Genomic DNA, 115343 nt, shown 5'->3' on the forward strand with positions numbered 1-115343 from the left:
AGGAAGATCTTGGTCGATCCCCTGGATAGCAGAGGTCCTGCCACATCTTGCGACCGCCTTGACATCGTCATCGGGGCCTTAACTTCGTGGCATTGCTCGATCGACCTGGTCCGCTACCGGTACTTCAGCAACGACCACTTCGGCCTGGAGACCGTGGCATCCGTCACGGGGCACACGGCCCTGGCCAAGCGGGTACGCCGGTGCGCCGCCGGGCCTCGTCTACCTCAAGACCGACCCGAACGAGGTCGAACTCATCCCCGGCTTCACCCGGGACGTGACGGGACTCATCGACTCGCAGCGGGATGCCCCAGCAGGTACTCCGGGACCCGCATGATCTCCACAGCGCGGTGCGGGCCGCGTACCCAGGCGCCGTCGAACCGCGCACCGGTCGCGCGCTCGACAGCCGCCAGGCCGGTGCCCCACGGATGACCGTCGTCCAGACTCAGGCCTTCCAGCAGGGGCTGCCAGGTGTCGGGGCGCACGCCGAAGGAGCCCTCGGGAGCGACCATTTCAAGGCGGAGGAGACCAGCCCGTCCTCGGCCAGGCTCAGTCGGGAGACCGCGTTCTGGCCACATGACCGAACACTCCGCCGCGCCAACGGGGGCGTATAAGGCTAGTTGACGACGCCGCCGCCCGCCCGGGCAGTGTTCAGGGCTTCCCATACCGTGTCCGGGCGCAGGGGAAGGTCGGTGAAGCGGATGCCCGTGGCGTCGCGTACGGCGTTGGCGAGAGCCGGGGCGACGGGGTTGAAGGGGAGCTCGCTCATGGGCTTGGGCAGAGCACCTTCCGGGTTTTCGGGTGCGACGAAGTGGACTTCGGGCGGTGGTACTTCGCCGAGGTGGGCGATGGTGTAGGTGCGCAGGTCGGCCGTGATGACGCGACCTGCGCCGTCGGTGAGGAGCTGTTCTCGCAGTGCGGTGCCCACGCCCTGGGTGATGGCCCCCTCGATCTGCCCGCGCCCCGGCCGACCACCCCTGGCGCACGATGCCGCACCACGGCATGACCCCGCACATCTCCGGGTCGTCGCTGTCCGCGCAGGCGAGGTACGCGGCGGGCACCCGGGAGATCTTGGAGTCCTGGCTGGCGGGCGAGCCGATCCGCGACGAGTACCTGATCGTGGACGGTGGCGCACTGGCGGGAACCGGCGCGCACTCCTACTCGGTCACCCGCTGACCGGCCCGGCGCGCCGGGCCGGTCAGCGGGTGACCGATGTGCACGTTCGTCGACTTCACCCGGGCGGTGGCCTCCACACCGACTTCGCGCCCCAGCTCTTCGACGGCCTCCCGCGTCAGCAGCGACACGAGCCGGTGCGGCCCGGCCTGGATCTCCACCTGGGCGGCGACGTCGCCGAGCTTGACCGCGGTCACGATGCCGGGGAACGCGTTGCGGACGGACGTGTACGAGGTGTCCTCCTCGGCACCGCCGCTCTTCGCCAGCTCCACGGAGAAGGCGGCCAGGTCCCTCCCGTCGATGAGTCGCCGCCCGCCCTCGTCGCGGTGCGTGGTCATCCGTCCGGCGTCGGCCCAGCGCCGCGCGGTGTCGGGACTCACGCCGAGGAGCCGTGCGGCCTGGCCGATCGTGTAGGACTGCATACGGATCCAGATAGGGGGCGGCCCGGCGGGACGGGGGAGCACCCCGGACCTCCAAGGACGTGCCGACGCCCCGTGACCCCACCCGCGCGTCCTGAGGAGGCACACCACCCACTACTTCTTCCTCAACTGGTCTCCCACTGAATGGGGAGACATCCCGCGACAAGTCACGTGCGGCTACATCGAGCAGCTCTGAGCAAGAACCGGGGCTTGGTGCTGTGCCCCGGCCGCCACCGGCCCACACGCCGCGGGACTAGGCAGTCAGCTTGCCGCGCTTGAGGTGCAGCACCTCGTCCGACGCGGCGGCGACCTCCTTGGAGTGGGTCACGACGATCACGCACTTGCCGTCGTCGTGGGCGAGCGCGCGGAAGACCTCGATGATGCCGTCGGCCGTCTCGTGGTCCAGGCTCCCCGTGGGCTCGTCCGCGAAGAGGATGTCGACCTCGCAGGCGAGGGCGCGGGCGATGGCCACGCGCTGCTGCTGGCCGCCGGAGAGCTGCAGGGTGCGGCGGTGGTGTTCGGCGGGCTCGACGCCGAGGAGCGTGAGCAGTTCGACGGCGCGCTGCCTGCGACGGCGCCCTGCGACGCCGGTGATGTCCATGGCGGAGGTGATGTTCTGCACCGCGGTCATGTACGTGAGGAGGTTCAGGGACTGGAAGACGGTCGCCACATGCCGGTTGCGGTACCGGCCGAGGCCGAGCCGCGCGACGTCCTGACCCTTGAAGCTGACCGTGCCGGAACTCGGCGCGTCCAGGCCGCTGGCCAGGGACAGGAGCGTGGTCTTGCCGGAGCCGGAGGGGCCTACGACGGAGTACATCCGTCCGGCCTCGAAGCGGTAGTCGACGCCCTTGAGGATCGTGCGGCGGCGGTTGCCGCTCTGGTAGGTGCGGGTCACGCCGGTCAGTTCGAGCAGGGCGTGGTCGGCGCGGGGGATGTCGGCGGTCACGTCAGTCGCCCTTCGTCAGGATGTCGCGGGGGTTGAGGCGCAGGACGCGCGAACCGGGGATCAGGGTGGCCAGGGCCGCGATGCCGAGCCCGGTGGCGCCGACCTTGCCGATGTCGGCCGGGCCGAGACGGATGTCCAGGGAGCTGATCGGCTCGACCTCGGGTCGCTCCTTCGTGGCGCCGTCGCCCAGGGAGTTGGAGTGGTCCGGCTCCGGGGGCGCGTTCGCGGCGTCCTGCTTCGCCGAGGACACCTCCCCGGCCAGCAGCCTCTCGCCGATGCCCTGCGACAGGACCTGGCTGCAGGCCCCGGCCAGGCCGATGGCGATCACCGCGCAGGCCACGACCTCGACCAGGTGCTGGCCGAGCAGCCGCGGCTTCTTCTCGCCCAGGGACAGCAGGATGCCGAGCTCCTTGCGCCGTTCGCGCAGCGACGAGGCGACGATCAGCGCGAGGATCACGGTGCCCGCGAGGGCGACCAGCCAGACGGTGACGGCGGCGAAGTCCGCGGTCTTGTTGATGGGGCCGACGAGCGTCTTGTACTGCTTGTCGTTGACGGTGATGGGGAAGATCCGCGGGTCGGCGCCCGCGGCCTCGGCGTCCTTCTTCAGCCGGGCGAGGTCGCCGGGGTCCTTGAGCGTGAAGGTGGCGTTGGTGAGGACGGTGTCCTTGTCGCCCTTGCCGTCCAGCTTGGAGCCGCCGCCCGGGGTGACGTACAGGAGGTTGGCGGGGTCCATCAGCGCGGGGACGTACTGGCCGCTGTCGGGGGTGCTGTTCTTGTAGATGCCGACGACCTTGAAGACGTACTCGCGCTCGTCGCGCTTCTGACCGGCGCTCGGCAGGACGCCCACCATGAGCCTCATGCGGTCGCCGACCTTCAGGTGGTTGTCCTTGGCGACGCGTTCCTCGACCACGATCTCGTCGCTCTCGCTGTCCGGGGTGATGCCGCGCCCGGCGATCAGCTTGCTGTCGCCGTTGCGGAATTCCTTGACCTCGTTCAGGTCGAGGATTCCCGAGGCGCTGAACAGATCGCTCGCCAGAGTGTCCTGGCCCTTGGGCGGCGGCACGGGCTGGTGCAGTTTGGTGGAGTTCGTGGGGAAGGCCCCGCCGTCAGTGGTGTAATTGCACTTCGCCACCACGGACGACTCGCAGATCTTGTCGACGAGACTGGCGCGCAGATCGCCCTCGGCGCCGATCGTCCCGCCCTGCGTCCCCTCGGGCTTGTCCATCTTCCCGGAGTTGATCAGGCCGTTCACGTCCAGCTGCATGGTCGCCACCGCGCCCACCCGCTGCTTCGCGGCGTCCGCGGCCCGGGCGGCCGCGGCCTGGATGAGGAACCCGGAGAGCACCAGGGTGCAGATCACGAAGAAGAGACCGATGAGCATCAGCGTCTTCCCCAGGTGGCCCGTCAGCCGCCACCAGGCCCGTTTGAAGAGGTTCAAGCCGAAGAGGTTCATGCCAAGGGACGCTAGGCAGCCGCCGCTTTCCACCGTGTTTGGCTCTGGCGCTGAGGCCGTCTTCCTCATACACGGTTCACAGACGCGATCTGATAAGTGTGGACACGGCAAGAGTGAATGACCGGGATATCAGTGCCCTGAATTCATGGAATTCTCAGCCGCGCGGCACCGACTTCACGGCGCCCCGGGGCGGGACGGACCGATCAGGCGAGGACGGGCGGACGGCGTGCGGGTGCTGGTGGTCGAGGACGAGCAGTACATGGCACGCGTCATCGAGATAGGGCTGCGCCGCGAGGCCATGGCGGTGGACGTGGTGCACGACGGGGCGGCCGCCCTGGAGAAGGCGTCGGTGTACGACTACGACGCGGTGGTCCTCGACCGCGACCTGCCCGGCGTCCACGGCGACGAGGTGTGCCGCCGCATCGTCGCCCAGGGCCTGGACTGCCGCATCCTCATGCTCACCGCCGCGGGCCGCCTCGGCGACAAGGTGACGGGCCTCGGGCTCGGCGCCGACGACTACCTGGCCAAGCCCTTCGACTTCCCCGAGCTGGTGGCCCGCCTGCGCGCCCTGTACCGGCGCAGCCCTCAGGCCCACGCCCCCGTGCTCACCTGCGCCGACCTCACCTTCGACACCCACCGCCGCCGGGTGAGCCGCGCGGGCCAGGAGATCCGCCTCACCCCCAAGGAACTGGCGGTCCTGGAGCTCCTGATGCGCGCCGACGGCGGGGTGCTGAGCGCCGAGTTCCTCCTGGACAAGGCGTGGGACGCGCACACCGATCCGCTGACCAACGCGGTCCGCCTCGTCGTGCACACGCTGCGCAAGAAGCTGGGCGAGCCCCGGCTCGTGCACACCGCGATCAGCGCGGGCTACTACCTGGGTGCCGCATGAGGCTGCCCCGGCCGCGCACCCGGCCCCGCACGCTCAGCATCCACGTGCGCCTCTTCCTGGGCTTCGGCGGCGCCCTCATCGCCTGCTCGGCGCTGATGGTCGCGGTGATCTACGTGGGGATCCGCTTCGTCCCCACGTACGACCTGGCGACGACCATCGAGGTGCCGAACTCCCTGCCGAGCGGCTCCACCAGTGAGCCCAAGTGGGTCGAACCGCACACCGTGAGCCCGGACTCGACCCCCGAACCGGGGCAGAAGATCGGCTCCTCGGGGCTGATCCGCGACAAGGAGGACGTCTGGGCCTCGGTGCTGGCCATCTCCATCGGCGGCCTCCTCGTGGTGACCGCCGTGGGGCTCGCCGCGGGCTGGGTCGTCTCACGCAGGCTGCTCGCTCCACTGGGGACCATCAACCGGGCGGCCGCCCAGGCGGGCGAAGGCGACCTGGCGTACCGCATCAACGCGCAGGGCCCGCACGACGAACTCAAGCAGCTCGCCGACACCTTCGACACCACCCTGGAACGCCTGGAGGGGTCCTTCGCCGCGCACCAGCGCTTCGCCGCGAACGCCTCGCACGAGCTGCTCACCCCGCTGGCCACCACCCGTGCCGCGCTGCAGCTCGCGGCCGCCGACACCTCAGGGGAGTCCCTGCGCGAGCTGCTTCCGATGCTCACGGAGACCAACGAGCGCAACATCCGGATCGTGGAGGAACTCCTGGCGCTCGCCGCCGCGGACCAGGTCCCGTGCGACACCGAGCAGGTGGACCTCACGGCTCTCGTACGCGAGGCCACCACGGCGGCCGCCCCGCCCGCCGAAGGACCCGCTCTCCGCGTGCACGCCGATGCCGCTGGCTGCCAAGTCCGGGGCAGCGCGACGCTGTTGAGGCAGCTGGTGACGAACCTCGTCGAGAACGCCGTCGCTCACAACACCGAGGCGCCGGGAGCGTTCGTGAGGGTGAGCGTGGGCGGTGGCGCGGAGGGCGTGGTGCTGGAGGTCGCCAACTCCGGCCCGCCGATCGCCCCGGCGAGTACCGACAGCCTCTTCGAACCGTTCTACCGGGCGGTGCCCCGGGTGGGCAGCGAGCGCGGCCATGGCCTGGGCCTCGCTCTGGTCCGCTCGGTGGCCCACGCCCATGGCGGCACGGCCACGGCGACGGCCCGCCCCGAGGGCGGCCTCATCGTCCGGATCGCGCTGCCGGGGCGGGGCCGATCAGGGTGCGGCGCGGGGTGAGGGCTACGGCGCGGACGGAACCGCGGGCGGTTCCCAGCCGCGCGTGAGGATGTCGAAGACGGCCTCGACGGCGGCTCGGCGGTCCTGGCGGCCGCGCGTGAGGGCCGGGATGTCGAGGACGAAGCGCGCGAGGGCCGCGCACGCGAGGTCGTCGTGGCCCACGCCGAGCTCGTCGGCGATGGCCGCGCTGAGACTGTCGGTGTGCCTGGTCCACATGCGTTCGGCGTAGGCGCGCAGCACCGGCGTGGAGTCCACGAGGCGGGTGAACTCGGCGGCCTGGGGATGCGCGTCGATCGAGGGCCAGGTGTCGAGGACGTGGTGCCGGAGGGCGTCGAGGATGCTCTGGCCGGAGGCGCGCTCCCGTACCGCGGCGATGAGTTGGGACTCGCGGTCCTGGTCCTGGTCGAAGACCAGCGCTTCCTTGCCGCTGAAGTGCTTGAACACCGTGGCGGTCGATACGTCGGCGGCGTCGGCGATGTCACGGATGCCTACGTGGTCGTAGCCACGCTCCAGGAAGAGCCGCAGGGCGGCGTCGGCGATCGACTGCCGGGTGGCCGCCTTCTTGCGGTCGCGGCGGCTGGTCGGGGGCACGGTCATGGTCAGAGCGTATCGGATAGTCGAATGGGTCGCTAAGTAGAACCGTTGCACTTTTCTGCTTGTTCTGATTTCGTGAGGCTGTGGGCACCTGGGTACCTGGGCACCTGGGCACCTGGGTGCCGGGGCGTCTGGGCACTTGGGTGCCTGGGTACCGGGGCGCCTGGACGCCACGTCCTCGCCGTCATGGCCCTCGTCCGCACCACACCGCCCTGGAAGGAACAGCCATGAACTCCCCAGCACCCGCCAACGCCCGCATCAGTGTCATCGGCGCCGGACCCGGCGGGCTGACCTGCGCCCGCGTCCTTGAGCGGCACGGCATCGCCGTCACCGTCTACGACCGCGACCCGGGCCCCTACGCCCGCGACCAGGGCGGCACCCTCGACCTGCACGCCGACAACGGCCAAGTCGCCCTGCGCGAAGCGGGCTTGCTCGACGCGTTCCTCGCCCTCGCCCGTCCCGAAGGGCAGGAGATGCGCCTGCTGGACCCGACCGGAACGATCGCAGCCCGTCAAGTCCCCGCCCCCGGCGAGCTCTTCAAGCCGGAGATCGACCGCGGCCAGCTGCGCGACCTCCTGCTCGGCTCCCTGCGGCCGGGAACGGTGCGCTGGGGCCACGCCCTCGACACCGTCAGCGGACCTCCGGACGGGCCGCGGCGACTGCGCTTCACCGACGGCACAAGCACCGAGACCGACCTGGTCATCGGCGCCGACGGAGCCTTCTCCCGGGTGCGCCCGGCCGTGTCCCGGGCCGTACCCGAGTACAGCGGGGTCAGCTTCCTGGAAGCGTGGTTCTCCGACGTCGAGAACCGGCACCCCGAAATCGCCGAACTGGTCGGTCCGGGCAGCGCCCACGCGGCCGACGGCGAACGCGCCCTGTTCGCCCAGCGCAACAGCGGCAACCACATCCGCGTCTACGCCATCCAGCGCGTCCCCGTCGACTGGATCAGCGCCCACGGGCTGACCGCCGAGGACACCGGCGGCATCCGCGCCGTGCTGCGCGACGCGTACGCCCACTGGTCGCCCCGCACGCGCCAGATGATCACCGGCAACGACGGCCCCTACGTCGACCGCCCGATCCTGGCCCTGCCCGTCCCGCACACCTGGGACCACGACGCGACGGTCACCCTGCTCGGCGACGCCGCCCACCTCATGCCCCCGCTCGGCGTCGGCGTCAACCTCGCCATGCTCGACGCCAGCGAACTCGCCCTCGCCCTCGCGAGCGCCGCCACCGTCGACGACGCCCTGCGCACGTACGAGAAGACGATGCTCCCCCGCTCCGCCGAGACGGCCAAGGCCCTCGAACACGGCGCCGAACACCTGCTGTCCACCGACGCACCCGACTTCGGCGACGACCGCGCCCTGTCCTGAGCGCGGGGCCGCCGCCGCGCACGCGTACTCAGTGGCTGTTCAGCGGCTTGCCGTACTGCTGAGCCGTGGAGAGGTACGGGAGGCCGAGCGTGCGCGGGGAAAAGGCCGCCGCGTCGCGGGCCGCGCCCTTGGGCAGGAGCCACGCGGCGCCCAGGGAGGCGTTCTCGCCGGGGGAGCCGATGGTGACTCCCGGTGTGCCGCCGCCCTTGTAGCCGCCCGCGGCGACCGCCGCGCCGAAGGCGTCGCCCGCCTCGGCGACGCCCGGGACGCCGGGCGTGTCCTGGTTCCAGGACACGGACCTGGCGGCGCCGTCCGCGTCGAGCAAACCCTTCGCGCCGCCGCGGAGCAGCCAGGCGGCGCCCGCCCTCGCATCGCTTCCGATGGCCTCGCCGGGAGCGCCCGCGATCAGGTCGTCGCGGCCGTCGCGGTTGACGTCGGCGACGGCCAGGGCGGCGCCGAAGCGGTCGCCGTCCTCGGCCACGCCCGGGACGCCCGGCGTGTCCTGGTTGAGGGTCTGGGCGCGGCTGCCGAACGAGCCGCCCGCGCGGCTTCCGTAGTGGACGTGGACGCCGCCGCCCTTGGCGAGTCGCTCGGGCCCGCACGGGTCGTCGATGTTCTCGTCGGCGATCTCACGGCACTCGCCGAGCGCCAGGTCGTCGTGGCCGTCGCCGTCGAAGTCGCCCGCGGCCAGGGCGGTCACTCCGGCGTTGTCCGTGTTCCAGAAGTTGGCCATCTCGGACCGGTCGGCGTCCCACTTCCACAGGCGTACGTGGGACTGCGTGTGGGGCGTGCCAGCGGTCCAGTACGCCACGGCCAGGTCGTCGCGGCCGTCGCTGTCGAAGTCGCCGGTGGCCAGGGCGGGGGCGCGGCCGCCCATGGGGGCGGCGACGACGGTGGTGACCAGGCTGTCCTCGCCCTGGATGACACGGGCGACGACCTTGTCCGTGCCGCCGACCACGATCACCTTGTTGGCGCCGCCCGTCATCTCGGCCGCCGCGACCGACTTGCCGTACGCGGCCGACGGCGAAGGGCCGGTGAGGACCGTCGACCCCGGCCCCGGCCCGTTCCTCGAGCCGCCCACGACGGTCACCATGCCCGCGTCCGCACCTCGGTCGGTGACGTCCTCGCCGGGGGCGCCTGCGAGGAGTTCCGCGATGCCGTCGCCGTTGAGGTCGGTCAGGGCCACGGACGCGCCGAAGCGGTCGCCCGCCTCCGGCACGCCGGGGACCTCGGGGGTGGCCTGGGTGACACGGATGCTCCCGTGGGCGCCGAGGCCCTGCGGGCCGCCCCAGACGACGTTGACGTACCCGGCCTTGGCCTTGCCGCCGACGGTCCCCTCCGGGACGCCGACGGCGAGGTCCGCGTAGCCGTCGCCGTTGAAGTCGCTTGTGGTGGCACGGGGTGCGGCGGCGGTGGCACCGGCCGGGAGCACGAACCCGGCGGTGGCCGCGGCGGCGGCTGCGATGGCGAACGTCAAGGTGCGGCGGCGGTGTGGCACGGGGGCTCCCACTCGGTCGGTGGAGTGCGGGTTCGGGGCGACGGGGTGTGGGTTCGGGTGCACGGGGTGTGGGTTCGGGTTCGGGTTGACGGGGTGCGGGTTCGGGTTCGGGTTGACGGGGTGCGGGTTCGGGTTGACGGGTGCGGGTTCGTGTTGGCGGGGTGCGGGTTCGCCTGGTGTGACCGCCGAAGGGTGGCGCTGGTTGTACGCGGTTCACCGGAGATTGGCGCCGGGTTCATGGGGCGCGCGGACGGGCGCGCGGTTCCCGCACCGCGGGGGCGGCCGATTCCGCTGGTGGGCCCACGGAGGCGAGCCCTCACGAGATTTCCCCGACCGGGCTACCGGAATACCCCCCGGGGGTATATGGTTCTGATCATCGTCCTGAACGGACAACGCCGGACGGCGCAGCACACCCATGGAGACGTCATGAACAACCACACCGGACACGAGCACGCCAGCCACGCCAACCACGGGGGCCACGCCAGCCATGGCGACCACGCCAACCACGGCGGTCACGGCGGTCACGCCAACCACGGCGGAGCCCAGCCCGGTGGCCTCTCGGTCTCCCAGGACGGCTACACCCTGGAGCTCGACTCGACGATCCTGGCCGCGGGCGCGCAGCCGGTCAGCTTCCGCGTGATCGGCCCGGACGGGCGGCCGGTGACCGAGTTCACGGCCGAGCACGAGAAGGAACTGCACTTCATCGCCGTCCGGCGCGACACGGCCGGGTTCCAGCACGTGCACCCGGTGCGGGACGAGAAGGGCACCTGGAGCGTCGAACTCGCCCTGGAACCGGGGGACTGGAGATTCTTCGCCGACGTCCACCCGGTCGGCCACGACGGGACCATGACGCTGGGGATCGACGCCGCGGTCGCCGGACCGTACAACCCGCGGCCGCTGCCCGAGGCCACCGGAGTCGCGCGGATCGGCGAGTACACCGTCGCGCTCGACGGCGACCTCGTGCCCGGCGAGGCGCGCCAACTGACCCTCACCGTCAGCCGCGACGGCCACCCCGTCACCGACCTGCAGCCCTACCTGGCCGCGTACGGGCACCTGGTGGCCCTGCGCGTCGGAGACCTGGGCTACCTCCACGTCCACCCGGAGGGCGAGCCCGGTGACGGCATCACCGCGCCGGGACCCGAGATCGCCTTCATAGCCGCCGCGCCTTCGCCCGGCACCTACCGCCTGTTCCTGGACTTCCAGCACAACGACGTCGTCCGGACCGCCGAGTTCACGGTGCGGACGACGACGGCCGCGCCCCGCCCGGCCGCCGCACCCCAGGCCGCGCCCGAGCACAGCGGCCACCACCACGGCCACCACGCGCACCACTGACCGCAGGAACACCGCCGCCGGGGCGCCTCCCCCCCCGCCCCGGCGCGCCTCACCCACACCGGAAGGAGCGTCATGCCCCGTCTGACCCGACTCACGCCCGACACGGCGGTCGGCGCCTCGCGCGACCTCCTCGCCGACCTGGCCTCCCGCCACGGCCAACTCGGTGACATGGTCTCCACGATGGCGCACTCCCCGGCCGTACTGGGCGGATACCTCCAGCTCAGCCGGGCCATGGGACGAGCCAAACTCGACCGCGCGACCAGCGAACGGATCTCGATCGCCCTCCAAGTCCGGCAAGGGTGCGGGCTCTGCCTCGACGCACACGTCCGTGCCGCCCGTGCCAGGGGAGTCGACGAGGAGGAGATCGAGCGCGCCCGCACGGGCACCTCGGCCGATCCCGCGATCGCGGCGATCATCACCCTCGCCCTCCAGATCTACCGCGAACCGACGTCGATCACCGACGCACAGGTCAACGCGCTGCGGGAGCACGGCTACAGCGACCGCGAGATAGCCGACGTCGTCGGCGTCGTCGCACTCAACATCCTCACCGGCGCCTTCAACCTGCTCGCCGGTCTCACGCCGGGAAGCGACACCGGTGCGTAGCGACACCCCCGCCTGTACGCGCGGGGCACGGCCTCCACCCCGAGGCCGTGCCCCGCCGCGTGGAACCCGAAGGAACCCGTCATGCGACTGTTCGCCAACCGCGACTACCGCCACCTGTTCAGTGCCCAGGTCATCGCCCTCTTCGGCACCGGCCTGACCACCGTGGCCCTCGGCCTTCTCGCCTATGACCTCGCGGGACCGCACGCCGGAATGGTCCTCAGTACCGCCCTGACCATCAAGATGGTCATGTACGTGATCATCGCCCCGCTGGCCGCCGCCTACGTCGACCGGTTTCCCAGAAGAACGCTCCTGGTCCTCCTGGACGTGGTCCGGGGCGCGGTGGTCCTGGCACTGCCGCTGGTCACCGAGGTCTGGCACATCTACGTCCTGATCGGACTGCTCCAGGCCGCCGCCGCGGCGTTCACCCCGACGTTCCAGGCCGTCATCCCCGACATCGTCACCGACGAGTCCGACTACACGCGCGCCCTGTCCGCCTCCCAGGTCGCCTCCACCATGGAGAGCTTGCTCAGCCCCGTACTCGCCGCCGTCGCCCTGACGTTCATGAGCTTCGACTGGCTGTTCCTGGGCACCTCCGCCGGATTCCTCGTCTCCGCCCTGTTCGTCCTGTCGGCGCACGTCCCGAACGCCCGCCCCAGCACCCACACCAAGGCATGGGACAAGGCGGCGGCGGGGATCAGGACCTTCCTCAGGACACCGCGGCTGCGCGGCGTGATGGCGCTCAACCTCGTGGTCGCGTCGGCCGGGGCCATCGTCGTCGTCAACACCGTCAACCACGTCCGTGACCAGCTCGGCGGCTCGCAGTCCGACGTCGCCCAGATGCTCGCCGCCTCCGGCGCCGGAACCCTCCTGGCCGCCCTCGTCCTGCCCCGCGTCCTCGACCGGATCGCCGCCCGCACCGTCATGATGACCGGCGCCGCGGTCCTCGTCGGCGCCACCACCGCCGCCGTGACGCTCACCGCGACCGGCCTCACCACCTGGACCGGTACGGCGATCATCTGGTCCGTCATCGGCATCGGCATGGCCCTGGTCATCACGCCGACCGGTACGGTCCTGCGCGCCTCCGTCGCACGCCACGCGATCCCCGAGGCGTTCGCGGCCCAGTTCTCCCTGTCGCACCTGGCCTGGCTGATCACCTATCCCCTCGCGGGCTGGCTCGGCACGAGCGCCGGGTTCACCCTCGCCTGGTCCGTCCTCGCGGCCCTCGCCGGGGCGGGAGCGATCGGGGCCCTCCTCCTCTGGCCCCGCCACGACGTGCGCTCCGCCGTGACCAGCCCCGCGACCCCCGCCCTGCACACGCCGGGCAACGACCGGTCCACCCTGACCAAGGCCGCGTGAAGGACCGCGCAGGCCGAGAGCGCCCTGGCCGCCGTCCGCTCCCCGCGGGCGGCGGCCACTGTGGTCACCGTGCGGGTCAGGGCGGGGCGCACTGACCCGTACGCTCCCCGGCCCCGCCCTCACGCGCGGCCTTGCTCCTCTGTCGCGGTGAGGCGCGCCCACGCTTGGTGGTTGTAGGGGCAGTGGGAGCGCAGATTGATGCGTTCGCTCAGCAGGGTGCGGCCCAGGTCGTGGTCCGCGTGCAGGGCGGCCTCCACGAGGGTCTTCTGGAGGGCGTCCCGCTGGGCGTGGCTGCCGCCGAACTCCTGGAGGCGGTAGCGCAGGGGAAGCAGCAGGTCCACCACGTCGACGTAGCGCCTTTGCCCGTACGCCACGAGCGCCCGGCACACCGGAAGGCCGATCTCGGCGGTCATCGGGACGTTCGAAAGACCCGCACCGGCGTCGCGCAGCCACGTCTCCCGCTCGCGGATGAGCCGTTCGGCCTCGGAGACGCGAGCCGACCCGACGTAGGACATGACGGCGTGGACGTCGTTGAAGGCGTAGTGGGGCCCGTCGTGCCGTCGCGCCCACGCGTCGGCCAGGGCGGGCCAGCGGTCTCCGGTGTCGGCGCCCGCGAGGTAGAGGCGCCACAGCAGTGCGGAGGCGTCCAGGAGTTCCATCGCCGCTCCGGCCGATCCTTCGTGGTGCAGGGCGGCGTCGTAGACGGCCAGGACCTTGTCGGTGCGCCCCGTCTCCATGAGGTACAGGGCGTAGTGCCACCAGTTGTGCACGTTCAGGTAGTTGCCGGTCGACCAGGCCTCCGCGCGGGCGTCGAGGTAGCCGATGCCGTCCTCGTGCCGCCCCTGCATCTCGTAGGCGTGGACGACGGCGTGGATGCCCCAGACGTCGCGCGCGTTGCGTTCGACGGCCTCCAGGCCCACCTGCTCGGCCAGGGTGTAGTGACCGGCCTCCTCCAGGCCGAACGCGTACATGCCCTGGAGCAGGCCGTAATGCGGGTCGCCCCGGTCCCAGGAGGCCAGCGCGCCGCCGACGCGGTCGCGCAGGAGCACGGCGTTGCCGGTGAAGAAGTCGATCTGGTGGCCGACGGCGAGAGCGAGGATGTCCTTGGGGTACGCCACCACGAGTTCCCCGAGGAGGCCGCCGGCCCGGTGCATATCGCCGTCCAGCCAGGCGGAAGCGGCCTCGACGTGCATGCGCTCGCGCGCGGTCAGGCCGCCCAGGGGAACCTCCTGGCGGAACTTCCCGAACGCCGTGGCCGCCTCTGCGGCGTCCTTCTCCTCCGTACCGAGCAGCCCGAGGTACGCCTGGAAGACGTTGCCCATGGCGGACCGGGGCGAGGCCTCGAGCAGCGCACCGACCTCCCCGACCACCGCTTCCCGGAAGAAGAGCAGGTCCTCAAGCGCCTTCTCATAGTGCCGCACCGCAGTGACACCGGTGTCCTGCATCACCTGGCCATGCCGATCCATACTCACGCCGCCCGCCTCCCGAAGACCACCGTGCACCGCGAGAACCCTGCCCGATCCCGAGGGAGCGGACACCACGACTCGCGACGGGGCGCGGGGGAACTCTCCCGCCGTGGTCAGCGCTTCACGCGGTAGCGAAGGTAGACGACCCGCGAGTTGAACGTGCGGGTCTCGACGAGTTCGAGGTCCACCTGGCGTTCGTGCCGGGGGAAGTACGGGATGCCGCCGCCGACCAGCACCGGGTAGACCACGGTCCGGTACTCGTCGATCAGACCCGCCGCGGCCGCCTCGGCGGCGAGGGTCGCGCCGCCGATCGCGATCTCGCCCTCGCCCGGCTCGGCCCGCAGCCGCTCGATCTCCTCCGCCACGGTGCCCGAGGCCAGTCGGGCATGGCCCCGCACCTCCGACAGCGTGGTGGAGAACACCACCTTGGGCAGCGGATTCCAGAGCGCGGCCCACTCGAGCTGGTCGGCGTCGAGTGCCGGGTCCTGCTCGGCGGTCTCCCAGTACAGCATCGTCTCGTACAGCCGTCGTCCCAGCAGGTGGACGCCGACCCCGCGGATCTCGTCGATCCAGAAGCGGAAGACGTCGTCGTCGGGCGCCGTCCAGTCGAAGCCGCCGTCCGGCCCGACGATGTAGCCGTCGAGCGAGACGCCCATCGAATAGGTCACGCTGCGCATCAGAGGGCCTCCTCGGTAGAGGCTTCGACGATACGACCGCCGCACGCCGGAGGCTCAGCGGGGCGCGCGGCCTCGGCGATCGACGCGTTCGCCCCGTCAGGCGGGCTTCCCACGCGTCCCTGGAGGCGCGGAGGGGCGGCCGCGCGCGGCGGTCACACGGTTCCGTACCTCCGGAGTACCTCGTCACTTCTGGAGGACTTCGTCGGCGGCTCGTTCGCCGGAGCGGATCGCGCCCTCGATGTAACCGGCCCACTCGGTGGCGGTCTCGCTCCCGGCCCAGTGGACGCGCCCTACGGGGGTGCGCAGCGCCGAGCCGACGGTGGTGAGGACCCCTGGCGGGAAGTAGGCGTTGTAGCCGCCGCGGCAGTACGCGTCGTCGGCCCAGTTCTTCTCCCGCCAGTCGACGGTGTGGGCCGCGCGCGGTCCGTAGGCGCGTACGAGGGAGCGGAGCATCGCCGCCCGGCGTTCCCCGGGGTCCAGCCGGGCCAGTTCCTGGGCCGCGCGTCCCGTGGCGAGTGTGCACAGCAGGCCCGGTCCGCCCGGGCGCGAGACGTCGAAGGTCATGGGGCCGTCCAGGCCGAGCGCGAGGCCGGAGAGTCCTTCCGCACGCCAGAACGGGTCGTCGTACACGGCGAACGTCTTGAGCGCGGAGCCCATCGGCATGCGCTGGGTCAGCTGGTCGCGGACCGCGGGCAGGCGCGGGGTGTAGTGGATGCGGCCCGCCAGGGGCGGGGGGATCGCGACGATCGCGCGTTCGGCCCGGAGACCGGCGACGAGGACCGCGTCGCCGGTGTCGTGGAGGGATGTCACGGGCGTGTTCAGGCGTAGGGCGTCGCCGAGTTCGGCCGCGATCGACCGGGCGGGGCCGTCCGCGCCCTGGGTGAAGAGCGCGGCCGCCGTCTCGGCTTCCGCACCGGCTCTGACTCCGTCGGTGCCGCGGATGGCGGTGATGAGGGCGAGCATGGACACGCTCGCCACATCGACGCAGAGTTCCGTGCCGAGGACCGCCTCGGCGAGTCGGCGGGCCTGGGGCACGGGGAGCCGACGGCGCAGCCAGGTGGCGATGGTGGTGGAGTCGAGGAGCTGTGCCTCGGAGGTGGTGAGGGTGCGCTTGGCGAGTCGGTCCAGTTTCCACAGCGCCGCGGCGAGGAGCGCGGTCGCGTGCGGGGGCAGCGGAGGGACCGCTCCGGTGTAGCGGCGGGGCGAGGCCTTGGACAGGAACAGGTGGTCGCCCCGCGTGTGGCCGGTGAAGGTCTTCGCGTCGTACGCGCGGGCCAGCGCGGAGAACCGGGTGTGAGCGGGGGCGATCCACTGGCCGCCCAGGTCGACGGCCCAGTCTCCGCGAAGGCGTGCGGTGAGGGTCCGGCCGCCGACGCGGTCACTCGCTTCCAGGACGACGACGTCGGCCCCGGCCGCGCGGAGTCGGCGTGCGGCGCACAGGCCCGCGTACCCGGCGCCGACCACCACGACATCGTGCATCTCGACCCCATCCCCGTAGTGCAACAGGCGTTTTACAACGAGCGTTGCACGAAGTGTGCGGGGCGTGCAACAGTGCTCGTGTGCCTCGCCAGGTTGATCACACAGCTCGCCGTCGTGACGTCGCGGCCGCGGTCCTGAGGATCGCTGCCGAGCGCGGTTTCCGCGAGGTCACCATCCGGGCCGTCGCCGCGGCGGTCGGTGCCTCCACCTCGCAGGTCACGCACTATGTCAGCGGCCGCGACGAACTGCTCAGGATCGCCGTGCGGCGCGAGGTCCAGACCCGGCAGGCCCAGATCGTCGAGCTGCTCGCGGGCAGCGAGCGGCCCATGCGCGCGCTGGTGGAGTGGGCGGTGCTCGGCCCTGACCCCGACGCCCAGCGGACCTGGCTGGCGATCGTCCTCGGCGCGCGGACCGAGCCGGTCGTGCGCGCCGAACTCGACGAGTTCATCAGCTGGTGGGGCGCGGTGGTGCGACGCCTGGCTGGGAGTCCCGGCAGGGCGGACGTGGTCGACGTACTGGTCGACGGCCTGGTCCTGGTCGGATTCGAGTCGCCTGGGGACTGGCCACCCGAGCGGCGGCTGCGGGTGGTGGACGCGGTCCTCGCGCCCATGGGCGTGTGAGGGCGGGCGGTTCACCCACGGGCGGTGACGGCGGACAGGCCTGTGGCCGAGGGGCGAGCCGCCCCTGTACGTGCGTCTGGTGTTCCTACGTCTGGTCGGTGAGGTCGATCCCGTTGTCGACGCCCGCGCCGTCGATCCCGAACTTCCCCGTGTTGCCGTACCTGTCCCAAGCGGTGATCACCGGGCTGAAGTACACCCGCCACGTGTGTATCGGCCCGTTCGGTATGTGCCAGCCGTTGCCGCCGGTGGTGGAGTGCACCCAGGTGAAACACAGGTACTGATCCGGATAGGGCCGGTCGTAGATCTTCGCGTAGTCCGACCACTTGTTCCCGTCGGGGAAGTTGACGATCTTCCCGCCGAATCCGTCGTACGTGTTGTACGCGCTCTCGTGGGGTTCCTGGTACCAGACGTAGGAGCCGTAGAAGTTCTTGTGGTGGCTGTCGGGCGTGATGTCGCACGCGAAGAACCCCTCGTAGCCGGGGTCGCTCCAGTAGCCGGACACCGAGAAGGTGACGAAGTAGTTGTCTGTGGACTTCAGGGACAGGTAGTAGTTCCACGCCTGCGTAACCACGTACTTGGTGTCGCCTTCGGACTGGGTCGACGTCCTTGAGTAGTCCCAGTTGACGTCCGACCTCCGGTAGGTGATGCCTACCAGCGGGTTGAGCGTGACCTTTCCTTCGAAGGCGCCTGACCCCGCCGTGGTGGCATAGACCTTCCCGGTGTCGGTCTTGACCCAGGCGGCGATCGGCTTCTGGCTCACCCCGGGCCAGCAGCTCACATAGAACGTGAATTTCTGGGTTCCGTCATCCAGGAGCTCGGTCTCGAAGGACTGGCCCGCTCCGGGGACGTGATGGAAATGCTGGTTCTCGTTGTTCGTGAAGCACCAGTCCGAGTGGCCCTGCCAGTTGAGCTTGGTGCCGGTGACGTAGTCGACGAGGTTCACCTGGTTCGGCCAGGATATGGTCCCGTCGTAGGTGTTGCCGTTCTCGTCGGTGGGTTTGACGCTGATGGTCACGGCGACCTGGTTCCGGCCGTTCGCGTAGATGCTGGCGGCGTTGCCACCGGTCTCGAGCATCACCGAGAGCTTGGACACTCCTGCCCATTGGGTCATGTGCGGTCTCCTTCGCGGTCCGTGTGACGTGGCGCCCAGGGCGCCTAATCCTTGGTGAACGAAACGGTGGGGAGCAGACCCAGGATCTCCTGGAGGGCCTGGTCGTTGCGGCTGTAGCAGAACGCCGCGATGATCTCGGCGTTGGGGCGCGACAGGATCGCCTCCAGGTCGCCCCGTGTCATCGTGGGGAGGTTGTGGGCCTTCACGAACACGTGCGGGTTCTCTCGGTTCATCGTCCTCGCCAGGTCCACGTCCTCCTCCAGGAAACGTGCCTTGGCGTGTCCTAGACCTCGGTCCCCGGCGCGTGCGCCGTGGGTGCCGGACAGGATGTGGATTTCCCGCACGTCGGCGCGTGTCCGTGCGGTCCTGGCGGTCTCCTCGACCATGGACGGCGTAGCCCGGTAGACGGTGGTCCAGATCGCGTTGCGGTGCCCGGGGTTGGGGGTGCGCGTGAAGTACCTCTCGCTGTTGTACTCGCCGTGCATGTCCTGGGGAATCCGGACGATCAGCGGCCCGCCGTCGGGCCTTGCGATGATCGTCGGGTAAGTGTCCTCGAGGCCTCGGGTGGTTTCACCCGCGAGTTGAGGGGCGCGCTCGCTGAGACCGGTGGCGGTGCGGCCGAAGGCGGCACCGGCTTCGGCCAGACCGGCGACGCCGGTGCCCAGAGAGACCCAGCCGAGGACGGACGAGGCCTTGGGCGAGGCCGCTTCGAGGGCGCCGCTGGCGATGCTGGTGACGTCGGAGGCGACGCCCAGGGTGCCGACGACGAGCGTCGTGGTGGAGGCGGCGCTGAGGGCCGCGAGGACTCCGCCCGCCGCGACGATGGCCATGCCGCCGGTGACGACGGTGAGGGCGAGCCCCGCGACGCCGAGCCCGATGCCGAGCCAGGCCTGCCAGCTGAGGTGGCCGGAAGGGTCGACGCGGTTGACGGGGTCACCGGCGCAGTAGGCGTAAGGGTTGATGCCGCCCGCCCCGAACGGGCTCAGGGGGTCGGGTGTGGTGAAGCGCTGGAGCGCGGGGTGGTAGGTGCGGGTGCCGTTGCCGAGGTGGTAGCAGCCGGTCGCCGGGTCGGTGCGTTGGCCGGTGTAGCCGAGGATGCCGTCGGTGGGTTGGAGCGGGCGCTGCCCGTAGGGGGTGTAGGCGTACTGGTCCTGCCGGGTGGCGGACGCCGCCACCCGTACGGTCTGGGTCCTGTCCGCCCCCAGGAGTCGGGTGGGCTGCTGGTCGCCAGGGCAGCGCTGGGCTACAGGTGTGGTGCCGAAGTGCAGGAGGCGGGCGGGCTTGTCGTCCTCGGTGACGGTGGCGAGGGTTTCGCCGCGGTAGGACAGGACGCTGGTTGGGCCGCCCTGGGTGGTCTGGGTCAGGAGCCGGTTGAGCGGGTCGTATCCGTAGGTGGCGGTCTGGCCGGTGGACTGGTGGCGGCCGAGGGGGTCGTAGCGCAGGGTGCGTCCGGCGTCGTCGGTGGTCAGCCGTCCGGCCGCGTCGTAGGCCAGGCTGATCTCACGGGAGGGGCTGGTGCGGCTGACGCCCGTCAGCTGGCAGGGGTCGAGTGAGTTGTCGTAGTGGTACGTGGCCGTGTCGGAGCCGCCGTCGACGAACTCGGTCCGGCAGTCGGTGATGTTGCCGAAGCTGTCGTACTGGAACGTCTGCGCGGTGACCTGGCGGCCGTGCTCGTCCAGCGGGGGGACGGGCCCCTGACAGGCGTAGCCGGTGAGGCGGTTACGGCTGTCGTAGCTGAAGCTCTCCTCGCGTACCAGCGAGAGGTTCTGGTAGGACTTCCTGTGGCTCAGGAGATCGTTGTCCTGCCACTCCTGGGTTTGCTTCCAGACCTCGGTGCCGCCGGAGCCCTTCGTGGCGTAGGTGAAGCTGCGTTCCACCTCGCGGCCGAGGTCGTCCAGGGTCAGCGCGGTGGTGAGCGTGTCTCCCGACTGGCGGTCTTGGACGGTCCACCCGGTCAGGCGGCTCGCGGAGTCGTAGGTCGGCCGCAGCACCCGCACGTCCGGGTCCGCGATCTCCTCGAACCGGCCGAGTCGGTCCCGGGTGGTCCGCCGCGTTGCGCCGTCCACCCCTGTGTAGCCGCATTCGTTGCCGCCGAGCGTGAACTGCCACGTCGCGGTGGTGTCGGGACGGCCGGCCTGGGCGATGGTCTCGCTCCGCGGCAGCCCCGACGGGTAGTAGCCGCGCGTGAGGGTGACCTCGCCTTCCCGCGCTTCGGTCGGGAAACCGGTCACGGGGTGGGGAGTGAGGTCCTGAACGAGGGGGTCGGCCTTGACCTGCGACAGGGCGTTGTCGAGCTGAGGGACGACCGCGTATCCGCGCCGCTGCCCGTCGGGCATGGTCGCCGAGTCCGGGATGACGTCGCTGGCGTGGGCGTAGTCGTAAGTCCAGGTGCGGCCGCCGGAACTGGTGGCGGTCAGCCTGCCCAGTTCGTCGAAGGTCTGCTGGCCGTAGACGGCCTTGCCCACGGTGAGTTCCGTGGCGAGCGCGCCGGGTCCGCGCGGGATGTCGTACGCGCGTGAGACGTGGGTGCCGTCCGGCAGCGTGGTCAGGGTGAGCAGGCCGCGGGCGTTGTAGTCGAAGTGCGTGGTGGCGTGGACCTCGTCGGTCTCCCGGCGGACCCTGCCCCAGCCGTCACGGTCCAGCGTGCGGGCGCCCAGGGAGGCCCCTCGCAGGGTGAACCGTTCCACCTTCACCGGCTCGCCGCGCAGGTTGTGCGTCGTCACCGTCGTTCCCGTGACCGGGCTGCCGTCGCCCTGTAGTTGGGCGGTGGTCGTCAGGGCGATGGGATCGGTCCGGGTGACGACGGTGGAGCCGTTGGCGGACTCGGTGGCCGACACCTGGCCCCAGTCGTCGTGGACGAAGGTCTCGGTCAGGTCCACGGCCGTGCTGCCGTCGGGCAGATAGTCGAGGTGGGTGACCGACGAGGGGCGGCCCTGCTCGTCGTAGGTCATCCGCTGGATGACGTGCCAGCCGCCGTCGCCGTCAACGGCCTTGCGCTCGCGCTGGAGGGGCCGCCCCGCACCGTCGAAGCTCACCCGGACCTGTTCGCCCGGCTCGTTGATGTCGGTGGACATCATGGGGGAAGCGGACGTCACCACGAACGGGGCGCCGCCGCCCCTCTCGTACGCGTACGTCTCTTCCGCCTGGTACGGGGTCCCGGGACGCACGGTGCGACGCAGTATCCGGCCCAGTCCGTCATAGGTGACGGCCACACCGCCGCCCTGTGCATCGGTGGCCGACCACAGGCGCCCGGTGAACCGCGAGCGCCGTTCCGACCGCGTCACCGTGAGCCCGGCGCCGGTCGCCAACGTGTGGGTCTGGGACAGCGCTTCCCCGTCCACCGAGAAGCCAAAGGTGTGGGTCGAACTGACGGGGACGAGCGGGTTGCCCTCGTCGCCGCCCAGCGTCTCGACCACCTTGAGGCTCTGGACGCGGCCGAACTCATCACCCGAGGTGACGTACTGGAAGTCCACCGCCGACAGCGTCTGGTCACCGGCGGACCGCGTCTCCTGGGACTTCAGCACCACAGCGTTCACGCGCGGTTCCGGAGCGGTGTACGACGCGTACCGGTAGGACACGGTGGCGGCGGGCGCGTCGAACGCGGTGGCCGACGGCGTCCGGGTGACCTGCTTGAGCGCGCGCGTGAACCCGTGGGGATCGGGCGGACAGTCCGAGCCGCTCCCCTCCACTGGATAGAACGTCCAATCTAGTCGGCTTCCGTCCGGATCGGTGCGGCTCAGCGGATTTCCCTGCTCGTCGAAACTGGTCGACGTGACCTCGCTGCGCGTGTTTCTGGCCGGGTCGGTCCAGGTGACCGTGCGCTGCGCCGGGAGCTGGAACTGAGCGGGCTGCTCATCGAAAGACAGGCCGGTCCGCGCGTAGTACTCGGTGTGAACCTGCCGGGAGAAGCCGTTCTGCGCCGTCGTCTCGTCCACCAGGAGGTGATACGAGTTATAGGTACGGGTGGTCGTGCGGGTCTTTCCCTGGCAGGTCCGGGACTCCGTGGAACCGTAGGTGTAGTCGGCGAGGACTCCGTACAGGTTGTCGGAGTCGGCATCGCAACTCGCGCCGGAGAAGCCGCCGACGAAGTTGGTGGAGGTGTACTCGTAGGTCGCCTCGATGGCTGGCTGCCCGCCGCCGGGCAGCTGCTGGAACCGGACCACGCGCGGCAGCGGCGGCAGGTCGCAGCTCTGCGGGAACTGATGGCCGTCGCTGGCGTAGGAGACCACCTCGGACAGTCCGCTGGGCGTGCTCACTTCGGTGAGCCAGGAACCCCACCCTCCCTGATCACCCATCACACCGTACGAGAAGACCCACTCCAGCGGATCGCCCGTGCCGAGCCCGAGGTGGCGCACCTTCCACAGCTGGTCGTTCTGCAGCCAGAACTCCACGTCGTAGCCCTCGGAGTGACCGGGAAGAACGTGCAGGGTGTGCTGGGCGTCATCCTCCAGGTCCACGGTCAGCAGCGTGTCGCTCTCATCCTTGATCTCCTGGAGGCGGGGCTGCGCGCCGCTGAAGTCCCACCCGAGCGTCAAGCGGTGTCCCGAAGGCGTGAGGAGCGTGGTGGGCACCTTGAGGCTGAACGCGTTCTGAGGGCCGGTCAGGATCTCCACCTTACCGGACTTGTGCACGATCTCGTACAGATTGCTGTCCTCGTCCTTGGTGACGTGGACCGTGTCGAGCTTCTTCTGCCGCGGAATCACCTTCGTATCGGTCTCGACGACCTTGTACCGCTCACCTGTGGAAAGCACCAGCAGGGCGTTGTCGGTGTCATACGTCGTGAGCCTCGTTCCGAAACCGCGCCCGAACCCGATGTCGGAACCCGTGAGGGGCGAATAGCCAAGGACCAGCGGCAGCGATGGGCCGAGATTCCGATTGCCCACGAGATGGCCCAGCGTGATCCGGACGTGGTAAAGACCCGTGCGGGGATCCACGCCGCCCGCCACCGAACTCTCGAAATTGGTGGCCTGCGTGAAAAATGAAGACGCTGACGGCATGCTCCACCCTCCCCTGAACAGAAGCCGACCCGGTCGGATGCCCCGGGGTCCGGCTGGATGTCTTGGCGGGAGGCGCTGCTGCGCTGCCCGGTGGGCGCCAGGTCAGTCGGATGACGGTGGTTCGGGCCCGCGGAGAGAGAACCGCTCTTGACGAACTGTCTGTACGTGCCCGGCAGTCCGAGCACTGTACCGGCCTCCACGGAGGGTGTCCCTGGCTGTGCTTGAGCCGCGCAACCAAACGGCGCGTTGACGTCGGGTAGCGCGGGGGCGCGTTCAGGGAGCCCGATGGGGTGGAACTGGGCGCTGTGCTGCGGTGAACCAATGGCGGGGGCGGTGCGGTCCAACGATCATGACGCGCCGTGGAGTTGGCGCGGGACGCGGGGGCGACGGGGTTTCCGTGGGTGTGAGGCCGGATCGTCGGCGGCGGGTTTGGCGGCAGCGCGGCGCGCGACACCACCCCGCGCAGGGTCAGTCGAGGGTGTTGTAGAGGTGTGTGAGGTCGAGGGGCGGGAGCTGGGACAGCTCGGCGGCTGCCGTGTTCATGGCGGCGCGGTAGCGCGGGGCGCTCAGGAGCGCGGTGAGCGTGTCGGCGATCTCGCCGCGTCCCGCTGTGACGTCCAGCGCCCGGCCCAGGCCGCCGCGGGCGAACTCGGCGGTGTTGTCGGGCTGGTCGGCTAGGAGGCCCAGGCCCAGGACGGGGGTGGCCGCTTGGACCGCGTCGAGGAGGGAAGCCCGGCCTCCGTGGGTGACGAACAGGTCGGCCCGGTGCAGGAGCGCGGGTTGCGGGGCGTGTTCGACGACCTTGATGTGAGGGCTCGTGCTGGACAGGTGCGGTGCGAGGCCTCCCGCGGAGACGATGGCGCGGCAGCCGAGGGTGTGGAGCGCGGCCATGATCTCCCGGTAGGCGCTTTCGACCACAGCACGCAGCCCGGACATCGTGGTGGTGAGGGTGCCCAGGCTCACGTAGACGAGCGGGCGCGACGGGCGCGGCCAATGGGGGCGGTCCAGCCACTCGGGGAGGACCGTGCGAAAGTCCGCGAGGGTGCGTTGGACCACGCGTGTCGACGGCGGGGGCTTCTTGTAGAACCAGTGGGTCGGCGCGGGCACGAGCAGCGGGGGAAGCGTGGGCGTGTCCTGCTCGTGCTGTTTGTAGAGGGGCAGCAGCGCGGGCTGGATGTGGGTGTCCCAGAGATCCAGGAGCAGCGGGCCGAGGCCGTTGTCGGCCGCGAGCAGGGGCAGTCGCAGGGCCCTGGCGGCGAGGTGCGCGCCGAGGTCGCTGCATTCGGCGATCACCAGATCGGGCCGCCGCCGCGTCCACGCGGTGAGCAGGTCATGGGCTTTGGCCTCGGCGTGTTCGGGCCAGAGGTGGCCGAAGACGTACCGGTTGAAGAGGGCGTTCCCGTGTCTCTGCCAGACCTCGCTGACTGTTTGCTGGAGGGCGGGGGCGCAGGTCCAGTCCGTACCGGCGCCGGAGAAGGCCACGCCGCGTCGCCGGGCTTCGCGGCGGAACATCGGGGGAGCGTGGAGCGTGACCTGATGGCCCTGTTGGAGGGCCGGACAGGTGACGTAGTCCAGTGCGGAGACGTGTGAGGGTATCGGTTCAGCGGTGATCGCTATGCGCAAGGCCACCAGGGCACTCCAAGCTGGTTCGTCGGATCAACGCCCGGGCGGGACCGCGGCCTTGACCGGGCGGGACCGCGGCCTTCGGTCACCTCGGCCGCGCCGCGCCGCGTTGAACGTGCGCCTCGGCGTTCGGCTGACGCGTCGCCGGGGCGGCTCGATCTTGCGGCGTGATCCGTTCCAGCCGCCATCAACCACGGGCAGTCCGGGATGCGGGAACGTCAGGACCGCCCATGACCTGGAGGTATGTGGGCCGCCTGGAACGCGGGGCCGGAACGCCGACCCCGCTTCGGGGCGCCCTTCGCGCGACATGACGACAGGTGTGTGGCGTACGCGGTCAGGGTGCGGCGGCTCTGCCCGGCGGCCCCGTACCTGTCGTGGTGTTCACCAGCTGACTCCCGCCGCCACCGGTATGTGGTCGCTGCCGGTCTCCGGCAGCAGCCATGAGCTCCTCGGCTCCACGCCGCGGACCAGGATCTGGTCGATCCGCGCCACCGGGAACGTCGCTGGCCAGGTGAAGCCGAAGCCGTTGCCGGCCTCTTCCTGGGCCGAGCGCATCCGCGAGGTGATGCCGTCGAGCGCGCCGTCGTCCAGGGTGCCGTTGAGGTCACCGAGCAGTACCACCCGCTCGTTCCGCTCGGCGGCCAGGGCCTCGCCGAGGGCCCGGGCGTTTCTGTCCCGGGATTCGGTCCAGAAGCCTGACCTGGGATTGACCCGTACGGACCCCAGGTGGGCCACGTACACCGCGAGGGGCCCGTGGCGCGTGGCCACCGTGGCGCGCAGCGCCCGCATGTCGGCCGTCTTCGCCTCCGTGGGCTTGGCGTCCCCCAGCGGCCCGACGTCCTGCTGGGTGTCGACCGGCTGGGTGTGGGACAGGGGCAGCTTGCTCCACAGGCCGACCGTGCCCCGCACCGTGTGGTGCGGGTACGCCTTCGCCAGCTCCCTCTCGTACGTGCCCCTGGCCTGGTCGGTGATCTCCTGCAGCGCCAGCACGTCCGCGCCGGACGCGGCCAGGTCGCGGGCGGTGCCGGCCGGGTCGGCGTTGTCGGCGCCGACGTTGTGGCTGGCCACGGTGAGGTCGCCGCCCGACTGGGACTTGTCGATGAGCAGCCCGCCGAACAGGTTCAGCCACACCGTGCCCGGCAGGAGCAGCGCGACCACCGCGGTGGCGGAGCGGCGCCACAGCGCGGCGGCCAGCAGCATCGGGACGCACAGGCCGAACCACGGCAGGAAGGTCTCCACCAGGCTCCCGAGGCCGCCACGGTCGGTGATCCGCGCGTGCGTCAGCATGAGCAGGCCCAGTACGAGCGCCAGTGCCGCGGGCACCGGGCCGCGTTTCCAGGGGCCCGGCCCGGCGAGGGAGCGGCTCACCCGGAGAATGCGTGCACGCCAAACCCCGCCGGTCCCGGTTGTCGGAGCGCCGGCGCCGGAACCTCGCGCGCCGTTCTCGGCCGGGCTGCTGCCCTGCCCGGCCTCCGCCGGGTCCACCCGTGCCATCGTCCGTACTCGCTCGCCGCTGTTCACTGTCGCATCCTCGGGTCCTGGGTGGGGTCGGCATACGTCCGGGGGCAGCCGCGGTCGCTCGCGTCGGTGCGCCATTCGTAGTGCCAGGGTTCGTTGCGATAGATCTGGCACAGCCCGTACTCGGCACCGTGCTCGGACAGCCACGTCGTCGCCGGGGAGTCCCCGATGTCGACGGCCTCTCCCGACACGTGAGGTGATGTCCTCGCGGTGGCCACCCATCGGGCCGCCTCGCGCTCGGACCCGTAGGTGGAGACCGCCTTGCGCAGCAGCTGATTCTGGTACTCCGGGGAGCGCCAGCCGCTGTTGACGTGGAGGACGACCCTGTCGTCCGCGGCGGCCTTCGCGGCCTGGCGGAGGGCCTTGAGCAGTTTCGGATCGAGGCGGGCCACGGCCGGGATCGAGTCGTCGAAGACCGTCACGCCGTCGGGGACGGCGCCGTCGGCCACGCTCGGGGCAGCACGACGCTCGCCTCTGGGCGGATTCGAGGCTGCCGCACCCGGGGGCGAGGCGGAAGGCACGCGGGGCAAGGGAGGCGCGGCGGAGGACGCCCGGGGCGAGGGCCGCGACGCCTGGTAGGCGAGAGCCACCACGGTGATCACCGCCAGGGCGACCACCAGGCCGACGGCGATCAGCCCCCGAACCCGGCGGGGCGGTGTGCGCGCTGACGCTGGGATGCGAGTCATACCGGCAGTGAAGGCGACGCGATGTTCCCGGCACGTATGCGGTTTTCGGTACGCGGGCGATACGTGCTGGCTCGTAGCCTTCAGAGCGTGCGTGTGGTGATCCGCGGGAGCAGGGTCTCGGTGGCCTCTTCCACGAGCAGGGACAGGTCGACCGGCTCTCGGGTGAAGGACCCCTCCGACTGCTGTCGCCCCGGCCTCCGGCTACGTGTCGATGCGGTACCCAGTGCCGGTCACGGTCGCAATGAGCCAGGGTTCGCCGAGGCGTTTGCGCAGGGCCGAGACCGTGATGCGGACGGCGTTGGTGAACGGGTCGGCGTTCTCGTCCCACGCCCGTTCCAGGAGTTCCTCGGCGCTGACGACACCGCCCTCGGCGGCGACGAGGACTTCGAGCACGGCGAACTGTTTCCTGGTCAGGGCGACATAGCGGCCCTCCCGGTAGACCTCGCGGCGGAACGGATCAAGGCGCAGGCCCGCGATCTCCCGTACGGGCGGCCTGTTGTGGGCGCGCCTGCGGTCCAGTGCGCGGAGCCTGAGCACGAGTTCCTGGAGCTCGAAGGGTTTCGTGAGGTAGTCGTCAGCGCCGAGCCCGAACCCGGTGGTCTTGTCGTCGAGCCGGTCGGCGGCGGTGAGCATGAGGATCGGCATACCACTGCCGGAGGCGACGATGCTCTTGGCGATCTCATCGCCGCTCGGTCCGGGAATGTCCCGGTCGAGGACGGCGATGTCGTACGCGTTGACGCCAAGCAGCTCCAGAGCGGTGTCGCCGTTCCCCGCGATGTCCGCCGCGATCGCTGCCAGGCGCAGGCCATCACGGATGGCTTCCGCCAGATAGGGCTCGTCCTCGACGATCAGCACTCGCATGCGCCGAGGCTACGAGCCGCGATGTTGCCTGAGTGTATGGAAAACCGAAATCCGCGAGGGATCGGCGTCAGCCGGTGACGGCCCGTATCTCCCGGTCGATGATCTCCCACAGCGGCACGTCGTCGGTGTTGCCGAGGATGACGCCGACCCACCCGGTGTCCGGGTAGATGTTCCAGCTGGCGCCCGCGCCCGGGTCGCCACCGGCGCGCCCCCACACCCACTGGCCGTTGGTGATGTGGACCGGCAGCGAATAGGCCGCGAACCCCGCGTCGGCGGGGGCCACCCGGCTGTCGCGCAGGCCGCCACCCTGAGGGGGCAGCGGGGCCTTGGCCCCGGTCAGCACGTCGGCGTAGGGCCGGTCCAGGAGCGTGCCGTCGCCCAGTGCTTGGGCGAACCGGACCAGGTCAGGGGCGGTGGCGAAGCCGCCGTCCCCCGGGGCGTCGATGAAGTTGCGGCCCGGGTTCTTGCCCGGTTGGTGGGGGCTCGGGCTGCCCTGGTCCAGGTTGCGGATGGCGTCCACCACGCGGCCGTCGGCCAGCCGCATGTACGGGTGGGCGAGGTGCTGGTCGGTGAGCCACTGCGGTCTGGTGTAGAACGCCGACCCGGTCATCCCCCCGCGCTTGAAGATGTGTTCCTGGACGTAGTCCCAGTACGTCGTGCCGGTGACGGCCTCCACGATCTGCGCGGGGATGGCGACCTCGGCGCCGGAGTGGTCGGTGGGAGTGCCGGGGGCCGACACCAACGTGGCCCGCCGGGCCCACCGTTCGTTGTACTCGCGGACCTCCTCGCGGCTCTGGAAGACGCGCTGCACGTCGACCTCCGGGCTGCTGAGGCCCGAGGTGCCGGAGAGCAGGTGGTGGAGGGTCACCTTCTCGGCGATGTCCTTGGCGAAACCCGTCAGGTACGTGCCCACCGTGTCCCACAGCTTCAGCTTGCCCTGCTGCGCCAGCTGCAAGATGGCCACCGCGCCGAACGGCTTGCCCGCCGAGCTGAGGTAGAACGCGACGCCCTCGTGGTTGCGGACCCCCTTCTCCTTGTCGGCCATGCCGTAGCTGCGCGACAGCACCGTCCGGCCCCGGTGCGACAGCAGCACCACGCCGGAGAACGTGCCCGCCGCGGCCAGCTTCGCCACGTACCGGTCGTAGGCTCCGCCGGGCCGGGTGTCCGGCGGGATGGCGTCGCGACCGGTGCGGGCCGCTTCGGCGCGGCCGGGTCGGGCGGCCGCGGGCACGGCACCGGCCGCCACCGTGCCAGCGGCCGCGAGGCCGCTCCACCCGAGCAGCCGCCGCCGGTTGACGCCACGTAGAGAATCCGCGTTCATGACCACGTCCCCTGTCTGGTCGACTGCCTGATGGACCTTGATCAGCCCGGATCGGCCCTGATCGACCTTGATCGACTCATCGATGAACCGACCGTTGACGCGCGGTGGTCCACGCCTCCACTGAAGCCCGGGGGCCGTTGCGGTGGCGTATGCGGGTTTCGATACGTCCGCGATACACCCCGCCCGCACGTCCCCACGAGATGTCATGGGCGCGCCGCACGGCGGAGGCGGGGCGCGGGGAGGCCGCCGCCCGCCCGGCGGGCGGCGGCCTCCCGGGGTCACTCCCGCGCCAGCTTGCGGTTGATGACCTCCATGACCTGGCCCGCCGGCTTCGGCATGTGCACGTCGTGGTGGGTGGCGTCCACGTCGTACTCCTCCACGGAACCGAGGACGTAGGGCCGCCAGCGGGGCCCGTAGGACGTCTTGCCGTCGGTCTTGTCCAGCGCCGCGTTGAAGTACAGCAGGTCACCGCGGTAGACCGGCGACTCGAACGTGGCCATGGCGTTGAGGTTGTTGGCGCCCACCTTCGCCATGTTGTCCAGGAAGGTGTCCAGGTTGTCGGTGCTCATGACCTGGCTGAGGATGGCCTCGACCTCCGCCCGGTAGTCCGCGGCCGTGCTGCCCGCCACCTGCTTGAACCCGCTGTTCGGATCGGACGTCGCGGGCTCGGTGTCCAGGACGGCCAGGAGGCGGACCTCGTGTCCGCGTTCGTCGAGCGCCGCCGCCACGGCGTGCGCGACCGGGCCGCCGAAGGACCAGCCGATCAGGTAGTAGGGCCCTTCGGGCTGCCGGTTGAGGATCTGCTCCAGGTAGTCGTCGACCATCTCCCACACCGAACCCGCCACCGGGTCCGCGCCGTTGGAGCCGCGGGACTGGAGGGCGTACGCGCGCCGGTCCAGGTGCGCCGCGAAGGTGAAGTACGCCCAGCCCAGGCCGCCGCCACCGTGGAAGAACCACACCGGCGGCTCGCCCGTCCCCGGGGCCCGGTTGAGCGGCAGGATCACCGCGTAGGAGTCGGTCTGGTTGTTGGGGGTGCCGCCGACGAGGCCCAGCGCGGCCAGTTCGGCCACCGTGGGGTACTCGATGATCGTCCTGAGGGGGATGTCGACGCCGAACTCCTGGTGGATGCGGGCGCTGAGCCGGTTGGCGAGCAGCGAGTGCCCGCCGATCGCGAAGAAGTCGTCGTCGATGCCGACCCGTTCCAGGCCGAGCAGTTCGCTGAAGAGCGCGCACAGCTTCTCCTCGTGGGAGTTGCGCGGCCCGCGGGCGGTGCCGGCGGCCGCCATCGGCTCCACGGGCAGCGCTCGCCGGTCGACCTTGCCCGCCGGGTTCAGCGGCAGCTCCGACAGCGCCACCAGCCTGGCCGGGACCATGTAGTCCGGAAGGCGCTCACGGAGGTAGCGGCGCAGCCCGGTGAGCAGCGGGCCCACCGTGCGGGCCAGGGCGGGGCTGTTCGCCGCCGGGCGCCCGGCCGTCCCGCTGGGGACGAACCCTCCGCACAGAGCCCGCTGCCCGGAGCCCCGCTCGGGCAGGAGCACCGCGTCGAAGGCGTGAACGCTCTCGTCCGACCAGGTCAGGACCGCGTCAAGGCCACGCTGTCGCGCCCACGCGCCGAGGTCGGCCGGGTCGAGTGGCCGCCCGGAGGGGGCGGCCACGCGGGGCGAGGTCGCGGCGGCGGCCTCCGCCGCGAGCCGGGCGTTGGGGATCCCGGTGACGCGCACCGGTCCTGCGCCCGCCTGGTCCACACGGGCGCCCAGACCGTCGAGGTCGGACACCTCCCCGCCCCATGCCACGGCGGGCGCGTCGGTGAGGTCGACGAGGCCGGTGGGCTGTTTGTGGAGGACGACTTCGTAGCGGTGGCGAGTGAGCTCGTTGTGCGCCCTGCCGGGCTTGAGGCGGATGTCCGCGGCGGCCGCGTGCTCATGGGCCCACTCGGCGAACCAGTGCGGGGCCACCACCAGTTCCCGCTCGGCGAGCAGGGCCTGTTCCGCCAGGGCGCGCACCTCGTCGAGAGGGGCACGAGGGTGCGCCGTGCGCTGCACGGCGAAGGCCAGCAGGCGCAGGGTCGCCGCGTTGCGGACGTCACCGACGATGACGCGCCCGCCCGGCGCCAGCAGGTCCATGGCCTGGCGCAGGACGTGATCGAGGTACTCGACGCTGGGGAAGTACTGGATCACCGAGTTGAGGACGACGGTGTCGAAGCCGCCCCGGGGCAGGCCGGAGAGGTCGTCGGCCGCTTGGACGCCCAGCCGTACGCGAGCGCCGTGCCCGGCCTGTTCGGCCTGTGCGCGGACGCGGTCCACGACGGTGGCGGAGATGTCGGTGCCCCAGTACGCATCGACATCGCCGACGATCCGCGAGAGCAGCAGGCCGGAGCCCACCCCGATCTCCAGGACCCGCCGCGGCGCGTGGCGCAGCACCTGGGCCACGGCGGCGTCGCGCCACTCCAGCATCTGCTCCAGCGGCATCGGCTGCCCGTCGTACACCGACTGCCACGGCTTGGGGTCCTCGTCCCACGCCTCGTCGGCGGAGTCGGCGTAGAGCGCCTCGTGGACCTGGCGCCACTCGTCCACCTGGGCTTCGGCGTCGACGTCGGTGGCCTTCGGGTCGGGGACCGCGTACGCCACGAGGTGCTGTTCGCCCTTCTGGTCCTCGCGGACCACGACCGCCGCCTGTGCCACGCCGGGGTGCCCGGTCAGCGCTTCCTCGATCTCCCCGAGTTCGATGCGGTAGCCGCGGAGCTTGACCTGGTGGTCGGTGCGGCCGAGGTACTCGACCTGCCCGTCCCTGTTCCAGCGGACGAGGTCGCCGGTCCAGTACATGCGCGTGCCCGGCTCGCCGAAGGGGCAGGCCACGAAGCGTTCCGAGGTCAGCCCGGCCTGCCCCAGGTAGCCGCGCGCGAGGCCGGCACCGGCCAGGTACAGCTCGCCGGTGACCCCGGGCGCGACGGGGCGCAGAGCCGGGTCGAGGACGTAGACCCGGGTGTTCCAGATGGGTGCGCCGATGGGCAGGCGGTCCGCTCCCGGCACGTGCTGCCAGCTGGTGACCTCCACCGCTGCTTCGGTGGGGCCGTAGAGGTTGTGTGCCGCGCAGTGCGGAAGGACCTCCGCGCACCGGTTGGCCAGGGCGGCGGGGAAGGCCTCGCCCGCGACCTCGATCCAGCGCAGGCTCGTGCACTGCCGGGCGGAGGGCTCGTCGAGGAACGCCTCAAGGAGCGAGGGCACGAAGTCGGCGCCGGTGACGTGCTGGCGCTGGATGAGCCGCGCCAGGTAGGCGGGGTCCCGGCGGCCGTCGGGGCGGGCGATGACGAGGGCCGCGCCGACGTGCAGCGGCGCGAAGATCTCCGGTACGGACACGTCGAAGCTGGCCGAGGTGCTGAGCAGCACCCGGTCCTGCAAGCCGACGGCGAAGTGGTCGAGGCCCCACTGGACGCGGTTCATGATGGCCCGGTGCGCCACGGGTACGCCCTTGGGGCCGCCGGTGGAGCCCGAGGTGAAGATGACGTAGGCGGCGTGGTCCGGCGACAGGGCGCGCTCCGGGTCCGTCTCCGGGTACGCGGAGACGTCGGGCAGCTCGGCATCGAGCACCAGCAGCGGCTTTGCGCGCTCCAGGACGTGCCGCACCCGGTCCTCGGGCAGGTCGCTGTCCAGCGGCACATAGGCCGCACCGGCCTTGACCACCGCGTACACCGCCACCAACAGCTCCACCGAACGAGGAACGCGCACCGCGACCAGGTGCTCGGGGCCCGCCCCCCGCTCGATCAGCCAGTGCGCTAGGCGATTGGCGCGCCGGTTGAAGTCCGCGTACGTCAGCGTCTCGTGCTCGCCGATCAGGGCGGTCGCGTCCGGAGTGCGCTCCACCTGCGCTTCGAAGGCGCCGGGCAGGGTGTCCGGGGCCACCGGGCGCGCGGTGTCGTTGACGCGCCGTACCAGCCAGTCCCGCTCGTCCTCGGCGAGGACCTCGATGGCGCTGAGCGGCGTGGCCGGGTCGGCGAGGACCTGCTCGAGGACCCGCACGTACCGGGCGGCGATGGCCTCGGCCGTCTCCCGGTCGAACAGCGCGGTCACGTACTGCAGGCCGCCCCACAGCGCCCCCGACGCGTCCATGGTCATGCTGAGGGTCAGGTCGGCCAGGGACGTCGACGTGACGTGCTGCTCGAACTCCACCTCGAGGTCCCGGAGTTCGAGGTCGCGCCGCTCGAAGTTCTGCCAGGAGAACATCACCTGGAACAGCGGCTGGTACGCGGAGGAGCGGTCGGGGTTGATCTGCTCGACCAGCGTCTCGAACGGCAGGTCCTGGTGTTCATAGGCGGCCAGCGACTTCTCCCTGACCCGCGTCAGCAGGTCGGCGAACGACGGGTCGCCGGCGAGGTCGACGCGCAGGACCTGGGTGTTGACGAAGAACCCGACCAGATCGGCGAGGGCCTCGTCCGCCCGCCCGGCGATCGGGTTGCCGATCGGCACGTCATCGCCGCCGCCCAGCTTGCTCAGGAGCACCCCCAGCGCGGCCTGCATGACCATGGACATGGTCGTGCCGCGCTCGTCGGCGAGCCGCTGCAGCCCGGCACCCACCCGCGCGTCCACCGCGACGTCGACGACATCGCCCCGCGAACTGCGCACCGGGGGCCGCGGCCGGTCCAGCGGCAGGGCCAACGGCTGCGGCACGCCCGCGAGTTCGGCCCGCCAGTACGCGGCCTGCGCCGCGATCACGCTGTCCGGATCCCGCACGTCACCGAGCACCTCGCGCTGCCACAGCGCGTAGTCCTGGTACTGCACGGGCAGCGGCTCCCAGTCCGGCGCCCGGCCGTCCAGGCGCGCGGCGTAGGCCTCGGCCATGTCCCGTGCCAGCGGCGCGCCCGAGGTGCCGTCGGCGGCGATGTGGTGGATGACCAGGACCAGGACGTGTTCCCGCGCGGAGCGGCGCAGCAGCGTCGCCCGCAAGGGGATCTCGGCCGCCAGGTCGAACCGGTGCGCCACGGCCCCGTCGATCGCGTCGGCCTCGTCCTCGGCCGTCACCTCGATGACGGGGATCTCGACGGGTGTCTGGTCCGGGGCCAGGATCCGCGGCTGCGGCTCACCGTCGCCGCCCCTGACGTACGTGGTGCGCAGGATGTCGTGCCGGCCGACGAGGTCGCCGATCGCCGCGATCAGAGCGTCCTGGTCCAGCGGTCCGGTCAGCCGGAACACCGGGGAGATGTTGTACGTCGCCGCCCCGCCCTCCAGCCAGTGCGCGAGCCACATGCGGCGTTGCGCGAAGGACAGCGGAATCGCGGTGCCCGCACCGGCGCGCTCGCGCAGGGCGAACCGGGGGCGGCGCGGGGTGGACGTCTCCTCCAGCCACGCGGCGAGCTCGGCCACCGTGGGCAGGTCGAAGAGCTTGCGGATGGGGATCTCCAGGTCCATCTCGGCGCGGGCCCGGTTGATGAGCCGGGTGGCGAGCAGGGAGTGCCCGCCGAGCAGGAAGAAGTCGTCGTCGATGCCGACCCGCTCCAGACCGAGCAGCGCGCTGAAGAGCGCGCACAGCTTCTCCTCGACCGGGTTGCGCGGGCCCCGGTCGCTCGTGGTGGTGGTGTGCTTCGCGGGCAGCGCCCGGCGGTCGAGCTTGCCCGACGGGGTCAGCGGGAGCTCCGAAAGCCCCACGACGGCGGCAGGGACCATGTAGTCGGGCAGGCGGCCGCGCAGGTAGTCGGGCAGGGTGGCCAGCAGCGGGCCGATCGCCGTGGCGAGGGCGGGGGCGTTCACCCGGGCCCGCCCGGCCGCCCCGTCGGCGACGAACCCTCCGCAGACGGCCCGCCGCTCCGGCAGCAGCACCGCCTCGAAGCCGTGGACGGCCTCGCCCGACCAGGTGAGGACCGCGTCGATGCCCCGCTGGCGCGCCCATGCGGCCAGGTCGGCCGGGTCGACCGTCTTCTTGGAGAGGGGCGCGGCGCGCAGTACGCCGACGGAGGCCGCGGCGGCGGTCTCGTCCACAAGCCGGGCGTTGGGGATGCTGGTGACGCGCAGCGGGCCGCCCTCCGCCTGGTCCAGGCGCGCGCCCAGCTCGTCGAGGCCGGACACGTCCTGGCCCCAGGCCACGCTGGGCGCGTCGGTGAGGTCGAGGAGGTCGGTGGGCTGTTTGTGGAGGATGACTTCGTAGCGGTGGCGGGTGAGTTCGTTGTGGGCCCGGCCGGGCTTGAGGCGGATGTCCGCGGCGGCGGCGTGTTCACGGGCCCACTCGGCGAACCAGTGCGGGGCCACCACCAGCTCCTGTTCGGCGAGCAGCTCCTGCTCCACCAGGGCGCGCACCTCGTCCTGAGAGGCGTGCGGATGTGCCGTACGCTGCACGGCGGTCGTCAGCAGGCGCAGGGTCGCCGCGTTGCGGACGTCGCCGACGATGACGCGGCCGCCCGGCGCGAGGAGGTCCATGGCCTGGCCGAGCACCTGGTCCAGGTACTCGGCGCTGGGGAAGTACTGGATGACCGAGTTGAGGACGACCGTGTCGAACTGTCCCAGGGGCAGCCCGGAGAGGTCGTCGGCGGGCTGGGCGCTGAGCCGGACCCGGTCACCGCAACCTGCCTGTACGGCTTGGTGCCGGAGCCGGTCGACCACCGTGGGGGAGATGTCGGTGCCCCAGTACTCCTCGACATCCCCGACGATGTGGGCGAGGAGCAGGCCGGAGCCGACACCGATCTCCAGGATCCGCCGCGGCGCGTGGCGCAGGACCTGCGCGACCGCCGCCTCCCGCCAGTCCCGCATCTGCTCCAGCGGGATCGGCTCACCGGTGTAGGAGGAGTTCCAGCCCTTGAAGTCCTGGCCCCACGTCTCGTCGTCGGCTTCGGCATAGGTGTCGTCGTAGAGGTCGCGCCACTCGTCGACCTGGGCCTCGGCGTCGCTGACCGCCGCTTGCGGGTCGGGCACCACATACGCGATGAGGCGCGGGTCGCCCTTCTGGTCCTCTCGGACCACGACGGCGGCCTGGGCCACGCCGGGGTGACCGGTCAGGGCGTGCTCGATGTCGCCGAGTTCGATGCGGTAGCCGCGGAGCTTGACCTGGTCGTCGGTGCGGCCGACGTACTCGACCTGCCCGTCCTTGGCCCAGCGCGCCAGGTCACCCGAGCGGTACATCCGCGTGCCCGGCTCCCCGAAGGGGCAGGCGACGAAGCGTTCCGAGGTGAGACCCGGCTGTCCCAGGTAGCCGCGCGCCAGGGCGACACCGGCCAGGTACAGCTCACCGGTGACACCCAAAGGCACCGGGCGCAGCGCCGAGTCCAGGACGTACACCTGGGCGTTCCAGATCGGCGTGCCGATCGGCACCCGGTCCGAGCCCGGCACGTGCTCCCAGCCGGTGATCTCCACCGTGGCCTCGGTCGGGCCGTACAGATTGTGCGCGACGCACTGGGGCAGCAGCTCGGTGAAGCGATTGGCGAGCGAGGCCGGGAACGCCTCGGCGCCGACCTCGATCCAGCGCAGGCTCGTGCACTCCCGCGCCGAGGGCTCGGTGACGAACGCGGACAGGAGCGAGGGCACGAAGAAGGCGCCCGTCACCCGCTCGCGCTGGATCAACTCGGCGAGGCGGGCCGGATCCCGGGGACCGTCCGAGCGGGCCACGACCGCGCGAGCGCCGCGCTGCAGCGGGGCGAACATCTCCGACACCGAGGCGTCGAAGCTCGCCGACGAGCTCACCAGCGTGCGGTCGTCGCCCGTCATGCCGAAGCGCTCCAGGCCCCACTCGATCCGGTTCATGATCGACCGGTGCGCCACCGTGACGCCCTTGGGGCCGCCGGTGGAGCCGGACGTGAAGATGACGTACGCGGCGTTGTCCGGCGACAGGTCCCGCTCCGGGTCCGTCTCCGGGTACGCGGACACGTCCGGAAGGGCCTCCTCAAGGATCAGCAGCGGCCGCGCCCCCGTCAGGATGTGCCGCGCCCGGTCCTCGGGCAGGTCGACGTCGAGCGGCACGTAGGCGGCACCGGTCTTGGTCACCGCGTAGATGGCCGCCAGCAGGTCGACCGAGCGCGGGATGCGCACCGCGACGAACTGTTCCGGGCCCGCGCCGCGCTCGATCAGCCAGTGCGCCAGCTGGTTGGCGCGCCGGTTGAACTCCGCGTAGGTGAGCGTCTCCTCCTCGGCGGTGACGGCGATGGCGTCCGGGGTGCGGGCCACCTGGGCCTCGAAGGCGTCGGGGAGGGTATGCGCGGCCAGCGGGTGTGCGGTGTCGTTGACCCGCCGCACCAGCCAGTCCCGTTCGTCGTCCGCCAGTGTGTCGATCGCGCCGACCGGCACCGACGGATCGGCCACCACCTGCCGCAGCACGCGCGTGAACCGGTCGGCGATGGCGGCCACCGCGTCCTCGTCCAGGAGGTCCCGCTGGTACTGCAGGGCCATCTGGAGCTGCGGGTCCATCCCGGCGGTCAGGATGAGCGGGTAGTGCGTGCCCGCCAGGGGGCGAAGGCCGGTGATGGCGACACCGGCGGTGGTGTTGGCCTCGCCGATGGCCTCCCGGTCGACGGGGAAGGACTCGAACACGACCATCGTGTCGAACAGGGTGTTGAGCCCGGTGGCCTGCTGGATCTCCACGAGGCTGTGGTGGTGATGGTCGAGCAGCGGAGCCTGCCGGGCCTGCAATCCGGTGAGCAGGTCGGCGAAGGAGTCCTGCCGCGCACAACGCACCCGGACTGGAAGGGTGTTGATGAAGAGCCCCACCATGCCGTCGACGTCCTTGACGCTGGGCGGGCGGCCGGACACGGTGGCGCCGAAGACGACGTCGGACTGCCCGGTCAGATTGGCGAGGAGCACGGCCCAGGCGCCCTGGATGAGGGTGTTGAGGGTGACTCCGCACTGTGCGGCCCGGCGCGACAGGCCGTGCTTGTCCTCGAAGGCCACGTCGAAGGTCCCGATGCCCGCGGCGCCCTGCCGCGTGCCCGAGTGCGGTACGAGCAGGGTGGGTTCCCGTACGCCGTCGAGTTCCGCCGCCCACGCGCGGGCGGACTCCTGGTCGTCGCGGTCGGCGAGCCAGGAGAGGAAGCCGCCGTAGTCCGCGGTCGCGGGCAGCCCGGCCGGGTCGGCGTGGGAGGCGTAGAGCAGGAGCAGGTCCCGCATGAGCAGGGGGGTGGACCAGCCGTCGAAGAGGACGTGGTGGGCGGTCAGGACGAGCTCGGCGCGGTCGGGTTCGAGGACCGCGAGGGAGAGCCGGATCAGGGGCGGGGCGTCGACGTCGAAGTGGGTCGTCCGGTCCTGTTCGAGGAACCGCTCGAAGGCTTCGGCGCGCTCCGCCTCGCCGGTGGCGGTCAGGTCGAGGTGGTGCCAGGGCAGGGTCACCGACTCCGGCACCACCTGCATCACGTCGCCGTCGGCGCGGTTGACGAAGGCCGCGCGCAGGCTGAGGTGGCGGTCAAGGAGGGCTTGCCCGGCCCGGCGCATCCGCTCGGGGTCGACCTCGCCGGACAGATGGAACACGAGCTGCATGTGGTAGGCGTCGAAGGAGGCCCCGGCCATCATCGACTGGAACAGCAGCCCGGACTGCGCGGGGATCGCGGGCCACACCGTGGTCAGCTCGCCGAAACGCGCTTCCCACGTCTCGATCTCGTCCTGGCGCACGTCGACCAGCGGGATGTCACCGGGGGTCAGGCCTCCGGCGCCGGGAGCGGTGGCGTGGCGGGCCAGGGCGGTCAGGGCCTCGACCCACAGCCCCGCCAGTTCGATGACGTCCTCGCGGGTGAGGATGCCGGTGGGGAAGCCGAAGTACGCGGTCAGACACTCGCCATCGGCCGTGGCGGCGGCCACCGCGTTGATCTCAAGGGCGGACAGGACCGGCATGTCGGCGTCCGGAGCGGCGATCAGGTCCGGGTGGGTGGTGTCGGGGGCCCAGCCCAGGCCCCGCAGTTCTTCGGGAATGTCGGCGGTGGAGGTCTTGCCGAGGTAGTTGAAGCCGACCTGGGGCTGGCGCTGTCCGGCCAGTGCGGTGGCGGTCTCGGGGTTGAGGTGGCGCAGCAGTCCGTAGCCGAGGCCGTTGTCGGGTACGGCCCTGAGCTGTTCCTTGACGGTCTTGATGGCCTGGCCCGCGGCTTGGCCGCCGCTGAGGGCGTCGTCGAGGTCGACGCCGGTGACGTCCAGGCGTACCGGGTACATCGCGGTGAACCAGCCGACGGTGCCCGACAGGTCCGCGCCGGGCACCAGGTGCTCCTCGCGGCCGTGACCCTCCAGGCGGACCAGTGTCGAGGCACCGGACACGCCCCGCGTCTCGCGCCAGCGGGCCAGGGCCAGGGCGAGACCGGTCAGGAGTCCGGCGTCGACACCGCCCCGGAAGACGGTGGGCAGCGTGGTGAGGAGCGTTTCCGTGACGCCCGCCGGCAGCTGGACGCGCACCGTGTCCACGGTGGCCGAGACGTCCAGCGCCGGGTCCAGCTCGCGGGCGCCCAGGACCGGCTCGTCCCCGGCGAGGATCTCCTGCCACACCGGCAGCTCCGCGAGGCGCCTGGCCGTGGTCGCCTCGTCGGCCAGCGCGTGGGTCCAGCGGCGCAGGGAAGTGCCGGTGGGCGACGGTTCCGCCGGGGCTCCTTCGCTCACCCGCCGCCAGGCCGAGACGAGGTCGGGGACGAGGACGCGCCAGGACACGCCGTCCACGACGAGGTGGTGCAGGACGATCAGCAGGCGGTCCGCGTCGGCGTCGGCGTCGGCGCGCGCGTTCGTGCCGGTGCCGGTGCTGGTGCCGCTGCCGGTATCGGTATGCGTGCTGGTGGTGAACCAGACGAACTGGGCCATCACGCCCGCATCCGGGTCGAGTCGGTCGGCCGCCGCGTCCAGCTCGGCCTGTACGACGGCCTGCACATCGGCTTGTACGTCGGCCTGCACATGGGCTTGTAGGCCGGCCCGCACATCGGCCCGCACATCGGCTTGTACGTTGCCCCTTCCGTAGGCGACCTCACGCAGCAGCGCCTCGGCGTCGACGCTGCCCACGGGCTCCATCACGAGCCCCGGTCGCCGCCGGTCGAGTGTCGAGCGCAGCACGTCGTGCCGGTCGAGCACCGCCTGCAGCGTGGCCACCAGACCGGCCCGGTCGATGCCCTGGGGCAGGGTGAGCAGCGCGGACATGCAGAACCGGCCGATGCCACCGCCGAGTTCGAGCACATGGGCGGCCGTGGGCGGCAGCGGGGCCCGGCCCACACCGCCGCCGGGAAGTTCGGGCAGCGTGACGCGTGCCTCGTCGGCGCGCTCCTCGACCAGCTCCGCGAGCCGGGCCACCGTACGGTGCTCGAAGATCTCCCGCGTGCTGACGAGCACCCCGCGCGCCTTGGCGCGCGCGGCCACCTGGATGGAGCGGATGCTGTCGCCGCCGCTGGCGAAGAAGTCGTCGTCGATGCCCACCCGGGGGGCGTCGAGGACATCGGCGTACACCTCGGTCAGGACCTGCTCGGCCGCGCCGCGCGGGGCCCGGTAGGCGACGCCGCCGATCTCGGGCTCGGGCAGCGCGCCCCGGTCCAGCTTCCCGCTCGGCGTCAGCGGCAGCCGGTCAAGGACCACCAGATGCGCGGGCACCATGTAGTCCGGCAGGCGCTTGGCGACGAAGCGCCGCAGATCGGCCACCGACACATTGGCCTCCAGCGCGAAGTCGCCGACCCCGGTGCTGCTGCCCCTCGGCACCACATAGCCCGCGAGCCGCTTGCCGCCGGTGTGGTCCTCCCACACCGTGACGGCGGCCTGGCTGACCGCCGGGTGCCCGGCGAGGACGGTCTCGATCTCGCTCGGTTCGACGCGGATGCCGTTGACCTTCACTTGGGCGTCGGCCCGGCCCGCGTACACGAGCTGTCCTTCGCTGTTCCAGCGGGCCAGGTCGCCGGTGCGGTACATCCGCGCACCCGCGGGCCCGAAGGGGCAGGCCACGAACCGCTGCGCGGTCAGCGCGCCGCTCTGGTGGTAGCCACGGGCCACCAGACCGGCCACGTACAGCTCGCCGACGACACCCGGAGCCACCGGCCTCAGCTCCGGACCCAGCACATGGGCCCGCATGTTCGCCAGCGGCTGCCCGACCGGGACCGCGCCGGTCTCGGTCCACTGCTCGGCCACCGTGAACACGGAGGCGTAGAAGCTCTCCGTCTGGCCGTAGGCGTTGACGACCCGCACCCCGGGCAGCACCTCGCGCACCCGGCCCGCCACATCGGCGGTCAGCGCTTCCCCGGCGAAGACGACGGTCTGCACATCGAGCCGAAGGCCCTCTGGTCCTTCGGCGCCGACCTGGTCGAGCAGCGCGGAGAACACCGACGGCACCGCGCTGATCGTGGTCCCCGACCACCGCCCGCGCTCGCCGAGTTCCAGCACGTCACGGACCACCTCCACGCATGCGCCGGTGGTGAGCGCGGTGAAGATCTCGAACACCGACACATCGAAGTTCACCGATGTCGCCGCGAGCATCCGGGAGCCGGCTCGCACCTGGACGGTCCGGGCCAGATCCCGCACCCCGTTCACCACCCCGGCCTGCGTGACACCGACGCCCTTCGGCACCCCGGTCGACCCGGACGTGTACATCACATAGGCCAGGTTCTCCGGCGTGGCACCCGCGTCCGGGACCTCCACGGCGGGCCCGGTGAGATCCACGTCCTCAAGGTGGAGCACCGGCGCCTGGCACTCCGGCAAGAGCGCCGCCGTCTTCGTGTCGCTCAGCAGCAGGGCCGGACCGGCCGTGCTGAGCAGGAGGTCCACGCGAGCGGACGGGTGGTCGGGGTCGACGGGCAGATAGGCGCCTCCGGCCTTGAGTACGCCGAGGAGCGCGACCACCAGTTCCGCCGAGCGCGGCAGCGCCACCGCCACAAGGACCTCCGGGCCGATCCCGCGCGCACGCAGCGCCACCGCAAGGCGACCGGCACGGGCGTCCAACTCCGCGTACGACAACGCCGTCTCGCCGCACACCACCGCGACCGCGTTCGGCGTCCACGCCACCCGCGCGGCCACCAGCTCCGCCACCGTCGCCGCCGGGACCGGCGCCGCGGTGTCGTTCAGCTGCACCAGCCAGTCCCGCTCGTCGTCGGTGAGCACGTCCACGCCACCGAGCCGCGTCCCGGGATCAGCCACCACCTGCCGCAGCACCCGCAGGAAACGGTCCACCAGAGCCTCGGCCGTGGCGCGGTCGAACAGGTCAGTGGCGTACTCGAGCTGCCCGTACGCGCCCCCGGCCGGGTTCGGGGCGATGTTGAGGAACAGGTCGAACTTCGCGGTCCCGGTGCCCGCGGGGACAGGGGCGATCCGCAGCCCCGGCAGGCCGAGGCCCGCCTGGTCGAGGTTCTGCCAGGCGAGCATCACCTGGAAGAGCGCGTGGTGCGCGGTGGACCGCTCCGGATTGAGCAGCTCCACCAGGCGCTCGAACGGAACGTCCTGGTGGTCGTAGGCGGCCAGGGCCTTGTCGCGGACCCGGTCGAGCAGGTCCGCGAACGTGGGGCGGCCCGACAGGTCGGCGCGCAGCACCCAGGTGTTGACGAAGAACCCGATCAGACCGTCGAGGGCGGCGTCGGTGCGGCCCGCGATGGGGGAGCCGATGGGGATGTCGTCCCCGGCGCCGAGCTGGTGCAGGAGCACGGCGAGGGCCGCCTGCAGCACCATGGGCGCCGTCGCCTCACGGTCGCGGGCCAGCGCCTCGACGGCCTGGAGGAGTTCCGCGTCGAGGGTGAAGCCGAGCTGGTCGCCGCGGTGGCTCGCCACGGCGGGGCGCGGCCGGTCGGCGGGCAGGCGCAGCGGCTGCGGGACACCCGCGAGCTCGGTCTTCCAGTAAGCGCACTGGCGGGCCAGGATGCTGTCCGGGTCGTCGGCGTCGCCGAGCAGGTCCTGCTGCCACAGCGCGTAGTCGGCGTACTGCACCGGCAACGGCGGAAGGGCGGGCGCGCCGCCCGCGAGCCGTGCGGTGTAGGCGGCGGCGAACTCGCGCAGCAGCGGCGCCATCGACTGGCCGTCACCGGCGATGTGGTGCAGGACCAGGCACAGCACGTGCTCCGTGGCCGAGCAGCGCAGCAGACGGGCCCGCAGCGGCAGATCCGCGGCGAGGTGGAACGGCCGCCGCGCCTCCTCGTCGACAGCCGCCGCGACCTCCCGTGCGGTGACCGTCACCACCGGCACGTCCAGCCGGGCCTCGGCGGCGGACAACACCACCTGGTGCGCGTTGCCGTCGCCATCCTCGGCGAACACCGTGCGCAGGCTCTCGTGCCGCGCCACCACGTCCCGCAGTGCCGCCGTCAGCGCGTTTACGTCCAGGTCGCCGGTGAGGCGCAGGGTGAGGGGGATGTTGTAGGTGGCGGAGGGGCCTTCGAAGTGGTCGATGAACCACAGTCGGCGTTGCGCGTACGACAGGGGCAGCGGGCTGGGGCGGTCTGGGTGGCGCCGCAGTGGTGTGCGGACGTCGAGATCCGTCACGAGCCGCGTCGCCAGCTCACCGACTGTCGGTGCGTCGAAGACCGCGCGGATCGGCAGTTCCACACCGAGGTCGGCGCGGATGCGTCCGGTGAGTCGGGTGGCGAGGAGCGAGTGTCCGCCGAGGGTGAAGAAGTTGTCGTCGACGCCGACTCGGTCCACGTTCAGGACTTCGGCGAAGAGGCCCGCGAGGGTCTTCTCGCGGGAGGTGCGTGGTGCGCGGTAGGTGGTGTCGTTGAGGTGGGGGTCGGGGAGGGCTTTGTGGTCGAGCTTGCCGTTGGGGGTGAGGGGTAGCTGGTCGAGGACGATGAACGAGGTGGGCAGCATGTAGCCGGGCAGGCGGGCCGCGGTGAACGCGCGCAGCGCGGTGACATCAAGGGTGCCGGGGGCGACTACGTAGGCCAGCAGACGGGCGTCGTTGGTGCCGCCGCTCGGCGCGCGGGCGATGACTGCCGCCTGCCGGATGTCCGGATGCGCGGAGACTACGGCTTCCACCTCACCGGGTTCGACGCGGAAGCCGCGCACCTTGACTTGGGTGTCGGTGCGGCCTGCGTATTCGAGGTGGCCTTGGGTGTTCCAGCGGGCGAGGTCGCCGGTGCGGTACATGCGGGAGCCGGGCGGTCCGTAGGGGTCGGCGAGGAAGCGTTCGGCGGTGAGGCTTGGACGTTGGTGGTAGCCGCGTGCGAGGTGTCCGGCGACGTACAGCTCGCCCACCGTGCCCACGGGTGCCGGGGTGAGGCCGGGGCCGAGGACGTAGGTGCGCATGTTGGGCAGGGGGGTGCCGATGGGAGTGGTGCTGGCGCTGGTGTCGTCGGTGGTGTGGGTGGTGGCGTAGAAGGATTCCGTCTGTCCGTAGGCGTTGACGATGGAGACGCCGGGGAAGGCCGTGCGGGCGCGCCGCACCAGCGCGGCGGGCAGGGCTTCGCCTGCGAAGACCAGTGTCTGCACAGACGTCGTGGCGGCGATCTGGTCGAGGAGTTCGGTGAAGGCGGAGGGGACGGTGCTGATGTGGGTGCCGGTCCAGGTGTCGCGTTCGGCGAGTTCGAGGACGTCCTGGGCGAGGTCGAGGGTGCCGCCGTGGCAGAGGGTGGTGAAGGTCTCGAAGACGGAGACGTCGAAGTTGACGGAGGTCGCGGCCAGCACCTGTGAGCCCGCGGTGATGCCGGTGCGGTCGGCGAGCTGGTGGATGCCGTTGACGAGGGTGGTGTGGTCCAGGAGGACGCCCTTGGGGGTGCCGGTGGAGCCGGAGGTGTACATCACGTACGCCAAGGAGCCGGGGTCGCGGAGGCCGGTGAGGGCCGTCGCTGCGGGCTCCGCGAAGTCGATGGTGTCCATGAGCAGGACCGGTACAACGGTGGCGGGCAGTACCTCCGCCGAACCCGTGTCGCTGAGGATCAGGGAGGGTGCGGCGTCGCGCAGGATGAGGCCGAGGCGCTCGCTGGGGTACGCGGGGTCGATCGGCAGATAGGCGGCGCCCGCCTTGAAGACGGCCAGCAGGGCGACGATCAGATCAGGGGAGCGGGGCAGGGACACGGCCACCACCGTCTCCGCGCCCACCCCGTGCGACACCAGCTCCCGGGCGAGACGGTCAGCCCGGGCGTCGAGCCGCGCGTAGGTGGTCGTGGTGCCGCCGTCCAGTACCGCCACCGCGTCCGGAGTCTGCGCCGCTTGCCGCTCGAACAGGTCCGCCACTGTCCCCTCCGGGGCCGGCGTGGTCGCCTTCGCTCCGCTCAACGCACCCAGCAGCACGCCGCGTTCGTCCTGACCCAGGACGTCGACCGAGCCAGCCGTGCGTGACGGGTCGGAGGCGATCTGGCGCAGTACGCGCAGGAACCGGTCCGCGATGGTGTGCGCGGCGGACGGCTCGAAGAGGTCGCGCTGGTAGTGGAGGGAGAGCCGCAGATGAGGGGTGGCCTCCGCGATGACCGTCAACGGGTAGTGCGTGCCGGTGACCGGGCGGATGCCGGTGACCTCGACGCCCGCCGCGGCGTGCGCGTCCGCGATCCCTTCCCGGTCCACGGGGTAGGACTCGAAGACCACCAGAGTGTCGAAGAGCGTCGGAAGGCCGAGCGTCTGGTGCAGCTCCGTCAGGCCCTGGTGATGGTGGTCGAGAAGCGCGGCCTGCCGCCCCTGGAGCGTGGTCAGCATCTGCGCGAGCGGGGCGCCGGGGGCGCAGTCGACCCGTACGGGAAGGGTGTTGATGAACAGGCCGACCATCGCGTCGGAGCCCGCCACCTGCGGCGGACGGCCCGACACGGTCGCGCCGAACAGTACGTCCTGACGCCCCGTCAACTGGCTGAGCAGGAGCGCCCACGCGCCCTGCACGAGCGTGTTGACGGTGACGCCGAGCTCCGTGGCCCGCCGTGACAGCTCCCGTGCCTCGTCCTGGGACAGACCGACCTCGGCCTGCCCGAGACCCGTGCGCGCGGCCGCGCGCCGGTCGCCGGGGCCGGTCGCGGCGTCCGGCAGGAGCAGCGTCGGCTCGCTCACCCCCGCCAGCTCCGCCGCCCAGGCATGGGCGGTCGCGTCCTTGTCCTGCTGGTCGAGCCAGCGCAGGAAGTCCCGGAACGGACGCGGGCGGGGCAGCGCCGACGGGTCGCCTCCTGCCGCGTACAGGAAGAGCAGTTCACGTAGCAGCAGCGGCAGTGACCAGCCGTCGAACAGGACGTGGCTGGCGGTCAGGACCAGGTCCGACTCCCGCTCGGCCGTGCGGATCAGGGACATGCGGAGCATCGGCGGGGAGCCGGGCGCGAAGGCGGTGGCGTGGTCGTCGGCGAGGAACGCCGCGACGGCCTCGTCACGCTCCCGCGCGGGCAGCGCCCGGAAGTCGATCTCTTGCCAGGGCAGTTCCACGCCTTCGGGCGTGATGACCTGGACACGGTTGCCCGCAGTGTCGGTCGTGACGGCGGCGCGCAGGTTCGCGTGCCGGTTCAGCAGGGCCTGCCCGGCGGCGCGCATGCGCTCCGCGTCCACGTCTCCGGAGATGTGGAACGTCATCTGCATCTGGTACGGGTCCCAGGCGTCGCCGCTGAGCTCCGTGTGGAACAGGAGGCCCAACTGGAGGGCGGTCAGGGGCCAGACGTCGACAAGGCCGGGGTAGCGGCGCTCCCAGATGTCGATGTCCGCCTGCGTGGCGGTCACGAGCGGCAGGTCCGACGGGGTGAGACCGCCCGCCTCCGCACCGTGGGCGTGCCGGGCCAGCGCCTCCAGCGCGGTGCGCCACAGGTCGGCGAGCTCGCCGACCTCGGTGTGGCTGAGCACGCCGGGCGGATAGGCGAAGTCGGTCTCCAGGCAGGCGCCACCGTCCGCGCCGTCCAGGACGGCCGCGTTGATCTCCAGGGTGGACAGGGCGGGGGTGTCCATCACGCGCGGCGCCGTCAGCTCGCCGACCGGGCCGAAGCCCAGCCCGCGCAGCTCCTCCGGCATGTCCGCGCCGGAGAACCGGCCCAGGTAGTTGAAGCCGATCTGGCCTGTGGAGTACGGGGCCAGTTCGGTGGCGGTGTGGGGGTTGAGGTGGCGCAGGAGGCCGTAGCCGATGCCCTTGTCGGGCAGGGCGCGCAGGCGTTCCTTGACGTCCTTGACCAAGGCGCCCGCTGCTTGGCCGCCCGCGAACGCCTCATCCAAGTCATGGCCCGCGACGTCCAGGCGTACGGGGAACACGGTCGTGAACCAGCCCATCGCGCGTGACAGGTCCGCGCCGGGCAGCACGCCCTCCTCGCGTCCGTGGCCCTCCAGCTTGATCAGCGTCGAGGACGACTCCACCGCGCGGTCGCGGCGCCAGCGGGTGACGGCCATGGCGAGGGCGGTGAGCAGGACGTCGTTCACGCCGCCGTGGTAGGCGGCCGGGAGGGTGGTGAGCAGCGTTTCGGTCGCCTCGGCGGACAGGCCGGTGCGCAGGTGTTCCAGGCTGGTGCGGGTGTCGGTGTGGGGGTTGAGGTCGCGGGTGCCGAGGAGCGGGTCGGGGCCGTCCAGGATGCCGTGCCACAGGGGGAGTTCGGCGAGGCGTTCGGGGGAGTGGGCTTCGCGGGCGAGGGCGCGTGCCCAGCGGCCGGGTGTGGTGCCCGCTCCGGGCAGCTGTGGGGTGTTGCCGTCGCGTACCTGTGCCCAGGCGGCGGCGAGGTCCGGCAGCAGGATGCGCCAGGAGACGCCGTCGACGATGAGGTGGTGCAGGACGATGAGGAGCCGCCCGCGCCCGCCGGTCTGCTGTGCGGCGGGGTTCGGGTCGAACCAGACGAACTGGGCCATGACCCCGCCGCGCGGGTCGAGGCGTCCGGCCGCCGACTCCAGCTCGGCCGCGCACAGGTCCTCCCAGGCGGCCTCCGCACTGGGGCTCGCCCACGCCGTACGGCGCACCATGGAGCTCACGTCGAAGGCGGCCGCGTCCTCCACACGGAGAACCGGCTGGTGGTCGCCGTCGCCGCCCCCGGTCACGGCCTCGTCGGGGGAGGCAACCGACAGTCGCGCGCGCAGCAGCGGATGATGCGCGAACACGGCGGTAAGCGTCGCGTGCAGGCCCGCCTCGTCCATGCCTGCGGGCAGTTCCACGGCCAGCGCCATCGCGAACCGCTCGTACCCGCCGCCCGCCTCCAGCAGATGCCGCGCGATCGGCAACAGGGGCATGACTGTGTCGTCCCCGCCGTCCTCGGCGAGCCCGGAGGGGGCGTCGTCGGCGGTGACCGTGGCCGCGGCCTCGGCGAGCGCCGCCACCGTCCGGCACTCGAAGAGCAGCTTCGGCGTGATCACGACGTCCTTGGCCCGCGCCCGCGACACGACCTGGAGCGAGCGGATGCTGTCGCCGCCCGCTGCGAAGAAGTCGTCGTCGAGCCCCACCCGCTCCACGCCCAGGACCTCGGCGAACACCGCCGCCAGCGCCTTCTCGTGGGCGGTGCGCGGCGCCCGGTACGCGCCGGCCGCGGCCTCCGGCGTGGGCAGTGCCGCCCGGTCCACCTTGCCGTTCGGAGCGAGCGGCAGCCGGTCGAGGACCACGAACGCCGACGGCACCATGAACTCCGGAAGCCGCCGCGCCACCGCGGCCCGCAGCTCCTTGGCGCCGATCCCGGCCATCAGGTCGACGGAGCCCTCCCGGACGGCCTGGCCGCCGGGCACCACGTACGCGACGAGCTGCCTGCTCCCGGCCGCGTCCCTGGCGACGACCACCGCCTGCGCGACCCCCGGGTGCGCGGTCAGCGCGGCCTCCACCTCGCCGGGTTCGATGCGGAAGCCCCGCACCTTCACCTGGGCGTCGCCGCGGCCCGCGTAGTGCAGCTGCCCGTCCCGGGTCCAGCGGGCGAGATCGCCGGTGCGGTACATGCGGGACCCGGGCGGGCCGTACGGATCGGCGACGAAACGCTCGGCGGTCAGGCCCGGCCTGCGGTGATAGCCCCGTGCGAGGTGTCCGGCCACATACAACTCGCCCACCGCGCCGACCGGCACGGGCACGAGCCCCGGGCCGAGAACATAGGCGCGCATGTTGCCGAGCGGTCCGCCCAGCGGCGTACCGCAGGCGTCCTCGGTGCCGTCGACGGCGCACAGCGTGGCGTAGAACGACTCCGTCTGGCCGTACGCGTTGACGATCCGCACACCGGGGAAGGCCTCGCGGGCGCGCCGCACCAGCGCGGCGGGCAGCGCCTCGCCCGCGAACACCAGCGTCTCCACGGAGGTCGTGGCGGCGATCTCGTCGAGGAGTTCGGCGAAGACGGAGGGCACGGTGCTGATGACGCCGCCGTGCCAGCCGTCGCCTTCCCCGAGGGCGAGGACGTCCTGGACGACGTCAAGGGTGCCGCCCGCGGCGAGCGTCGTGAGGATCTCGAACACGGACACGTCGAAATTGACCGAGGTGCCCGCCAGCATGCGGGTGCCCTCGTGGACGCCCACGGCGGCGGCGAGCCGCGTGACACCGTTCACGACGGTGGCGTGCGTGACGGCGGCGCCCTTCGGCGTCCCCGTCGATCCGGAGGTGTACATCACGTACGCGACCTGCTCCGGGCGGAGCGCATCGGGCACGGGACCCGGCGCGCGACCGGCGCCGTCGGGCGCGCCGCCGGATTCGTCGGGCGTGTCGTCGAGGCCGTCGGGTACGTCGTCGAGCAGCAGCCGGGGGATGCCGTGGTCGGGCAGGACGGCCGCCGCCCGCGCGTCTGTGAGCAGCAGGTGCGGCCGGGCGTCGGCCAGCACGAAGTCCAGGCGTGCGCTCGGATAGCGCGGGTCGACCGGCAGATAGGCGCCGCCCGCCTTCAGGATGCCGAGCAGGCCCACGACCAGCTCGGCCGAGCGCGACAGCGCGAGCCCGACCAGGGTCTCCGGGCCGACGCCGCGCCGCACCAGCTCCCGCGCGAGCCGGTCCGCCGCGGTGTCGAGTTCCTCGTAGGTGTACGAGGTGTCGCCGCTGACGACGGCGACGGACCGGGGGCACCGCGCGGCCCGCCGCTCGAAGAGAGCGGGCACGGTGAGGTCCGGCACGGGCGCGGCGGTGTCGTTGAAGCGGCGCAGGACCAGCTCTCGCTCGTCCGCCTCAAGCAGCTCGACCGAGCCGACCCGCCGGTCAGGCGCGGCGCACAGCAGCCGCAACAGGCGCGTGAAGCGGTCGGCCAGGGCCCGCGCCGTGTCCGCGTCGAACAGGTCGGTGGCGTACTCCAAGTGCCCGACGACGCCCCGTCCGGGCAGGTCGACGAGGTTGAAGAACAGGTCGAACTTCGCGGTCGTGGTCGGCGGCCACACGTACCGCACGTCGAGCCCCGACAGCGTGAAGTCCTTCAGGTCGAAGTTCTGCCAGGCGAGCATGACCTGGAACAGCGGCGAGTAGGCCGTGGACCGCTCGGGGTTGAGGGCCTCCACCAGGCGCTCGAACGGCACGTCCTGGTGGTCGTACGCCGCGAGGGACTTGTCCCGCGTCCGCTCCAGGAGCTCGGTGAACGTCGGGTTGCCGGACAGGTCGGCGCGCAGCACCCAGGTGTTGACGAAGAACCCGACGAGGTCGGCCAGTTGCTCGTCGGTGCGGCCCTCGATGGGGGAGCCGATGGTGAGGTCGTCGCCGCCGCCGAGCCCGTGCAGGAGCACGGCGAGCGCCGAGTGGAACACCATCGACTCCGTCGCCCCGTGGGCGCCCGCCAGGCGCTCGACGGCGGCCAGCACGTCCGCGTCCAGGGCGAACTCCACCTCCGCGCCGCGGTGGCTGGCCTGCGGCGGACGCGGCCGGTCGGTGGGCAGCGCCAGGGGCTGCGGCACGCCCGCGAGCGCGGTGCGCCAGTAGTCCACCTGGGTCGACTGGAGGCTGTCCGGGTCGTCCTCGGCGCCGAGCAGCTCGTGCTGCCACAGCGTGTAGTCGGCGTACTGGATGGGCAGTTCCGCCCACCGCGGCGCCCGGCCCGCCAGGCGCGCGGCATAGGCGGTGTCCAGGTCGCGGGCCAGGGGCGCGAGGGACGAGCCGTCGCTCGCGATGTGGTGGACCAGCAGCAGGAGCACATGCTCCTCAGGGCCGCAGTGGAACAGCGTCGCGCGGATCGGGAGCTCCGCGGTCAGGTCGAAGGGGCGCGCGCCGGCCTGTTCGATCGCGTCGCTGAGAGCGCTCGGCGCGATGTTCACCACTGGTAACTCGACGGAGAGCGTACCGGCGGGTAACACCCGTTGGTGCGGCACGCCCGCGTCGTCCTCGGCCATCAGCGTGCGCAGACTCTCGTGCCGCCCCACCACGTCGTTGAGGGCCCGCTCCAGGGCCGCCGCGTCGAGCGCGCCCGAAAGGCGCAGCGGGATGGGGCAGTTGTACGTCGCCGATGGCCCCTCGAACCGGTCGATGAACCACATGCGGCGCTGCGCGAACGACAGCGGCACGGTGCCGGGGTGCTCGTCCGTGCCCGGGGCCCGGCCGTCGGGGCCGTCGGAACCCGCGTTGCCCGGCACGTCCCGGTGCGGCTCCTGTGCTGGTCGCGGGCTCTCTTGCGCAGCGGAATCGCCGAACGAACGCATGGGTCCATCCCTCAGGTGAAGTGGGCGGTGCGTGCCTGACGGTGTGGGCAGGGGGATCCGCGGCCGCGTCAGGGCCGCCCTCGTACACCCCGGGAGAGCGGGGCACGGCCGCTCTCGTAGAGAAGTGAACGGAGAGGGATCGCCCGGTGTCCAGGTGTACGTAGCCAGTGACAGCGGAAGCGGTGTCAGGGGTAGCGGAAGAGTAAAGGCGGCGCGCCGATGTCAGGCGCGGCCCGTCGGCACGGCGTCCGCGTCGCGCGTCTCCTCCCGCGCCCGGGAGCCCGGGCGGTCCGCTCGCGAGGGCGGGTCGTGACGGGGTGTCCTGGTGGCAGGACACTGCGTGCGCTCGCGAACCGGCGCGCCGCCGGGCTTGTTCTCGGAGGGTCCGGTCACTCCCGTTACCCCAGGGGCGGCACCTCATGCGTGCGCACGCTCAGATCGGCCGCGCACGTCCGGAAAGGCAGGCACCACGTCCTCAGCCAGGGCCGGTTGTCAGCCGGTGGTGCGGACCGAGGCGGCGAAGGTGAGCAGCCGCTCGTTGACGGCGTGGGGCTGGTCGACGTGGGCGGTGCGGCCGGCGCCTTCGAAGACCGCTGAGGCCGCTCCGGGGTTGAGGGCGACGGCGACACACATGGGCCTCACTCGCTCGGCGCGGGCACGCGCGGACGCGTCGCCGACGACTGGTTCGGCCCGGTGGGCGCTGTTCCGGACCCCGTCGTTCCCGCCATCGCGTTACCCGCGAGTACAGAGAGGCGGCACGGAGGGCAAGCAGCCCGTGGCCTGCGGGTAAGGCATGCCCTCGGCGACGGAAGTCGCCGAGGGCATGCCGGAGGCGGGGCTGGCGCACCCCTCCCGGTCATGTCGCGCTATCGGTAGGCGGCGACGACGGAGGCGGACTCGTTGATCATGCTCACAGCGTGGGCCTGGTCGTCTTGGCCGATGGATTCGCCCAGCGGTTCGCCGTCGATGTCCAGGTTCGGGTTGGAGAAGTACGGAACGACGGGGCATGACGTGCCTGCGTCTTCGCACGCGTCTTCGTAGGCCATGATGGTGCGCCACTTCTTGCTGGGCGCCACGCAGCCGCGGGCGTGGTCGTAGCCGTCGCCCCGGTCCGGGTCGACGGAGCGGTCGTGGTCGAGGCCGAGCAGGTGCCCCAACTCGTGGGCGAAGGTGTCGGGTTCCCCGTCGGTCAGCTGCTGGCCGAGCACCATGCTGGCGCCCTCCATCCCCGGGGCCTCGGGCGGCAGCGGGCGTCCCCGGTCGTTGAGGTAGGCCATGCCGCCGAAGTCGCTCGGGATGATCGCGATCATGAGTTGAAGGTCTTGTGCCCGTTGTGTAATGGAATGTATCCCAGCGGATACGCGGACAGCCGATCGTGTCGCGTGCGGAGCTCCCAGCCGTGACGGCGTCAACGCGATGCCGCCTATGTGCCACGCCCGGTGGTTGCGCACCTCGTGAGGCGGGCCACAGCATGAGGTGTCATGGACTACGTCGCACACTTCCGCCGTGAGACCACAGCGTTCGAAGCCGCGGTCCGACAAGCCGCGCGTGCCGCCGACGGCGAGGGGCTGCCGCTGGTGCCGTCGTGCCCCGGCTGGTCGGTGGCCGACCTGATGTTCCATCTCGGCTCGGTGCACCGCGCGGTGATCCATGTGATCGCCGAAGGGCTGCGCGAACAACCGGACACCACCGACCGTTCCTACCTCAACCTGCCCGCCGCATCCGACGACTGGCCGGACCTCGAGCAGGCCCCGCACCGTGACCGGCTGCCCGCGGACCTCGCCGACTGGTTCACGGACGGCGCCGCCACCCTGGCCGAGCTGTTCGCCACGCGGGACCCGGCCGAACCGGTGTGGACGTGGTCCAGCGAACAGCGCGTCGGCTTCTGGCAGCGCATGCAGGCCATCGAGGCGGCCGTGCACCGCTGGGACGCCGAGAACGCCGTCGGCGCCGCCCAGCCCGTCGACCGGCTGCTGGCCGCGGACGCCGTCACCCACACCTTCCGGGTCATGGCACCGGCCCGCCGCGCCCTGCGGAAGGCGCCGCCGGGGGAGGGCGAACGGATGCGGTTCCGTCAGTCGGACGGCTCCGGCATCTGGATCGTGCAGACGGACCCCGAGGAGGTACTGCTCAACGAGGGCACCGGCTGCTGCCAGGTGGAACTCACCGCCACCGTCTCCGACCTGATGCTGTTCCTGTGGCATCGGATCCCCACCGACACCCTGGAGGTCCGCGGCGACGCCTCCCTGCTGGAGCGCTACTTCAAACTGGTCCCGCCCTTTTAGGCAGGGCCTCACGCCTTGGGGCGATGTGCTGGCGACGGGTGGGTTCCGTCGCCGTCGACGTCAAGCCGCCCGGGGCCGCCGCTCGTACCGCGCCACGTACCAGCGCAGCACCAGCGAGAAGGCCCCGAACGTCAGGAACAAGGCGGTGGCTATGCCCAGCGTCCACCAGCGCAGGTCACTGTCGACCATGAGGTCACTGCCCACCCTTGGGTGGAGGCTGTGCAGCAGCACATGGAAGAAGAAGGTCAGGCCGGTCAGGTAGAGGGCGTACCAAGCCGTCTTGTTCCAGTGCTTCAGGCTGTGCCCGTCCATGCCGGACAGCGGCAGCAGACTGAACACCACGACCTCGATACCGGCGACGACCGTCAGCCCCACGGCGTAGGCGGCCACGTACCTGAGGCTTCCTGGCCCAGCGTGCCCCTCCTGGACGGATTCGAGCAAAGGCGCACCCAGCACCCACAACAGGACCGCGGCGGCCAGTACGCAGATCCCGCCGATCAGGACCGCCTGGCCCTTGGGCATGGCGTCGTCGGGGTCGCCCGAGCCGCGGCGGGGGGAGTGGAGCGCCATGTAGACGGCGACCAGTCCGTAGACGTACGGGACCGGGAACTCCAAGTACCGGGACATCGCCGTCATGAGGCCCGCGAGCAGCAGCCCCGCGGGGACCACCCGCAGCTCGGAGCGGATCGCGTTGCGGCGCGGGTGCAGCAAGGAGTCCTTGGTCTTCTCGTAGGCGACCAGGATGATCAGCATCCCCGCGGCCGCACCGGCGATCTTCACCGCGGTCGGCCACCCCCATGTCGTCGTCTTGTCGGCCCAGACGGCCAGGGAACCGCCTAGGAGAGCGAATCCGCACACCCTGATCCAGCTGGGCAGCCGCGGCGGCCGGGTGCGTCGGCGCTCCTGACGGCGAAGCCACCAGCGGCCCAGTGCGTTGTCGGCCAGCTGGGAGGGGAAGGCCTTCTCCAAGAGGAGGATCACTATCAGGAACCAGGCGGCCATGCCGACCGATCCGGCCAGGTCCTTCAGCGCCCATGAGACGTCGGCCGGGGTGCGCAGGGCTCCGGCGAGACCGAGGGACGGATCGTCAGGGCTGGAATCCCGCCCGCCGTTTCCATCGTCCTTCTCCTTGTCGTCGTCCTTTGGGGATTCCGATCCCCCGCCCTCCTCCGGATCGTCCCCGTTCCGTCCCGGCGTGGGCGAACTGCCGCCCGGCTTGCTCGGAAGGCTGTTCGCGGGCGGCGCGGTGATCGGCCCCTTCTTCCCCTCCGGATGCTTGGTGGAGCCCAGAGGAAGCTGGAAGAGGGTCAGCGGGTCCGGCGGCGGAAGGGAGATCTCACCGGCCTTCTCCGTGTCGCGGCCCGCGCACCGCAGTTCCACGTTGCGACGGCCCGTCATGTCCGTCGGGACCTTGGCGTGGAGGTCGATCAACTCCCAGCGCCCTTCCTTGGCGCCGCCCTGGTACGAGTCGGCGTCCAGCCAGGTCTTCAGTTGACGACCGCCGATGACGATGGAACCGCGGGCGCAGACGGCCGGGTAGTCGGCCATGTGGATCGTCACCTCGCGCTGGTCACCCGGCGGCGGGGTGACGGGCGGCGGCTCCACCCTGAACACGGCTGAGGCTTGGACGCCTTCTGGGTCCCGGCAGCTCGCACCCACCTCGTGCTCCCCCTCCGCGGCGGCGGACGGGACGTGGAACGAGGCGGTGAGGGCCCCGTCTTGGGTGAGCGTGCCGCTGGTGAGGGACTGCCCGTCCCAGCGGATGTCCGCTCCCGCTCCCGCCTCGCACAAGAAGCCCGTGCCCTCGACGCTCACATGGTTCCCCGGCCGTCCGGAGCCGGACGACAGGGAGATCCGAGGGTCGGGCCTGGCCGCCGCCACGACGTCGACGACGGCTTGGGCGGTGGGCCCGGGCACGGAGGCGCAGCGCGCCGTCATCACGTACTGTCCCGGGGCGGCGTTCTCCGGCACCGAGACCGGCTGTGCGAAGCCCCCGCTGTCGTCGACCGTCAGGGGCACCGGGCCCTGGCCCCGCATGGTGAAGGTCAACGGGCCTGCCAGCCCGCCCCCGTCGGCGCAGTCGAAGTCCCTGCCGATGGCGGTGAACGTCCCGCCCTGCGCCACCGGTTCGGCGGGTGCGATGAGCGACGGGTCGAGGGGCACGGGAGGCTCCGTGTCGCCCGGATCGGTCTCGGTGCCCGAAGGCCGCGGAACCGGCTGCGTCTGTGACGGCGGGGCGGACGTGCCCGTCGGCCCGGGCGTGTCATCGGCACGGACTCCAGCCACCGCTTGAGCCGCGGTGCCGCCCGCCACGGCCACGCCCGGCATCGCCGCTGTGGTGACAAGGAGCACCGCAGCCACAAGCGCTCCCCATAGTCGCCGGTGGCGTGCTCGTCCCCCACGCTGCATGACCGCGCACCCCCCCCATGCCGCACGGCCCCCTGGCCGCGCCCCCTCGGCTCTGTCATGTGAGACGAACGAGCGGTCCCAGGCCGTTTCCGGCCGAGGGGGCGCACCGGGGTGCGCCCTTCGAGCGTGAGCCCGTTGTGCGCCTGCCGTATGCGCCCCGCTCGTCCCTACCCGGACCTGCGCGCCCCCGCCGCTCTGAGCGGGGACGCGGCCGCCGTACCGCCCTTCTCCTGCCACAGCCAGGGCGTGACGCGGAACAGAGGGACAGGGCGCCCAAGCGCCTCGGGTGCAGGACAGCGGCCCTCAGCAAGTGTTCACCCATTCGGCCTCCGCCGAGTTCTGACCATGGGGCATCGGTGCACTACTGATCCGGGGGCATTCGAGAGGCGTACGCAGAGGCGAGCAGCGACGAGAACGGCTGATGTGCGTGGCTGCTGAGCGCACCTCTCGTGCGGATTCACCAACCTAGGAGGACTCATGGCGAAGGACGAGAAGCGGGACCGGGCCCAGGAAGAGCGGAGCCAGCGGAAAGGCCAGGAGCAGGCCCCCAGGCCGACGTCCCGACACCTCTCCATGGGCGGTGACACGGAGATCGCCGAGAGCATAGAAAAGTGCAGTCCTTTTGAGAAATCCGACCGGTCTGAGTAGAAACCGGCCATCGGCAGAGGTCTCTGCAGACCTCCGGTGCGGCTAGACCCCGACCTCTCCTCGGGTCGGGGTCTCCCGCTGTGTCCAGATCATCGAAGAGGTCGATGAACGGTCTCCTCCGCATCGATTGCCGCGGCGGCCACCGGGTACCCGGCGGCCGCCCGAGTCCGGCCGTCAGACGAGGAGACTCTGATGGGCTTCAACCCGCTCGAACACCGTGGCATCCCTCTGGACCGTCAGCTTCGCAATTGGCGGGAGCTCGACGTCGAGTCCATCGACCCCGACCACGGTGATCCGTACACCACGTGCCGCATCATCGCCATGAACGGCATCGAGGTGGAGGCCGTCCTCTTCAGCCACCAGTTCGCCCGGCACTGCCCCGATCCCGAGGTCAAACGGTGTCTGGCAGAGGTCCGTTATCTCGAACAGCAGCAGCAGAAGGCAGTCAACTGGCTGCTGCCCGGCGTCGCATCCGTCCTGGAGACGACGATCTCCTACGAGCAGGTCGCCGTCGACCTCACCGGGTGGATCGCCCGCCACGAGCCGGACCCGTACCTGAGGCAGGCATACGAGTTCGGCGTCCTGGAGGACTTCGACCACCTGTACCGATACGCCAACCTGTACGAGATGATCGAGCACCGCAAGGCGGAGTCGATCGTGGACGGGCTGACCGAGGTGATGCCGCGGCGTCCCACCAAGTTCCACCACCGCCACCCGGCCGACAACGTACGCGATCCCTACGACCGCACGGCGGTCGACCCGATCTCACGGCTGCACGCCCTGACGATCACGGCGGCGGAGCAGCAGACCATGAACTTCTACATGAACGTCGGCCCGCAGTACATGGAGCCGATCGCCCGCCAGCTCTACCAGGAGATCGGGCTGGTCGAAGAGGAACACGTCACCCACTACGAGTCACTGCTCGACCCCGGCGAGACATGGTGGGAGCAGCTGGTCACCCACGAGTACAACGAGTGCTACCTCTACCACTCCTTCATGGAGCAGGAGCCCGACCCCAAGGTGAAGGCGGTCTGGGAGCTGCATCTGAACATGGAGCTCGAACACCTCCGGATCGCCGGTGAGCTGATGCGTCGTCATGACGGGCGTGAGCCGCGGGAGGTCCTGGCCCCCGAACTGCCGAACGTGCTGACCTTCGAGCAGAACAAACAGTACGTCCGCGGCCTTCTCGACACTCAGATCGACCTGACGACGCTGGGCTCCGGCTATGTGAGGGACGCACACGAACGCTTCGTGAAACTCCAGGAGCGGATCCACGGCGGCGAGGAGCCGCCCAGCGAGCGCGTGCTGACCCAGCACCGCGAGCAGTTCGGCCGCGAGTACCGCGTCCAGACGCAGGGCGACCATCCTGACCTCGCCTCGCGGGAGAGGAGCTGACATGGCCGGGATCGCGGGCGGCGACAGCGACGCGGTGACCCTGCTGACGCGCCAGCACGGTGCCATCCGCAACCTCTTCGACGAGGTCGAGCGCACGGCCGGGGACGAGCGCCGGTCCGCCTTCCGGCGCCTGATCCGCCTGCTCGCCGTGCACGAGACGGCCGAGGAGGAGGTGATCCACCCCTTCACCCGTGCTTCCGTGCCCCACGGCGCACCGGTGGCGGACGCGCGGCTGGCCGAGGAGCGCGCGGCGAAGGAGCTGCTCTCGCGGCTCGACGGCATGGACACCGACGACCCGAAGTTCCTGGCCGAGTCGCGGACGCTGCGCGCAGAGGTGACGAAGCACGCGCGGGCCGAGGAGCGTTACGAGTTCCCCCGCATACGTCGGCACGCGGACAAGGCCCGTTCGTCCGCCATGGCCACCGCGCTGCGTACGGCCGAGGCCATGGCCTTCGCGCACCCCCACCCCGGGACCGAGTCCGCGGCCAAGGACCTGGCCCTCGGCCCGCTCACCGCGTTGGCCGACCGCACGCGGGACGCCGTCCGCGAGGCGCTGGGCAAGAAGGAGGACTGACCGCGGAGGCGGGCCGCTATGGCTGCGCGCCGGACGGCGGCGGGCTCGCGTTGAGGAGTGCGCGTCCGAGCGGGGTCAGGGTGTGGCGGACCCCGGGGCCCTCGCGGCTGGTGGTGAGCAGTCCCGCGGCCCGCAGGACCGAGGCGTGATGGCTGGCCGTCGCGGCGGAGGTGCCGGTGCGCCGGGCCAGTTCGGCCGTGCCCGCCGGGCTCTGCGCCGCCTGGAGGGTCCGGGCGCGCGTGGCGCCGAGGAGGGCGCTGAGTCCGTCGGCGGCCGCCTCCGTCCCGGAGGCCACCACCGACACGCAGTCGAGGAGGGTGCGGGCGAGCGGGTAGCGCAGGACGAAGGGGCGCTCGGGCTCGGCGTTGTCGACCAGTACGAGCGGCCGTGGACAGAAGAAGGTCGGGACGAGCAGCAGCCCGCGGCCGCGCAGCTCGAGATCGGTGTCCACGTCGCAGGGCACGGTCAGGACGCCCCGGGTCCAGGAGATGTCGGGGTGCACGGCGCCGAGGAGCCCCTCGACGCCCGCGTCGACGGCGGTCAGGGCCAGTTGGGCACGGTCGTTGTGGGCGGCCGCGAGGACCTGTGACCAGTAGGGCGCCACCGCCAGGGCGTGGTACGAGCGCAGCTGCCGCCGGACGAGCGCCGCCCAGGTGCGGTCCCCGTGGTGCAGGTCGTGGATCCAGCGCGGCACGCGGGACCGCAGCAGCCGGGTGGCCCGCCAGTCGGCGGCCCACTGGCCGTTCGGCAGGGCCCACGTGTGGTCGAGGCTGTCCGCGATGCTGCCGGTGGCGGCGTGGGTGAAGACCTCGGGGACGTACTCACCGGCGCCCGCGGGCGCCAGGTCGAACAGGAGCCCCATGTCAGGCCGCAGGGCGCGGCGGGTCCGCTCGCGCCAGCCGGACAGGGCCGCGGTCGTCGGCGGGCCGGGCCGTGCGGACTGGAGCAGCGGCAGGCTCAGGACGGTTTCGGCGAGCGGGTCGGGGGTGTCCGCGACGCGGACGCGGGACAGGTCCTCGGCGGTGAAGTGGATGCGTAGCACCGTCGTGTCTCCAGGCGCTCGGCGGGGCGGGGCGCGCGCCCGGCGACGGTCGGTCCGGCCGTCGTCGACCGAGCCGCGTGATCACGCTAACGGGCGCCGCGCCGACCGGCGCCGTGGCGTGAACCATCTGGCCAAATCCTCCGCCCGAGGCCATGGAATGTCCGAATTCGATGTGCTTCGAAAGGCGTTGAGCGGTGCGGGGCGCGATCACGAGACTGGGCTCACCGCTCAGGGGGGGAGACCCGTCCGGCGCCGCCACGCGGCGCCGGACGGACCCCGGCCCGTCATCACGACGAACCAGGGAGAGCACCACACCATGAACGCGTTACGTCTGCGCTCCACCGCCGTGGCCCTCGCCGCGGCGGCGTGCCTCATCGGAGGTGCCACCTCCGCCCAGGCGGCCCCGGCCGGGGCCGCCCCGGGGCAGCACCAGGAGTCCGCCCCGCCCGAGGTGCGGACGTTCACCGGCAACGGGACCGGCCTTTCGCCGTCCCAGGCGGTGGACGGGGCGGTCCGGGTGGCCTACTCGGTCGCCCAGTCCGCGGGCTGGCAGGCGAACCAGTGCCATGTCCGCGCCACCGACGTCAGGTCGGTCGGCGGGGGCGTGTACGCCGCGGTCGCCAGCTTGTTCTGCCAGCGCTGAACCACCTCCGCAGCACACCGATGTCCACAAGGACCACGAAGGGAACACTGATATGACCTCGATGTTCGCCCGCACTGGCGCCGCCATCGTTCTCGCGGGCCTCGCCGCGCTCACGCCGACTGTCGCGCACGCCGACGTCAGCCCGCAGGAGACGGTGCCGTTCACCGGCTACGCGTACGAGAACAGCCCCAAGGAGGCGAAGCGGGAGGCCGAGAAGTCGGCCCGCCGTCAGGCCCTGCTCAGCGGATTCCTCAACGAGCAGTGTGTGCTGCTCTACGCCGAGTCCACCCGGCTCGGCCCCGGCTACTTCTACGGCAACGCCGGGATCCGCTGCACCCGCTGAGCCACGGTGACGTTCCGCTGAGGCGCACCGGCGCCTCAGCGGAACGACGCTGACGAAGGGAAGCCGTCTGCCTCACCGCGCGTACAGCCGGTCCAGCGCCGACTGGCTCGCGGTGTCCGCGGCGCGGTAGATCACAAGGCGCTGGTCCGGGTCCTGGAGCGGCGTCAGCACTTCGAAGCGGACCGTGAGCACACCGGCGTCAGGGTGCCGTATCTCCTTGTGCCCGCGGCCGTTGCCCTTGATGTCGCCCTTGGCCCACAAGCGCGCGAAGTCCTCGTCACGCGAGATGAGTTCGGCGATGAGGTCGGTCAGCTCCCGGTCCTCCGGATACGCCGCCCAGGCGGCGCGCAGGTGGGCGATCCCTTCGCGTACGACGCGTTCACGGTCGACGTAGAACTCGCGCATCCGCGGATGCGTCAGGCACAGCCACATCGCGTTGCGCCGCGACGGCGGCAGGGTGGCGAAGTCCAGTTGCAGCCGGGCCATTTCGCTGTTCCAGGCCAGGATGTCGTAGCGGTGGTTCATCAGCAGGGCCGGGAGCGGCGAGAGGTCGGCGACGAGCTGGGCGAGCGCGGGCGCCGCGGCGGTGGCGGGCTTCTCGGCGCCGCGGGGGCGCTGCTGGGTCAGGTCGAAGAGGTAGGCGCGTTCGTCGGGGGCCAGGCGCAGCGCCCGGGACAGCGCCTCGAGGACCTCCGTCGAGGGCCTCAGCCCGCGCCCCTGTTCGAGCCGCACGACGTAGTCGGTGCTGACCCCGGCCAGTTCGGCGACCTCTTCGCGGCGCAGGCCCGGGGTCCGCCGGGCCCGCCGACGCCTCGGCAGGCCGAAGTCGTCCGGGTCCAGGCGTTCGCGGCGGGTCCGCAGGAACGCGGCCAGCTCCTGAGAGGTGTCCACGGTGCGGGGCGGCACGGTCGATTCCACGGTGCGGGTCGTCACGGCCGGTCCAACAGCCAGGGTGGGACTGGCATTCCCAGGAAGATCTCTCCCTTACCCACGGCTCGCGGCGGTCACAGGCTTGGTGCCGACAACGGATCACCCGCACAGGAGGACACCATGCCGCTCACCCTCGACACCTACCGGCTCCTCGGCCGCTCCGGGCTGCGGGTCTCACCGCTGGCGCTGGGCGCGGCGACCTTCGGCACCGAGTGGGGCTGGGGCGCGGAGCCGGACGAGGCGCGCAAGCTGTTCGACCTCTACGTCGAACGCGGAGGGAACTTCATCGACACCGCCGCCACCTATACCGACGGCACCTCAGAGCGCCTGCTGGGCGAGTTCGCCCGCGACCACCGCGAGAGCCTGGTCCTCGCGACGAAGTACACGACGCACCGCCGCCCCGGCGATCCGAACGCCGGGGGCCCGCACCGCAAGAACCTGTTCGCGTCGGTGGAATCCAGTCTGCGACGGCTGAACACCGACTACATCGATCTGCTCTACCTGCACGTGTGGGACGACACGACACCGGTCGAGGAGATCCTGCGCGGCATGGACGACCTGGTCAGGCAGGGCAAGGTCCTGTACGTGGCCGTGTCCAACCTCCCGGCGTGGCAGGCGTCGCGCATGCAGGCCATCGCCGACCTGCGGGGCTGGTCGCCGCTGGTCGCGCTGCAGATCGAGTACAACCTCATCCAGCGGGCCGGGGAACGCGAGCTGATCCCCATGGCGCGGGAGATGGGACTCGGGGTGGTCCCGTACTCACCGATGGGCGGCGGGGTGCTCACCGGCAAGTACAGCCGCGAGGATCTGTCCGGGACGAGCAGCGGAACGGACGGCAGCACCCGCAAGAGTTTCAACGCCAGCCTGGGGTGGGTCACCGAGCGCGCCCTCGCCGTCGCCGACGTCGTGAAGGAGGTCGCCACGGAGGCGGGCCGCACCCCCGCCCAGGTCGCGCTGGCCTGGACCCTGCGGAACCCGGATGTGACGGCGCCGATCATCGGTGCCCGCACCCCCGCGCAACTCCTCGACAACCTGGGGGCCTTGGAGGTCGACCTCGCCGACTCCCACCTGGCTCGCCTCGACGAGGCCGGGGCGATCGACCTCGGCTATCCGCACACCTATCTCGCCAGCGACTCCGCCCGTACGCAGACCCAGGGCGACCTGAGGATCGAAGCCCGCCGCTGACATCCGCTCGAGCGGCCCTCGGGCGTGGTCGCGGACGTCGGGGGTCAGCCCCGCAACTGTCGGGGTCAGCAGTCCCGCGACTCCCGGCGCAGCACGGACATCTCCGCCGGATCCAGATGGGCGGCGGCGAGGTCGACGAGCGAGCGCTCCACGGAGCGTCCCGCGTCCTGGAGCACCCGCTCCGCGCCGTCGCGGTCACGCACGACGACCACGCCGCCGGACACCACGATCTCCAGGACGCCGGACGTCGGGCCGCCGGTGATCCGCAGCCCCCGGTAGCCGAGGCCGTGCGGCGGAGTGGCCCCGGCGGGGGCTGGGAGCAGCGCGGCGATGCGGCGCAGCAGCTCCGCTTCGGCGTCCGGCGCGAGGCCGAACACCGGATTGCGCCGCCCGCTGTAGAGATCGATCTCGACGTCCATACCGGTCATTCCCTGCTGGCGCTGCCGCCTCGGCCCCGGTCGCGGAAGGCGCCTTCCCGTCCCCGGGAAGGCGCCGCGTTCGCGTTACCTTATCCGTTGCCGCTGCGAGTTACATCCGTAGAAGTACCCGCAGAAGACCGTGTACGGGCCTCGGTTGGCGGTCTCGGGGTTGTAGATGACGTTGCCGCTGTTGTCCGTGTTGCGGGCGGCCGTGCCGCCGGGCTTGTGGCCCCAGAAACCCTCCTGCTGCTTGCGGAACCAGTGGAAGTCGACGAAGCCGGGGCCGGGGGCGATGACGAGGGCCACCAGATAGCGCGGCTTCTCGGCGTCAGGGAAGCAGTCGAACCGGTGGTGCATTCCGTCGCACAGCGAAGCACGCGTCACTTCGGCACAGGTGATGGCCTTGTACATGTTGCCGCAACCGCGCCCCGGCTGTGCGAACGTATTCGTCCGCCAGTTGCTGGCGTAGTTGTAGCAGTTGTTGTTCAGGCGGACGGTGGAGTCGTTGTTCCAGAATCCCGGATTGAATGCTCCGAGCTCGATGGTGCAGGCGGCTGCGGGGGTCGCCTCTTCCGGCCCTTGTTCCGCTCCCTGCTCGGCCTCTGTGTCTGCTTCTCCCGGGGCGCTTCGGTCCGTGACGGTGAGCCGGGCGGGTATCGCCAGTTGCGGAATGAGGAATTCCCGCAGCGAGGCGTCCAGCGGCTGCGCCTCTTCGCCGACGGCGACGGGGTCCCCCCGTTCCATCAGAGTGACGAGCCGCTCGCCGATCTCGGCCGCGCGGCCACCGCGCGCCTGTGCGCCGACGGGCAGGTAGAGCCTGGTCTCGGCGCCGAAGTCGCGTCCGAACTCGTCGTTGAGCGGTTCGATCCAGAACCCCCGGACGCCGAGCCCGCCTTCGGCCGGCGCGTCACCGAGGAACAGGCTCCGGTTGCTGGCCACCTCGCGGAGAAGTGCCCGTACTTCGTTCTCGTCGGTGACGTCGGATACCGGATCGGGGCGGCCGGAGAAGATATCGGCCGTGATGCGGAGCATATGTTCTTCCCCCTTTTTGTTGCGCGGCAGCGGATTTCCCGGTGATTTCCTGCCACCAGCCGGATGTGTGCGAGGCGCGCAGGCCTCGGGAATTTCCGATCTCTCCGCTGCGCCGGTGGCAATGACAAGGGATATACACGGCATCGAAGCAAGGGTCAACATCAGGAAAATACCGCTGGAATAAATCGCACGGCAACTACGGCACTTGCAGCGGATCAGTACGCAAAAATCGCTATCGCGAGGGAAGATGCGGAAGCGGGGCCTTCCATGTCGGTCCGGGGTTGCGCACGCGGAGGCCACCGGGAGGTCGCCGGGAGGCCATCTGGTGTTGCCTGGGCGCGGCCCGACCCGTCGGGCGCCGTCTCCGTGAGGGAGAACATTCTCAGACACGCTTCTCCGGTCCCTTGGAAGCGTCGTGAGAGGCGGGCCGTTGCTAGTGGTACGGGGGGTGCGGCTGGTGCGTAAGACGGGGGCTGGCGTCGGCGTCGCGCCGGAAGGGAGTTGGCGGAAACCGTTCGCCTTGAAGTGAGTGTCCCGCGGTCGCTTGCCGGTTGGGGCACGATGTGGGGAACGGGGGGAGGAGCCATCGCTGCGTAGCGGCTGATCCCGTACGTGGATCAGGAATCGGCCACGCGTGATGGGCGACCAAGATGGCAGCTAGGGCAGGCCCTTGCCGCGAAGGGCGCAGAGGGTTCCGGCTGAAGGGGTTCATGCTGATCGCCTGGGCGATCGTCGTGGTGCTCGCTGGATCTCTGATGTCGTCCTGCGAGAGTCGGCCGAATGACGACGACCCCAGCGGTCAGGCTCGTTACCGCCAGGAAATGATCAACAGCCGTAAGGAGATGTTCAAAGGGCGGATCAACTACACCAATGTGGGATCCGCCAAAGCGGGCCGCGCTTTTCGGTTCGTGGCGACCGTGGAGGGCCATCGCGTCGCGCGACAGGCAGGCGCGGGTGACAGACCTCAGCAGCGCACGGGAGAGGTCTGGGTCGGCACGCTCATGGGGGTCAAACTGCACTGCGGCGGGGCGGGCGCCACGTGCACGGCGTTGGCCTCCGAGCGGCAGAACGTGCTCACTCCGGACGACGAAGCCGTCTGGGCCTGGGAGGTGGAGCCGTCCAAGACGGGCGCGATGACGCTCACCCTGACCGTGACGGCGTACTACCGCGACACGAAGAACGTGCTCTTCGAGAATCCCTCGTTGAGTCACGATGTCCACGTGGGAACGACCCTCGGGCACGCCGCCGACAGCGCCAAGGACGGCATGAGCGAGTGGCTGGCCTTCGTGGGCGTCCTGCTCGGTCTGGGCGTCGCCTATGTGACCATCGACGAGTTCCGGGAGCGCCGCACTGGCAGGGCGAACGCGGACGGCCCCAAGAACCCCAAGAACCCCAAGAACCCCAGGAAGAAGGGCCCGCCGCGACAGGGGGGCTACCACGGTGCGCCACGCGTACGCCGCCGTGACAGGACCTGACCCCACGGCGCGAGGGCGTCCCCGTCTCGCGGCGATCCCCCAGCGCGCCTTCCGCGCCACGACCGCCTGCCTACCGCCGCCGATCATGCCCGCGAGGCTGCCCAGGGGCGATGACAACCAGTGCGGCGGCCCGCTGCGTCTGTTGTCCGTGTGCCTTCTTACCAGCGGCTGGGCATGATCCCGGCAAGCGCCGCCGCTGATGAGAAGGCACACCGCACCACCGCACGCCTTGGGAAACCGTGTGGCCGCCCGCAAGAGGACCTGTAAGAGGACCTGCAAGAGGACCCGCAAGAGGAGACGTACGTGTTCGAGATCCCCTGCGCCCGCGTCACCCTGCCGCGGCCCGACGGCGCCCGCCTGGCCCTCTACCTCCACGGGCCGAGCGACCCCGACCTGGTGCTCGTCCTGGCGCACGGCTGGCAGGCGACCTCGGAGATCTGGGACAAGACGGTGGCGGAAGTGGCCCGCCCCACCACGCTCGTCGTGCGCTACGACCAGCGCGGGCACGGCAGCTCCACCACCGGCACCGCCCGCCCCTCGATGTCCCTGCTGGCCGACGACCTCGAAGCCGTCATCGCCGCCACCGCACCCGGGAACGCGCCGGTCGTCCTCGTCGGCCACTCCATGGGGGGCGCGGCCGTCCTGACGCTGGCCGCCGCTCGCCCCCGCGCCTTCGGGGAGAAGGCCGCCGCGGCGCTGCTCGTGGCCACCAGCAGCGGCCGCCTCGACCTCGCGGCCGCCGGGTACCCGCTCCGGACGCGATTGATCGGCCTGATGCGCCACGCCATGGCCAGCATGTGCATTCACGCCCCCGGCCTCGCGTACCGGCTGCACAACCTCTGGCAGCCGCGGCTGAGCACGCAGCCGCCCATGGATGTCGCGGGCCGATGGTTCAAGGCGCTGATGCGCCACGACGTCACCGAGCTGGAGGCGCTGCGGCGCATCCCCGTACACATCCTGGTCGGGGAGGACGACCCGACTGTGCCTCCCTTCCACTCGCGTCGCCTGGCCGAGCAGATCCCCACCGCCCGGCTCCACGTCGTCCCGCGCGGCTGCCATCGCCTGCCCACCCGGCACTCGTCGTCCGTCGTCGAGGTGCTCGAGCTCGCCTGCGCCGAGGCGCTCCGCGCGTTCGGCGGCCCGTCGCCCGTGGCCGAGCCCGACGCGCCGCGGCCGGTCGGGACCGGCGGCGTGCACACACCGCTCGCGTGACCCACCACGCCCGGAGCGGAGCCAGCGGGCAGCGGTGCTGTGGCGGTGGCTGAGAGTGTGACCTAGCGTCGATGGCAACACTCAGCGTTACGTGCAGGAGGGTTGCTCGCGCATGGCCGTCCACCGGGTTGTCACTCTCGCCTTCAGCGACCCCGAGCAGTGCCGGGTCGCCTACACCGATGCCCTGCGGCTGCCGGGACTGCGGCAGGCCGCCGTGCTCGAGCGTGCCCCGGACGGCACGCTGGACGTCCCGCTCAGCGAGAACGCGGAGGCGGGCGAGGCCACCGTGGGGGCCGGTGCCGTGGGCGGGCTGCTCGGCCTTGCCACCGGTCCGCTGGGCGCGCTGCTCGGGGTCACGGCGGGCGCCGCGCTCGGCAGCATGCTGGAGGTGCGGCGAGAGGGCGAGGAGTACGCCGCGATGATCCTGCTCAGCGCGGACGCGGAGGACGGTACGAGCCTGCTCGTCCTCGACATCAAAGAGGCGGCCGAAGGACCGGTCGACGAGCTGGCGGCCCGCTACGGCACAGCGGTGCGGCGCGAGGACGCGAAGGACTTCGCCGACCGGGTCCGCACCGCGTGGAAGAACGCCTGAGACACCGCGTGGAAGAGCGCTGAGGCACCGTGTGGAGGAACGCCTGAGACACCGTGGAAGAGCGCTGAGGCACCGCGTGGAAGAGCGCCCGGGACCGGCCCCTTGCCGGGGCGTGGCCGCTGGGCGTCACCCGGTGGGCCGCGGAGCGCGCGCGAACCAGCGGGCGATGGGTTCTTGGGTCGTGCCGTGCAGGGCGACGCTCAGCAGGACCGTCGCACACATCACCTTGATGATGAACGCGCCGTCATCCGGCGGGAGTTGGTTGTAGGCGAGCAGCGCGAAGACGATGGACGTGACGCCGCGTGAGCCGAGCCAGCCGATCGCCCAGCGTTCGGCCGGGGGCGGGTCGGTGCCGGCCAGCGAGGCCAGCACGGGCACCAGGCGGGCCACGGTCAAGGCGAGCAGCCCGTACAGGACGACGCGCGCCGAGACGCCGTCGGCGAACGCGTCGGTGGCCGTCTTGCCCAGGGTGAACCACACGGCCAGCGCCATGAGCTCCGCCACTTCGTGCACGAGGCCGAGGTTGTCCTCGGCGATCGCGTGGGCGGTGGCGGCGTACCACAGGCCGGTGACGAAGGCCGCGACGAAGCCGTTGCCGCCCGCGGTGGTGGCGATGGCGTAAGCGAGGAACGGCAGGGCGAGGCTCGCCGTGCGCAGCGCGGCGGGACGGGCCAAGGCGTTGTCCCACGCCGTCCGGACGAGCCAGGAGGCTCCCACTCCCAGCAGGCTGCCGATCACGACGGCGAGCAGCGCGCCCTTGACGACGCTCCAGAGCAGCTCCAGGAACGTACTGCCGTGCGCGGTGGCCAGGTTCGCCACGCAGAACAGGAAGAGGGGGGAGATGAGGCCGTCGTTGAAGCCGCCCTCGATGTTCAGCGCGGCTCGTACGCGCAAGGGGACCCGGCCATCGCGCAGGAACCCGGCGATCGGCGCGAGGTCGACCGGCATGACGACGAGCGCGGCCACCGCCAGGAGCCACCAGCTGGCGCCGGGGAAGACGAGGGCGCCGAGGAGGGTGGCCACAGCGATGGACGCGGGCAGCGCGATGCCGAGCAGCCGGCCCTCCCCGACGGACTTGCCCAGACGCGCGTAGTCGCGGGCCTCGGTGGCGTCCATGAACAGCAGCACGGCGAGCACGATCTCGACGGCCACCTCGAAGCTGTGCGCCTCCAGGTCGAACGGCACCGCCGGATGAGGGCCACGGGTGAGGACGGCGCCCGCCACCACGAAGGCGATCGGCGCGGTGATGCTCCAGCGGGCCATGCGGCGCGAGACCAGGGACCACAGGAACAGCAGTGACAGCACAACGATGAAAGCCGGCACGACATCCCGCAACAGAGGCGTGGGGGTACTCCCATGAACAGGGATGACCAGTGTCGGGGGCATGGCCCTGGGAAGGGCGGGGGACACGCCGGGGGTCCCCGAGCGGCAGCACGTCATGTGTCAGGCCGCGGCGCGCCTTGATGGCGACGACGAGTCGGTGCACGAGCGGACGCACCGCGTATGGGCCTCGGAAGTACAGCCCCACGGCGCACTCAGGCATCTAAGAGAGCACCGCGGGGGAGGAGCTACGCGCCCTCACCCATGACTCAAGGAGCAACGCATGTCACAGAGCACATCGCGGAGTCGGCGCATCCGCCGCCCCGCCACACTCCTCGTCGCGGCCGCGTCCCTGGCCGTCGGCCTGGCCGCGTCGCCCGCGAACGCCGCGGCGACCTGGGAACCGGTACCCCTGCCCGTCTCGTACGGGGACATCTCGGTGCTGCCCTTCGACAGCCAGAACGCCTACGCGACGTCGCTGGGCACCTGTGGGGGTGACCCGTGCGGCCCCGGGAAGAGGCTGTGGCAGCGGACCGGCGGCTCCTGGAAGGAGCTGAAGCCGCCCACCGACGTCGCGCTGAACAAGCTCACCGGGACCGGCCCGAACGACCTGTGGGCGATCGGCCGGAAGGACATCGGCAGCAGCGTCTGGCACGTCCACCGCTACGACGGCACCAAGTGGTCCGCCGACCTGCACCCCGACACCTCACGCCTGGAGATCCTCGGTGCCGAGGCGGTCACCAAGAACAGCCTGTGGGGTGTGGGCAACACCCGTAACAGCAGATGGAACCCGACCGTCACACACTGGGACGGCCAGAAGTGGAACACCAAGACGTTCACCGACATCGAGGGCAGCTTCCAGGCCGTGGACGTGCGGTCCGAGAACGACATCTGGGCCGTCGGCTACCGCGACACGGGTGACACCCCGGCCGATGCCCAGCCACTGGCCATACACTACGACGGCACCAAGTGGAGCGAGGTGAGGGTTCCCGAGACGCCGGGTCAGATGCACATCCTGCGCACCGTGCTCAGCAACGGCCCGAACGACGTGTGGGTCGCTTCCGACAGCCATGTGTCGCACTGGAACGGTACGGCGTGGACGCGCAGGGACATCCCCGTCAACGGCTTCGTCCCCTCCTTCGGCCAGCACGGCGGGCAGGTCTACGCCGGTGTGATGACCGCCACGCCCGGCGACCCGAAGCTGCTGCGCTGGAGCGGCACGTCGTGGGTGAGTGACACCTCGCTCACCAGCGGCACCAAGGTCGCGCAGCTGGCCACGACGTCGGACGGCGCGATGTACGCACTCTCGCGCGATGGGAACGAGAACTTCCTCTCCCGCCTCACTCCGCCCACCGCGCGCTGACCCGGAAGACCTCCCCCGACAGCAGCCGACGGTCAGAAGCCTCCAACGGCCCGCCCGTTGGAGGCTTCGCCGTACGCCGCGGTGAACAGGGCAACTTCAGGCCACAGCACGGAGTACGCGCACGACCCCTCGACGCCGGGTCCGACGGGTCCCGTCCGACGGGACAGCGGGAAGTGGGGGTACGGATGTCGTCACTCGACGCATTTGTCACATCGCGCTGAGTGGCAAGATCCGGAGGATGGACTACCAACGCTGCAGAGACATCCTCGCGAAAGTGCACGAGAACCCGCACGGGCTGCCTCGGCAGGTGCGGCAGGCGAACGTCGCCACACTGCTGGAGGCGCTGGGCCGTCCCGAGCGCGGACTGCGCGGGATGCTGGTGGTCGGGACCAACGGCAAGGGGTCGACCTGCGCGTTCGCGGTGTCGGCGGTGGCCGCGACCGGTGCCCGCGTGGGGAGCATGCCCAGCCCGCACTTGCAGGAGCCCAGGGAGCGCATCCGGATCGACGGGGTGCCCGTCACGCGCGCCGAGTACACCGCGGCGTTCGCCGAGGTGTGGCAGGCGATCGAGCGGCACGGCCTGCCCGTCCTGTCGCAGGGCATCTTCACGACCACCGCGGCCGTGCACTTCCGGCGGGCGGGCGTCGACCTGGCGGTGGCCGAGGCGAGCATCGGCGGGAGCAGGGCCGCGGCCGCGGAACTCGGCCTGGACGTCAAGGTCGTCACCGGCATCGGACTCGACCACACCCGGCTGCTCGGCGACTCCCTGGCCCAGATCGCCCAGGCCAAGGTCGCCGCCGCCCAGGACGGAGACCATGTGGTGCTCGGTCGGCTGGCCCCCGAAGCGGCCGCCAGCGCGGAGCGGGTCCTCAAGGAGCGGACGGGACTGTCCGTGTGGCGCATCGACCACGAGATCCACTACACCGCCCGTGCCGCCGGACGCGACGGCGGCCGCGGCCCGGTGACTCTGGTGGACGTCACCACTCCGCGCGCCGTGCACCGCAACCTGCCCTGCCCCCTGCCCGGCGCGCACCAGCACCACAACCTCGCGGTCGCCATCGCCGCGGTGGACGCGATGGCCGAACGCGGCCACATCCGCAAGGCGGACGGCGAACGGCTCCGCACCCGCCTCGCGGCCACCCGCTGGCCCGGCCGCCTCGAACTCGTACCCCACGCCCAGTTGGACGACTGGACGGGCCGCGTCCTCCTGGAAGGCGCCACCAATCCGCAAGGCGTCGCGACCGTCGCTCCGGAGATCCTCCGCCTCGCCCGCGCCGACGGCCGCTCGGCACCGCCTGTCCTCGTCTTCGCCGCCATGGACGACAAGGACGTCGACGGCATGCTCGCCCCGCTCCCCGCCACCTGGCCCTTGGTCCTCACGCGCACCGACTCGCACCAGGCGGCGAGCCCCACCACCTTGCACAGCCGACTCGCCCCCGGCCGCCAGGGGCCGTGCCTGACCGCCGAGGACGCCCCGTCGGCGCTGTGCCGGGCCGCCGAACTCGCCGGGCCCGGCGGCCTGATCGTCGTCTTCGGCTCGCTGCGCCTCATCGGCGAAACCCGCACCGCGCTCGCTCTGCCGCCCGCGTGAGGGGTCCACGGCACCCGAGGCCGACAGACGGCGGCTGCCCGTAAGCCCCTCGCCGCACGTATCGGTGAGATGACCGATGTGCGAGGCCCAGCGGCACAGACATAGTCCAGAGGAGATCGTTCGCGGGCGGCCCCAGGGGCGCCCGGTGTGTGAAAGGACCCCTCTGTGGACACGTATGCCGACCTGGTGTTCGTCAACGGCCAGGTGATCACGGTCGACGCCGAGTTCTCCCTCGCCTCGGCCCTGGCGGTGACCGGCCAGGTCATCAGCGCGGTGGGCGGGCGGGATGACGTCGCCCCGTTCATCGGCCCCGACACTCGCGTCATCGACCTGCGAGGGGCGAGCCTGCTGCCCGGGATCAACGATTCCCACCTGCACGGATGCGCCTTCGGCATGGCCACACCGCCGCTCTCCCTCGACCTCAGCCACCCCGCCGTGTCGTCCCTCGCGGAGGTCGCCGACGCCGTGCAGGAAGCCGTGGGGCGCACCCCGGCCGGACAGTGGATCACCGGACACGGCTGGGACCCCGGCTTCCTCAGCGAGTGCGTCACCGACCCCTCCCGCCAGCCCTCGCGCCACGACCTGGACGCCGTCAGCCCGGACCACCCCGTCGTCCTCTACTCCTTCTCCGGCCACGCCACCTGGACCAACTCCAAGGCCCTGGAACTCATCGGCATCGACCGCGACACCCCCGCCCCGCCCGGCGGCGCCATCGTCGCGGACGACACCGGTGAGCCGACCGGGCTGCTCCACGAAGGAGCCCAGGCGCTCATCCAGAACGCGCTGCCGCCGCTGAGCCGCCAGGAGCGCGCCAACGCCATCAGGTCGACCCTGGCGACCCTCGCCGAACTCGGCATCACCAGCTACACCGAGCCCGGACTCGGCCCTGGCGGCGACGGCATCATGCGCGGCGCACTCGGCGCGCAGACCCTGGAGGTCTACCGCGAGCTGCTGGCCGAGGACGCGCTGACCGCCCGCATCGGCGTGCTGCTCCTGCCCACGGGCATGGCCAGCACCGCCGAGGAGTTCGCCCGCGTCCTCAACGACCTCAGCGACACCGACGACAGCGGTGACACCGACCCGCGTCGCCTCGCCATCCACGGCGTCAAGATCTTCGCCGATGGCATCGTGCCCAACAAGACGTCCTGGATGCACGAGCCGTACACAGGCGGTGGCTGCGGCTCCCTGTGCGTGGGCGGCGAGAGCGACAGCGAGCGGATCGCCGAGATCGACGCCATGATCCGCCACACCCATGTCGCCGGGTACCAGCTGGGCGTCCACGTCACCGGCGACCGGGCCTGCGACACCGTCGCGGACGCCTTCGCCGCGGCCGCCGCCGAACACCCCCGCCCCGACGCCCGGCACTACATCATCCACGGCGACTTCCTGACCGCGCACAGCATGCGGGTCCTGGCCGCGCACGGCTTCGGCGCCAACATGAACCCCACCATCAAGTGGACCGTCGCCGACATGGAGGAGGACTTCGTCGGCGCCGAGCGAGCCGCGTACGCCTGGCCCTACCGCGATGCCGTCGATGCCGGGGTACGTGTCGCGAGCGGCTCCGACGCCCCGGTGACGCACCCCGACTGGCGTCAGGGGGTGGCGACCATGGTGCTGCGCGAGTCCAAGGCCGCCGGCCGCGTCAGCGGCCCCGAGCAGCGCATCAGTCTGGCGGAGGCCATCCGCACCTACACCATCGAGGCCGCCTGGCAGGACTTCGCCGACGACTGGAAGGGTTCCCTTGAGGTGGGCAAGGCCGCTGACCTGTGTGTCCTCAGCGGGGACCTCCTGAACGCCGACCCGCACGACATCCCCACGATGCCGGTCGCGATGACCGTGATGGACGGACGTGTCGTGCACGACACCCTGCGCGATTGACGTATCCCACCCAAATGATCATTCTGGGGGGATGGCGGCACGGCACAGCACAGCGGACATCCTGGAAGCGGCCGTCCACGTCCGCGCGGCCGCCCAGAGCGCCACGAGCGGCTCGGCGGGTCTCGACCCGGTCCTGACCGCGCTGTCACAGGTCATGGAGTACGACCACGCCTCCCTGACCCGCTGGGACCCGCGGCGCCAGCGCCACACCACGCTGGCCGGGACGTATCCGGGCGAGGCCACCGCCTACATCGAGGCCCACCTCCACCACGATCCGGTCTTCAGCGTGCTCCACAGCCCGACCCGCGGCGGGCTGTGGCTCGCCGATGTCCCTGAGCGGCTGCTGGCGTCGTCTCCGGGTTTCCAGGACGTACTGGCTCCCCTCGGCATCGAGGACGGCGTCGCCCAGTGCCTGTTCGCCACGGACGGCCGGTACGTGGGCATGCTGAACGTCAGTACGCGTCGGCCGCGGCGCGGGCCTGATCCGGCGCGCGCCGTGGTCACGCTGCTCACCGAGGCGCTGGCCGCGGCGGTCGACTCCGGCTCGGGCCCACCGCGGCCCCAGCGGCCCGGTGGTCTCTCTCCCCGGGAGCTGGAAGTCCTGGCCGAACTGGCCACGGGCCGCACCAACCGCGAGATCGCCGAGCGCCTGTACATCACGCCACGCACCGTAGGCACCCACATCGAGCACATCCTCGCCAAGCTCGACGTCCCCAACCGCGCGGCCGCCGCCGCCCGGGCCGCGGCCTGGGGGATCGGACCATCCCACTGAAGGCGACACAAGGACAGCCGAAGGCCCCCTCAGCTGTGAGGGGGCCTTCGCTTTTCCTGTCGGGTTATGCACCCCTCTTCTCGCGCATCGTCAATTCCGGGAACGAGGAATGGAAAAGGGGGTGCGAAGGGAGTAACTCGCCGCAAAGCGACAGGATTTGGGGTATGCTGTGGCTGAAGATGCGCAGGGTCGGCAAACTCGGGCCGTAAGAGAAGGAGGGCGCGCATGCCGGAACGAAATATCGACTTCGGGAAATACGGTGCCCGTGGCGTCAAAGGCCACGAAGCTGTCGCCCGCCAACTCGACGAACTCGCCGGTTTCATCGCCACCCCCATCACCGCCCGCCGCGGCCTGATGGCCCGCCTGCACTACCTCACCCGCACCGAACACGCCCGTGCCACCGCCCGTGAGGCGGGCCTTGCGGTCACCGACCGGACGTTCAAGGCGTGGCGGGAGGGCAAGCGGAGCCCGTCGAAGAAGAACCTCGAACGCATCGAAACGGCCTATCGCGCGGTGCGCCGCCGCAACGTGGCCCGCTATCTGCTCGCGCGCCTCAACCGCGAAGGCCGCGGCACCCGGGTGGAGTTCCACCCGTTGAACCAGTCCCACGTGGACCGCCCCCGCCAGCGAGCGGTCGAATTCCGGGCGCTCAACATCCGCCACTGGGACCGCATCGTCGCGGCCTGGTCCACGGGCGACGACCAGGCGCTGGACGAAGCCTGGGTCAATGACGCGGTGGTCGACCTCGGCTCGCAATGGGGCCAGTACGAGCACGTCACCAACATCGGCTTCGCCGCATAGCTCTTTGTGCGGGTTCGTGAGGGGTGCCGCCCGATCGGGCGGCACCCCTGGGCTATTCCCGGGCGGATCAGGCCGTGTCCCTGGGCGTCATTCCCGAATCGAGCTGCCTGAAATGAACGATGGTGACCACGTGCGCCACGGACGCGGTCGCGTCGAATGCGTACTCGGTCAGTGAGATTCCCAGCGTACTGCTGAGGGCATCGCCCAAAGGCTGGAGAAATCCCGGGCGGGCGCTTCCTCCATGGGGTCCGAGTGAGGGTCATACCCGGCACCGGCCCGGCTTGCCGTCGCCCTCGAGCGTGCCCGACCCGGTGCCAGCGCTCGACGTCGAATCGAGGAGCTGACACGGGGACGGGGCCGCTGGCGATCCGCACGTGATCTGCCGCAGCGCCCTGTCCGCCCGCCATGCGAGTGCTCTTCCCCGGCGGAAGCGGCACGGTCACAATGGACCGGCCGGTGTCGGCGGAACCGAGCCCTGGGAGGCCCCGTATGGCGTCGCAACCTGTGCCCCGGCCGAAGGCCGGCGCGGTCGGCCCGGTGGATCGGTCCGGGCCGCTTCCCGTTCCGGGGCGCGCCGCGCGGGTGGACGCTCCCGTGCACGATGCCGCGACGCTCGGCTTCGTCGACCGGCCCGGCCGCGAGTACTGGTGGCGTCAGCTGAGCGTGCCGGTCCGTGACCGGATGGTCGCCAGGGCCGGCCCGATCGTCGAGTGGTGGGCGTACTGCCACCGCACGGACAGCGAGCGACCGTACGCGGTGGTGTTCGGCGAGCGGGGCCTCGCCGTGGCCACACCGACCGTCAACGACCGGGGCGGGTCCGCGCAGTTGCTCACGGTCGTGCCGTTCGTACCGTCGTCGCTGCGGCACGCGGTGGTCGTGCGGAAGCCGACACGGCGGCGCTCCGACCGTCTCGCGTTGTCCGGCGACGGCGCGCGGCGGGGGCGCGTCGAGGAACTGCCGCTGTCGGCGCGCTTGCGCGGACTTCTCGGCAATCTGCCCGCGGAGGCGCAGGCGAGGATGCAGTCGCCGTTCGTCAACGGGGACGTGTTCGACCGGGGGGACCACTTCTACTTCGGGGACGACGACGAGCTGGACGTCTGGTGTTATCTGGCCGGACGCCGGTGGGTGACGTTCGTGTCCGGGCACGGCTCGGGTCTGTCGGGCCCCGCGCACCGCGCGTCGTGGCGGCTGATCTGCCGCCAGGCGGAGGTCGCGGCGCGATGACCTCGGCGGACGAACCGGACCTCTACGCGCTGCTCGGCGTCCCCGCCGATGCCACCAGAGCCGAGATCGTGCGCGCGTTCCGCCGTAGCGCACTGACCCACCACCCTGACCGCGGCGGCGACGCGCGGACCTTCCAAGACCTGCACCGGGCCTACGAGACACTGTCCGACCCGGTGCGCCGTACGGCGTACGACCGCCGCCGCGCGGTGCGGCCGCGCGCTGCGTCCAAGAACTCCGCCGAGCCGCCGCCCACCACGGCCGACACCTTCGCGTGGGCCTCTGGTGCCGGCCCGCGCGCGCGTGCCGACTCGGGCCCCCTCGGTGACCAGCGGTGGTACGCCGCTTCCTTCCCGGCGCACGACCCGAGCCGCTCGTGGCGGCGGGCCGACCGGTTCGCCTGGTGGGAACCCGTCGACGCGCCACGGCCCAAGCGGCGCCGTCGCTGACCCGCGGCCGTCACCGGCAGTCCGCCGCCCCGCCCCCGGACCCCTCACCGCGCACCGGCACCAGCAGTGCCTCTCCCGCTGTGAGGCCTGTTCTCTTGCCCATGCCGTTGAGTTCCCGCAGGTTCCCCACGGTGGTGCCGTACGCGCAGGCGACGCCGGACAGCGTGTCACCGGGGACGACGGCATGAGAGCGCACGAAGGGTTCGACCTTCGGGATCGGGATCACAGGGGGGATGCTCGGCACGGGTGGCGCGATGGGGAGGCTCGGCCCCGGCAGCACATCTCTGGTGTCGGGCCCTCCTGGGTACGACGGGTAGGTCGGCGTCGGCAGCCTGGGAACGTAGGGCGGAACGGAGGGCTGGGAGGGGCTGGAGCCGATCAGGGCCGCCACCCACACCACCCCTGTGGCGGCCAAGACGCCCAGGGTCATCTTGGCGACCTTGCGCTGCCGCGCGAGTTCTTCGACGACCAGGTTCGGCGCGCTCTCGGTACTCGGCCGAGCCGTGGTCCGTCCGGCCGATGCGGCCACGGTACGCGGGGACAGGACGACCGGCGCCTCGAGGTTCGCGCCGAGGCGCGTGAGTTCGCCGCGCAGGGCGGACACCGCCGAGCGGTCGCGTGCGGCTGCCGCGACGAGGCCGTCCAGGCGCCCGCGCGGGTCCTGGGGGCAGTGCAGGACGTAGCCCTGGGTCCAGCTGAGCACCCAGCGCGCGCGGCCCGCGCCCGCCAGCGCCTGCCCAGTCAGCGCGTACAGACCCTCGGTGAGCTGTTCCTCGGGTTCGGGCGCGTCGGTGAGGCGGCGTGTCAGCTCGGTGTGCTCACCGCGTTCCAGGAGGTCGAGAACGGTGGCGGGAGTGGGGCGCGGATGCATGAGGGTGTCGCATGCCGCGTCGAGCAGGAGGCTGGCGAGTTCGATGGCGAACGCCTCGGCGGCCAGGTCGGCCCATGTCGTCCAGGGCAGTGCCGTCGCCGAGCGCCCGGCTTCGCCGAGCAGCTCGCGCTGCACCTTGGGCACCCGTGACGGGTCGGTGACCAGGGGCCCCTCCTCGACGACCGTCGCGGAGGGGCTTGCGGGCCGCGCCTCGATCAGGGCGAGGCGTCGGGCCAGCGGTGGATGGGAGTCCAGCGGGGAGCGGCCCGCCTCGACCGGGTGTGCGCGCAGCTCGGCCATCCGCTCGCGCACCAGCGGGTCGCCCACCATGGCGGCGAACGCCGCGAACACGTCCTCGGGCACGAACCCGAGCCGCTGCACGGGCCGCAGATACCGGCTCTCGAACCCGGCCCAGGTGACGCCGAGCGCATGGACGGCGCGCAGCGCCTGGGCGGTCGCCTCCGGGCCGACCGCGGCGACCGCCTCCGCGTCCGCCTCCAGCTCCTGGCGTCGGCGCACCGCCAGCGACAGGCGCAGATAGACCCAGGCGTAGGCGCCGATCGCCGCGTGGAACAGCCAGGCGTAGCCGATCCCGGACCGCTCCGACCGTGCCGTCATCCGCAGCCGGAACAGGGTGGAGCGCAGCGACGCGGCTCCCCGGTAGCTGATCGCGCCGAACCGGGTGTGGCGGCCCGCGTAGTGGCCGAGTTCATGGCAGAGCACGGCCCGCAGCTCGATCGGCTTCAGCCACAGGAGCAACGGCACGCCCAGGTACATGGTCCGCTGCCCGACCGCGAAGCCGAGGAGCCGCGCCTCCTCCGACACCGACGCGTTGGCCTCCGGCGTCAGATAGATCCGGCTGGGCGGGCGGGTGCGCAACTGCCCGGCCAGCTCATCGACAAGGCGCCACAGGCCGGGCGCGTGGGCGCGGCGCAGGAGGACCGCGGCGGGCGGGGGCTCCTCTGTGCGGCTCACCGTGGCGATCCCGTACAGCAGGGCGGCGGCCGCTGGGATGCTGCTGCCCAGCACGAGCGCCCAGTTGCCGGCCCGCGAGGGGAATTCGACGAGGCCCCACAGCATGAACCCGACGAACGCCGTGTCGACCACCAGGAGAGTGAAGGTCGCGACGTAGAACCCGGCGAGCAGTCCCACGGCGAGCAGCCCTCGTATCCATCCCAGGGCGGTGGTCATCGTCTCTCCCCCAGCCTGCGGGCGAGTGCGGCCCGGGCCCGGCCGAGCCCCTCCGGGTCGGCCTCGACGGCCGCCCGCAGCCATGCCTCCGCGCCGCGCAGGGCCATGACGACGGGGTCGCGGCCGAGGCTGATCCCGCTCGCGTCCAGTCGCCTCGGACCAGCCTTGGGGCCGGACATGAAGGGGTCGCGCCGGTTCGTGTCGTCCGCGGCCATGTCCAGGGCCTCCTTGAGCGTCCCGCGCGCCTTGGACACGTTCGCGGCGACGCCGCCGCGTGTCATCCGCAGCGTCTTGGCGATCTCCTTCTGGGACCAGCCGTGCAGACAGAACAGCACCATGGTGACCCGCTGCCGCGGCGGCAGGGCGGCCAGCAGCCGCAGCACCTCACGGGCCTCCGCGCTCTGCTCGGGGCTCGCCTGGACCGGCACCGGCACATCCGGCAGCCGGTCCTGCCCGGTTCTGCGCCTGCGGTGCGTCTTCCACAGCCGCTGGACCGCGACGCGGTACACCCACGCCTCGGGCAGGTCGTACCCGGCGATGCGGTCCCAGGCCCGGTAAGCCTCCAGGAACGCCTCCTGGGTGACGTCCTCGGCGTCCTGACGGTTCCCGGACAGCATGATCACCTGCGCCAGGACGCGTGCGTACGCGTGCGAGAAGAACGCTTCGAAGTCCCTTTGCCGCACGGCCTGTTCCGCGCTCACCGGCGGTCCGCCCCGACTGGCTCGACCGCCGACGCCGACCGTGCGGTCAGCATGTCGCCATCGGCGCGCGTGACCTCGACCGTGCCGCCCGGCCCGGCCGCCCGCACGACCATCGCCAGCGCGTGCGCCCACGCACGCTCCCGCGCGGGCCGCGTCCACAGCGCCGCCAGCGCGTACACCAGCCTCGCACCTGCCAGCACCACGACCACCACCACAGGTTCGACAACCATTTCAGGGTCCCTCCACAGGATCACAGCAGCGACACCCTGATACAGCCGTTAACGCCCAACTGGTTTACCCAGGACCGGACTTCCCGGCCCTGGACGGCACGGCCGCGTCACTGGCCAGGCCTCGGCGAGCGGGGCGACGTCCGCGCGCGTGATGATCAGGAGACCGTGGCGGCCGGTGGGGTCCAGCGGCGGGTGCGGGGCACCGCGTGGGAGACGCCGTAGTCCTTCTTGAGCTGCTCGGGGATGGCGTAGTGCATGACGCGTCCACGGGTGAGGGAGGACAGCTCCAGGACGGTGGTGAGGTGGCCGAGGCGATCCAGCGCCCAGGCGCTGAGCGGCGAGCGGTCTTCGAGCGTCTCCAGGACGCCGAGGAGGTGGGGCACGGCCTTGACGACGGTGTCCCACGGGGTGTGCGGCACCTCCAGCCAGTCGGCGCAGGTGTCGCCGACGAGGTAGCGGATCAGGGCGGAGACGATCGGGTCGAAGAAGGTGCCGGGAACGACGTCCTCGTAGAGGTCGATGAGCTGGCGGGTCAGGCGCGCGCCGTCCTCGGAGGGCCCCATGTGCCGGATCATGTACAGGTCGAGGAACTGGCGCGCGTCGTCGAGGGTTTTGGGGACGGCGTCCTGGTCGACGCCGAGCATGGCGCCGACCACCCGCCAGGCGTAGTAGTAGGCTTCCGCGCCTTCCTGCGTCATGTGAATGCCCAGGCGGTGCAGGCTGTCCAGGACGAGCATCGAGAAGAACATCTGCCCGCCGATCATGTCCTCCTGACAGATCGGCACTCCCAGGGCGGCGGCGTCCCACTGGTTCTCGCGCGAGAGGTGGTGGCGGATGGAGGCGTGCAGGAGGCGGACCTTCTGGGCGGCGGGGATGAAGCGGCTCCCGGCCTCGAAGGCGTCGGGCTGCATCAGATAGACCGTGAACTGGCCCGTCTCCGCCATCCGCTTCGAGGGGTACTTGAGCCCATGGGTGGCCGAGAGCAGCTTCGCCACGTGCGGTACGACGTAGCAGGCGGGCATGGAGGCGAAGGACAGAGCGGTGGAGATGTGCACGTTGTTGTCGATGAAGAACAGCCGTGCCTTCTCCATCTCCGACCAGTCCACCCAGGACGGCGGGACACGGGTGGCCTCCAGGTACTCCCGTGCCACGTCGGGCAGCCCGTCGGGCAGGGGAGCGCCGACGGTGGAGACGTAGCGCATCAGGGTGTTGAACGTGCCCACCTGGCCGCGCTCGAACAGCGCGGCGACCGTGGCGTCGGCGAGTTCGTCACCGGCCTGTCGCAGGGCGTCCATCTGTGCCTCGGTGTAAGTCATGGCGGCGCTCCTTGTCTTCCGTGGGGTCGTCGGGGCCGGCGGGCCGGGCAGGCGCGGGCCCGCGCCTGCCCGGGAGTGGAGGGTCAGGACGGGCGGACCGCCGCCGACCGCGCCAGCGCGGCCAGGGCCGTGGCGGCGTGCGCGGGGACGTCCAGCGCGTGGAGGGCGTCGAGCGCCTCCCGTACCCGCGCGCTGATCATGTCCTCGATGCGGTCGGGCGCCTTCACCCGGCGCATCACCTCACGGACCGCGTTCATGGCGTCCGGGTCCAGGCGGCGTCGGCCCAGCAGGGAACGCAGCCGCTCGCGGTCGTCGGCCCCGGCCAGGCGCCAGGTCTCCGCCAGCAGGGCCGTGGGCCGGTGGCCGCGTACGTCGTCGGCGTTGGCCTTGCCCGTGCGGCGCGGGTCTCCGAACAGGCCGAGCAGATCGTCGCGCAGCTGGAACGCCTCGCCCAGCGGCAGTCCGTACGCGGAGTAGCCCTCGCGCAGGGGTACCCCGGCTCCGGCCAGGGCACCGCCGATCAACAGGGGCTGTTCGACGGTGTACTTGGCGGTCTTGTAGCGGATCACCTTGAGCGAGGCGGTGGTGTCCGGGCCGGCGCCGGTGCGCAGGATCTCCAGGCACTCGCCCGCGACCAGTTCCCTGGCCATCACCGCCCACAGCGGGCGGGCGCGGGCCAGGTAGGCGGCGGGCAGGCCGCTGGTGGCGAACAGCTGCCCGGCGAGCGCCATCAGCAGATCCCCCACCAGCATCGCGAGGGACCTGGCGGCCGCCTCGGACCGGGGGCGGCGGCGTACGGCGCCGCGCAGGGCGACATGGGCGGTGGGGCGGCCGTGCCGCAGCGGGCTGTCGTCGATGAGGTCGTCGTGCACCACCGCGGCGGCGTGCACCAGCTCCATCGACGCCGCCGCCCGCACCAGCGCGTCGCTGTCCGGCTGTCCGACCGTGCGCCAGCCCCAGTAGCAGAACGCCGCCCGCAGCCGTTTGCCGTCCATGACCGCGGCCTCCACCTGCTCGGCCACCGGCGCGAGGAGCGGATCGATCGCGGCGAACTGGTCGGCCTCCTGGGCGACGAACCGGCGCAGCACGTCGTCGGTACGGATCTTGAACGCGTCCAGCTCCCACCGGTCCCGCCGACCCCACCGGTCAGCGGTCATCGGCGGTCTTCCGAGCCAGCGCGTGCTGGGCCAGGACCTCCAGGTGGGCGGGCGGCACGACCGCGTACCGGTCCAGGAGCAGGCGCCCACGTGCCGTGAGGTCGTGCTCCGCCTGCGCCGCCAGGTCCGCCGCGTCCGAGCGGCGCAGCAGCCCCCGTACCGTCCCCAGGGCCGTACTCGCCGTGCTTACCGCCAGATCAGCCAGTCCGGCCGCCAGCAGTACCGCCTGCTCGTCCAGGCTTCCGCGCCGCCCTGTTTCTCGCGTCATGTCCGTCCCCACCCACCGCACGTCTGGTCGGCGCCGGTCACGCGCCGTCCGTTCGAGCATCGCGTCAGATCGGACACGAGAGCGGCAGAACTCACGATCGAGTGATCACATGGCTCTTCTGTACGAATCGCCGCGGCCGCCGTCCCACCGGCGCGGGGTCACGCGGGCGCGTGCCGTATGTGGAGATGGCCGTCGAGCGGGTAGGCGGGGGGAGCCGAGGGCAGGACCCGGTGGAAGGCGTAGGCGCTCTTCTCGGCGACGCGGCAGGACGCGAGGTTGTCCTCCTGGCGCAGAAGTTGGAGGTATTCCAGGCCATCGGCCTGGAAGGTGTCGAAGGCCCAGGCCGTGAGGGTGTCCAGGGCGCGTGAGGCCACGCTCCGGCCACGGGCCTGTGCCGCCGTCCAGTAGCCGACCTCGGCGGAAGGCTTGCCGGGGGCGACTTCCTTGAGCACCACGTTGCCCACCAGCCGCGGGGCTTCCGCGTCAGGGTCCCCTTCGAGGACGGCGAAGCCGAAGCGGTCACCGATGGCCCACCCGTGCTGTTGGTCCCGCACCCACCGCAGCCCCTCGTCCCGGCTGCCCATGGGAGAACTCGCCCAACGCCGCAGATCGGGGTCCTGGTGCGCCTCGATCAGGGCTGGTACGTCGTCCGCGCGCCAGGGGCGGAGGAGGAGAGCGGGCGCGGTCGGGGTCGCGGCGGCGTGGAGCGTGAGGGCAGCGGGTGCGTTCATTTCCTGATCATAGGGAACGGGTGGAAACGGGTGGAGTGGCCTGGCCAGGGCGACCTCGTACGTGGGTGGGTGCCCAACCTCGCCTCGCTGCCCGTCGCGCACGGCTCAGCCCCAGGTCCGCTCCGCCGGTTCCTTGATGGTGCGGTTGATCCGGTTGAAGAAGTTGGTCAGCGCGATCTCCAGGTTGATCGCGCCGATCTGCTCCTCGGTGAAATGCGCGTTGACCTCGTCCCAGATCTCGTCGGTGACGCCCTCCGCGCCGTCCTGCAGCCGGGTCGCGGCCTCGGCCAGCAGCAGTGCCGCACGCTCCGCGTCGGTGTAGAACGGCGCCTCGCGCCACGCCGCTACGTTGTGCAGCCGCTCGTCGGTGTCACCGGCCTTCTTCCCTCCGGCGACGCTGGCGTAGACGCACGCGGAGCAGCCGTTGATCTGGCTGGCGCGCAGGTGGACCAGCGCGAGCAGCTTCGGGTCGACGCCCCCGGCGGCGATCGCCTGCTGGAGGTGCTGGATCGCCGTCCATACGTCGGTGTTGTGCGAGCTCTTGTTCTTGAGGCGGTTTTCCATGTGAGAGTGCTCTCCCGCGTCGGGGTTGCGTTCATCGAGTTACGTTGCCGGGCTCGTGCCCGTCACCCCTATGACGGAGCGGCTTTGAGAGAGGTAACACCATGCCCGGCACCCACCCCATGGATTCGATCGCCGATGCCTTCGAGTCCCAGCGCGACCGGCTGCGGGCCGTCGCCTACCGCGTACTCGGCTCACACAGCGACGCGGAGGACGTCGTCCAAGAGGCGTGGCTGCGTCTCTCCCGCCAGGACGCCGACACCATCGACAACCTCGGCGGCTGGCTGACCACCGTGGTCGGCCGCATCAGCCTCGACGGCCTGCGGTCAGGCCGGACCCGCCCGGAAGTGTCCTTCGACGACCAGCTGGCCGATGTCACCGTGACGCTCGACGACGCTCCCGCCGCGGAAGAACTCGTGGCGCTGGGGGATTCCGTCGGGCTCGCGCTGCTCACGGTCCTCGACTCGCTGCGCCCGCACGAACGGCTGGCGTTCGTGCTGCACGACGTGTTCGCCGTGCCGCACGAGGAGATCGGCGCCATTCTCGGCAAGTCCGCCGACGCGACCAAGATGCTCACCAGCCGCGCACGCGGGAAAGTGCGGGCCGCCCGGCAGTCGGCAGGCGCCGGACGACATCAGCGCGAGGTGGTCCAGGCCTTCCTGGCCGCGGCCCGCGACGGCCAGTTCGAGCGCCTGCTGCAAGTCCTCCACCCCGAAGTGAAGTTCAGCGTGCACACCCCGAACGGCCGGTTCGTCACGCTCGGAGCCACCGAAGTCGCCACCCGTGCGCGCGTGGCGGGCGGCGCGGCACGAGGACGCGCGGCGATGGTCAACGGCCGTCCCGGCGTCGTTGCTTGGAGCGAGGACGGCACCCCGCTCTCCGTCCTCGCCTTCACCGTCGCCGACGGCCGCATCACCGAGATCACCGCTTGGGTCGACCCGGCTGAACTCGCGCGCATGGACCTGCCGGACCCGGTGTGACTCCCCATCCGCGACGGCCGCGCCCGCGGACACCGCTACCGGCTGCTGGTTCAGTGGCTGACCCCGGCAGTCGCGCGGAACCGGCCCTGTTCCACCTCCGTGACCAGCCCGCCGCTCATCAGCCGGTCCAGATGCTGCACCGCTGTGCGCCGTTCCACCGGTTCCACGTGGGCGCCTTCGACATGGGACCGGTAGACCAGCCGGTGCTCGACGATGTCCTGGACGGTCCGGGGTTCGCGCAGCAGGTCGAGGAGCGCGGTGTCCCGCTTCTCCACGGTGGCCGCGAACGTGTCGAGGCGGCGCCGGAACTCCGCCGCACCCTGGATCACGCCCCGCTGGTGGGACGTGCCGTACCAGCGCGCGTCGATCTCGCGGCAGCGGCGCATGGACGCCTCGAAGTCCGCGAGGCTGCTGCCGCAGTCGCCGTAGTACGGTCCGAACGACGTCAGGTCGATGTCCGCCACGAAGAAGAAGCCGTCGGGCTCGATGAGGAAGCCGCTGTGGCCGGGCGTGTGTCCCGGCAGGTGCACGACCGTGACCGTCCGCGAGCCGAGATCGAACACGGTGCCGTCGGCGAAACCTTGGGCGTCCGGGCGGCCGTGGACGTGGAACTCGTCCCGCAGCATCCGGTCGACATCGGGGACCGCCTCGGGAGGCAGGCCAAGGCCCGCCACCATGACCTCGCGCGACCGCAGCGCCGCGAGGTCGCCCTGGTGGATGTGGACCGGCACCTCATAGCTGCCCAGGCCGGCGATGTGGTCCTCGTGGGCATGGCTGACGAGGACGGCGTCAGCCGGTGGGGCGCCTTCGACGAGCGACAGCGATGGATCGACGACCAACGACTCGGCCGTACCCCGCACCAGCAGCGAGTTGCCGTACGGGTACGCGCCCCGGCGGGCGCCGATGAGCACGCTGACCGCGCCGTATTCTTCCTGCATCTTCTGCCTCTCTGGCCGCGATCGCGTGGGCGTCGGCGATGGCGATGCACTTCTGCGAACGGACACTTCGTCGGTCGGCGCCCCGGGCGCCCGGGTGCACCTTTCAGACTCGCGGCCTCCGTGTCAATGCCAGGATGATGTTCGCCGTGGCTGTGCGTGACGGGCGTGTGCCGGTCAGTCCCTGTCGTCGGCCAGCGCCGCGGCGGCATCCCGGGCGGCGCGGGCACCGCTCTCGATGGCACCGTCGATCCCTCCGACGCCCAGCGCCGCGATGTCGCCGCCCGCGAAGTGAACACGCCCGTGCGGCTCACGCAGCAGCGGCGCGGCTGTGGTGAGGTGCCCGGGCCGGTGGTGGACCCACGTCCCCTGGGAGAACTCATCGCCCACCCAGTCGTGGACGGCCGTGTCGACGACCTCGATGTCCGGTACGAAGGCGCGCAGGGCGGCCTGCACGGCTTCGCGGTCCGTGCCGTCGACGGCCGACGCGTCGGAGGCGAAGCACACGGCGAGTGTGTCGCCGTCGTGCCGGTGCTCCACCCGGACGGTGTTGACCGGGTTCGCGCCGACCGGGGCGAACGCGAAGAACGGCTCGATCTCGCCCCGGACGCGCGCCCAGATCTTGGCGGTGCGCATCGGGTGCTTCCGCTCGATCATGTCGCGTACCGGCGGGGCGTACCCGGGCCGGAAGGCGACGTCGCCCAGCGTGTTGAGGGGCAGCGCGACGACGGCCGAGCGGGCCCGGATCCGCTCGCCCGCGCGGGTGGTCACGGTGACGGCGGAGCCGTCGTCGTCGATCGCGCTGACGGGAGTGGACAGGCGGAGCTCGGCCTTCGACTCGCCGAGCATCGCGTCGATGAGCCGTCCGGTGCCGCCCTCGATCGGCCAGAACCCGGCGGTCTCCAGGAAGGCGCCCCAGTCACCGAAGGTGGTGGCGGCCCAGAGCAGCAGCTGCGCGACCCCCTGCTCGCTGGAGGAGTGGATCAGGGTGGCCAGGGCCCCGTCCAGCACGTCCCTGTCGTACGACGACAGGTCGAGCGAGTCGAGCCGGTCCGCGACGGTTTGCTTCTCGGTCTGCGAGGTGTCGGCGGCGGTGACGTCGAACGGCAGCGGGAAGCGGGTGCGCGCGTCGGCGAAGAAGCGGGCCGCGTGCGGTGCGACGGCGGCGCTGTGGTCGAGCGGGCTGCCGGAGTGCACGCTGCCGTCGGCGAGCCAGTACACCTTGTCGATGTCGAGCGGCACCGCCAGGGGGATGCCGTGGCGCTGGAGCTCGCGCCACACGTGCGGCTGGGTCCAGTGCACGTAGGTGCCGCCGAACTCCACGCGGTGGCCGAAGGCCTCGCCCGTACGGGTCCGGCCGCCGACCCGGTCGCGCGCTTCGAGCAGGACCACCGAGTGGCCCTGGACGCTGAGGTCCCGCGCCGCGGTGACACCGGCGAAGCCCGCCCCGATCACCACGACGTCCTCCGTCCTGCCCGCTTCCACATCAGTTCTCAATCTCGATTCGACTTTGAGTCTAGGGATGGATGAGGGAGTGTCAAACCTCGGCCTCTGCGGGGTGGATGGGGGCGCGGCTGATACGATCTCGAATCGTGTTTGAGAAGAATCCGGAGACTTCGACGTCGTCCCGCCCGGGTGCGGTGCAGCGCCGCGGCAAGGAGCGCAGGCGGGCCATCCTCGACGCCGCGGAGGCGTTGCTCGCCGAGCAGGGCTACGAAGCCGCCACGCTCAAGGCCATCGGCGAACGGGCGGGCATCCCGACCGCCTCGATGTACCACTACTTCCCCGACCGGCACCAGGTCGACGCGGAGCTCCTGAGCCGGCACGCGGGCGAGCTCGACGCACTCATCGGCGCCACCTTGGGCACCCCCGCGGCGCGGACGCTGCGCGAGGCGGTCGACAGCGTCGTCGGCCTCTTCCTCGACTACTTCCGGCGGCACCCGAGCGTCACCCAGCTGTGGTTCGCGGGACGGCACCCCCTGCTCGACGAACTGGTGCGGGCCTTCGACCAGGCCCAGGCGGAACGGCTCCGGCGCCACCTCATCGAGCAGGGCCTCGTCAGCGCCGACATCCCCCCGCTCACCCTGATGCTGACCTTCGAGGTGAGCAACCGGCTCTTCGACGTCGCCTTCCGGCGCTCCTCGACCGGCGACGACGCCACGATCGACGAGGCCCGCCGCCTCGTCACCGCCTACCTGGAGACGTACGTCCCGTAACGGCACCAGCGGCGCTGGACTCCCCGCGTACGCCGGTCACATGGTGATCCGCACCCCATAGCCACGCAGCCAGGCGTCCAGCTGGAGGGTTGTCTCCAGCGCGGCCCTGCTGGTGCCGCGCTCCAAGGCGGCGGCCCCCTTCACACCCACGGCCTGTCGCAGCTCAGGGGAGAACAGCGGGGCGAGCGGGCCGTCCGCCACGCGTATGACGTCCGCGAGTCGTTCGCGCAGGCCGCGGTCGTAGGCATCGTCCCGGACGGAGGGGTAGGGGGCCTTGACGCGCAGGGCGACCTCTTCCGGGAGCAGGTCGCGCATCGCCGCTCGCAACAGGCTCTTCTCCCGGCCGTCGAAACTCTTCATGGCCCAGGGCACGTTGAAGGTGTACTCGACCAGGCGGTGATCGGCGAAGGGCACGCGGACCTCCAGGCCGCAGGCCATGCTCATCCGGTCCTTGCGATCGAAGAGCACCTGGGCGTGGCGGGTGAGCGCCAGATAGGTGACCTCGCGGTAGCGCGCCTCGACGGGGTCGTCGATGTGGTCGTGCGCGGCGATCTCGGCGACGGCGGCACTGTGGCAGTCGCGTTCATAGGTGTCCAGGTCGAGCTTGGCCAGCAGATCGGACGCGAACACGACGTCGTTGCCGCGGTAGGCGTCCCGGCCGTCGTGCACCCAGGGGAAGGTGCCGGAGAAGACGGACGGGTGCTCACGCTGCCAGCGGTAGCCGCCGAAGACCTCGTCACCGCACTCCCCGGAGAGGGCGACGGTGGAGTGCTGTCGTACGCCCGCGAACAGCAGCTGCAAGGAGGCGTGTTCGTCGCCCTTGGCGAGCGGCAGGTCGTATCCCGCGAGCACGGAGGCTCGCAGGTCCGGGGCGAGCAGATGGTCGGTGTTGAGGGGGAGTTCGCTGTGGATCGAGCCGACGTGCTGCGCGAGCAGCCGGGCATAGACGTGGTCGTCGTTGGCCGGTGTGGTGCTCGTGTGGCCGGGGTCGGCGTCGCTGACGGAGCAGGAGCGGACGCCGCCCCGGCCCTGGTCGTGGGAGATCTTGGCCGCGAGCGCGGTGAGGGAGCTGGAGTCCAGGCCGCCGGAGAGCAGGGTGCACAGCGGCACGTCGGCCACCATCTGCTCGGTGACGATGGTGTCGAGCAACTCCCGGACCGTGCCGATCGTGGTGTCGAGCGGATCGGTGTGCTCAGCGACCTGAAGCCGCCAGTAGCACCGCTCGGCCGCACCTGACCTGGTCACCCGTACGGTGCAGCCCGGCGGAACCTCCCGCATGTCGCGGAAGATCGCGTGCCCGGGCACTTTGGCGACCGACAGGACGTCGCGCAGGCCGTCCACGTCGAGGACCGCGGGGAAGTCGGGGTGGGCGAGGATCGCCTTGGGCTCGGAGCCGAAGAGCACCCCCGTCGCGGTGGTCGCGTAGTAGAGCGGCTTGACCCCCATCCGGTCGCGGACCAGGAGGAGTTCCTGGCGGTCCGTGTCCCATACGGCGAAGGCGTAGATGCCCTCGAGCCGATGGACGCAGTCGGCTCCCCACTGCTGGTAGGCGCGCAGCACCACTTCGGTGTCGCTGCGCGTCCGGAAGCGGTGCCCCAGGGAGCCGAGTCGGGTGCGCAGCTCCTGGAAGTTGTAGGTCTCACCGCTGTAGGTCAGGACGGCCCGCGGAGCGGTGCCGGCCGTGTCCGCCATGGGCTGGCAACCGCCTTCGAGGTCGATGACGGACAGTCGCCTGTGCCCCAGTGCGGCGTGCCCGTCGAGCCACAGGCCCTCGGCATCCGGTCCGCGCCGCGCCATCGTCGTCGTCATCGCCCGCGCGATGTCCCGCTCCTGTGTCAGGTCGCGCGTGAAGTCGACCCAACCCGCAATGCCACACATGGAGTTACTCCTGGGATGATGAAGTGAACAGGTAAAGGGAGAGGCTGCCGCGCTCCGTCACAGGCGTTCGACGTGGGACAGCGGGCGGGTGGCGCCGCGGGTGTCGAGCAGCAGCCGTGCGTGTCGGCCGATCTCCTCGACGTCGTACGCCTGGTGGTGCTGGAGCAGGATCACCAGGTCCGCCCGGTCCAGCGCCTGGGTCAGGTCGGCGGGGGCAGCGTCGACCGGAATCCCGTCGACGTCCCAGACGGGCACATACGGGTCGTGGAACGACACCCTGGCACCCAGGGCCCGCAGCCGCCGCACCACATGACGGGCCGCGGTCTCCCGCTGGTCGGCGATGTCCGCCTTGTACGTGACGCCGAGCAGCAGCACCTCCGCCTTGCCGAGGGTCCGCCCCGCCCGGTCGAGGAGGTGCTGCGCCCGCTCGACCACGTACCGCGGCATCCGGGTGTTGATCTCCTGGGCCAGCTCGACCATCCGGAACGGATAGCCCAGCGTACGGACCTTGTGCGCGAGGTAGTTGGGGTCGATGGGGATGCAGTGGCCGCCGACGCCGGGTCCTGGGCGGAACGCCTGGAAGCCGAAGGGTTTGGTGGCCGCGCAGTCGATCGCGTCCCACAGGTCGATCCCGAGTTCATGGCAGAACACCGCCATCTCGTTGACCAGCGCGATGTTGACGTGCCGGTAGGTGTTCTCGATGAGCTTGGCCATCTCGGCCTCGCGGGTGCCGGTCGCCGGTACCACCTCGTCGACGAGCTTGGCGTAGAAGGCGACCGCGGCGGCGGTGCAGCCGGAGCTGTGCCCACCGACGATCTTGGGGGTGTTGCGGATGCCGTACAGACGGTTGCCCGGGTCGACGCGCTCCGGGGAGAACGCCAGGTGGAAATCGGTCCCGGCCTTCAGGCCCGAGCGTTCCACGATCGGGCGCACGATCTCGTCCGTGGTGCCCGGGTAGGTGGTGGACTCCAGGACGACCAGCGTGCCGGGCCGCAGGTTGCGGCTGATCGCCTCGCAGGCGCTCTCGACCATGGCCAGGTCGGGTCCGCCCTGGGGGGACAGCGGGGTCGGCACGCACACCACGACGGTGTCGGCGTCGGCGATCGCCCGTTCGTCGGTGGTCGCGGTGAAGCCCGCCGCGAGCATGTCGGCGACCGCCTCGTCGGCGATGTCGTCCACATGGGATCTGCCGCCGCTCAGCCGCGTCACCGTCGTGGCATCGCGGTCCAAACCAGTGACGGTGAGCCCGGACCGGCTCGCCTCCCGCGCGAGCGGCAGTCCGACATAACCGAGCCCGATGACGACCAGGTCAGTACGCACGATGGTCCTTTCCGGTGGAGGAGAGTTCCCGGTGGGAGATGAGCGGCTCTCACGCGCTACGCGTGCGGGCGTGCAGCAGGGCGGGCAGCAGGCTCGGTACGAGGAGCAGGGCGAAGGCCGCCCCGTAGCCGCCCAGTTGGGTCGCGCCGATCGCCAGGGAGATGTTCAGGACGGCGGCGGCGAGGCCGAGGGCCGTGATCTGCCCCAGGTTCTGATTGGTCTGCATGGCGCCGCTGGCGTAGCCGCGTCGGCCGGGCGCACTGTGCGCGAGCGAAAGCACGATCAGGGAGGGTTCCAGCATGCCCATGCCGATGGCGGCCAGGGGCATCGCGGCGGCGCTGACCAGCGCCGGCACACCGGGCAGTGTCCCGGCGAGTGCCACCGCGACCGCAAGGGTCTGCACCAGCGCGCCGATGCCGACGAGCCGGTGCCGGGGCCAGTGCTCAAGGAGGCGTCCCTGCACCCAGGAGGCGCCCGCCCACACCACGGACGCGCTGGTGAAGATGACGCCGATCAGTACGGCGCTCACCTCCCGTTCGGCGACGAGCATCAGGGGTACGAACGCCTCCAGGGTGAAGAACACTCCTGAGCCGAGGCCACGCAGCAACACCGTGGCGGGCAGCCCGCGCACCGCCCGCCAGGTGCCCGGGGGCAGCAGCCGCGGGGCCAGCACCACCAGCAGGGCCGCTCCCGCGGCGGCGAGCACCGCGTGCCGCACGCTCCACCCCGAGACCCCGTACTGCCCCATCGCCGCACCGGCGCTCACCGCCACGGTGACCAGGAGCGCCGGACGCGCCGACCGCTCCTCGACCCGCTCGTCGGCCGCCCAGGTGCGTCGGCGCAACACGCTCACCAGCACGAGCGCGGGCGCCAGGGTCAGCGCGGCCAGGCCGTAGAACACGGCGCGCCAGGACCACATCTCGGTGACCAGGCCGGCCAGCGGAGGGCCGGTCAGGGACGGGACGATCCAGCTGGTGCTCATCAGGGCCAGCGCGCGGGGCCGCAGCCGGTCCGGATAGACCTCGCCGATGGCGGTGTTCACCGACACCGCGACCATCCCCGCCGCGAGCCCGTCCAGGAAGCGACCGGCCGCGAGCTGCCAGATGGAGGTGCTGGAGGCGGCGACGAGGAGGGTCACCACGGTCAGCGCCATGCCGGCCGCCAGTGGACGGCGGGCCCCCGAGACATCGGCCCAGTGGCCGCCCAGCACACCGCCCAGCATGCCCGCCGCCACGAAGCAGCCCGCCACGAGCGGGAACAGGGATACCCCGTCGAGATCCTCCGCCGCGGTGGGCAGGGTGGGCACCACCGCGAGAGCGGCGAACCCGGTGAGGAACATCGCGGCGACGAATCCGCTGGTGGCTGCCGCGTACCGGCGGGCGAACAGGCCGTCCTGCGCCGCTTCGGCGGCCTCAGGGCCCGGCGTCCGCAAGGACTCCGCGTCGGCCCGCGGGTCAGACATCGGCGCCGGCTTGCGGAAGCCCGGTGATCGCGTCATGAACATCGCAGGCGAGCCACTGCGCGAGCTCCCGCACCCCGCCCACCAGCGGCGCTGAGGGCCGCCAGTCCAGCTCGGCCACGATGAGCCCGGTCGCCATGACGCCTTGCCGTACGTCGCTGGGGGCCATGGGCTCCCAGGGCGTGCGGCGCGCGAGGAGCGCGACCATCTCCGCCAGTTCCTCCTCGGTCCGGGTCGCGGAGGCGAGGTTGAACACCGGTTGTCGCGGCGGGGCGCTGAGCACGGCGTCGATGGCGGCCGCGAGGTCGCGGTGATCGAGCAACTGATGGCGACGGCTCGGGTCCAGCGGCAGTGGGCGCCGGGTCCAGGCGAGGTGGATCGACCGCGCGGCCGCGCCCTCGGCGAGCACCCCGGGCCCCACCGTCTCGGCTGCCCGCAGCACCTGCACCGGGACTCCGGCCTCCGTGCCCCAACGGCGGCACTGTTCTTCCTGCCGCCACCACGCCAGCGCCTCGGGGTCGGTCGGCGCCTGTGTCAGCGACGTCTCCGTCGCGGACTGTTCGTCGCCAGTGCCCCGGTAGACCGCCGCCGATCCGATGTGGACGAGCCGCTCGATACCCGCCTTGTCCCCGGCCGCGAGCACCTGCGCGAGAGCCTCCGGCACGGGTGCGGGCGAGCCCAGATGGACCACGTACGCGGTGTCGTCCAACCGATCGGCGTCCACCGGCCCTGCCAGGTGGGAGGTGGGATACCCCAAGTCGCCCAGCAGGCCCGCCAGATGGCGGCCGAACGCGGCGTCACCACCGAGGACGGCCACGCGCGCGCCCCGCGCCGGGGGAACTTCGCCGCGTGTGGCCACGCGCCCCTGCTCGAAGCCTTTCCTGGCCAGCTCGCCCAGCGACGGAATCAACGCGCGCAGTTCCGTGACCGTGTAGTCCTCGCACAGACCGCCGGGAGCCACGGAGTCCAGCACCGCACGCACCGTCGCCGGTGCGGGCAGCTCGCCGGAGACACCAGCCACGACGACACCCATGGCGAACGCCGTCTCCCAGACTCCCCGGGCCATGTCCGCGGGCAGATCGACCGGGCCGATCGCCTCGAACGTGGTACGGCACCGATGAGCCAGTCCCAGGCGGCGCAGGTGCCGCTCGGTCTCCACGTACTGCCACGGCGCGTCCGCGTGCGGTCGCACGGCCGTGCGGGCGTCGCCGTACTGGTAGAACGGGACGGTGGTGAACTGCGCACAGTCGTAGTGCGTGGGCCGCGCGGCCCGGCTGGTGAACAGCGGAGACTGCCGCCAGCCGTGTGTGCTGTTCCCGGCGATGCTGGGCACCTCACTGTGATCCACCGTGCTGGGCACGGACACGCGAATGGGCACCCTGAGCCTGTTCAGATAGCGCTGCATCACCACGTCGTAGGGCCAGCCGTCGCCGTGCTCACTCGCGAACTGGTCGTATCCACGGGCAACATGGGCGGGCAGCATCAGTGCCAGGCACGGGCTGTGCTCCTCGATGGCGTACGTCCACTCGTGTCCGGCCAGTGCCGCGAGCCGCAGCGCCGCCCCGGTGCGGCCCTCCCACCCGGCGTAGAACGCGACGGCCTCGTGCGGCACGGCCTCCGCGACCTGCTCGGCATGCGCGTAGAAGTCCTCGGCCAGCACCACGTCGTCCTGCAGGACCAGGTGGTGGGTGGCGTCCGGGGCCGTGCTCCGCCAGGCGAGAGCGGCGGAGCGCAGGGCCGTCGGGGGCCCGTCCGGCTCGGGGTCCGTCACCACCCGCACGCGGCCCGCCGTGTCGGCCCGGGCGAGCCGGTGTGCCGCCTCGATCCGGGAGGGATGGGTCATCACCGCACCGCTGAGCCGGACCGTGCCCGTAGCGCCGCCTGCGAGGTTCTCGAATTCCATGGCACTCCGTCGAAGAGAAGTAAGGGACCTATTTGCTGTTTTTCATCGGATTAATACCGAAAAGTGATGCTGGTCACAGACGCTTCACGGGTGTCCGTGATCGCATCGGAGCGCTCAACTCCTCACTCCCGCAAGCAACTTGGAGGCTGCTATGCCGAGCACCACGGCCCGCTCGCCCGAAGGGCTGAAGGTCCAGGTCGGGCACCGGCGCAACCCTTACGGCTACGCGCTCGACGACGCCGGCCTGGACGCGGTGCTGCTCGAGGTCGGGCTGCGCCGGGCTGAGAGCGTCTGGCGCCAGCACACCGCGGACGAGCGGCACGCGCCGCACGGCACGTATCCCCGGGCGGCCATGGGCTTCGTCCTGATGGACGCGACCGCGGGCCCGTGGGCGCCCAACGAGGACGCGGTGCTCGCCGTGATCACCATCGGCGACGAAGGCCACACCTTCCTGCCGAACGCCGCCGCCAAGGCCGGTGCCCACCGCCGCCTCGGTCGCAACAGCGGCGAGGCCGTCCTCGTGGATCCGCATCTTCTGGGCACCGGCGCCTTTCGGTACGGGCACTCGGCGCGGGTGCGGGGCCAGATCGTCGGCGCCAGCTCGCAGAGCCCCGACCAGGACCTCTACGAATCGGCGTGCCTCGCGGCGGACTTCGTCGACACGGTGAACGCCAGGCACCGTGACTGGGAGGAGCGGGGCGGCGTCGGCATCTGGACCTCGCCCCACAGCGGCCCCGCGCCGGAATACCGGGCGATGGTCGACTGGTTCGAGCCGAGCTGACCCCTGGCGGGCCGTGGCTGACGCCGTCATGAGGTGCGCTTGGCCACGGGCCGCCGGGCGGCGGGCCGTTGCGCGGCACGGGAGAAGTGGTTCCAGGCGCTGAGCGCGTCGCTCTCGAACTTCTCCTCGGACACCTCCGCCGAGATGACTCCCTGAAGCTCCTTGCCCCGCTGCTCGATGCCCGGGGCGCCGGTGCACATCCGCTCGATCGCCTCCGCCAGGGAGCCCCGGGAGGGCGTGAACCGGTGCGCGGCGGGAAAGAACCTGCCCGCCTCGACCGTGTCAGAATCGGCCATCAACGTGCAGACCCCGGAGAGCGCGGCTTCCAGTGGGGTGATGCCGAGCGTCTCGTACCGCGAGGGGCAGACGAACACGCCGTGCCTCGTCACCTGCCGGAACAGCGCGTGCAGCTGCGGTTTGGAGACCCTCGCGACGGCCAGGAAGTCCGCCCGGTGCTCGGCCGGAACCCGCTCTCGCAGCCGTTGGCGCCCGGCGTCGTCGTCACTGTCGCCGCCGACGACCAGGATGCGCAGCGGTAGGCCGCGGCTGCGGGCTTGCACACCGGCGTCGACGAGGAGTTCGATGTTCTTGAAGTAGTCGAGGCGGGCCACCGCGGTGAACACGAGCAGTTCGGCGTCGTCGGCGAACGCCCGCAGGGCCTCGTCCTCGATCTGCCCGGTTGTTTCCAGGAGCGGGATGGGTGGGCGCATGGCCCTGATCCGTCCTTCGTCGACCCCTCGGCTGACCAGGTGCTGCCGTTGCAGATGTGAGTGTTGCAGCACGAACATCCTGTCGCTCGACCGCATTCTGTCGAGGCCCAGTTCCTGGTACTTCAAAAGGTGCAGAGCCTTGGCCGCGTCGCCGAAGGCGCTTCCGGTCGCGGCGGCGGGGAATTTGCTGATGAAGTCGTAGACGAATGGGCCGTGGTGGGTCACGCAGCAGGCGAATTCACTGGGATGGAAACCGAGTAACGCATCCGTCTGGTAGTAGAGCATCGCGGGTCCGTCGATGTGGTGCTCGGCCAGGAGGCGTTGCGCGGCATCGGCGAAGGAACGGCTCACCAGGGTGTCACTCATGTCGAAATGGAACCGAAGGATCGCACACAGGGAACCCGAACGGTATTCGAAGTGCACCCGGGGTTCGTCCAGGTCTTCGTCGCGTCTGTAGAGAATGGCACCGGCGGAGAGCCCGGCCCGCTGCAGACACCGCAGTACGGATCGGGCGAACGAGGTCGCGCCGACGCGTGCCGGATCCTGCTCGCTGTGCGGGAAGTACCTCTCGTTGACGACGATGATTCCGGCCAGTTGGAAATCTGGAGGAGTCACTGGTGGCCGTCACCGGCCTGCGCGGATGCGCCGGAATTGCGTACCAGACGCACGTTCTCCGTCAGGCCGACGTCGAATCCCCGCTCCCGTTCGAGTCTGAGCATGCTGGCGGGCCGGAAGTTGAGGATGTAGGCGCGGCGAACGGAGTCCGTGGTGTTGCCGCGGGAGTAGTGCAGCGTGGTGCCCGAGTGGGCGACGCCCTCCCCGATGCCCAAGGGCACGGCCGTCGCCCCTGGCTCGTCCTCCGAGCAGTCGCACTGGATGTTCTTGCTGTCACCGGTGGGATAGTGCGGGCGCAAAGGCTGCTGGTGGGAGCCTTGGACGTACCACATGCAGCCGTTGTCGAGGACGGCCTCGTCCAGGGCCACCCAGATCGACACGGCCCGTTTGTCGGGCAGGTCGATCCAGTAGGCCGCGTCCTGGTGCCACGGGGTCGGCACACCGGTGTGCGGCGCCTTGTGGATCAGCATGTCGAAGTCGAAGACGGCGTCTTCGCCGATCAGCGCCTTGGCCATCCGCAGGGCCCGGGAGTGCAGGGGCATGTCGACAAGCGGCTCGTGCAGGGCGGAGGGCCACATGATCTGCGTGATGTTCTCCTGTGCCGTGCCCCGGCGTTCCACGTGGGACCCGAGATCGGAACGCTTGTCTCCGCACTCGATCTCTCCGCTCAGGAAGCGGTCGTAGATCTCCCGATAGATGTCGACCTCGGCCGCGGAGAGCAGCGGGCCGGTACTGACGAATCCGTCCAAGGCGAACTTCTGAGCCAGGGTGAGGTCGGAGGTCGCTGTCATGAATACCCCTTCCGGTAAAAGTGATCGTGACGAAGACGATGACGTTCAGGGAAATCATGGAGATGCAGAGGGTGGGCGCGCGAGAGCACAGGGCCCGACGGCAGGACGAGAACGCGGTATGCCGGTTTCGGCATGCGCGGAGTCACTGGGAAGCGCTGGTCGTCATGCGCTCGAAGGTGAAGGAGAGGCGCGGTGTGAGATCCGCGAAAATGGCTAGCGAATTCAGGAACTCGTGGGACAGCGGTGAGTGCAGGACGCTCAGTAACTACTCCCGTTGAAATCGAACGTGCCGAATTCGTTGGACTCGGACGGGTGTCGCACCGCCCTCGAGCCGATGATGCTTGCACTTGCAATGGTTGAAATCTATCGATCACATCGGTGGCCTGTCAACAGGTACAGACCAGTAGCGGTGATCAACTGGGCGGGGTCAGGAGCGAGTTGACCCTCGGCTGCCTGTTCTGTGTCGATCCGTGCGGGGGCCACCCGGGATGGCCCCTGCGTACGCAGGCCCCGGCGGCGTTGCACATCCCGCAACCCGAGCGAATGAACTGAGCGGCCACTCGCAGATCGCCGACCGTCAGCGACTGCTAGGCGCCGGAGCGCGTGGACTGTCGGTGGCCACGATCAGCGAGGCCGAGGCTTTCGCCCGGGCGGGCGTGGACGACCTGTTCCTCGCCTGCCCCGTTTGGCTCGACGCCGACAAGGCGCGGCGGCTCTGAGGTGCCTTGGGCTGCGTCCGGTGTGGCGGCGATGGGCCGTTGACTGATGAGCTCCGGCAGCGGGAGGCGGCGGCCCGTGGCGCATCGTGGTCAGGCGGTGCGGCACAGGGCGTGGTCGATGAGGTCGCGCAGTGCGTCTTCCTGACGGGCCGCCGTTTGCGGGTTCGCGGAGCGGCTGTGCGCGGACACGGTGATCGTGCGCTGGCCGTCCGCGGTGGTCGCCGCGCGGATGACGTATCCGAAGCCGCTGCCTCCGTGCCCGAGGTAACCGCCGCCGCAGGAAAGGGGGGTGAAGAACAGTCCCAGGCCGTCCCGGGTGCCTGCCGGGTGGCCGCTGTCCTGCGGCACCGGGACCGTGGTCCGCATGGCCGCGAGCTCGGCGGGCTTCAGTAGCCGTCCGTTGGTGAGGGCGGTGAAGAAGCGGTTGAGGTCGCGGGCGGTGCCGGTCATGGAGCCGTCGGCCCCGCTGTCGAAGGGACGGTAGGGGATCGTGGTGTCGAGCATCGGGCCGTCCACGGTGAACTGCTGGTAGTTGGCCGCGTGTGGACGCGGCAGGAACGGGTTCGCGCCCGGCGTTTCGGTGTGCCGCAGGCCGAGGGGGCGCAGGACGCGGTCGCGGACCTGCCGCTCCCAGGTGCGTCCCGTGACCTTCTCGATGATCATTCCGGCGACCACGTAGTTCGTGTTGGAGTACGCCCAGCGGGTGCCCGCGGGGAAGGCGGGCTCGTGGCGCATGGCCAGGGAGACCAGTTCTCCGGGCTGGTAGGCGCGCCACCGGTGGGCGAAGTAGGTCCGGGCGCTGGGGTCGGGGAAGACGTCGTGGAGGTAGTCGGGCAGGCCGCTGGTGTGCTGCAGCAGGTCGCGGACGGTGATGGTCCGGCCGTCGTTTCCGGCTCCGGACACGACGCCGGGAAGTAGCTGCTCCACCGTCTGGTCCAGGGAGATCCGCTTCTCGCCCACCAGTTGCAGCACGACGGTGGCGACGAACGTCTTGGTGGTACTGCCCAGGCGGAGGTGGCCGTCGCGGGGCACCGGGCGACGACTGGCCAGGTCGCCCACTCCAGAGCGGGCCGTGGTGGTTCCGTGCGGGGTTTCCAGGCGTACCGCCACTCCGGTGACCCCGGTATCCCGCAGCCTGTCGGCGTCGCGCTGCACCGACCAGCCCGTACCGGAGGGGTGTGGCGCGGCCGAAGCCGCGACGGACGGCAGAGACGGCACAGCCAGCGCCAGCACCCCGACCGATAACCACACACGACGAAAGATCATGAGCCGAGGCTAGGAATGACAAGGGCCGCGAGCCATCCGGCCTACGCCCCTTGTGAAGGGGTGCCAGCTGGATGGACAAGCACGCAGGCCTCGGTCCCGGCCGGATGCTTCCCGGCAAAGGCCCTGGCGGCTCTACATCGGGCGGTGGGGCCGGGCGCCTCCCCTCGGAGGACGACGGTGGTTCCGCCGCGCGGCTGAGCGCGGGGCGCGGCTCTCGTTCCCGCGGCCATCCGGGTCGGCCGTGGAGGCTGATGGCACGCGCTGGAGGCCGCTTGATGATGAGTCACATGAGCATGCACCCGGCCTCCCCTGTCACATCCGTAGCGGCACCGCCCCGTTGGGCGGTCTGGGCCGCACACCTGACCGCGCTCGTGGTCCTGCCGAGCGGGCTGTGGCGCGTCATCTGGGTGCTGGGGTTCCCCGCCGGATACACAGAGGCGGGCTTCGTGCCGTTCGAGACGTTCGGTGCCAAGGTGTGGATGCTGACGCTCAGCGGACTGAGCGAGCTGGTCGCCCTCCTGACGATCGGTCTGGTACGGCCGTGGGGTGAGGTCGTGCCGCGCTGGATACCGCTGGTCGGAGGGCGGCGGGTCCGGCCCCTGGCCGCCGTCATCCCCGCCGCCCTCGGCTCGGTGGCCCTGACAGTGATCTGGGCCACCATGCCCTGGTGGTGGACGCATCCGCACGATGACATGACTCCCACCGGAAGCCTCGTCGTCGGCATCCTCTACCAGCCGCTGGTCCTCTGGGGACCGCTGACCGCGGCCGTCACGTACTCCTACTACCGTCGCTATCGCGCCGCGCGGCGCCCGGCTTCGGTCGGCTGAGGGCAGGCCGCTCGTCAGCGCCGCGGGCGGCTGTCGATCTCGGCGATGAGGGTCTCGACGTGCTCCTTGATCGCGTCGCGGATGGGGCGGACCGCCTCGACGCCCTGGCCCGCCGGGTCCTCCAACCGCCAGTCGAGGTAGGTCTTGCCGGGAAAGACGGGGCAGGCGTCCCCGCAGCCCATGGTGACGACGTAGTCGGATGCCTGGACGGCCTCGGGGGTCAGGACCTTGGGGGCGGCGGCGGTGATGTCGATGCCGACTTCCCGCATGGCCTCGACGGCGGCGGGGTTGACGTGGTCGGCGGGCAGGGATCCCGCGGAGCGGACCTCGACGCGGTCGCCCGCGAGGTGGCGGAGGAATCCGGCGGCCATCTGCGAGCGCCCGGCGTTGTGGACGCAGACGAACAGCACGGACGTGGCACAGGCGGCGGGCGTGGCGGGCATCGGTTCTTCCTTCGGGTGATGACGACCGGGTGGGAACGGTGGTTCAGATGCCCGGCAGTGTGGTGAGCAGGTCGGTGACGTGGGCGTCGACGGCGTCGCGGATCTGGCGTACGACGGCGATGGGGGCGCCTTCGGGGGAGGGGATGGGCCAGTCCAGGTAGTGGCGGCCGGGCACGACGGGGCAGGCGTCCCCGCAGCCCATGGTGACGACGTAGTCGGCGGCCTGGATGACCTCGCCGGTCAGTGGTTTGGGGAAGGCGTCGGCGAGTTCGACGCCCGCCTCGGTGAGGACCTGGGCGATGAAGGGCTCGACCTCGGCGGCCGGGCGGGTGCCCGCGGAGGAGGCCTGGACGAGGTCGCCCGCGCGGTGGGTGAGCAGGGCGGCGGCGAGCTGGGAGCGTCCGGCGTTGTGGCTGCACACGAACAGCACCCGCGGCCGTCTGCCGCCCAGCCGCTTGTGGAAGTGGGCCAGGGCGTCGAGGCGCTCGGCCGTCAGGCGCTCGGCGAGGAGGGGCAGGTGCGCGTGGACGCGGGCGGTGGCGGCCAGCTGGGTGTACGAGTCGGCGATCAGTCCCTGGATCGTCTCGGCGCAGAAGCGTCCGGTGTACCGGGCGGCCAGGCGGGCGGCTCCGGTGGTGAGGCGGGCGTCGGACGGGGCGGGTGGTGTCGGTGTGGCCATGGCGACCCTCCGGCGAGCTCCATGGGTCAGCGAGGACTGATATCAGTTCCTGGCGACGTGAAAATATCAGCCCATGCTGACATCAGTCGATGCTGATCTGATGCGGGTGCTCGCCGACCCGCTCAGGCTGAAGATCGTGTCCCTGCTCGCTCACGAGACGCTGTGCACCACGCACCTGGTCGCGGAGACCGGTGCGCGGCAGACCAACCTCTCCAACCACATGAAGGTGCTGCGGGAAGCGGGCGTGGTGGACACCGAGCCGTGCGGCCGGTTCGTCTACTACAAGCTCAAGCCCGAGGTCCTGGACGCCCTGGCCGCCTCGTTCGCCGACCTGGCCACCACCGCCAAAGAGACGATCGAGTCCGGACGGAAGCGGTCCTGTGCGGCGACCGCGAGGCCGCCGCCGTCCTGGTGGCGCTCAACTCGGTGTTCCAGGTCGTGGCGTTCGGGCTGCTCGGCTGGTTCTCCCTCGGCCTGTTGCCGGGCTGGCTGAACCTGGGAGCGGGCGAACACCTCGACATCTCGATGGGGAGGATCGCCCTGAACGTGGTCATCTTCCTCGGCGGCACCAGCGGCCAGGCCTCTCGGGCGTGGTCGGCCCCCTCGTCGAGGTCCCGGTCCTGGTGGCGCTCGTGTACGTCTCGCTGGCCTGGCGACGGAAGTTCACCGCCCCTGCCTGAGGGGCGCGTACGCGACGAGGGCGTCGCGCGCTGGGGTGCCGGTGCGACACCAGGGCCGCGGCCCCAGCGCACGCGGGCTCCTCGCGCGCTCAGGCCCCCGTCGCCGCCGTGGTCAGCAGCCGGCCCATGGCGGCGAGCACGGAAGGCTCGACGCGGTAGTACACCCAGGTGCCCCGCCGCTCGGAGCTGAGCAGCCCGGCCTCCTTGAGCTTCTTCAGGTGGTGGGAGACCGTCGGCTGGGAGACGCCGACGTCGGAGATGTCGCACACGCACGCCTCGCCGCCCTCGTGCGAGGCCACCGCGGAGAACAGGCGCAGCCGCACCGGGTCGCCGAGCGCCTTGAACATCCTCGCGGTGCGCTCTGCCTCCTCGGCGGTGAACGGCCGCTCGGTGATCGGCGGGCAGCACGGCGCCACGGCTCGCGCGGCGTCGTCCTCCAGTGGGGGCAGCGCCTTCACATTCGACATCCATCTATGTTGACACATGTCGAACCACCGGCGTGGGGGAGGGGTGCTCGGGCCGAACTGGCGGCACGGGTCGCGGTCCGGCGTCGGGGCGCCTCGCTATCCCGTCTCTTATTTGATTGATGTCTATATTGACGTATGTCGATGCTGGTGTCACGCTGGCCTTGCGAGGCATCGATAGATGTCGAATCGGTGGGCGAAGGGCTCGACACGACCGACGCCGCCGCCCGCCCAGCACAGCAGGAGGAAACGTCATGACCCGCGTTCAACTCGCCCTGCGCGTCCCGGACCTCGGAGCGTCCATCGCGTTCTACAGCAAGCTGTTCGGCGCCGAGCCCGCCAAACTCCGAGCCGGTTACGCCAACTTCGCCCTCACCGAACCACCGCTCAAGCTCGTCCTGATCGAAGGCGCCGCCGAGGAGGCCACCCGCCTGGACCACCTCGGCATCGAAGTCGACACCGCCGGACAAGTCCGCACGGCGGCGAACCGCCTGAGCGAGGCGGGCCTGGTCACCGCCGTAGAGAACGACACCACGTGCTGCTACGCCCTCCAGGACAAGGTCTGGATCCACGGCCCCGGCCGGGAGCCGTGGGAGGTGTACGTGGTCAAGGCCCACGCCGACACCCTCACCAAGGAGCCGGACAGCACCTGTCGCGCCACCCCGGCCAGCGACGGCGCTACCGCATCCGCCGACGTCGGCAGCGGGTGCTGCTGACCGTCGAGGCCCCCACCCCCGCTCCGGTGACACCGCGACCGGGGCGGCCACCCCGGTCGCGGCTCACGGCTCACCCTCCCGCGGCCATGACGGCCGTGCCGGGTTCCTTCAGGCCCGGCGCAGGGAGTCGATGTAGCCGCCCCACGCGGCGCCGTCCCACGAGATGATCACGTGGGTGCCGTCCTTGAACTCCAGGGTGCCCCGGGAGCGGCCCGCGTCCGGCTTCTCGCAGTCCAGCGTGATGACCGACTCCTTCTTGCCCGGCTTGATGGTGCCCGGGCAGGCGAGCTTGCCGGTGGTGGTGACCTTGGTCCCGGCGATCGTCATCGTGGCGATGGGGCTCTTGTTGATGGGCTTCCACGTCCCGTCCATGCCGTCCTGGGCGGCCCCGCCGTCGCTCTTCTCGTCCCGCTTCTGGTCCTGCCGCGGCTTCTCGCTGGCGTGCGTGGCCGGTCGCTCGGCGTCGTCGGCCTTCTTGGAGTCGCCTCCGCCGCAGCCGGTCAGCAGAGCGGCGGACAGGCCCAGCGCCATCACGGTCGCAGCCTTACGCATGGTCGTTCCCCTCGGTGACGGCGTGCCTCACGCCGTCCTGTCTCGTTGCCAGGTTCGTGGCGCCGCCCCGACGGGAGTGGTCCCGTGGCCAGGTCGGCGCCAGCCGGAACGCTACCTTCTCCGTGTTTCAGCACGTCCGGGGCCTAGGGGAGCACGAGCAGTCGCTGATCGATCCAGGCGCGGATCGCCGACACCGTGGTCTCCGCGTGGCCCTGCATCATCGTCAGATGGTCGCCGGGGACGTCCACGACGTCGTGCGCCCCCGGCCACGACGTCCGCCAGCCGTCCGTGCTCTCGGCGGCCGCCATGGCGGGTGTGGGCCGGAGCGCGCGCACCAGGAGCGTGGGGGACGAGACGGGCTCGGGGTGCCAGTCGAGGAAGATCCGGTTGTAGGCGCCGACCGCGGCCAGGGCGGTGTCGTCTTCCGCGGTGAACACCGGCTGGCCCGTGGGCTGTGGCGGTGGGGCGGCCAGGGACAGCAGCCAATCCGTGCCGCTGTTGGCGGGCGTGATGTGGTACGTGTCCAACAGCACCAGGCCCGCCGCTGCCCGGCCGCCGCTTTGCAGTTGGCGGGCCACCAGGTGTGCCACGTTGCCGCCCGCCGACCGGCCTACGATCACGACGGGGTTGTCGCCGGTGTGCCGCAGCACGTTGTCAGCCTGGGTGCGCGCCAGGGCGGTGCGATCCGCCGGTACGGCGTCACCGAGGCCGATGCCGGGGTGCGGGAACTCCAGGACGTCCAGGTCGTCCCGGAAGGCGCCGTGGAAGTGGGGGAAGTCCCCGCCGCCTGACGGGAGCGACGGGTGGTAGGCCGGGAAGTAGGCGATGGTAGGCCTGCCGGAGGTGGGGCGGCCGTGGGCGCGGCGGATCGGCGGCAGCGCGTGCGCGCGGCCTTGGTCGGCCGTGAAGGTGGGCAGTGCCCAGGAGGCGGTGACGAGCAGGTGCATCGCCGCCACGGGTTGTCCGGCGGCTCTGACCGTACGGAACAGGGAGGACAGGGTGTGTGCGGGGCGCTCGGCCGCCGCTGCCTCAGGCGCGGCTCCGGTGCCCGGGTCGCCGTCCAGCAGGCCGAGCAGGTGGTGTGCGAGTTCCTCGGCCGTACCGTGCTCGAACACCACGGTCGTGGACACGGGGACCTTGAGCGCCAGGCTCATCCGGTTGCGGATCTGCACGGCGGTGAGTGAGTCGAAGCCCAGCTCGGCGAGGGTTCTGCCGGTCGGGAGCGCGTCGGCGTCCGGGTAGCCGAGCACCACGGCCACATCGGCCCGCAGGAGTCCCGCCAAAGCCGTCTCCCGTTCGCCCAGGGGCAGGGCGTCGAGGCGCTTCCGCCAGGCTCCCGGCTCCGGCGTCTGCCCGGCGCCTCCGGAAGCCGACGCGGCGGCGGGCCGTTGCCGTCGTACGAGTCCACGCAGGGGCGGTGGCAGCTGCCCCTCATGGTCCCTGAGCGCGGCCCGGTCCAGCAGGATCGGTGCCCGTACCGGCTCCGTCGAGCTCAGTGCGGCGTCGAACAGGGCGAGACCCTGCCGCGTGGAGAGGGGTACGAGTACGTCGCGCGGCCGGGGGCGAGGCAGGCGCGGGCCGGAAGCGGGACCCGCCGCCATGCCGTCGGCGTGCTCCCACGGGCCCCACGCCAGGGACAGCGCGGGCAGCCCTTCAGCGGCGCGGCGGTGGGCGAGCGCGTCGAGGAAGGAGTTCGCGGCCGCGTAGTTGCCCTGCCCTGCCCGGCCGAGCAGGCCCGACGCGGAGGAGAACAGGACGAACGCCGAGAGGCCCATGTCCCGCGTCAGCTCGTGCAGATACCAGGCCGCGTCGGCCTTCGGGCGCAGCACGGCGGCCATCCGCTCGGGCGTCAGCGAGTCGAGGACGCCGTCGTCGAGGACCCCGGCGGCATGCACCACGGCCGCGAGCGGAGGCTCGCAGCGATGGACGACCGCGGCCAGGGCGGCACGATCAGCGGCATCACAGGCGACGATGGCAACCCGCGCCCCCAACTCCTCCAGCTCTCGCCGCAGTTCGCCCGCTCCGGGTGCTTGGGGCCCGCGGCGTCCGGTGAGGACCAGATGCCGTACGCCGTGCCGGGCGACGAGGTGGCGGGCCAGTTCCGTGCCCAGGGCACCGGTGCCTCCCGTGATCAGCACCGTGCCGTCAGCGCCGAAGGCACCCTCGGCGTCGCCAGTCGCCGGAGCCAGCCGAGGGACCGTCACCTGTCCGTCGCGGAGGCGCAGTTGAGGTTCGCCGGTGGCGACAGCCGCAGTCAGGGCCCGCAGCGATGCGGGCCGCCCGTCCACATCCACCAGGACGACCCGGCCAGGAAGCTCCGACTGGGCGGTAGGCACCAGCCCCCAGACCGCCGCCCCCGCCAGGTCCGGCACCGGCGCGGTGGCATCCTGCGTCACCACCACGAGCCGCGAGCCCGCCGCGCCCGGATCGTCCTGCCAGTCCTTGAGCGCCTGGAGTACCCGGCTGGTCAACTCGTACACGGCAGGCAGCGGATCGCGGTCCTTCGCGCCCGCGACCGCTGTGACGGCGTGGAACTCGGGGTGCACCGAGCGGGGAAGGAACTCGGCGAGGCGCAGTTCGTCCGGGCCGCGCACCGTCCAGGAGGATCCGTCGGGCTCGCCGGAGAGTTCGAGGGCGGCCCATGACGGGCGCAGCAAGGACGCTCGTACGAAATCGTCCGTGACGGAGCCCGTGACGGAGCCCGTGCTGGTGTCCGTCACGGCGGCCCGCTCGGCCGGGAGTTCCCTGGTGGCCAGGGACTCCACGCGGGCCACGAGGTGACCCGCCGGGTCGGTGAGGGTGAGCGAGACCGTGTCCGGGCCCGTGGGCGTGACCTTGACCCGCACCTCCGTGGCTCCGGAGGCGTGCAGACTCACACCGGTCCAGGCGAACGGCACCCGGACCGTGCCCGTGGTCGAACCCGTGTCCGTGGGCACGGCCAGTAGCGGAGCGTGCGACGCCGCGTCGAACAGCGCGGGGTGCAGCCCGAAGCGGCGCGCGTCGGAGGCGCACGACGAGGGCAGCCGGACCTCCGCGAAGACGTCGTCGCCATGCCGCCAGAGCGCGCCGACCCCTTGGAAGGCGGGCCCGTAGGCGAGCCCGGCGTCGGCGAGGGCGGCGTACGCGCCGGTGAGATCCAGCGCCTGGGCGCCCGGGGGCGGCCACGGGGTGGGCTCGTCCCGCACCGCGTGGCCCTGACCCAGGTGCCCGGAGGCGTTTCGCGTCCACGGGGCGTCCTCGGCGGTCGTATCCGGCCGGGAGTAGACGTCGACCGGCCGTCGGCCGATGTCATCACGCCCGCCCACGACCACCTGGACCCGCGCCCCCTCGGCACCGGACAGGGCGAGCGGCGCCAGCAGCACGAGGTCCTCGACCTCACCGCACCCCACCTCGTCCCCCGCGTGCAGGGCCATCTCCACGAACACCGTGGCGGGCGCGAGCACGCTCCCGGCGACGACGTGGTCCGCGAGCCATGGGTGGGCCGCGAGGGACACCGTCCCGCTCAGTACCGTCCGCTCGGTGCCCGGTACCGGGAAGGCCGGGCCGAGCAGTTCCTGGGTGCCGGGCGCGGCCGCCCGGGGTGCGTCCAGCCAGTAGCGCCGCCGCTGGAATGCGTACGTCGGCAGGTCCACGCGCCGCGCGCCGGAACCGGCGTACACCGCCGCCCAGTCGACAGCCGCCCCGGCGACGTGCAGGCGCCCCAGGGCGGAAAGGAGCGTCCGCGGCTCGTCCTCGCCCTCTCGTGTCGCCATAGTGAGTACGGGGTCCTTGAGGGAGGTGTGGGTCAGGCAGTCGGTGGCCGCCGCGGTGAGCGCGGGCCCGGGGCCGAGTTCCAGGAAGGCCGAGACGCCGTGGTCGGCCACCCCCCGCACGGCGTCGGCGAAGCGCACGGGCAGCCGGGCGTGCCGCGCCCAGTACTCCGGCGAGCTCAGGTCCGCGTCCTCGGCGGGACCGCCCGTGACGGTGGAGACGAGGGGGATGACCGCCGGCCGGAAGGTCAACTGCCGTGCGACAGCCAGGAAGTCGTCGAGCATCGGCTCCATCAGGGGCGAGTGGAAGGCGTGCGACACCCGCAGCCGTACGGCTCTGCGGCCGCGCGCCCGGAAGTCGGCGGCGACGGCGAGCACCGCGTCATCCGCGCCCGAGATCACCACGGAGCGCGGCCCGTTGACGGACGCGATCGACACCCGAGCCTCGCCTGCGGCGAGCGCCGCCAGGACCTCCTTCTCCGTCGCGTCGAGCGACACCATCGCGCCGCTGCCGGGCAGCGCCCGCATCAGCTCACCGCGCGCGGCCACGAGCGTCGCCGCGTCGGGCAGGTCGAGGACACCGGCCACATGGGCGGCGGCCAGCTCACCCACGGAGTGGCCCACCAGGCGGTCGGCTCGCACGCCCCACGCCTGCAGAAGCCGGAACAGCGCCACCTCAAAGGCGAAGAGCCCGGCCTGCGCGAAGTCCGTACGATCCAGCAGAGCCGCTTCCGGCGAGCCAGGACCGGCGGCCAGTACCATGCTCAGCGGTTGCGGGAGGCGGCCGTCCAGCTGCTGGCAGACCTCGTCGAAGGCGTCGGCGAAGACGGGGAAGGCGGCGCGCAGTCCGGCGCCCATCCGGGGACGCTGGGCTCCCTGCCCGGTGAACAGGAACGCCGTGCGGAGCTCCGGATCCGCGAGACCTCGTACGACTCCTTGTGCGGTTCCTCGTGCGACTCCTTGTGCGGCTCCTTGTGCGTCCCGGCCCTCCGCGAGCGCGCCGAGCGCCTTCACGGTCCGTGCCGGGTCATCGGTCGGCACCAGCGCCCGGTGGGGGAGCTCGGCGCGGGTGACCGCGAGGGAGTAGCCGACGTCGACGGGCGACAGGCCAGGGCGGGATGCCACGTCGGAGGCCAGCCGCCGCGCCTGGGCGCGCAGGGCGGGTTCGTCGGCGGCGGAGAGCAGCCATGGAGCGGGCAACGCCGCGGCTGTCACCTCAGAGGAGACCGCTTCGACCTGCGGCGCCTCTTCCACCACCACATGCGCGTTGGTCCCGCCGATGCCGAAGGCCGAGACTCCCGCGCGCCGCGGCCGGTGCCCGGCGGGCCAGGGCCGGGACGCGGTGAGCAGCTCCACGCGGCCCGAGGACCAGTCGACGTGCGGTGTGGGCGACTCGGCGTACAGGGTCGCGGGCAACTGCTCGTGCCGCATGGCCTGCACCATCTTGATGACACCCGCGACCCCGGCCGCCGCCTGTGTGTGCCCGAGGTTGGACTTGACCGCCCCGAGCCACAGCGGCCGCTCTCGGTCCTGCCCGTACGTGGCGAGGATCGCCCGCGCCTCGATGGGGTCGCCCAGCTTGGTGCCCGTGCCGTGGGCCTCCACCACGTCCACGTCACTGGCGCGCAGCCCCGCGTCCGCGAGGGCCCGTACGATCAGCTGTCGCTGGGCGGGGCCATGGGGCGAGGCCAGCCCGTTGGACGCGCCGTCGGAGTTGACGGCGGAGCCGCGGAGCACGGCGAGGACCGGATGACCGCTCCGCCGGGCGTCGGACAGCCGCTCCAGCAGGACGAGCCCTACGCCCTCACCCCAGGCCGTCCCGTCGGCCGCCGCTGAGAACGGCTTGCAGCGCCCGTCCGGCGACAGGCCGCGCTGTCGGCTGAAGGCGAGGAACGGGTTGGGCGTCGACATCACCGTGACCCCACCGGCCAGCGCCAGCGAGCACTCGCCCGACCGCAGCGCGCGCACCGCCCAGTGCAGGGCCACCAAGGAGGACGAACACGCGGTGTCGACGGTGATCGCGGGGCCGCGCAGACCGTACGCGTACGAGATCCGGCCGGACGCCACGCTGCCCGCCGAGCCGAGCCCCAGGTGCGCCTCCAGCTCGTGGGCGCGGGTGAAGCGGGTGGCGTAGTCGTCGTACATCACGCCGACGAACACACCCGTGTCGCTCTCGCGCAGCGACGCCGGAGCGATCCCGGCCCGCTCCCACACCTCCCAGGACGTCTCCAGGAGCAGCCGCTGCTGCGGATCCATGGCGAGCGCCTCGCGCGGGGAGATCCCGAAGAGACCGGCGTCGAACTCCGCGGCCCGGCGCAGGAATCCGCCGTGGCGGGTGGTCGATGTGCCGATCCGCTCGGGGTCGGGGTCGTACAGGGCGTCGAGGTCCCAGCCGCGGTCGGCCGGGAACTCCGAGATGGCGTCCCGCCCCTGCGACACCACCTCCCACAGGTCCTCGGGGGAGGTGATGTCACCGGGGTACCGACAGCCCATGGCGACGATCACGACCGGGTCGTCCTGGAGCGGCAGATCCCGGCCGCCGTGCGACCGGGGGCGCTCCTCGGGCTCGCTCTCGAAGAGCGCCAGGCGCAGGTAGCGGGCCATCGCGGTTGGTGTCGGATGGTCGAAGACCAGCGTGGTGGGAAGGTTCAGCCCGGTCAGCGCCCCGAGCTGGTCCAGGAGCTCGACCGCGCCCACGGACGTGATGCCGAGATCGGTGAACGCGCCGTCCGCGTCCGGCAGATCACCCGGTGCCCACCGGCAGACCTGGGCCGTGGCGGTCAGCACGGTCTCGCGCAGCGCGCGTTCCCGCTCGTCGCGGGAGAGGGCGAGCAGCCGCACGCGCAGGTCGGTGTGGACAGCGGCCGGTGGGGCCGGAGCCGGTACGACGAGCGCGCGCCGGGCGACCTTGCCGGACGCGGTGCGCGGGACGGCGGTGATCTCGTGGATCTCGGCGGGCACCTTGAAGTCGGCCAGCAGGGCCCGGCACTCGGCGAGCACACGCCGCCCGTCGAACCCGTCCGGACCCGGTACGACGAAGGCGACCGGCACCTCGCCGAGCACGTCGTGCGCGGCGCCCACGACCACGGCCTCGGACACGCCCGGACACCGCAGCAGCGCCTCCTCGACCTCCGCCGGGTGGATGTTCTCGCCGCCCCGGATGATGAGCTCGCTGACCCGGCCGGTGAGCTTCAGGTGGCCGTGCTGGACCCTGCGGCCGAGGTCTCCGGTGCGGTACCAGCCGCCGCGCAGCGCGACGGCCGTCGCCTCGGGCTGCCCGTGATACCCCGTCATGAGGCCCGGCCCGCGCACCCAGACCTCGCCCTCGTCCCCGTCCGGGACGCCCGCACCGCTCCCCGGATCGACGATACGCACCTCCACGCCGGGAACGGCAGGCCCACAGGAACCGTCGACCCTGGGTCCCTCGGGACGATTCGCCGTGATCGCGCCGCAGGTCTCGGTGCTGCCGTACAGGTCGAGCAGCGGCGCTCCCAGCGTCTCTTCGACGGCCTCGCGCAGAGCCGGCCCGCTCGGCGCACCGGCCACGACGCACCTGCGCAGCGCGTGCGGGGCCTGCCCGCCGGATTCGACCAGCTGGCGATACGTCGTCGGCACGCCGCCCAGCATCGTGAACGGGCCGCCGAGCCCCTCGTGCGCGGTGAGCAGTTCCTCGCGCAGACCGCCCGGGGGCAGGTCACCGGCGATGCGGGCGCTCGCGCCCACGGCGGTCACGCCCAGGATCGCCAGCGAGTGGCTGAAACTGTGGAACAGCGGCAGCGGCCACAGCAGCCGGTCGTCGGGGCAGAGGCCGAGGATCGGGGCGTAGCAGGCGGCCACGGACCACAGCGCGGCCCGCTGCGTGGACAGCACGCCCTTGGGGCGGTGGGTGGTGCCGGAGGTGTAGAGCATCCAGGCCGGATCGTCGAGGCCGAGCACGTCGATCGGCGCTGTCCCGTCGCCCTCGGCCGCCCGCTGGAACAGCTCGGCCCCGCCCGGGACGGGGCCGTCCCCGGTGACCAGAGCCCGCAGCCGGTCGTACGGAGTTCCCAGGCCGCGCATCCGCGCGAGGTGCGCGGCGTCCGTGATGACGAAGGCGGCGCCGCTGTCCTGGAGGAAGTGGGCCAGCTCGGCATCGGAGGACCGCGGATCGAGAAGGACGCCGACCATCCCCGCGCGCAGCACGGCGAGGCAACTCTCCACCATTTCCACGCGGTTGCCGAGGACGATCGCGACACGATCGCCGCGAACGAGCCCCGTCCGGGTGAGGTGCGCGGCCAGCGCGCGGGTCCGGCGCTCCAGCTCGACGTAGGTGACGGCGCGCACGGAGTCGGCGTACGCGACGCGTTCCGCCGCCAGCTCGGCGTGCTCCTTCAACAGCTCAGGAACCGGTCGGATCAGCTCGTCTCGTACCACGTTGCCGCCTTCCAAATGCTATGCGCCGCACCGATGTTGAGCCTACGTGGACGCACACCGGCGGCGCTTCAGGCGGCGCCGGACCGAACGGGTCGGTCGGGATACGGACACCGCCGTGCCCGCATCCGGGCACGCGACAGCGCACGTACTGCGGCGATGCCCCACCCTGACGCCGTCCGGTTCCCGGCTCGCCGCCGCCGGACCACAGCCATCCCCGTGGCCGGTCCGGCGGCGACGCTCGTCCTGCCGAGGGCACCTGCCACCGCACCCACAGGGCGTTCTGCTCGGTAGGGAAGAGCTCACTGAGGCAAACAGCGCTTAAGGCACGGTAAACACTGCACAAATGTGTGGTGGATGAAGGGTGTTGGGCCTTCTCGTCGGCGAGAGTGGAGATGTGGAATGTGTGGCGCGTCGCCGCTCAGCGCGGCGGACGCCGATTCGCAGGGGGTAGAAGGTGGACGACGCAACATCAGGCTTAGCGGCACCCATGGTCCAGGAAGCGGTGGACGGAATCGTCACCCTCGACGGCGGCGGGCACAGGGTCGTGGTGAGGGTCGAGCCGTACGGGGGAATGGCACCGGGGGACGAGGTGCAACTGCGCTGGGACACAGGGGTCTTGCGCACCTCGCTCGTCGACCGGCAGGTCATCGGTGACGTCGAGGTGGGGCGCGCGCAGCTCTTCGTCATCGAGCGGGCGCTGCCTGGCACGGCGCGGGTGAGCTATCTGGTGGGTCGGCCCTCCACGGGCTGGCGCGCATCGCGGCGACTGACCGTCACCGTCCGCGCCTGAGCCGGTTGCCGCAGGGGACGGGGGCCGCCGCGAAAGGGGCGGTCCCCGTACTGCTGTCCGGAGCACGGTGGTGACGGCGCACGGGAGCGAGAAGTCCAGGGCATCGGGGCGGAGCTACCTGGTGAGGGGCGTTACTCCGAGCAGGGCCGCGGTCTTGGCGTAGACGGTGCGGGCGAGAGCGTCGTTCAGGGCCAGGCGCGAAGGGGTGTCCGGTCGAGACTCGCTGAAGAAGCCGCCGCTGGGGCCCGGCGCGGGCGAGGCGCTGGCGAGCCAGACCGGGGTCCGTACGCCGTCGTCCGGGGTGATGGTGAAGGGGCGGAACAGCGGGGCGGTCAGCCGCATCACACCGCCTGCGTTGCTGTTCATCGCGGTGCCCCTGACCATGCCGGGATTGGCGTTGTACGCGCTCATGCCGTCGGGCAGACGTCGCGCGAGCTCGCGCGTGGCCAGGAGGCCGAGGAGTTTGCTCGTCGCGTAGACGTTGATCTGGTGGTAGAAGCGCCTGTTCCAGGACGTGCCCGTGACATCCGGATCGGCGGCGTCGAGCTTGCCGCGCTTCTCCACGAACGAGGACAGGTTGATGACCCGCGCCCGGGAGGCGAACGCCCCTTCGGCCAGGAGCGCGTGGGTGAGCAGGAACGGGGCGTGATGATTGAGCGAGTGGGTGCGTTCCACGCCGTCCGGCGTCCGCTCGTACCGGGGGAACGCCGCCCCCGCGTTGTTGATGAGGACGTCCACCGAGTGGCCGTCGGCGGCCAGTTCCGCCGCCAGGGCGCGTACGTGTGACCACTGTTCCAAGTCGGCGGTGTACGCCCGCGGCGGGGCCGCGTCGCTGCCCGCCGGAGCCAGGTGGCGCAGGCTGTCGGCGGCGGCCCGGGTGCGCGGCGCGTCACGGCCGACGAGGATGACGCGGCGACCGGCCATGACCAGCTGACGTGCCGTCACCAGACCCAAGCCGGAGGATCCGCCCGTGACCACCGTGACCACCGTGGCCCCGCTGTTCACGGCCGGTCCTCTCGCGCTGCGTCCTCGATGCCGTCGGCGTCGCCCGCCGGATGGCCGCCCTCGACCGTCTCGCGGAGCAGTGCGTGCAGGTGGAGCCTGCTCTCCTGGTCGAGGCGGGCGAAGGGGGAGTGCTCCGTGGTGCGCCGGACCACGCGATCACGCAGAGCGCAGCCCTCCGGCGTCAGTTGGACGAGCTTCACGCGGCGGTCGTGGGGGTGGGGTACGCGGCGGACCAGGCCGCGCTTCTCCAGCCGGTCGATCATCGATGTGGCGGTGGACGCGTCGCACTGCAAGAGGTCGGCCAGGCGGCGCGCGGTCATCTCCTGCCCGCGGCTCAGCCTCCACAGCGCGTCGGTCTGCGTGTCGGTCAGTCCCGCTTCCCGGGCCAGGTCCTTGAGTTCGGCGTGCACCTGGGTGCGGATCGCGAACAGGTAGTCGTGGAGCTCTTCGGTCAGCTGCCGCTTATCCATGGCCTCCACAGTATATGGAAAATCCAATCATTGGAAAATCCACTCACTGTGTGGGTCCTCCCTTGCGGCATGGCGAAAACCCTTGGGCGGACCATGGCGAGCACTGCTAGCCTGCCGGAGGCCGTGCAGGAGAACGAGGAGGTGGTACCCGTGGACAGACTGTCGACATGGGTGCTCCCCTCTGGGGTCACGGTCGGACGCTAGGTCGTCCGGGAGCGCCGCTCTGAGCACTCCCGAAAGGCACGACCGTGCACTTCACTTCTGAACAGCGTCTCGACGACGGCGTCCTCGAGCGCGCATTCACCCTCGGCGAGATCCCCGGCACCCTGTGGACGCCTGGCTCCGCACCGGCTCCGCTGATCCTGATGGCCCACAACAACGGCCTGCCCCAGAAGGAACCCCGGCTGGTGGCCCGGGCCCGGTACTCCGCGGCACGCGGCTACGCGGTGGCCACCATCGACGCCGCCGGGTGCGGTGACCGGCCCCGTTCCGCCGCCGACGAGCAGGCCCGCGCCGACCTCCGCCGGGCGATGCGGGCCGGTGAGCCGGTCGACGAGATCCTGGAGTCCGTCGTCGGCCCGCTGGTCGAGAACGCGGCCCCGGAATGGCTGACCACACTGGACGCCCTCCTCGCGCTGCCCGGGATCGGCGGCCCGGTCGGGTACTCGGGGTGGACCGCCCTCGGCATCCGCCTCGCGGCGGTCGAACCGCGCATCGCGGCCGCCGGTCTCTTCGCCGGTGGTTATGTGCCCCGCGCCCTGCGCGAGGAAGCCCGGCAGGTCACCGTCCCGCTGCTGCTCCTGCTGCAGTGGGACGACGAAGGAAACCCCC

80 protein-coding genes and 3 pseudogenes (1 of these 83 running past the window's edge) are annotated in these 115343 nt (G+C 71.5%); 33 read left to right on the top strand and 50 right to left on the bottom strand.

What is annotated here, in order from left to right; genetic code table 11:
- Positions 1–284: 284 nt before the first annotated feature.
- Positions 285–509, bottom strand: coding sequence for a hypothetical protein (locus AC07A4_RS17220; protein WP_478598986.1), 225 nt, complete (start codon positions 507–509; stop codon positions 285–287).
- Positions 510–613: 104 nt separating this feature from the next.
- Positions 614–925: a hypothetical protein gene (locus AC07A4_RS17225; protein WP_478598988.1), complete on the bottom strand. Its 312-nt coding sequence runs from the start codon at positions 923–925 to the stop codon at positions 614–616.
- A 32-nt stretch (positions 926–957) separates the two neighbouring features.
- Here AC07A4_RS17225 and AC07A4_RS17230 point away from each other — a divergent pair.
- A pseudogene (locus AC07A4_RS17230) lies at positions 958–1173 on the top strand (NAD-dependent formate dehydrogenase); the annotation flags it as partial.
- Here the strand turns inward: AC07A4_RS17230 and AC07A4_RS17235 are convergent.
- The 3 genes from AC07A4_RS17235 to AC07A4_RS17245 form a co-directional block, all read right to left on the bottom strand.
- On the bottom strand, positions 1155–1592 hold the full coding sequence (locus AC07A4_RS17235; protein WP_478598991.1) for a TOBE domain-containing protein: 438 nt from the start codon (positions 1590–1592) through the stop codon (positions 1155–1157). The pseudogene AC07A4_RS17230 and the gene AC07A4_RS17235 sit on opposite strands and share 19 nt — an antisense overlap.
- A gap of 250 nt (positions 1593–1842) precedes the next feature.
- Positions 1843–2535: an ABC transporter ATP-binding protein gene (locus AC07A4_RS17240; protein ID WP_478598992.1), complete on the bottom strand. Its 693-nt coding sequence runs from the start codon at positions 2533–2535 to the stop codon at positions 1843–1845.
- 1 nt (position 2536) lies between these two features.
- Positions 2537–3988: an ABC transporter permease gene (locus tag AC07A4_RS17245; protein ID WP_478598994.1), complete on the bottom strand. Its 1452-nt coding sequence runs from the start codon at positions 3986–3988 to the stop codon at positions 2537–2539.
- Between the two features lie 226 nt (positions 3989–4214).
- Here AC07A4_RS17245 and AC07A4_RS17250 point away from each other — a divergent pair, with 226 nt between their 5' ends.
- Positions 4215–4877: a response regulator transcription factor gene (locus AC07A4_RS17250; protein WP_478598997.1), complete on the top strand. Its 663-nt coding sequence runs from the start codon at positions 4215–4217 to the stop codon at positions 4875–4877.
- The gene (locus tag AC07A4_RS17255; protein ID WP_478598999.1) at positions 4874–6103 is read left to right on the top strand and encodes a sensor histidine kinase; all 1230 of its coding nucleotides are present in this window, start codon (positions 4874–4876) and stop codon (positions 6101–6103) included. Before AC07A4_RS17250 ends, AC07A4_RS17255 begins: the two co-directional genes overlap by 4 nt.
- A 3-nt stretch (positions 6104–6106) precedes the next feature.
- Here the strand turns inward: AC07A4_RS17255 and AC07A4_RS17260 are convergent, their stop codons facing one another.
- Entirely contained in the window at positions 6107–6700 is a 594-nt protein-coding gene (locus tag AC07A4_RS17260) for a TetR/AcrR family transcriptional regulator (protein ID WP_478599002.1), read from the bottom strand.
- A 224-nt stretch (positions 6701–6924) separates the two neighbouring features.
- Here AC07A4_RS17260 and AC07A4_RS17265 point away from each other — a divergent pair, with 224 nt between their 5' ends.
- Positions 6925–8067, top strand: a complete 1143-nt coding sequence (locus AC07A4_RS17265; protein ID WP_478599004.1) for an FAD-dependent oxidoreductase — start codon at positions 6925–6927, stop codon at positions 8065–8067.
- Between the two features lie 28 nt (positions 8068–8095).
- On the opposite strand, the gene AC07A4_RS17270 is transcribed toward AC07A4_RS17265, so the two are convergent.
- Entirely contained in the window at positions 8096–9565 is a 1470-nt protein-coding gene (locus AC07A4_RS17270) for an FG-GAP-like repeat-containing protein (RefSeq protein WP_478599007.1), read from the bottom strand.
- Positions 9566–9991: 426 nt separating this feature from the next.
- Here AC07A4_RS17270 and AC07A4_RS17275 point away from each other — a divergent pair, with 426 nt between their 5' ends.
- The 3 genes from AC07A4_RS17275 (at position 9992) to AC07A4_RS17285 (ending at position 12856) form a co-directional block, all read left to right on the top strand.
- Positions 9992–10897 carry a hypothetical protein gene (locus AC07A4_RS17275; protein ID WP_478599010.1) on the top strand — a complete coding sequence of 302 codons (906 nt, stop codon included), beginning with the start codon at positions 9992–9994 and terminating at the stop codon, positions 10895–10897.
- Between the two features lie 72 nt (positions 10898–10969).
- Positions 10970–11500: a carboxymuconolactone decarboxylase family protein gene (locus AC07A4_RS17280; RefSeq protein ID WP_478599013.1), complete on the top strand. Its 531-nt coding sequence runs from the start codon at positions 10970–10972 to the stop codon at positions 11498–11500.
- 81 nt (positions 11501–11581) lie between these two features.
- Entirely contained in the window at positions 11582–12856 is a 1275-nt protein-coding gene (locus AC07A4_RS17285) for an MFS transporter (RefSeq protein WP_478599015.1), read from the top strand.
- A 119-nt stretch (positions 12857–12975) separates the two neighbouring features.
- Here AC07A4_RS17285 and AC07A4_RS17290 read toward each other — a convergent pair whose 3' ends face one another.
- The 3 genes from AC07A4_RS17290 to AC07A4_RS17300 form a co-directional block, all read right to left on the bottom strand.
- Positions 12976–14301, bottom strand: a complete 1326-nt coding sequence (locus AC07A4_RS17290; protein WP_478599018.1) for a tetratricopeptide repeat protein — start codon at positions 14299–14301, stop codon at positions 12976–12978.
- A gap of 134 nt (positions 14302–14435) precedes the next feature.
- Positions 14436–14999 carry a dihydrofolate reductase family protein gene (locus tag AC07A4_RS17295; RefSeq protein ID WP_478599021.1) on the bottom strand — a complete coding sequence of 188 codons (564 nt, stop codon included), beginning with the start codon at positions 14997–14999 and terminating at the stop codon, positions 14436–14438.
- 183 nt (positions 15000–15182) lie between these two features.
- Entirely contained in the window at positions 15183–16583 is a 1401-nt protein-coding gene (locus tag AC07A4_RS17300) for a flavin monoamine oxidase family protein (RefSeq protein ID WP_478599920.1), read from the bottom strand.
- Between AC07A4_RS17300 and AC07A4_RS17305 the strand changes: the two genes are divergently transcribed.
- Positions 16559–17098, top strand: a complete 540-nt coding sequence (locus AC07A4_RS17305) for a TetR/AcrR family transcriptional regulator (protein WP_478599023.1) — start codon at positions 16559–16561, stop codon at positions 17096–17098. The two genes, AC07A4_RS17300 and AC07A4_RS17305, sit on opposite strands and share 25 nt — an antisense overlap.
- A gap of 85 nt (positions 17099–17183) precedes the next feature.
- Here the strand turns inward: AC07A4_RS17305 and AC07A4_RS17310 are convergent, their stop codons facing one another.
- The 10 genes from AC07A4_RS17310 to AC07A4_RS17355 all read right to left on the bottom strand — a co-directional run bounded on the left by AC07A4_RS17310 (position 17184) and on the right by AC07A4_RS17355 (position 53045).
- Positions 17184–18209 (bottom strand): hypothetical protein, encoded by a 1026-nt coding sequence (locus AC07A4_RS17310; RefSeq protein ID WP_478599024.1) that lies wholly within the window; start codon positions 18207–18209, stop codon positions 17184–17186.
- Positions 18210–18253: 44 nt separating this feature from the next.
- Positions 18254–23206, bottom strand: coding sequence for an RHS repeat-associated core domain-containing protein (locus tag AC07A4_RS17315; RefSeq protein WP_478599026.1), 4953 nt, complete (start codon positions 23204–23206; stop codon positions 18254–18256).
- A gap of 468 nt (positions 23207–23674) precedes the next feature.
- Positions 23675–24718, bottom strand: a complete 1044-nt coding sequence (locus AC07A4_RS17320; protein WP_478599029.1) for a glycosyltransferase — start codon at positions 24716–24718, stop codon at positions 23675–23677.
- A gap of 492 nt (positions 24719–25210) precedes the next feature.
- The gene (locus tag AC07A4_RS17325; RefSeq protein WP_478599922.1) at positions 25211–26323 is read right to left on the bottom strand and encodes an endonuclease/exonuclease/phosphatase family protein; all 1113 of its coding nucleotides are present in this window, start codon (positions 26321–26323) and stop codon (positions 25211–25213) included.
- A 23-nt stretch (positions 26324–26346) separates the two neighbouring features.
- Entirely contained in the window at positions 26347–27033 is a 687-nt protein-coding gene (locus AC07A4_RS17330; protein ID WP_478599031.1) for a M15 family metallopeptidase, read from the bottom strand.
- A gap of 201 nt (positions 27034–27234) precedes the next feature.
- A complete protein-coding gene (locus tag AC07A4_RS17335) occupies positions 27235–27894 on the bottom strand; it encodes a response regulator transcription factor (RefSeq protein ID WP_478599034.1) in 660 nt (219 codons plus the stop codon).
- 67 nt (positions 27895–27961) lie between these two features.
- Positions 27962–29215 carry a serine hydrolase domain-containing protein gene (locus tag AC07A4_RS17340; protein ID WP_478599036.1) on the bottom strand — a complete coding sequence of 418 codons (1254 nt, stop codon included), beginning with the start codon at positions 29213–29215 and terminating at the stop codon, positions 27962–27964.
- Between the two features lie 278 nt (positions 29216–29493).
- Positions 29494–51480: a non-ribosomal peptide synthase/polyketide synthase gene (locus tag AC07A4_RS17345; RefSeq protein WP_478599038.1), complete on the bottom strand. Its 21987-nt coding sequence runs from the start codon at positions 51478–51480 to the stop codon at positions 29494–29496.
- 558 nt (positions 51481–52038) lie between these two features.
- The gene (locus AC07A4_RS17350; RefSeq protein ID WP_478599041.1) at positions 52039–52179 is read right to left on the bottom strand and encodes a hypothetical protein; all 141 of its coding nucleotides are present in this window, start codon (positions 52177–52179) and stop codon (positions 52039–52041) included.
- Between the two features lie 233 nt (positions 52180–52412).
- Positions 52413–53045, bottom strand: coding sequence for a M12 family metallo-peptidase (locus AC07A4_RS17355; protein ID WP_478599042.1), 633 nt, complete (start codon positions 53043–53045; stop codon positions 52413–52415).
- Here AC07A4_RS17355 and AC07A4_RS17360 point away from each other — a divergent pair.
- On the top strand, positions 53028–53831 hold the full coding sequence (locus tag AC07A4_RS17360) for a maleylpyruvate isomerase family mycothiol-dependent enzyme (protein WP_478599044.1): 804 nt from the start codon (positions 53028–53030) through the stop codon (positions 53829–53831). The genes AC07A4_RS17355 and AC07A4_RS17360 overlap by 18 nt on opposite strands.
- Before the next feature lie 60 nt (positions 53832–53891).
- Here AC07A4_RS17360 and AC07A4_RS17365 read toward each other — a convergent pair whose 3' ends face one another.
- On the bottom strand, positions 53892–55994 hold the full coding sequence (locus AC07A4_RS17365; RefSeq protein WP_478599046.1) for an FGLLP motif-containing membrane protein: 2103 nt from the start codon (positions 55992–55994) through the stop codon (positions 53892–53894).
- 1086 nt (positions 55995–57080) lie between these two features.
- On the opposite strand from AC07A4_RS17365, the gene AC07A4_RS17370 reads away from it, so the two are divergent.
- Complete coding sequence (locus tag AC07A4_RS17370; protein ID WP_478599048.1) at positions 57081–58283, top strand: hypothetical protein; 1203 nt, start codon at positions 57081–57083, stop codon at positions 58281–58283.
- A gap of 1 nt (position 58284) precedes the next feature.
- On the top strand, positions 58285–58857 hold the full coding sequence (locus AC07A4_RS17375) for a hemerythrin domain-containing protein (RefSeq protein ID WP_478599051.1): 573 nt from the start codon (positions 58285–58287) through the stop codon (positions 58855–58857).
- 16 nt (positions 58858–58873) lie between these two features.
- On the opposite strand, the gene AC07A4_RS17380 is transcribed toward AC07A4_RS17375, so the two are convergent.
- On the bottom strand, positions 58874–59899 hold the full coding sequence (locus AC07A4_RS17380; RefSeq protein WP_478599053.1) for an ArsR/SmtB family transcription factor: 1026 nt from the start codon (positions 59897–59899) through the stop codon (positions 58874–58876).
- Positions 59900–60215: 316 nt separating this feature from the next.
- Here AC07A4_RS17380 and AC07A4_RS17385 point away from each other — a divergent pair, with 316 nt between their 5' ends.
- Both AC07A4_RS17385 and AC07A4_RS17390 read left to right on the top strand, forming a co-directional pair.
- Positions 60216–60542, top strand: a complete 327-nt coding sequence (locus AC07A4_RS17385) for a hypothetical protein (protein ID WP_478599055.1) — start codon at positions 60216–60218, stop codon at positions 60540–60542.
- Positions 60543–60594: 52 nt separating this feature from the next.
- Positions 60595–60885, top strand: coding sequence for a hypothetical protein (locus tag AC07A4_RS17390; protein ID WP_478599057.1), 291 nt, complete (start codon positions 60595–60597; stop codon positions 60883–60885).
- A gap of 72 nt (positions 60886–60957) precedes the next feature.
- On the opposite strand, the gene AC07A4_RS17395 is transcribed toward AC07A4_RS17390, so the two are convergent.
- Entirely contained in the window at positions 60958–61818 is an 861-nt protein-coding gene (locus tag AC07A4_RS17395; RefSeq protein WP_478599059.1) for a helix-turn-helix transcriptional regulator, read from the bottom strand.
- Between the two features lie 117 nt (positions 61819–61935).
- Here AC07A4_RS17395 and AC07A4_RS17400 point away from each other — a divergent pair, with 117 nt between their 5' ends.
- Positions 61936–63000 (top strand): aldo/keto reductase, encoded by a 1065-nt coding sequence (locus tag AC07A4_RS17400; protein ID WP_478599061.1) that lies wholly within the window; start codon positions 61936–61938, stop codon positions 62998–63000.
- A gap of 65 nt (positions 63001–63065) precedes the next feature.
- On the opposite strand, the gene AC07A4_RS17405 is transcribed toward AC07A4_RS17400, so the two are convergent.
- Both AC07A4_RS17405 and AC07A4_RS17410 read right to left on the bottom strand, forming a co-directional pair.
- A complete protein-coding gene (locus AC07A4_RS17405; RefSeq protein ID WP_478599064.1) occupies positions 63066–63419 on the bottom strand; it encodes a hypothetical protein in 354 nt (117 codons plus the stop codon).
- A gap of 84 nt (positions 63420–63503) precedes the next feature.
- On the bottom strand, positions 63504–64451 hold the full coding sequence (locus tag AC07A4_RS17410) for a hypothetical protein (RefSeq protein ID WP_478599066.1): 948 nt from the start codon (positions 64449–64451) through the stop codon (positions 63504–63506).
- Between the two features lie 710 nt (positions 64452–65161).
- Here AC07A4_RS17410 and AC07A4_RS17415 point away from each other — a divergent pair.
- The 3 genes from AC07A4_RS17415 (at position 65162) to AC07A4_RS17425 (ending at position 67730) form a co-directional block, all read left to right on the top strand.
- Positions 65162–65926 (top strand): hypothetical protein, encoded by a 765-nt coding sequence (locus AC07A4_RS17415; RefSeq protein ID WP_478599069.1) that lies wholly within the window; start codon positions 65162–65164, stop codon positions 65924–65926.
- A gap of 303 nt (positions 65927–66229) precedes the next feature.
- Positions 66230–67138 (top strand): alpha/beta fold hydrolase, encoded by a 909-nt coding sequence (locus tag AC07A4_RS17420; protein WP_478599071.1) that lies wholly within the window; start codon positions 66230–66232, stop codon positions 67136–67138.
- A 112-nt stretch (positions 67139–67250) separates the two neighbouring features.
- Entirely contained in the window at positions 67251–67730 is a 480-nt protein-coding gene (locus AC07A4_RS17425; protein WP_478599073.1) for a hypothetical protein, read from the top strand.
- A gap of 126 nt (positions 67731–67856) precedes the next feature.
- On the opposite strand, the gene AC07A4_RS17430 is transcribed toward AC07A4_RS17425, so the two are convergent.
- Positions 67857–69035 (bottom strand): cation:proton antiporter, encoded by a 1179-nt coding sequence (locus AC07A4_RS17430; RefSeq protein WP_478599076.1) that lies wholly within the window; start codon positions 69033–69035, stop codon positions 67857–67859.
- Between the two features lie 298 nt (positions 69036–69333).
- Here AC07A4_RS17430 and AC07A4_RS17435 point away from each other — a divergent pair, with 298 nt between their 5' ends.
- The 7 genes from AC07A4_RS17435 to AC07A4_RS17465 all read left to right on the top strand — a co-directional run bounded on the left by AC07A4_RS17435 (position 69334) and on the right by AC07A4_RS17465 (position 77125).
- Complete coding sequence (locus AC07A4_RS17435; RefSeq protein ID WP_478599079.1) at positions 69334–70413, top strand: hypothetical protein; 1080 nt, start codon at positions 69334–69336, stop codon at positions 70411–70413.
- Positions 70414–70687: 274 nt separating this feature from the next.
- Complete coding sequence (locus AC07A4_RS17440) at positions 70688–72004, top strand: bifunctional folylpolyglutamate synthase/dihydrofolate synthase (protein ID WP_478599081.1); 1317 nt, start codon at positions 70688–70690, stop codon at positions 72002–72004.
- Between the two features lie 165 nt (positions 72005–72169).
- The gene (locus AC07A4_RS17445) at positions 72170–73882 is read left to right on the top strand and encodes an amidohydrolase (protein WP_478599084.1); all 1713 of its coding nucleotides are present in this window, start codon (positions 72170–72172) and stop codon (positions 73880–73882) included.
- Between the two features lie 31 nt (positions 73883–73913).
- Complete coding sequence (locus tag AC07A4_RS17450) at positions 73914–74654, top strand: helix-turn-helix transcriptional regulator (protein WP_478599086.1); 741 nt, start codon at positions 73914–73916, stop codon at positions 74652–74654.
- A 225-nt stretch (positions 74655–74879) separates the two neighbouring features.
- The gene (locus tag AC07A4_RS17455) at positions 74880–75455 is read left to right on the top strand and encodes a transcriptional regulator (protein WP_478599089.1); all 576 of its coding nucleotides are present in this window, start codon (positions 74880–74882) and stop codon (positions 75453–75455) included.
- A gap of 594 nt (positions 75456–76049) precedes the next feature.
- Positions 76050–76679, top strand: coding sequence for a hypothetical protein (locus AC07A4_RS17460; RefSeq protein WP_478599091.1), 630 nt, complete (start codon positions 76050–76052; stop codon positions 76677–76679).
- Positions 76676–77125: a J domain-containing protein gene (locus AC07A4_RS17465; protein ID WP_478599093.1), complete on the top strand. Its 450-nt coding sequence runs from the start codon at positions 76676–76678 to the stop codon at positions 77123–77125. Before AC07A4_RS17460 ends, AC07A4_RS17465 begins: the two co-directional genes overlap by 4 nt.
- Before the next feature lie 10 nt (positions 77126–77135).
- On the opposite strand, the gene AC07A4_RS17470 is transcribed toward AC07A4_RS17465, so the two are convergent.
- The 8 genes from AC07A4_RS17470 to AC07A4_RS17505 all read right to left on the bottom strand — a co-directional run bounded on the left by AC07A4_RS17470 (position 77136) and on the right by AC07A4_RS17505 (position 84154).
- Entirely contained in the window at positions 77136–79187 is a 2052-nt protein-coding gene (locus AC07A4_RS17470) for a M48 family metalloprotease (RefSeq protein ID WP_478599096.1), read from the bottom strand.
- The gene (locus AC07A4_RS17475) at positions 79184–79888 is read right to left on the bottom strand and encodes an RNA polymerase sigma factor (RefSeq protein WP_478599098.1); all 705 of its coding nucleotides are present in this window, start codon (positions 79886–79888) and stop codon (positions 79184–79186) included. The genes AC07A4_RS17470 and AC07A4_RS17475 overlap by 4 nt, the downstream gene beginning before the upstream one ends.
- On the bottom strand, positions 79885–80118 hold the full coding sequence (locus tag AC07A4_RS17480) for a hypothetical protein (protein WP_478599101.1): 234 nt from the start codon (positions 80116–80118) through the stop codon (positions 79885–79887). Before AC07A4_RS17480 ends, AC07A4_RS17475 begins: the two co-directional genes overlap by 4 nt.
- 155 nt (positions 80119–80273) lie before the next feature.
- Positions 80274–81434 (bottom strand): oxygenase MpaB family protein, encoded by a 1161-nt coding sequence (locus AC07A4_RS17485; protein WP_478599103.1) that lies wholly within the window; start codon positions 81432–81434, stop codon positions 80274–80276.
- An 83-nt stretch (positions 81435–81517) separates the two neighbouring features.
- Positions 81518–82591, bottom strand: a complete 1074-nt coding sequence (locus tag AC07A4_RS17490; protein WP_478599105.1) for a polyprenyl synthetase family protein — start codon at positions 82589–82591, stop codon at positions 81518–81520.
- Entirely contained in the window at positions 82581–82859 is a 279-nt protein-coding gene (locus AC07A4_RS17495; protein ID WP_478599108.1) for a polyprenyl synthetase, read from the bottom strand. The genes AC07A4_RS17490 and AC07A4_RS17495 overlap by 11 nt, the downstream gene beginning before the upstream one ends.
- Before the next feature lie 158 nt (positions 82860–83017).
- Entirely contained in the window at positions 83018–83590 is a 573-nt protein-coding gene (locus tag AC07A4_RS17500) for a GNAT family N-acetyltransferase (protein WP_478599110.1), read from the bottom strand.
- Positions 83591–83695: 105 nt separating this feature from the next.
- On the bottom strand, positions 83696–84154 hold the full coding sequence (locus tag AC07A4_RS17505) for a carboxymuconolactone decarboxylase family protein (RefSeq protein WP_478599112.1): 459 nt from the start codon (positions 84152–84154) through the stop codon (positions 83696–83698).
- A 101-nt stretch (positions 84155–84255) separates the two neighbouring features.
- Between AC07A4_RS17505 and AC07A4_RS17510 the strand changes: the two genes are divergently transcribed.
- Positions 84256–85131 (top strand): sigma-70 family RNA polymerase sigma factor, encoded by an 876-nt coding sequence (locus AC07A4_RS17510; RefSeq protein WP_478599114.1) that lies wholly within the window; start codon positions 84256–84258, stop codon positions 85129–85131.
- Positions 85132–85181: 50 nt separating this feature from the next.
- Here the strand turns inward: AC07A4_RS17510 and AC07A4_RS17515 are convergent, their stop codons facing one another.
- On the bottom strand, positions 85182–86069 hold the full coding sequence (locus AC07A4_RS17515; RefSeq protein ID WP_478599117.1) for an MBL fold metallo-hydrolase: 888 nt from the start codon (positions 86067–86069) through the stop codon (positions 85182–85184).
- A 174-nt stretch (positions 86070–86243) separates the two neighbouring features.
- Positions 86244–87551, bottom strand: a complete 1308-nt coding sequence (locus AC07A4_RS17520) for a flavin monoamine oxidase family protein (protein ID WP_478599119.1) — start codon at positions 87549–87551, stop codon at positions 86244–86246.
- A gap of 107 nt (positions 87552–87658) precedes the next feature.
- Here AC07A4_RS17520 and AC07A4_RS17525 point away from each other — a divergent pair, with 107 nt between their 5' ends.
- On the top strand, positions 87659–88282 hold the full coding sequence (locus AC07A4_RS17525) for a TetR/AcrR family transcriptional regulator (RefSeq protein WP_478599122.1): 624 nt from the start codon (positions 87659–87661) through the stop codon (positions 88280–88282).
- 36 nt (positions 88283–88318) lie between these two features.
- Here the strand turns inward: AC07A4_RS17525 and asnB are convergent, their stop codons facing one another.
- From asnB to AC07A4_RS17545, 4 genes are read right to left on the bottom strand one after another with little or no spacing between them, the layout of a single operon-like run.
- Positions 88319–90160, bottom strand: coding sequence for an asparagine synthase (glutamine-hydrolyzing) (gene asnB, locus AC07A4_RS17530; protein WP_478599124.1), 1842 nt, complete (start codon positions 90158–90160; stop codon positions 88319–88321).
- Positions 90161–90217: 57 nt separating this feature from the next.
- Positions 90218–91480 (bottom strand): nucleotide sugar dehydrogenase, encoded by a 1263-nt coding sequence (locus tag AC07A4_RS17535; protein WP_478599127.1) that lies wholly within the window; start codon positions 91478–91480, stop codon positions 90218–90220.
- Between the two features lie 49 nt (positions 91481–91529).
- Positions 91530–92942: an MFS transporter gene (locus AC07A4_RS17540; RefSeq protein WP_478599129.1), complete on the bottom strand. Its 1413-nt coding sequence runs from the start codon at positions 92940–92942 to the stop codon at positions 91530–91532.
- A complete protein-coding gene (locus AC07A4_RS17545; RefSeq protein ID WP_478599132.1) occupies positions 92935–94842 on the bottom strand; it encodes an NAD-dependent epimerase/dehydratase family protein in 1908 nt (635 codons plus the stop codon). The genes AC07A4_RS17540 and AC07A4_RS17545 overlap by 8 nt, the downstream gene beginning before the upstream one ends.
- A 151-nt stretch (positions 94843–94993) precedes the next feature.
- Between AC07A4_RS17545 and AC07A4_RS17550 the strand changes: the two genes are divergently transcribed.
- Entirely contained in the window at positions 94994–95623 is a 630-nt protein-coding gene (locus tag AC07A4_RS17550; RefSeq protein WP_478599134.1) for a hypothetical protein, read from the top strand.
- 26 nt (positions 95624–95649) lie between these two features.
- Here the strand turns inward: AC07A4_RS17550 and AC07A4_RS17555 are convergent, their stop codons facing one another.
- The 3 genes from AC07A4_RS17555 to AC07A4_RS17565 all read right to left on the bottom strand — a co-directional run bounded on the left by AC07A4_RS17555 (position 95650) and on the right by AC07A4_RS17565 (position 99724).
- Complete coding sequence (locus AC07A4_RS17555) at positions 95650–96699, bottom strand: glycosyltransferase (RefSeq protein WP_478599136.1); 1050 nt, start codon at positions 96697–96699, stop codon at positions 95650–95652.
- A gap of 245 nt (positions 96700–96944) precedes the next feature.
- Entirely contained in the window at positions 96945–97739 is a 795-nt protein-coding gene (locus AC07A4_RS17560) for a phytanoyl-CoA dioxygenase family protein (protein WP_478599138.1), read from the bottom strand.
- Positions 97740–98548: 809 nt separating this feature from the next.
- Positions 98549–99724 (bottom strand): serine hydrolase domain-containing protein, encoded by a 1176-nt coding sequence (locus tag AC07A4_RS17565; protein WP_478599140.1) that lies wholly within the window; start codon positions 99722–99724, stop codon positions 98549–98551.
- 287 nt (positions 99725–100011) lie between these two features.
- Here AC07A4_RS17565 and AC07A4_RS17570 point away from each other — a divergent pair, with 287 nt between their 5' ends.
- Positions 100012–100551 (top strand): hypothetical protein, encoded by a 540-nt coding sequence (locus tag AC07A4_RS17570; protein ID WP_478599143.1) that lies wholly within the window; start codon positions 100012–100014, stop codon positions 100549–100551.
- A 14-nt stretch (positions 100552–100565) separates the two neighbouring features.
- Here AC07A4_RS17570 and AC07A4_RS17575 read toward each other — a convergent pair whose 3' ends face one another.
- Both AC07A4_RS17575 and AC07A4_RS17580 read right to left on the bottom strand, forming a co-directional pair.
- Positions 100566–100994, bottom strand: a complete 429-nt coding sequence (locus AC07A4_RS17575; protein ID WP_478599145.1) for an arsenate reductase ArsC — start codon at positions 100992–100994, stop codon at positions 100566–100568.
- A gap of 43 nt (positions 100995–101037) precedes the next feature.
- Entirely contained in the window at positions 101038–101673 is a 636-nt protein-coding gene (locus AC07A4_RS17580) for an arsenate reductase ArsC (RefSeq protein WP_478599147.1), read from the bottom strand.
- Positions 101674–101746: 73 nt separating this feature from the next.
- Here AC07A4_RS17580 and AC07A4_RS17585 point away from each other — a divergent pair.
- Positions 101747–102055: pseudogene (locus AC07A4_RS17585) on the top strand (ArsR/SmtB family transcription factor); the annotation flags it as partial.
- Positions 102055–102353: pseudogene (locus AC07A4_RS17590) on the top strand (hypothetical protein); the annotation flags it as partial. The pseudogenes AC07A4_RS17585 and AC07A4_RS17590, both read left to right, overlap by 1 nt.
- An 89-nt stretch (positions 102354–102442) precedes the next feature.
- On the opposite strand, the gene AC07A4_RS17595 reads toward AC07A4_RS17590, so the two are convergent.
- Positions 102443–102820, bottom strand: coding sequence for an ArsR/SmtB family transcription factor (locus AC07A4_RS17595; RefSeq protein WP_478599149.1), 378 nt, complete (start codon positions 102818–102820; stop codon positions 102443–102445).
- A gap of 251 nt (positions 102821–103071) precedes the next feature.
- Between AC07A4_RS17595 and AC07A4_RS17600 the strand changes: the two genes are divergently transcribed.
- Positions 103072–103533: an ArsI/CadI family heavy metal resistance metalloenzyme gene (locus AC07A4_RS17600; RefSeq protein WP_478599151.1), complete on the top strand. Its 462-nt coding sequence runs from the start codon at positions 103072–103074 to the stop codon at positions 103531–103533.
- Positions 103534–103641: 108 nt separating this feature from the next.
- On the opposite strand, the gene AC07A4_RS17605 is transcribed toward AC07A4_RS17600, so the two are convergent.
- Together AC07A4_RS17605 and AC07A4_RS17610 are read right to left on the bottom strand one after the other, a co-directional pair.
- On the bottom strand, positions 103642–104085 hold the full coding sequence (locus tag AC07A4_RS17605; protein WP_478599152.1) for a hypothetical protein: 444 nt from the start codon (positions 104083–104085) through the stop codon (positions 103642–103644).
- A 143-nt stretch (positions 104086–104228) separates the two neighbouring features.
- A complete protein-coding gene (locus tag AC07A4_RS17610; protein WP_478599154.1) occupies positions 104229–112247 on the bottom strand; it encodes a type I polyketide synthase in 8019 nt (2672 codons plus the stop codon).
- A 487-nt stretch (positions 112248–112734) separates the two neighbouring features.
- Here AC07A4_RS17610 and AC07A4_RS17615 point away from each other — a divergent pair, with 487 nt between their 5' ends.
- Positions 112735–113037 (top strand): hypothetical protein, encoded by a 303-nt coding sequence (locus tag AC07A4_RS17615; RefSeq protein ID WP_478599156.1) that lies wholly within the window; start codon positions 112735–112737, stop codon positions 113035–113037.
- 114 nt (positions 113038–113151) lie between these two features.
- Here the strand turns inward: AC07A4_RS17615 and AC07A4_RS17620 are convergent, their stop codons facing one another.
- Together AC07A4_RS17620 and AC07A4_RS17625 are read right to left on the bottom strand one after the other, a co-directional pair.
- Complete coding sequence (locus AC07A4_RS17620) at positions 113152–114042, bottom strand: SDR family NAD(P)-dependent oxidoreductase (RefSeq protein WP_478599158.1); 891 nt, start codon at positions 114040–114042, stop codon at positions 113152–113154.
- A complete protein-coding gene (locus tag AC07A4_RS17625; RefSeq protein ID WP_478599160.1) occupies positions 114039–114512 on the bottom strand; it encodes a MarR family winged helix-turn-helix transcriptional regulator in 474 nt (157 codons plus the stop codon). Before AC07A4_RS17625 ends, AC07A4_RS17620 begins: the two co-directional genes overlap by 4 nt.
- Positions 114513–114760: 248 nt before the next feature.
- Here AC07A4_RS17625 and AC07A4_RS17630 point away from each other — a divergent pair, with 248 nt between their 5' ends.
- On the top strand, positions 114761–115343 hold the 5' portion of the coding sequence (locus tag AC07A4_RS17630) for a dienelactone hydrolase family protein (protein WP_478599162.1). It continues 137 nt past the right edge of the window; 583 of the gene's 720 nt are visible here — the first part of the coding sequence; its start codon is at positions 114761–114763; its stop codon lies beyond the right edge, outside the window.

The sequence above is a fragment of the Streptomyces sp. NPDC043996 genome, from assembly GCF_056435225.1.

Coding starts and splice junctions, on each gene's coding strand:
- AC07A4_RS17220 (WP_478598986.1), bottom strand. CDS start 509: ATGGTCGCTCCCGAGGGCTCCTTCGGCGTGCGCCCCGACACCTGGCAG.
- AC07A4_RS17235 (WP_478598991.1), bottom strand. CDS start 1,592: ATGCAGTCCTACACGATCGGCCAGGCCGCACGGCTCCTCGGCGTGAGT.
- AC07A4_RS17245 (WP_478598994.1), bottom strand. CDS start 3,988: ATGAACCTCTTCGGCTTGAACCTCTTCAAACGGGCCTGGTGGCGGCTG.
- AC07A4_RS17255 (WP_478598999.1), top strand. CDS start 4,874: ATGAGGCTGCCCCGGCCGCGCACCCGGCCCCGCACGCTCAGCATCCAC.
- AC07A4_RS17260 (WP_478599002.1), bottom strand. CDS start 6,700: ATGACCGTGCCCCCGACCAGCCGCCGCGACCGCAAGAAGGCGGCCACC.
- AC07A4_RS17265 (WP_478599004.1), top strand. CDS start 6,925: ATGAACTCCCCAGCACCCGCCAACGCCCGCATCAGTGTCATCGGCGCC.
- AC07A4_RS17275 (WP_478599010.1), top strand. CDS start 9,992: ATGAACAACCACACCGGACACGAGCACGCCAGCCACGCCAACCACGGG.
- AC07A4_RS17280 (WP_478599013.1), top strand. CDS start 10,970: ATGCCCCGTCTGACCCGACTCACGCCCGACACGGCGGTCGGCGCCTCG.
- AC07A4_RS17285 (WP_478599015.1), top strand. CDS start 11,582: ATGCGACTGTTCGCCAACCGCGACTACCGCCACCTGTTCAGTGCCCAG.
- AC07A4_RS17290 (WP_478599018.1), bottom strand. CDS start 14,301: ATGCAGGACACCGGTGTCACTGCGGTGCGGCACTATGAGAAGGCGCTT.
- AC07A4_RS17295 (WP_478599021.1), bottom strand. CDS start 14,999: ATGCGCAGCGTGACCTATTCGATGGGCGTCTCGCTCGACGGCTACATC.
- AC07A4_RS17310 (WP_478599024.1), bottom strand. CDS start 18,209: ATGACCCAATGGGCAGGAGTGTCCAAGCTCTCGGTGATGCTCGAGACC.
- AC07A4_RS17315 (WP_478599026.1), bottom strand. CDS start 23,206: ATGCCGTCAGCGTCTTCATTTTTCACGCAGGCCACCAATTTCGAGAGT.
- AC07A4_RS17320 (WP_478599029.1), bottom strand. CDS start 24,718: ATGTTCCGCCGCGAAGCCCGGCGACGCGGCGTGGCCTTCTCCGGCGCC.
- AC07A4_RS17325 (WP_478599922.1), bottom strand. CDS start 26,323: ATGGCACGGGTGGACCCGGCGGAGGCCGGGCAGGGCAGCAGCCCGGCC.
- AC07A4_RS17330 (WP_478599031.1), bottom strand. CDS start 27,033: ATGACTCGCATCCCAGCGTCAGCGCGCACACCGCCCCGCCGGGTTCGG.
- AC07A4_RS17335 (WP_478599034.1), bottom strand. CDS start 27,894: ATGCGAGTGCTGATCGTCGAGGACGAGCCCTATCTGGCGGAAGCCATC.
- AC07A4_RS17340 (WP_478599036.1), bottom strand. CDS start 29,215: ATGAACGCGGATTCTCTACGTGGCGTCAACCGGCGGCGGCTGCTCGGG.
- AC07A4_RS17350 (WP_478599041.1), bottom strand. CDS start 52,179: ATGTGTGTCGCCGTCGCCCTCAACCCCGGAGCGGCCTCAGCGGTCTTC.
- AC07A4_RS17360 (WP_478599044.1), top strand. CDS start 53,028: ATGGACTACGTCGCACACTTCCGCCGTGAGACCACAGCGTTCGAAGCC.
- AC07A4_RS17370 (WP_478599048.1), top strand. CDS start 57,081: ATGGGCTTCAACCCGCTCGAACACCGTGGCATCCCTCTGGACCGTCAG.
- AC07A4_RS17375 (WP_478599051.1), top strand. CDS start 58,285: ATGGCCGGGATCGCGGGCGGCGACAGCGACGCGGTGACCCTGCTGACG.
- AC07A4_RS17385 (WP_478599055.1), top strand. CDS start 60,216: ATGAACGCGTTACGTCTGCGCTCCACCGCCGTGGCCCTCGCCGCGGCG.
- AC07A4_RS17390 (WP_478599057.1), top strand. CDS start 60,595: ATGACCTCGATGTTCGCCCGCACTGGCGCCGCCATCGTTCTCGCGGGC.
- AC07A4_RS17400 (WP_478599061.1), top strand. CDS start 61,936: ATGCCGCTCACCCTCGACACCTACCGGCTCCTCGGCCGCTCCGGGCTG.
- AC07A4_RS17405 (WP_478599064.1), bottom strand. CDS start 63,419: ATGGACGTCGAGATCGATCTCTACAGCGGGCGGCGCAATCCGGTGTTC.
- AC07A4_RS17410 (WP_478599066.1), bottom strand. CDS start 64,451: ATGCTCCGCATCACGGCCGATATCTTCTCCGGCCGCCCCGATCCGGTA.
- AC07A4_RS17415 (WP_478599069.1), top strand. CDS start 65,162: ATGCTGATCGCCTGGGCGATCGTCGTGGTGCTCGCTGGATCTCTGATG.
- AC07A4_RS17425 (WP_478599073.1), top strand. CDS start 67,251: ATGGCCGTCCACCGGGTTGTCACTCTCGCCTTCAGCGACCCCGAGCAG.
- AC07A4_RS17435 (WP_478599079.1), top strand. CDS start 69,334: ATGTCACAGAGCACATCGCGGAGTCGGCGCATCCGCCGCCCCGCCACA.
- AC07A4_RS17450 (WP_478599086.1), top strand. CDS start 73,914: ATGGCGGCACGGCACAGCACAGCGGACATCCTGGAAGCGGCCGTCCAC.
- AC07A4_RS17455 (WP_478599089.1), top strand. CDS start 74,880: ATGCCGGAACGAAATATCGACTTCGGGAAATACGGTGCCCGTGGCGTC.
- AC07A4_RS17465 (WP_478599093.1), top strand. CDS start 76,676: ATGACCTCGGCGGACGAACCGGACCTCTACGCGCTGCTCGGCGTCCCC.
- AC07A4_RS17470 (WP_478599096.1), bottom strand. CDS start 79,187: ATGACCACCGCCCTGGGATGGATACGAGGGCTGCTCGCCGTGGGACTG.
- AC07A4_RS17480 (WP_478599101.1), bottom strand. CDS start 80,118: ATGGTTGTCGAACCTGTGGTGGTGGTCGTGGTGCTGGCAGGTGCGAGG.
- AC07A4_RS17485 (WP_478599103.1), bottom strand. CDS start 81,434: ATGACTTACACCGAGGCACAGATGGACGCCCTGCGACAGGCCGGTGAC.
- AC07A4_RS17490 (WP_478599105.1), bottom strand. CDS start 82,591: ATGACCGCTGACCGGTGGGGTCGGCGGGACCGGTGGGAGCTGGACGCG.
- AC07A4_RS17495 (WP_478599108.1), bottom strand. CDS start 82,859: ATGACGCGAGAAACAGGGCGGCGCGGAAGCCTGGACGAGCAGGCGGTA.
- AC07A4_RS17500 (WP_478599110.1), bottom strand. CDS start 83,590: ATGAACGCACCCGCTGCCCTCACGCTCCACGCCGCCGCGACCCCGACC.
- AC07A4_RS17505 (WP_478599112.1), bottom strand. CDS start 84,154: ATGGAAAACCGCCTCAAGAACAAGAGCTCGCACAACACCGACGTATGG.
- AC07A4_RS17510 (WP_478599114.1), top strand. CDS start 84,256: ATGCCCGGCACCCACCCCATGGATTCGATCGCCGATGCCTTCGAGTCC.
- AC07A4_RS17515 (WP_478599117.1), bottom strand. CDS start 86,069: ATGCAGGAAGAATACGGCGCGGTCAGCGTGCTCATCGGCGCCCGCCGG.
- asnB (WP_478599124.1), bottom strand. CDS start 90,160: ATGTGTGGCATTGCGGGTTGGGTCGACTTCACGCGCGACCTGACACAG.
- AC07A4_RS17540 (WP_478599129.1), bottom strand. CDS start 92,942: ATGTCTGACCCGCGGGCCGACGCGGAGTCCTTGCGGACGCCGGGCCCT.
- AC07A4_RS17545 (WP_478599132.1), bottom strand. CDS start 94,842: ATGGAATTCGAGAACCTCGCAGGCGGCGCTACGGGCACGGTCCGGCTC.
- AC07A4_RS17550 (WP_478599134.1), top strand. CDS start 94,994: ATGCCGAGCACCACGGCCCGCTCGCCCGAAGGGCTGAAGGTCCAGGTC.
- AC07A4_RS17555 (WP_478599136.1), bottom strand. CDS start 96,699: ATGAGTGACACCCTGGTGAGCCGTTCCTTCGCCGATGCCGCGCAACGC.
- AC07A4_RS17560 (WP_478599138.1), bottom strand. CDS start 97,739: ATGACAGCGACCTCCGACCTCACCCTGGCTCAGAAGTTCGCCTTGGAC.
- AC07A4_RS17565 (WP_478599140.1), bottom strand. CDS start 99,724: ATGATCTTTCGTCGTGTGTGGTTATCGGTCGGGGTGCTGGCGCTGGCT.
- AC07A4_RS17570 (WP_478599143.1), top strand. CDS start 100,012: ATGAGCATGCACCCGGCCTCCCCTGTCACATCCGTAGCGGCACCGCCC.
- AC07A4_RS17575 (WP_478599145.1), bottom strand. CDS start 100,994: ATGCCCGCCACGCCCGCCGCCTGTGCCACGTCCGTGCTGTTCGTCTGC.
- AC07A4_RS17580 (WP_478599147.1), bottom strand. CDS start 101,673: ATGGCCACACCGACACCACCCGCCCCGTCCGACGCCCGCCTCACCACC.
- AC07A4_RS17595 (WP_478599149.1), bottom strand. CDS start 102,820: ATGTCGAATGTGAAGGCGCTGCCCCCACTGGAGGACGACGCCGCGCGA.
- AC07A4_RS17600 (WP_478599151.1), top strand. CDS start 103,072: ATGACCCGCGTTCAACTCGCCCTGCGCGTCCCGGACCTCGGAGCGTCC.
- AC07A4_RS17605 (WP_478599152.1), bottom strand. CDS start 104,085: ATGCGTAAGGCTGCGACCGTGATGGCGCTGGGCCTGTCCGCCGCTCTG.
- AC07A4_RS17615 (WP_478599156.1), top strand. CDS start 112,735: ATGGTCCAGGAAGCGGTGGACGGAATCGTCACCCTCGACGGCGGCGGG.
- AC07A4_RS17625 (WP_478599160.1), bottom strand. CDS start 114,512: ATGGATAAGCGGCAGCTGACCGAAGAGCTCCACGACTACCTGTTCGCG.